The 98,525-nt window shown below is 72.8% G+C and carries 81 protein-coding genes and 2 pseudogenes (1 of these 83 running past the window's edge); 36 read left to right on the top strand and 47 right to left on the bottom strand.

Annotated elements, in window-relative coordinates:
• Nucleotides 1–129: 129 nt before the first annotated feature.
• A pseudogene (locus AC07FK_RS07225) lies at nt 130–498 on the bottom strand (VOC family protein); the annotation flags it as partial.
• A gap of 228 nt (nt 499–726) precedes the next feature.
• Between AC07FK_RS07225 and AC07FK_RS07220 the strand changes: the two are divergent.
• Nucleotides 727–1,110 (top strand): hypothetical protein, encoded by a 384-nt coding sequence (locus AC07FK_RS07220; protein WP_479103318.1) that lies wholly within the window; start codon nt 727–729, stop codon nt 1,108–1,110.
• Nucleotides 1,107–1,661: a DUF6328 family protein gene (locus AC07FK_RS07215; RefSeq protein WP_479103317.1), complete on the top strand. Its 555-nt coding sequence runs from the start codon at nt 1,107–1,109 to the stop codon at nt 1,659–1,661. Before AC07FK_RS07220 ends, AC07FK_RS07215 begins: the two co-directional genes overlap by 4 nt.
• Before the next feature lie 53 nt (nt 1,662–1,714).
• On the opposite strand, the gene AC07FK_RS07210 is transcribed toward AC07FK_RS07215, so the two are convergent.
• The 3 genes from AC07FK_RS07210 to AC07FK_RS07200 form a co-directional block, all read right to left on the bottom strand.
• On the bottom strand, nt 1,715–3,244 hold the full coding sequence (locus AC07FK_RS07210; RefSeq protein ID WP_479103316.1) for a DEAD/DEAH box helicase: 1,530 nt from the start codon (nt 3,242–3,244) through the stop codon (nt 1,715–1,717).
• A gap of 329 nt (nt 3,245–3,573) precedes the next feature.
• On the bottom strand, nt 3,574–3,777 hold the full coding sequence (locus tag AC07FK_RS07205) for a cold-shock protein (RefSeq protein ID WP_028811307.1): 204 nt from the start codon (nt 3,775–3,777) through the stop codon (nt 3,574–3,576).
• Nucleotides 3,778–4,048: 271 nt separating this feature from the next.
• Nucleotides 4,049–4,306 (bottom strand): MerR family transcriptional regulator, encoded by a 258-nt coding sequence (locus AC07FK_RS07200; RefSeq protein WP_479103927.1) that lies wholly within the window; start codon nt 4,304–4,306, stop codon nt 4,049–4,051.
• Between the two features lie 363 nt (nt 4,307–4,669).
• On the opposite strand from AC07FK_RS07200, the gene AC07FK_RS07195 reads away from it, so the two are divergent.
• The gene (locus AC07FK_RS07195; protein ID WP_447029703.1) at nt 4,670–6,031 is read left to right on the top strand and encodes a glutamine synthetase family protein; all 1,362 of its coding nucleotides are present in this window, start codon (nt 4,670–4,672) and stop codon (nt 6,029–6,031) included.
• A 197-nt stretch (nt 6,032–6,228) separates the two neighbouring features.
• Here AC07FK_RS07195 and AC07FK_RS07190 read toward each other — a convergent pair whose 3' ends face one another.
• Both AC07FK_RS07190 and AC07FK_RS07185 read right to left on the bottom strand, forming a co-directional pair.
• The gene (locus AC07FK_RS07190; protein ID WP_479103314.1) at nt 6,229–6,756 is read right to left on the bottom strand and encodes a pyridoxamine 5'-phosphate oxidase family protein; all 528 of its coding nucleotides are present in this window, start codon (nt 6,754–6,756) and stop codon (nt 6,229–6,231) included.
• A 76-nt stretch (nt 6,757–6,832) separates the two neighbouring features.
• Entirely contained in the window at nt 6,833–9,037 is a 2,205-nt protein-coding gene (locus tag AC07FK_RS07185) for a PIG-L family deacetylase (RefSeq protein WP_479103312.1), read from the bottom strand.
• 348 nt (nt 9,038–9,385) lie between these two features.
• On the opposite strand from AC07FK_RS07185, the gene AC07FK_RS07180 reads away from it, so the two are divergent.
• Nucleotides 9,386–12,379: a bifunctional [glutamine synthetase] adenylyltransferase/[glutamine synthetase]-adenylyl-L-tyrosine phosphorylase gene (locus AC07FK_RS07180; RefSeq protein WP_479103311.1), complete on the top strand. Its 2,994-nt coding sequence runs from the start codon at nt 9,386–9,388 to the stop codon at nt 12,377–12,379.
• 117 nt (nt 12,380–12,496) lie between these two features.
• On the opposite strand, the pseudogene AC07FK_RS07175 reads toward AC07FK_RS07180, so the two are convergent.
• The 4 genes and pseudogenes from AC07FK_RS07175 to AC07FK_RS07160 all read right to left on the bottom strand — a co-directional run.
• Nucleotides 12,497–12,805, bottom strand: a pseudogene (locus tag AC07FK_RS07175) (sporulation protein); the annotation flags it as partial.
• A gap of 121 nt (nt 12,806–12,926) precedes the next feature.
• A complete protein-coding gene (locus AC07FK_RS07170) occupies nt 12,927–13,826 on the bottom strand; it encodes a phosphatase PAP2 family protein (protein ID WP_479103310.1) in 900 nt (299 codons plus the stop codon).
• Nucleotides 13,827–13,901: 75 nt separating this feature from the next.
• Nucleotides 13,902–14,921: a LacI family DNA-binding transcriptional regulator gene (locus AC07FK_RS07165; RefSeq protein WP_479103308.1), complete on the bottom strand. Its 1,020-nt coding sequence runs from the start codon at nt 14,919–14,921 to the stop codon at nt 13,902–13,904.
• A gap of 25 nt (nt 14,922–14,946) precedes the next feature.
• Nucleotides 14,947–16,572 carry a glycoside hydrolase family 13 protein gene (locus AC07FK_RS07160; protein ID WP_479103307.1) on the bottom strand — a complete coding sequence of 542 codons (1,626 nt, stop codon included), beginning with the start codon at nt 16,570–16,572 and terminating at the stop codon, nt 14,947–14,949.
• A gap of 307 nt (nt 16,573–16,879) precedes the next feature.
• Here AC07FK_RS07160 and AC07FK_RS07155 point away from each other — a divergent pair, with 307 nt between their 5' ends.
• The 7 genes from AC07FK_RS07155 (at nt 16,880) to pulA (ending at nt 30,289) form a co-directional block, all read left to right on the top strand.
• On the top strand, nt 16,880–18,154 hold the full coding sequence (locus AC07FK_RS07155; RefSeq protein ID WP_479103305.1) for an extracellular solute-binding protein: 1,275 nt from the start codon (nt 16,880–16,882) through the stop codon (nt 18,152–18,154).
• A 19-nt stretch (nt 18,155–18,173) separates the two neighbouring features.
• Nucleotides 18,174–19,184, top strand: coding sequence for a carbohydrate ABC transporter permease (locus AC07FK_RS07150; RefSeq protein WP_479103303.1), 1,011 nt, complete (start codon nt 18,174–18,176; stop codon nt 19,182–19,184).
• Entirely contained in the window at nt 19,178–20,056 is an 879-nt protein-coding gene (locus AC07FK_RS07145) for a sugar ABC transporter permease (RefSeq protein ID WP_479103926.1), read from the top strand. The genes AC07FK_RS07150 and AC07FK_RS07145 overlap by 7 nt, the downstream gene beginning before the upstream one ends.
• 82 nt (nt 20,057–20,138) lie before the next feature.
• Nucleotides 20,139–21,818, top strand: a complete 1,680-nt coding sequence (locus AC07FK_RS07140; protein WP_479103301.1) for a glycoside hydrolase family 13 protein — start codon at nt 20,139–20,141, stop codon at nt 21,816–21,818.
• Nucleotides 21,803–22,846: a LacI family DNA-binding transcriptional regulator gene (locus AC07FK_RS07135; protein ID WP_479103299.1), complete on the top strand. Its 1,044-nt coding sequence runs from the start codon at nt 21,803–21,805 to the stop codon at nt 22,844–22,846. The genes AC07FK_RS07140 and AC07FK_RS07135 overlap by 16 nt, the downstream gene beginning before the upstream one ends.
• A gap of 371 nt (nt 22,847–23,217) precedes the next feature.
• Nucleotides 23,218–24,924 (top strand): carbohydrate-binding module family 20 domain-containing protein, encoded by a 1,707-nt coding sequence (locus AC07FK_RS07130; RefSeq protein ID WP_479103297.1) that lies wholly within the window; start codon nt 23,218–23,220, stop codon nt 24,922–24,924.
• Nucleotides 24,925–24,970: 46 nt separating this feature from the next.
• On the top strand, nt 24,971–30,289 hold the full coding sequence (pulA, locus tag AC07FK_RS07125) for a pullulanase-type alpha-1,6-glucosidase (RefSeq protein WP_479103295.1): 5,319 nt from the start codon (nt 24,971–24,973) through the stop codon (nt 30,287–30,289).
• Between the two features lie 58 nt (nt 30,290–30,347).
• On the opposite strand, the gene AC07FK_RS07120 is transcribed toward pulA, so the two are convergent.
• Nucleotides 30,348–30,887, bottom strand: a complete 540-nt coding sequence (locus AC07FK_RS07120) for a GNAT family N-acetyltransferase (protein WP_479103293.1) — start codon at nt 30,885–30,887, stop codon at nt 30,348–30,350.
• Nucleotides 30,888–30,955: 68 nt separating this feature from the next.
• Between AC07FK_RS07120 and AC07FK_RS07115 the strand changes: the two genes are divergently transcribed.
• Nucleotides 30,956–31,648 (top strand): DUF4230 domain-containing protein, encoded by a 693-nt coding sequence (locus AC07FK_RS07115; RefSeq protein ID WP_479103291.1) that lies wholly within the window; start codon nt 30,956–30,958, stop codon nt 31,646–31,648.
• On the opposite strand, the gene AC07FK_RS07110 is transcribed toward AC07FK_RS07115, so the two are convergent.
• From AC07FK_RS07110 to AC07FK_RS07085, 6 genes are all read right to left on the bottom strand, one after another.
• Nucleotides 31,627–32,358, bottom strand: coding sequence for a TetR/AcrR family transcriptional regulator (locus AC07FK_RS07110; protein ID WP_479103290.1), 732 nt, complete (start codon nt 32,356–32,358; stop codon nt 31,627–31,629). The two genes, AC07FK_RS07115 and AC07FK_RS07110, sit on opposite strands and share 22 nt — an antisense overlap.
• Nucleotides 32,359–32,384: 26 nt before the next feature.
• Nucleotides 32,385–33,455: a PDR/VanB family oxidoreductase gene (locus AC07FK_RS07105; protein WP_479103288.1), complete on the bottom strand. Its 1,071-nt coding sequence runs from the start codon at nt 33,453–33,455 to the stop codon at nt 32,385–32,387.
• Nucleotide 33,456: 1 nt separating this feature from the next.
• A complete protein-coding gene (locus tag AC07FK_RS07100; RefSeq protein WP_479103287.1) occupies nt 33,457–34,374 on the bottom strand; it encodes a metal-dependent hydrolase in 918 nt (305 codons plus the stop codon).
• A gap of 159 nt (nt 34,375–34,533) precedes the next feature.
• On the bottom strand, nt 34,534–36,486 hold the full coding sequence (locus AC07FK_RS07095) for a hypothetical protein (RefSeq protein ID WP_479103286.1): 1,953 nt from the start codon (nt 36,484–36,486) through the stop codon (nt 34,534–34,536).
• A 73-nt stretch (nt 36,487–36,559) separates the two neighbouring features.
• Nucleotides 36,560–36,847: a tyrosine-protein phosphatase gene (locus tag AC07FK_RS07090; RefSeq protein ID WP_479103285.1), complete on the bottom strand. Its 288-nt coding sequence runs from the start codon at nt 36,845–36,847 to the stop codon at nt 36,560–36,562.
• A gap of 297 nt (nt 36,848–37,144) precedes the next feature.
• A complete protein-coding gene (locus AC07FK_RS07085) occupies nt 37,145–40,198 on the bottom strand; it encodes an alpha-N-acetylglucosaminidase (protein WP_479103925.1) in 3,054 nt (1,017 codons plus the stop codon).
• Nucleotides 40,199–40,426: 228 nt separating this feature from the next.
• Between AC07FK_RS07085 and AC07FK_RS07080 the strand changes: the two genes are divergently transcribed.
• Nucleotides 40,427–40,882, top strand: a complete 456-nt coding sequence (locus tag AC07FK_RS07080) for a hypothetical protein (RefSeq protein ID WP_479103284.1) — start codon at nt 40,427–40,429, stop codon at nt 40,880–40,882.
• 51 nt (nt 40,883–40,933) lie between these two features.
• Here the strand turns inward: AC07FK_RS07080 and AC07FK_RS07075 are convergent, their stop codons facing one another.
• Nucleotides 40,934–42,493 (bottom strand): DUF1996 domain-containing protein, encoded by a 1,560-nt coding sequence (locus AC07FK_RS07075; protein ID WP_479103282.1) that lies wholly within the window; start codon nt 42,491–42,493, stop codon nt 40,934–40,936.
• A 190-nt stretch (nt 42,494–42,683) separates the two neighbouring features.
• The gene (locus tag AC07FK_RS07070; protein ID WP_479103924.1) at nt 42,684–43,175 is read right to left on the bottom strand and encodes a carboxymuconolactone decarboxylase family protein; all 492 of its coding nucleotides are present in this window, start codon (nt 43,173–43,175) and stop codon (nt 42,684–42,686) included.
• A gap of 140 nt (nt 43,176–43,315) precedes the next feature.
• Here AC07FK_RS07070 and AC07FK_RS07065 point away from each other — a divergent pair, with 140 nt between their 5' ends.
• The gene (locus tag AC07FK_RS07065) at nt 43,316–43,774 is read left to right on the top strand and encodes a MarR family winged helix-turn-helix transcriptional regulator (protein ID WP_479103280.1); all 459 of its coding nucleotides are present in this window, start codon (nt 43,316–43,318) and stop codon (nt 43,772–43,774) included.
• A gap of 108 nt (nt 43,775–43,882) precedes the next feature.
• On the opposite strand, the gene AC07FK_RS07060 is transcribed toward AC07FK_RS07065, so the two are convergent.
• Nucleotides 43,883–44,542, bottom strand: a complete 660-nt coding sequence (locus AC07FK_RS07060; protein WP_479103278.1) for a response regulator transcription factor — start codon at nt 44,540–44,542, stop codon at nt 43,883–43,885.
• Complete coding sequence (locus AC07FK_RS07055) at nt 44,527–45,792, bottom strand: sensor histidine kinase (RefSeq protein ID WP_479103277.1); 1,266 nt, start codon at nt 45,790–45,792, stop codon at nt 44,527–44,529. Before AC07FK_RS07055 ends, AC07FK_RS07060 begins: the two co-directional genes overlap by 16 nt.
• A 283-nt stretch (nt 45,793–46,075) precedes the next feature.
• Between AC07FK_RS07055 and AC07FK_RS07050 the strand changes: the two genes are divergently transcribed.
• The 3 genes from AC07FK_RS07050 (at nt 46,076) to AC07FK_RS07040 (ending at nt 49,464) form a co-directional block, all read left to right on the top strand.
• Nucleotides 46,076–46,639: a hypothetical protein gene (locus AC07FK_RS07050; protein WP_479103275.1), complete on the top strand. Its 564-nt coding sequence runs from the start codon at nt 46,076–46,078 to the stop codon at nt 46,637–46,639.
• 68 nt (nt 46,640–46,707) lie between these two features.
• Complete coding sequence (locus AC07FK_RS07045; RefSeq protein ID WP_479103273.1) at nt 46,708–48,147, top strand: PepSY-associated TM helix domain-containing protein; 1,440 nt, start codon at nt 46,708–46,710, stop codon at nt 48,145–48,147.
• Between the two features lie 237 nt (nt 48,148–48,384).
• Nucleotides 48,385–49,464 carry a mechanosensitive ion channel family protein gene (locus tag AC07FK_RS07040; protein WP_479103272.1) on the top strand — a complete coding sequence of 360 codons (1,080 nt, stop codon included), beginning with the start codon at nt 48,385–48,387 and terminating at the stop codon, nt 49,462–49,464.
• Nucleotides 49,465–49,479: 15 nt separating this feature from the next.
• Here the strand turns inward: AC07FK_RS07040 and AC07FK_RS07035 are convergent, their stop codons facing one another.
• Both AC07FK_RS07035 and glnII read right to left on the bottom strand, forming a co-directional pair.
• Nucleotides 49,480–50,043 carry a winged helix-turn-helix domain-containing protein gene (locus tag AC07FK_RS07035; protein WP_479103271.1) on the bottom strand — a complete coding sequence of 188 codons (564 nt, stop codon included), beginning with the start codon at nt 50,041–50,043 and terminating at the stop codon, nt 49,480–49,482.
• Between the two features lie 412 nt (nt 50,044–50,455).
• Nucleotides 50,456–51,475 (bottom strand): glutamine synthetase, encoded by a 1,020-nt coding sequence (glnII, locus tag AC07FK_RS07030; RefSeq protein WP_479103270.1) that lies wholly within the window; start codon nt 51,473–51,475, stop codon nt 50,456–50,458.
• A gap of 254 nt (nt 51,476–51,729) precedes the next feature.
• On the opposite strand from glnII, the gene AC07FK_RS07025 reads away from it, so the two are divergent.
• Nucleotides 51,730–52,620, top strand: a complete 891-nt coding sequence (locus tag AC07FK_RS07025; protein WP_479103923.1) for a Gfo/Idh/MocA family protein — start codon at nt 51,730–51,732, stop codon at nt 52,618–52,620.
• Nucleotides 52,621–52,677: 57 nt separating this feature from the next.
• On the opposite strand, the gene AC07FK_RS07020 is transcribed toward AC07FK_RS07025, so the two are convergent.
• Complete coding sequence (locus AC07FK_RS07020) at nt 52,678–53,349, bottom strand: hypothetical protein (RefSeq protein WP_479103269.1); 672 nt, start codon at nt 53,347–53,349, stop codon at nt 52,678–52,680.
• 111 nt (nt 53,350–53,460) lie between these two features.
• Nucleotides 53,461–54,870 carry a MocR-like pyridoxine biosynthesis transcription factor PdxR gene (gene pdxR / locus AC07FK_RS07015; protein WP_479103267.1) on the bottom strand — a complete coding sequence of 470 codons (1,410 nt, stop codon included), beginning with the start codon at nt 54,868–54,870 and terminating at the stop codon, nt 53,461–53,463.
• Between the two features lie 47 nt (nt 54,871–54,917).
• On the opposite strand from pdxR, the gene AC07FK_RS07010 reads away from it, so the two are divergent.
• Nucleotides 54,918–55,409: a carboxymuconolactone decarboxylase family protein gene (locus tag AC07FK_RS07010; RefSeq protein ID WP_479103265.1), complete on the top strand. Its 492-nt coding sequence runs from the start codon at nt 54,918–54,920 to the stop codon at nt 55,407–55,409.
• A gap of 17 nt (nt 55,410–55,426) precedes the next feature.
• Here AC07FK_RS07010 and AC07FK_RS07005 read toward each other — a convergent pair whose 3' ends face one another.
• Nucleotides 55,427–55,786: an arsenate reductase family protein gene (locus AC07FK_RS07005; RefSeq protein WP_479103263.1), complete on the bottom strand. Its 360-nt coding sequence runs from the start codon at nt 55,784–55,786 to the stop codon at nt 55,427–55,429.
• Between the two features lie 110 nt (nt 55,787–55,896).
• On the opposite strand from AC07FK_RS07005, the gene AC07FK_RS07000 reads away from it, so the two are divergent.
• The gene (locus AC07FK_RS07000; RefSeq protein WP_479103262.1) at nt 55,897–56,169 is read left to right on the top strand and encodes a hypothetical protein; all 273 of its coding nucleotides are present in this window, start codon (nt 55,897–55,899) and stop codon (nt 56,167–56,169) included.
• A 69-nt stretch (nt 56,170–56,238) separates the two neighbouring features.
• Here AC07FK_RS07000 and glnA read toward each other — a convergent pair whose 3' ends face one another.
• Nucleotides 56,239–57,648, bottom strand: coding sequence for a type I glutamate--ammonia ligase (gene glnA, locus AC07FK_RS06995; RefSeq protein ID WP_479103261.1), 1,410 nt, complete (start codon nt 57,646–57,648; stop codon nt 56,239–56,241).
• A gap of 230 nt (nt 57,649–57,878) precedes the next feature.
• Here glnA and AC07FK_RS06990 point away from each other — a divergent pair, with 230 nt between their 5' ends.
• Nucleotides 57,879–58,346, top strand: a complete 468-nt coding sequence (locus AC07FK_RS06990; RefSeq protein ID WP_479103259.1) for an RDD family protein — start codon at nt 57,879–57,881, stop codon at nt 58,344–58,346.
• A 128-nt stretch (nt 58,347–58,474) separates the two neighbouring features.
• On the opposite strand, the gene AC07FK_RS06985 is transcribed toward AC07FK_RS06990, so the two are convergent.
• The 4 genes from AC07FK_RS06985 to lipB all read right to left on the bottom strand — a co-directional run bounded on the left by AC07FK_RS06985 (nt 58,475) and on the right by lipB (nt 61,512).
• A complete protein-coding gene (locus AC07FK_RS06985; protein WP_479103258.1) occupies nt 58,475–59,176 on the bottom strand; it encodes a DUF4191 domain-containing protein in 702 nt (233 codons plus the stop codon).
• Between the two features lie 10 nt (nt 59,177–59,186).
• Nucleotides 59,187–59,399: an SCO2195 family GlnR-regulated protein gene (locus tag AC07FK_RS06980; protein WP_453406923.1), complete on the bottom strand. Its 213-nt coding sequence runs from the start codon at nt 59,397–59,399 to the stop codon at nt 59,187–59,189.
• Nucleotides 59,400–59,639: 240 nt separating this feature from the next.
• Nucleotides 59,640–60,605, bottom strand: coding sequence for a lipoyl synthase (gene lipA / locus AC07FK_RS06975; protein ID WP_479103256.1), 966 nt, complete (start codon nt 60,603–60,605; stop codon nt 59,640–59,642).
• A gap of 109 nt (nt 60,606–60,714) precedes the next feature.
• Nucleotides 60,715–61,512: a lipoyl(octanoyl) transferase LipB gene (gene lipB / locus AC07FK_RS06970; RefSeq protein WP_479103255.1), complete on the bottom strand. Its 798-nt coding sequence runs from the start codon at nt 61,510–61,512 to the stop codon at nt 60,715–60,717.
• A 234-nt stretch (nt 61,513–61,746) separates the two neighbouring features.
• Here lipB and AC07FK_RS06965 point away from each other — a divergent pair, with 234 nt between their 5' ends.
• Nucleotides 61,747–63,192, top strand: coding sequence for a regulator (locus AC07FK_RS06965; RefSeq protein ID WP_479103253.1), 1,446 nt, complete (start codon nt 61,747–61,749; stop codon nt 63,190–63,192).
• A gap of 142 nt (nt 63,193–63,334) precedes the next feature.
• Here AC07FK_RS06965 and AC07FK_RS06960 read toward each other — a convergent pair whose 3' ends face one another.
• Together AC07FK_RS06960 and AC07FK_RS06955 are read right to left on the bottom strand one after the other, a co-directional pair.
• Nucleotides 63,335–64,639, bottom strand: coding sequence for an NAD(P)/FAD-dependent oxidoreductase (locus tag AC07FK_RS06960; protein WP_479103252.1), 1,305 nt, complete (start codon nt 64,637–64,639; stop codon nt 63,335–63,337).
• A 384-nt stretch (nt 64,640–65,023) separates the two neighbouring features.
• On the bottom strand, nt 65,024–65,914 hold the full coding sequence (locus AC07FK_RS06955; protein WP_479103251.1) for a TIGR01777 family oxidoreductase: 891 nt from the start codon (nt 65,912–65,914) through the stop codon (nt 65,024–65,026).
• Nucleotides 65,915–65,970: 56 nt separating this feature from the next.
• Between AC07FK_RS06955 and AC07FK_RS06950 the strand changes: the two genes are divergently transcribed.
• Nucleotides 65,971–66,498, top strand: a complete 528-nt coding sequence (locus AC07FK_RS06950; protein WP_479103249.1) for an N-acetyltransferase family protein — start codon at nt 65,971–65,973, stop codon at nt 66,496–66,498.
• Between the two features lie 75 nt (nt 66,499–66,573).
• Nucleotides 66,574–67,686, top strand: coding sequence for a PP2C family protein-serine/threonine phosphatase (locus AC07FK_RS06945; RefSeq protein WP_479103247.1), 1,113 nt, complete (start codon nt 66,574–66,576; stop codon nt 67,684–67,686).
• Nucleotides 67,687–67,734: 48 nt separating this feature from the next.
• Here AC07FK_RS06945 and AC07FK_RS06940 read toward each other — a convergent pair whose 3' ends face one another.
• Nucleotides 67,735–68,253 carry a DUF4240 domain-containing protein gene (locus AC07FK_RS06940; RefSeq protein ID WP_479103246.1) on the bottom strand — a complete coding sequence of 173 codons (519 nt, stop codon included), beginning with the start codon at nt 68,251–68,253 and terminating at the stop codon, nt 67,735–67,737.
• A 203-nt stretch (nt 68,254–68,456) separates the two neighbouring features.
• Here AC07FK_RS06940 and AC07FK_RS06935 point away from each other — a divergent pair, with 203 nt between their 5' ends.
• A complete protein-coding gene (locus tag AC07FK_RS06935; protein WP_479103245.1) occupies nt 68,457–69,383 on the top strand; it encodes an SDR family oxidoreductase in 927 nt (308 codons plus the stop codon).
• A 13-nt stretch (nt 69,384–69,396) separates the two neighbouring features.
• Here AC07FK_RS06935 and AC07FK_RS06930 read toward each other — a convergent pair whose 3' ends face one another.
• The 6 genes from AC07FK_RS06930 to AC07FK_RS06905 all read right to left on the bottom strand — a co-directional run bounded on the left by AC07FK_RS06930 (nt 69,397) and on the right by AC07FK_RS06905 (nt 79,302).
• Complete coding sequence (locus AC07FK_RS06930) at nt 69,397–70,365, bottom strand: helix-turn-helix transcriptional regulator (RefSeq protein WP_479103243.1); 969 nt, start codon at nt 70,363–70,365, stop codon at nt 69,397–69,399.
• Between the two features lie 157 nt (nt 70,366–70,522).
• Nucleotides 70,523–73,192: a pyruvate dehydrogenase (acetyl-transferring), homodimeric type gene (gene aceE, locus AC07FK_RS06925; RefSeq protein ID WP_479103241.1), complete on the bottom strand. Its 2,670-nt coding sequence runs from the start codon at nt 73,190–73,192 to the stop codon at nt 70,523–70,525.
• Between the two features lie 260 nt (nt 73,193–73,452).
• Nucleotides 73,453–74,076 carry a GntR family transcriptional regulator gene (locus AC07FK_RS06920; RefSeq protein ID WP_479103240.1) on the bottom strand — a complete coding sequence of 208 codons (624 nt, stop codon included), beginning with the start codon at nt 74,074–74,076 and terminating at the stop codon, nt 73,453–73,455.
• A 98-nt stretch (nt 74,077–74,174) separates the two neighbouring features.
• Nucleotides 74,175–75,983, bottom strand: coding sequence for a 2-oxoglutarate dehydrogenase, E2 component, dihydrolipoamide succinyltransferase (sucB, locus tag AC07FK_RS06915; protein ID WP_479103239.1), 1,809 nt, complete (start codon nt 75,981–75,983; stop codon nt 74,175–74,177).
• 53 nt (nt 75,984–76,036) lie between these two features.
• The gene (gene lpdA, locus AC07FK_RS06910; protein ID WP_479103238.1) at nt 76,037–77,425 is read right to left on the bottom strand and encodes a dihydrolipoyl dehydrogenase; all 1,389 of its coding nucleotides are present in this window, start codon (nt 77,423–77,425) and stop codon (nt 76,037–76,039) included.
• Between the two features lie 323 nt (nt 77,426–77,748).
• A complete protein-coding gene (locus tag AC07FK_RS06905) occupies nt 77,749–79,302 on the bottom strand; it encodes a leucyl aminopeptidase (protein WP_479103236.1) in 1,554 nt (517 codons plus the stop codon).
• Between the two features lie 342 nt (nt 79,303–79,644).
• Between AC07FK_RS06905 and AC07FK_RS06900 the strand changes: the two genes are divergently transcribed.
• The 5 genes from AC07FK_RS06900 to AC07FK_RS06880 all read left to right on the top strand — a co-directional run bounded on the left by AC07FK_RS06900 (nt 79,645) and on the right by AC07FK_RS06880 (nt 86,346).
• Nucleotides 79,645–81,660 (top strand): hypothetical protein, encoded by a 2,016-nt coding sequence (locus AC07FK_RS06900; RefSeq protein WP_479103234.1) that lies wholly within the window; start codon nt 79,645–79,647, stop codon nt 81,658–81,660.
• Between the two features lie 148 nt (nt 81,661–81,808).
• Nucleotides 81,809–83,404 carry a GT4 family glycosyltransferase PelF gene (gene pelF / locus AC07FK_RS06895; protein ID WP_479103233.1) on the top strand — a complete coding sequence of 532 codons (1,596 nt, stop codon included), beginning with the start codon at nt 81,809–81,811 and terminating at the stop codon, nt 83,402–83,404.
• The gene (locus AC07FK_RS06890; RefSeq protein WP_479103231.1) at nt 83,404–84,906 is read left to right on the top strand and encodes a hypothetical protein; all 1,503 of its coding nucleotides are present in this window, start codon (nt 83,404–83,406) and stop codon (nt 84,904–84,906) included. Before pelF ends, AC07FK_RS06890 begins: the two co-directional genes overlap by 1 nt.
• A 4-nt stretch (nt 84,907–84,910) precedes the next feature.
• Nucleotides 84,911–85,549, top strand: a complete 639-nt coding sequence (locus AC07FK_RS06885) for a spherulation-specific family 4 protein (protein WP_479103229.1) — start codon at nt 84,911–84,913, stop codon at nt 85,547–85,549.
• Nucleotides 85,546–86,346 carry an endo alpha-1,4 polygalactosaminidase gene (locus tag AC07FK_RS06880; RefSeq protein ID WP_479103228.1) on the top strand — a complete coding sequence of 267 codons (801 nt, stop codon included), beginning with the start codon at nt 85,546–85,548 and terminating at the stop codon, nt 86,344–86,346. The genes AC07FK_RS06885 and AC07FK_RS06880 overlap by 4 nt, the downstream gene beginning before the upstream one ends.
• A gap of 49 nt (nt 86,347–86,395) precedes the next feature.
• Here AC07FK_RS06880 and AC07FK_RS06875 read toward each other — a convergent pair whose 3' ends face one another.
• The gene (locus AC07FK_RS06875; RefSeq protein ID WP_479103227.1) at nt 86,396–87,196 is read right to left on the bottom strand and encodes an adenosylcobinamide-GDP ribazoletransferase; all 801 of its coding nucleotides are present in this window, start codon (nt 87,194–87,196) and stop codon (nt 86,396–86,398) included.
• A gap of 78 nt (nt 87,197–87,274) precedes the next feature.
• Here AC07FK_RS06875 and AC07FK_RS06870 point away from each other — a divergent pair, with 78 nt between their 5' ends.
• Nucleotides 87,275–88,087, top strand: a complete 813-nt coding sequence (locus AC07FK_RS06870) for a hypothetical protein (protein ID WP_479103225.1) — start codon at nt 87,275–87,277, stop codon at nt 88,085–88,087.
• A gap of 9 nt (nt 88,088–88,096) precedes the next feature.
• Here the strand turns inward: AC07FK_RS06870 and AC07FK_RS06865 are convergent, their stop codons facing one another.
• The 3 genes from AC07FK_RS06865 to AC07FK_RS06855 all read right to left on the bottom strand — a co-directional run bounded on the left by AC07FK_RS06865 (nt 88,097) and on the right by AC07FK_RS06855 (nt 92,411).
• The gene (locus AC07FK_RS06865) at nt 88,097–89,884 is read right to left on the bottom strand and encodes a phosphatidylglycerol lysyltransferase domain-containing protein (protein WP_479103224.1); all 1,788 of its coding nucleotides are present in this window, start codon (nt 89,882–89,884) and stop codon (nt 88,097–88,099) included.
• 73 nt (nt 89,885–89,957) lie between these two features.
• Entirely contained in the window at nt 89,958–91,109 is a 1,152-nt protein-coding gene (gene cobT, locus AC07FK_RS06860; RefSeq protein ID WP_479103223.1) for a nicotinate-nucleotide--dimethylbenzimidazole phosphoribosyltransferase, read from the bottom strand.
• Between the two features lie 102 nt (nt 91,110–91,211).
• Nucleotides 91,212–92,411 (bottom strand): bifunctional adenosylcobinamide kinase/adenosylcobinamide-phosphate guanylyltransferase, encoded by a 1,200-nt coding sequence (locus tag AC07FK_RS06855; protein WP_479103221.1) that lies wholly within the window; start codon nt 92,409–92,411, stop codon nt 91,212–91,214.
• 99 nt (nt 92,412–92,510) lie between these two features.
• Here AC07FK_RS06855 and AC07FK_RS06850 point away from each other — a divergent pair, with 99 nt between their 5' ends.
• Nucleotides 92,511–92,720, top strand: a complete 210-nt coding sequence (locus AC07FK_RS06850) for a hypothetical protein (protein WP_214977534.1) — start codon at nt 92,511–92,513, stop codon at nt 92,718–92,720.
• A gap of 174 nt (nt 92,721–92,894) precedes the next feature.
• On the opposite strand, the gene AC07FK_RS06845 is transcribed toward AC07FK_RS06850, so the two are convergent.
• From AC07FK_RS06845 to AC07FK_RS06835, 3 genes are all read right to left on the bottom strand, one after another.
• Complete coding sequence (locus AC07FK_RS06845) at nt 92,895–93,968, bottom strand: S1C family serine protease (RefSeq protein ID WP_479103219.1); 1,074 nt, start codon at nt 93,966–93,968, stop codon at nt 92,895–92,897.
• A 76-nt stretch (nt 93,969–94,044) separates the two neighbouring features.
• Nucleotides 94,045–94,788: a class I SAM-dependent methyltransferase gene (locus tag AC07FK_RS06840; protein WP_479103921.1), complete on the bottom strand. Its 744-nt coding sequence runs from the start codon at nt 94,786–94,788 to the stop codon at nt 94,045–94,047.
• A 71-nt stretch (nt 94,789–94,859) separates the two neighbouring features.
• Nucleotides 94,860–95,459 (bottom strand): DUF3043 domain-containing protein, encoded by a 600-nt coding sequence (locus AC07FK_RS06835; protein WP_479103218.1) that lies wholly within the window; start codon nt 95,457–95,459, stop codon nt 94,860–94,862.
• Nucleotides 95,460–95,710: 251 nt separating this feature from the next.
• Here AC07FK_RS06835 and AC07FK_RS06830 point away from each other — a divergent pair, with 251 nt between their 5' ends.
• The 4 genes from AC07FK_RS06830 to AC07FK_RS06815 form a co-directional block, all read left to right on the top strand.
• Nucleotides 95,711–96,490 carry a PspA/IM30 family protein gene (locus AC07FK_RS06830; protein ID WP_479103216.1) on the top strand — a complete coding sequence of 260 codons (780 nt, stop codon included), beginning with the start codon at nt 95,711–95,713 and terminating at the stop codon, nt 96,488–96,490.
• Between the two features lie 59 nt (nt 96,491–96,549).
• Nucleotides 96,550–96,834 (top strand): PspA-associated protein PspAA, encoded by a 285-nt coding sequence (gene pspAA, locus AC07FK_RS06825; RefSeq protein WP_479103215.1) that lies wholly within the window; start codon nt 96,550–96,552, stop codon nt 96,832–96,834.
• A gap of 111 nt (nt 96,835–96,945) precedes the next feature.
• Complete coding sequence (locus AC07FK_RS06820; RefSeq protein WP_479103214.1) at nt 96,946–98,199, top strand: sensor histidine kinase; 1,254 nt, start codon at nt 96,946–96,948, stop codon at nt 98,197–98,199.
• Nucleotides 98,196–98,525, top strand: partial view of a response regulator gene (locus AC07FK_RS06815; protein WP_479103213.1) — the beginning only. Its footprint extends 372 nt past the window's final position; 330 of the gene's 702 nt are visible here — the first part of the coding sequence; it begins with the start codon at nt 98,196–98,198; its stop codon lies beyond the right edge, outside the window. The genes AC07FK_RS06820 and AC07FK_RS06815 overlap by 4 nt, the downstream gene beginning before the upstream one ends.

The following is a 98,525-nucleotide window of genomic DNA, read 5'->3' as shown; positions in this document are numbered from 1 at the left end:
TAACCCCCCCCTTCCCTTTCCCTGCACCCGCCCAGACCGCCGACGGCCCCCCGAACCCCTTCCCCCCCCCCCCCACCCCCCCCCGCACCCCCCCCCCCCCCCCCCCCCCCACCCCGGGGCGAAGCGGTGGGCCAGCGTGAAGGAGTGCCCGGCCGGGTCGGAGTACACGCGCTCGTCGCGCGGTCCGCTGTTGTCCTTGGTGTCCACGGGCCGCGCGCCCAGACTCACGGCCTCGCGCTCCGCCTCGTCCATGTCACCGCGTTCCACCAGGATCCGCAGGTGGGCTTGTTGCGAGTCGTCCGGGCGCGGCCAGCTGGGCGGCGCGTAACCGTGGTCGCGGCGGATGGCCATGAAGACGCCCTGCTGCCCCACGATCTCCACGAAATCCGGATTGGCCCCGGTCCGGGCCTCCGCGTCCAGCAGACCGGCGTAGAACTCCGCCAGCACCTCGGGTTCCGCACAGTCCAGAACCAGAACGCTCGTCTTCGCGACCGTCATCTGCTCTCCCCAATCCACCCGGAACGACCCCGAGGTCCGCAGCGGGCCGGACGGCCCACTGACCCGCGTACCCCCCGGGTGCGGCGGCACACGGACCGTCACGCGGGGCCGGGCCGGTGGCATTGGGCCAGGGGGAGCGGGTACCCGCTGCTCACCGTCTCCGGTCGCGCTCGCGATCCCGGCGGGCGAGCCTGGGGATCGGCGACGACGAGAGAAAGAAGCCTCACAGTGAACAGCACGGAACACTCCGGAACGCAGGTCCTGGTGGAACTGACGGGCAGCTCCAAGGAGGACGCCAACGCCGTCTTCGGCGCGCTGTGCACCGCCTTCGAGTCCGACCGCGCGGCCGACGAGGAACTGCACAACGGCGTGAACGGACGCCCGATGGTGTGGAGCGCCACGTACGACGTGTTCGGCGTCCGGGAGCAGGCCGCCCCCGCCCGTCTGACGGCGCCCGTCAGCGTCACGCTCCAGGGCGGCTACCGCGCGGTGGACCAGGTGCGCGAGCAGCTCGAGGTGGCGTTCGCCGTCCAGGAGGAGGGCTCGGCGTCCGGCGACCAGGAGAAGGAGCTCCAGCTGCGCCTGGAGAGCGGGCCCGGGACCTCGCCATGACGGACGGGCCGGGCGGGGCGGGCGGACCGGGCGGGGCGGACTCCGAGGGCGGCAGAGCGCGCCGGGCCACGGACAAGCTGTTGCGCGGCCGTCACGAGACCGAGGAGGAGCGGGCGGACCGGCTCTGGGTGGAACTGCTCCAGGAGCTGCGGGTCGCCCAGACCGGCGTACAGGTCCTCTTCGGTTTCCTGCTGACCGTCGTCTTCCAGCCGCGCTACACCGAGCTGTCCCCCACCGACCAGGACATCTACGTCGTCACGGTCGTGCTGGGCGCCGCGACGGTCGGCGCGCTCGTCGGCCCGGTGTCCTTCCACCGCCTGGTCACCGGCCGCCGGATCAAGCCGCAGACGGTCCTGTGGGCCTCGCGGCTGACCGTCGTCGGGCTGGTGCTGATGCTGTGCACGATGGCCTCCGCGCTGCTGCTGATCCTGCGCGTGGCCCTGCACGACACCACCGCGCTGTGGCTGGTCGGCGGTCTGGTGCTGTGGTTCGTCCTGTGCTGGTTCGTGCTGCCCGTCTGGGCCCGGCACGCCAGTGCGGGCAGGCACTGACCGAAGTCACCGCCTGCCCGCACCGGATGAAGGACCCTGCCGGGCCCGCGTGCCTACGCGGCGCCGCCGCGGCCCGCGCTGCTCGCGGCGCCGCTGCCGCCGTAGGACCGGCGGCGCGCCTGCGCCGGAGCGCTGCGGCGCCCGCGCTGCGAGGACGCGCTGCGGGCCGGGCGCTCCCGTACCGGGGACGAGATGACGACGGGTACGCCGGAGGGCGCCTGCGCCCCGGTGATCCGGGTCAGCTCGGCGTCGCCGGAGCGGACCTGGGCGGTGTGCGGGGTGATGCCCGCGGCCTGCATCAGGCGGGTCATCTCACGGCGCTGGTTGGGCTGCACCAGCGTGACGACGCTGCCGGACTCGCCGGCGCGGGCGGTACGGCCGCCGCGGTGCAGGTAGTCCTTGTGGTCGGTCGGCGGGTCGACGTTGACGACCAGGTCGAGGTTGTCGACGTGGATGCCGCGGGCCGCGACGTTGGTCGCCACCAGTACGGTCACATGCCCGCTCTTGAACTGGTCGAGCGTGCGCGTGCGCTGCGGCTGCGACTTCCCGCCGTGCAGCGCGGCCGCCCGTACGCCGCTGGCCAGCAGGTCACGGGTCAGCCGGTCCACGGCGTGCTTGGTGTCCAGGAACATGATCACCTTGCCGTCGCGGGCGGCGATCTCGGTGGCCGTGGCCTGCTTGTCGGCGGGGTGGACGTGCAGCAGGTGGTGCTCCATCGTCGTGACCGCGCCCTGCGACGGGTCGACCGAGTGGACCACCGGGTCGGTCAGGTAGTTGCGCACCAGCTTGTCGACATTGCGGTCCAGGGTGGCCGAGAACAGCATCGTCTGGCCCTCCGGCGCGACCTGCTGGAGCAGCTCGGTGACCTGCGGCATGAAGCCCATGTCGGTCATCTGGTCGGCCTCGTCCAGCACCGTGATCCTCACCTGGTCCAGGCGGCAGTCACGGCGGTCGATGAGGTCCTTGAGCCGGCCCGGGGTCGCCACGACGACCTCGGCCCCGGTGCGCAGCGCGCCGGCCTGGCGGCCGATCGACATGCCGCCGACGACCGTGGCGACACGCAGTCGCACCGCGCGGGCGTACGGCGTGAGGGCGTCGGTGACCTGCTGGGCGAGCTCACGGGTGGGTACGAGCACCAGGGCCAGCGGCTGACGCGGCTCGGCGCGCTTTCCGGCGGTCCGGGCCAGCAGCGCGAGCCCGAAGGCGAGCGTCTTGCCGGAGCCGGTGCGGCCGCGGCCCAGGACGTCCCGGCCGGTCAGCGTGTTCGGCAGGGTGGCGGCCTGGATCGGGAACGGCACCGTCACGCCCTGGGCGGTCAGCGCCGTCAGCAGGGCCGCGGGCATGTCCAGCTGGTCGAAGGCCTCGACCGCGGGCAGCGCCGGCGACGTGCCGACCGGCAGGGCGAACTCACCCTGCGGCGCGGAGGAGCGGCGCTGGGGAGACCGGCCGGAGGAACCGGAGGAGCGGTTGGGGGCGGCGGGGCGGAAACGCTCGCCGCGGTCGCTGGTGCGGCCGGCGTAGTTGCCGCCGGCGCGGGTGCGGCCGAATCGTTCACGGTCGTTGGAGCGTGCTGCGCGGTTCATGTGAACCTTCCTCGATGGGCACGTATCGAGGAATTCCGGGCAGCTGTCACCGCGAGAGTGACCACAGCAAGGAATCGCAAGAACGAGCCGATAATTAAAAAGCCGAAATGAAGCCGGCGAAAAGGTTTGAATTCCCTTTGGCCGGGAGCTTCGAAGTGGCTGCAGTCCGCGCGGAGAAATGCGGACGGGGCGGGGCGACGAGAATCGTGGCCGACCGCTCAGGAGTCGGCCGCGCGATAGGGGCGGCCGAGTCGGGGCAACGATTCAAAGCAACGAGACGGGGCCCGCACCCTCAGGTGCGGGCCCCGACCGTGTAGAACGCGTCAGCGTCAGGCGGGAACGATGTTCTCCGCCTGCGGGCCCTTCTGGCCCTGCGTGACGTCGAAGGTCACCTTCTGGCCTTCCTGAAGCTCGCGGAAGCCCTGGGTGGCGATGTTGGAGTAGTGGGCGAAGACGTCAGCGCCGCCACCCTCCTGCTCGATGAAGCCGAAGCCCTTTTCGGCGTTGAACCACTTCACGGTGCCAGAAGCCATGTCATTCTCCTTTGGAGCAGTGCCGGAGACCGCCGTGTGCGGAATCCGAGTCGCGTTGCCGCGATGATTGCCCCGTCCGGAAACAAAGCACCGGAAATACGAAAGTGCGCCCGCAACATTCGCCGCGGGAGCACTTGAAGTTTGGGAACCACAACTGCAACTGAGATCAACAGTAGCACGGGGCGGCCGCCGCGCCAGGGGTCTTTCGTCACATCTGCCGTGGCGCCATAAACCCTCCACGCACGCCGCTTTAAATTCTGCAGCTGCCGCACTAGGTATTTTGCTCGCGCAGTCGCTCGTTGATGCGCAGGGCGTCTTCCAGCTGGTCCTCGAGGATGACGATGCGGCAGGCGGCGTCGATGGGCGTGCCCTGGTCGACCAGTTCACGGGCACGCGCGGCCACGCGGAGCTGGTACCGGGAGTAGCGGCGGTGGCCGCCCTCCGAACGCAACGGGGTGATCAGCCGTGCTTCGCCGATGGCCCGCAGGAACGCGGGGGTGGTGCCGATCATCTCGGCGGCCCTGCCCATGGTGTAGGCGGGGAAGTCGTCGTCGTCGAAGCGGTCGGCCTTGGTGGTCCGATGGGTCTGAGCGGTCACTTGCACCATCTTCTGTAGCGCGCGGGGCGGACACTACGAGTGTGGCATGTCTGCTCCCGCGGTGACAGATTTTCCTCCGCCGGTGCCCGAGCACGGGTCCGCCCCGGCGTGGCGCGGGCACTATGGGGGAAGCGGCGGGAGGCGGACACGGGCGTTCACCCGCACGGCGCCGGGTGTCGGCCCCAGGGGCCGCAACGTGTTGGTAACCGTGTGGTGGGATGCTCAGGTGCCCCGACGTGCGCCCGAGGCGTGGGAGCAGGCGGCTCGACCGGCAAGGATGGGTAGGAAGACCAGATGGATAAGCAGCAGGAGTTCGTGCTCCGTACGCTCGAGGAGCGCGACATCCGGTTCGTGCGCCTGTGGTTCACCGACGTACTCGGCTTCCTGAAGTCGGTCGCGGTGGCCCCGGCCGAGCTTGAGCAGGCGTTCGACGAGGGCATCGGCTTCGACGGCTCCGCGATCGAGGGCTTCGCCCGCGTGTACGAGTCGGACATGATCGCCAAACCGGACCCGGGCACGTTCCAGATCCTTCCGTGGCGGGCCGAGGCCCCCGGCACGGCCCGGATGTTCTGCGACATCCTGATGCCGGACGGCTCGCCGTCCTTCGCGGACCCCCGTTACGTACTGAAGCGCATCCTCGCCAAGACCTCGGACCTGGGCTTCACCTTCTACACCCACCCCGAGATCGAGTTCTTCCTGCTGAAGAACAAGCCGCTCGACGGCACCCGGCCCACCCCGGCCGACAACTCGGGCTACTTCGACCACACCCCGCAGAACGTCGGCATGGACTTCCGCCGCCAGGCGATCACCATGCTCGAGTCCATGGGCATCTCGGTCGAGTTCAGCCACCACGAGGGCGCCCCCGGCCAGCAGGAGATCGACCTGCGGTACGCCGACGCCCTGTCGACGGCCGACAACATCATGACGTTCCGCCTCGTCATGAAGCAGGTGGCGCTGGAGCAGGGCGTCCAGGCCACCTTCATGCCGAAGCCGTTCTCGGAGTTCCCGGGCTCGGGCATGCACACGCACCTGTCCCTCTTCGAGGGCGACCGCAACGCCTTCTACGAGTCCGGCTCGGAGTACCAGCTCTCCAAGGTCGGCCGGTCCTTCATCGCGGGCCTCCTCAAGCACGCCGCGGAGATCTCCGCCGTCACCAATCAGTGGGTGAACTCCTACAAGCGCATCTGGGGCGGCTCCACCCGCACGGCCGGCTCCGGCGGCGAGGCCCCTTCGTACATCTGCTGGGGCCACAACAACCGCTCGGCGCTGATCCGCGTCCCGATGTACAAGCCCGGCAAGACCGGCTCGGCACGGGTCGAGGTCCGCTCGATCGACTCCGGCGCGAACCCGTACCTGACGTACGCCGTCCTGCTCGCCGCCGGCCTCAAGGGCATCGAAGAGGGCTACGAGCTCCCGCCGGGCGCCGACGACGACGTCTGGGCCCTGTCCGACGCCGAGCGCCGCGCGATGGGCATCGAGCCCCTCCCGCAGAACCTCGGCGAGGCCATCGCCCTGATGGAGCGCAGCGAACTGGTCGCCGAGACCCTGGGCGAGCACGTCTTCGACTTCTTCCTGCGCAACAAGAAGCAGGAGTGGGAGGAGTACCGCTCCGAGGTCACCGCCTTCGAGCTCCGCAAGAACCTTCCGGTGCTGTAGCCGCAGGTCAGCGAGCACTTTCCGCCTGTGCGACCCTCCGGGCCGGCGCCGCCACGGTGCCGGCCCGGAGCCGTCTCGTTTTTCGGGGGTTTCGGGCACATCAGCACTCGTGAAGGGCTGCTTCGGTTCCGCGCTGGTGCTGTGGGCCACCCCCTGACCCGTCCGTCCGTCCGGTCGCCCGGTCCGGGGGAACGCCGTCAGCCGAACAGCCAGCGGGTCTGGCTGTAGACGCCCTTGCCGAAGCCGAATGCGGCCACCGGCGCGACGCGGAACACCACCGCCCGGTCGCCCTCGCCGTAGAACGCCCCGTCGCGTACGTCGAAGTGCCAGTCCGGGCCGTACTTGTCCTCGTACGCCGCTGCCAGGCGCCGCAGGCGCGGCTCGTCGCTCTCCCGCACCGCCTTGCCCTCCACCACCAGGTCGAAGCCCTCCCGCAGGGTGTTCGCGCCGGTGGTGAGGACGACGTGCGGGTTGCGGGCCAGGTTCTTCGCCTTGCGTTCCGCCGGGCCCGTGCAGAAGTACAGGGCGTCGTCCTGCCAGACGGCCAGCAGCGGGGTGACGTGCGGGCGGCCGTCCGGGCGAACGGTCGTCAGCCAGAACAGCTCCGCCCGCGCCAGGCGCGGTACCGCCTCGGACCACGGGGTGGCGCTGGCGTTCTGCTCGCTGTAGCGGCCGTCCAGGTCCGTGCGCGGCTCCGGAGTGTGGTGGTCCTCGTGGCCGTCCATGGCGTCTGCCTCTCGCTCGCGGTCCGTCTTCCGTCCATTACCTCCCAGAAAGACAGACCGTGGGCGCGAGCGAAACTCAGCGGACGGGCGGCGCGGGCCTCGTGGTGACCGGCGCCGGGCCCACCGGCTGCCACGCCGGGGTGCCGCCGCCGCTCCAGTGCAGGCGGCCGTCGAGCGCCACCGCGGCGACGGACGGGTTGCCCGCCACGTCCGTGGCGGCCGCCGGGGCGCCGCCGAAGAGGAAGCCGCCCCGGCTCCAGTGGAGTGCGCCGACCCCGCCGGCCGGCAGCTCGGCCGTGCCCAGGCGGCCCGAGCCGTCCCGCGCCGCCAGCAGTCCGCCCGCGGCGCCCACCGCGCCGTGGCCGGCCCGGCCGCCCAGGTCGTCGACCGTGCCGGCCGGGGCCGCGGCGGGCACCGCACCCGTGGCGGAACCGGCGGCGAAGCGGACGGTGAGGACGTCGCCGGAGCCGGGCTTGCGGAAGAACAGGCGTACGCCGTCGCCGTCCGTCCGGACGGTGGGCGGCAGCGGCGTCGCGGGGAGCGCGGTGGGCGCCGGGCCGCGAAGGGGGCCGCCCGGCGTGTTTTGGGTCCAGACGACGGTCGAGGTGAGCGTCTGGGCGAAGACGTAACCGCGGCCCTCACTGTCGACGGCGGCCGTCGGGTCGCCGAACACCTGCTGCCCGCCCAGCGTCCGCCAGGGGCTCCAGCCGCCGTCGGGAAGCTGTGTACGGGAGCTGAGGGAGTGGCCGCCGTCCCGCAGGTAGACCGTCGCGCGGCCCGCGCGGTCCACGGTCACCGCCGGGGCGCTGATGTCCAGCGAGTCCGGCGCGTGCGGGGAGTGCGGCATGCCGAGGGACTGCCAGGGCCCGAAGGTCCCGCCCCGCGCGCTCTGCACGGCGGTGACGACGTCCCGCCGGTAGCCGGCCGGGCCGTCGAACGAGGTGCGGGTGCCGAAGAGGGCTGTGCGGCCGTCGGGCAGGCGCTCCGACGTGATGCCGCTGTCCAGGCCGGTCCCGCCGAGCAGCGTCGGACCGGTCCAGGCCGGCGGGGAGCCGGCCTTCGCGCCCGGAGCGCGGTGCCAGACCGCGAGCCGGGTGTCCAGTACGGAGAACGCCCACAGCTCGCCCTCCCGCGCCCCGCTCTGGAGCCAGGAGGTGCTGGTGTTGCGCGAGTGGCGTATCCCGTACACCCAGCCGGGGCCCGTGGGCCGCCCCGCGACCTTGCGGTCGCCGCAGCCGGCCTCGGCGTCGCAGTAGTTGTCCGGGTAGTCGGTCCAGGCGTACGTCTTCAGCGTCTCCAGCTTCTCGCGCACGGCGTCCGGGCCGAGGACGTGCGGAAGGCTGCCGTTGAGGTAGCCCAGGTAGTTCTGCACGGTGAAGTGGGGGCGGTCGCCGCCCCGGGCGTACTCGGTGAGCGCCAGCTGGGCGAACCGGGCGCCGTACATGTGGTCCTGGTGGTCGGGGAGCATCTGGGCCGTGGCCTCGCGACCGTTCGTCGGGTCGAGCATCCGCACGTGCGTCGGCCGGAAGCGCTCCAGCAGCCCGGTGATCGTCCGCACGACCTCGTCGCGGGAGTACGAGAAGTCCTCCGGCACCGGCGTGCCCGACGACAGCTCCGACTCCAGCCGCTCCACCCGGCCGTCCCACAGGCCGTGCAGGCTGTGCGGCCGGTCCGCCGCGCTGGCGCCCGCCTCGTGCAGCTGCACCCACACCAGGCTCACCTCGGGGCGCGCCTTCAGGGTGTCCAGCTCCGCCCAGCCGCCGCCGGCCGTGCGGATCGCGGAGCGCTGCCAGGGGCTGGTGCGGTCGCCGGTGGCCATCCGGGCGTACGCGGCGCGTATGCCGTTCTGCCGGGCCTCGGCGTACCGCACCTTGTCCGGGGCGGGGAGCGGGACGCCCTCGTTCGCGCCGCCGCGGAAGGAGTTCACGCCGTCCGCCTCGCCCGCCGTCAGGTAGACGGAGGTCAGGCTGTGTCCGGTGCGCACCGACTGGCTGAGGTCGGGGTTCATGAAGAACAGGTCGTCGTCCGGATGGGAGACGATCTGCATCACGGACTCACCCGCGGCCCGCACCGGCTCGGGCTTCGCCGCTCCGCCGTCCGCCCCCGCCCGGTCCGCCGGGCCGCCCGCCACCGTCCGGGCCGCCCCGGGGGCGGGCGCCGCCAGGGGAACGGCGGGACGGGCGAGCTGGATGCCCGTCACCGTCAGCAGCAGCGTCGCGAGAACGACGCTCGGCAGCGCGCGGCGCGGCAGGCGGAACGTACTGAGGGCCCTGGGCGGCATAGGAAACGTGCTTTCGGTGTGCGGTGGTGCTGTACGGGATGGGGGGTGCGCCCAGGACGGCGCTGATCATCGCGCAGACTGTGGAGCAGAGGTGAAGAGGGTTTCACGTGCCGTCCGGTTCAGCCCCGCCCGGAACCCGTGATGTTGCGGATCTCACTGGCCTTCTGCGTCACAGAACGGGCCGGCGGACGGGCCCGCGCGCCGGCTCTCCGCGTCCGTGACGGACCGGCCGACGTGCCCCGCCGGGCCGGGCCGCGGGCCGTCGCGCGGATCCTGCCGATAGGCTCGTGAGCCGGACCTTGACCGGACGGTCGTACAGACCGTGGGACGGCCGGAGCGGGAGGCAGAATGTCGGCGCCGGGGCGCAGGAGCAGTACCTTCACGCGGCTGCTGCGGCACGGTTTCACCGATCCGTCCGCCGCCGAGCGGCTCCTCGGCGCTCCCGAGCTGGCCGCCGTACGCAACGACGCGGTGCTGCTCGACGCGCTGGGCGCGACCGCCGATCCCGACCTGGCGCTCCTGGGCCTCGTACGGCTCGTGGAGGCCCAGGACCAGGCCGGGCGGCGGGTCCTGCTCGACACCCTGGTCACCGCCAAGCCCATGCGCGACCGGCTGCTCGGCGTGCTCGGCGCCTCCGAGGCGCTCGGTGACCACCTGGCCCGCCACCCGCGCGACTGGCAGGCGCTGGTCACGTACGAGGCCGCCGACCTGCACCCCGGCGTCGCGGACTTCGAGCGCGGTCTCGCCGGCGCCACCGACCCGGTGTCGCTGCGGGTCGCGTACCGGCGCTGCCTGCTGTCGATCGCCGCGCGGGACGTCTGCGGCACGACCGACGTCGCGCAGGCCGCCGCCGAGCTGGCCGACCTGGCGACGGCGACCCTGCGGGCGGCGCTCGCCATGGCCCGGGCCGCCGCGCCGGAGGACGCCGCCGTGTGCCGGCTCGCGGTCGTCGCGATGGGCAAGTGCGGCGGTCACGAGCTGAACTACGTCTCCGACGTCGACGTGATCTTCGTGGCGGAAGCGGCGGAGGGCGCCAAGGGCGACGAGGACAAGGCGCTGCGCGCCGCGACCCGCCTCGCCTCGCACCTCATGCGCATCTGCTCCGAGACCAACACCGAGGGCACCATCTGGCCGGTCGACGCGAACCTGCGGCCCGAGGGCCGCAACGGGCCGCTGGTACGGACGCTCTCCAGCCACCTCGCGTACTACCAGCGGTGGGCCAAGACCTGGGAGTTCCAGGCGCTGCTCAAGGCACGGCCGGTCGCCGGGGACACGGCGCTGGGCGAGGCGTACCTCGAAGCCGTGTCGCCGCTGGTGTGGCAGGCCGCCGAGCGCGAGAACTTCGTCGCCGACGTGCAGAAGATGCGCCGCCGCGTCGTCGACAACATCCCGGCGGCGCAGATCGACCGCGAGCTGAAGCTGGGGCCCGGCGGGCTGCGGGACGTCGAGTTCGCCGTACAGCTGCTCCAGCTCGTGCACGGGCGCAGCGACGCGACGCTGCACGGGGGCTCGACGCTGGGGGCGCTCCAGGCGCTCTCGGCGGGCGGGTACGTGGGGCGGGCGGACGCGGTGCAGCTCGACGAGGCGTACCGCTTCCTGCGCGCCATGGAGCACCGCATCCAGCTGTACCGGCTGCGCCGCACCCATCTCGTACCGCAGGACGAGGCCGACCTGCGGCGGCTCGGGCGCTCGCTCGGGATGCGCACGGACCCCGTCGCCGAGCTCAACCGGGCGTGGCGGCGGCACGCGTCGGTGGTGCGCCGGCTGCACGAGAAGATCTTCTACCGCCCGCTGCTCGACGCGGTCGCGCAGCTGGCCCCCGGCGAGATCCGGCTCAGCCCCAAGGCGGCGGGACAGCGTCTCGAAGCACTGGGGTACGCCGACCCGGCGGCCGCACTGCGGCACCTGGAGGCGCTGTCGTCCGGGGTGACGCGCAAGGCGGCCATCCAGCGGACGCTGCTGCCCGTGCTGCTCGGCTGGTTCGCGGACTCCGCCGACCCGGACGCCGGTCTCCTGGGCTTCCGGAAGGTGTCCGACGCGCTGGGCAAGACGCCGTGGTACCTGCGGCTGCTGCGGGACGAGGGCGCGGCGGCGGAGAACCTGGCGCGCGTCCTGTCGGCCGGGCGGCTCGCCCCCGACCTGCTGCTGCGGGCCCCGGAGGCGGTGGCGCTGCTCGGCGACCCGGAGGGGCTGAAGCCGCGCGGGCGGGCGCACCTGGAGCAGGAGGTGCTGGCGGCGGTCGGGCGCGCGGACGGGCCGGAGGCGGCGGTGGCGGCGGCGCGCGGGGTGCGGCGCCGGGAGCTGTTCCGTACCGCCGCCGGCGACCTCGTCGGCTCGTACGGGACCGAGGAGAGCCCGGCCGAACAGGACCCGGGCGCGCTGGTCGACCGCGTCGGCAACGCCCTGACCGACCTGAACGCCGCCACGCTGGCCGGGGCGCTGCGGGCCGCCGTGCGGGCGGGGTGGGGGGACCGGCTGCCGACCCGCTTCACAATCATCGGCATGGGTCGCTTCGGCGGTCACGAGCTGGGGTACGGGTCCGACGCGGACGTGCTCTTCGTGCACGAGCCGTGGGAGGACGCGGACGAGCAGGAGGCGGCCCGGGCGGCGAACACGGTGGTCGCCGAGATGCGGCGGCTGCTCCTGCTGCCCACCTCCGACCCGCCGCTGCTGATCGACGCGGACCTGCGCCCGGAGGGCAAGAGCGGGCCGATGGTGCGGACCCTCGCCTCCTACGCGGCGTACTACCGGCGGTGGTCGCTGGCCTGGGAGAGCCAGGCGCTGCTGCGCGCGGAGCCGATGGCGGGCGACGCGGACCTCGGGCGGCGGTTCGTGGAGCTGGTCGATCCGCTGCGGTACCCGAAGGCGGGGCTCGGCGAGGACGCGGTGCGCGAGATCCGGCGGCTCAAGGCGCGGATGGAGTCGGAACGGCTGCCGCGCGGCGCGGACCCGACGCTGCACGCGAAGCTGGGCCGGGGCGGCCTGAGCGACGTCGAGTGGACGGTCCAGCTGCTGCAGATGCGGCACGGCGCGGCGGTTCCGGGCCTGCGGACCACCCGGACCCGCGACGCCCTCGCGGCGGCGCGCGAGGCGGACCTCATCGCGGCGGACGACGCGGCGGTCCTCGACGAGGCGTGGGTCCTCGCGACACGCGTGCGCAACGCGGTGATGCTGGTGCGGGGGCGGCCGGGCGACACGTTCCCCTCGGACGGGCGCGAACTGGGCGCCGTGGCGCGGTACCTGGGATACGAGGCGGGGCACGTCGGGGACATGCTCGACGACTACCGGCGCACGACGCGGCGGGCGCGGGCAGTCGTCGAGGAGCTGTTCTACGGGTCCTGAGCTAGCTCGCCCAGTACGTCCGGATGTGCGCGTCCAGTGCGGCGGTCCACTTCGCCAGGTCCATGTCCGCGTAGGCGAAGGTGGCGGCGGGTAGCCGCCCGGGTGCAGATCGACGGAGTCCTCGCGGGCGACGAGGACGGCCTCCAGCTCGAACCGTCCGCGCCCGGCGGACTCGGGGAAGAAGAGGCCCGTCTCCTGCCAGTACGGCGCCACCCGCCGGTCCCGCATCCGCGGCGGCCAGGCGCCCACCTTCACCTCGGCCTCGTGCAGCCGGAAGCCGAGGTCGGCGAGCGCCTGGTGGAGGGTGTCCTGCGCCGGCAGCGCGGGCACCTGGATCTCGTCGAAGTCGCCCTTGTCCACGGAGTTGTCGATGGACAGCTCCGTGCGGACGGCCGCCCGGCCGCCCCCCCCGGCAGGCAACAGCACTGCGCCTCGTACCCCGCCGGGGCCGGGGCCACAACGCGGCCAGGGCCACGGGCGTCGCCGGGCGGGCGGCCCGCACGCGAAGGCGCGGCACGGGAACACCGCGCCGCGCCGGGACCGCAGCTTACGAAGAGGCCCGCAGGGGCCATGGGCGGCGGCCCGTCCGCGGCCGGGACGCGTCCTGCGCGACGGCCCTCGGGAGGCGGCTGGGCAGCGCTCCGTACCAGGCGCAGCTCAGGGCGTAACCGAACGCGAGGCAGAGCAGGCCGCCGACGGCGTCCAGCCAGAAGTGGTTCGCGGTGGCGACGATCACGACCAGGGTCACCGTCGGGTAGAGCAGCCCGAGGACCTTGGCCCAGGGCACGGTGGCCAGGGCGAAGATCGTCACGCCGCACCACAGGGACCAGCCGATGTGCATCGAGGGCATCGCGGCGTACTGGTTCGACATGTTCTTGAAGTTGCCGGAGGCCATCGAGCCCCAGGTCTGGTGCACCAGGACCGTGTCGATGAAGCTCTGCCCGTTCATCAGGCGCGGCGGCGCCAGAGGATACAGGTAGTAGCCGAGCAGGGCGATTCCCGTAGTCGCGAACAGGACGAGGCGGGTCGCGGCGTAACGGCCGGGATGCCGGCGGAAGAGCCAGACCAGCACGCCGATCGTCACGACGAAGTGCAGCGTCGCGTAGTAGTAGTTCATCGACACGATCAGCCATGTCACCGAGTTGACGGCGCGGTTGACGCTCTCCTCGACCGCGATGCCCAGAGTCTGCTCGGCCTTCCAGATCCAGTCCGCGTTGCGCAGGGCCGCGGCCTTCTGCTCCGGCACCGCGTTGCGGATCAGCGAGTACGTCCAGTAACTGACCGCGATCAGCAGGACTTCGAACCAGATGCGCGGGCGGCGCGGTGCGCGCAGCCTCCGCAGAGCAGCGGACCGGGCGGAAGGCTGCTCCTGTCGCTCCTCGTCCACGACGGGTGAGGGGTCGGTGGCCGTCCGGCCTTCCAGAGTCTTCACGGTCGCGTCACCCATGGGGAGAGAGTCTGCCAGATGAGCACCACCCTTCCGATCATCCTCCGGTCGGGTGACGCATGCATGTGCTGAGCGCTATGGACGAGGGCCAGACGCCGTTGAACCGCGTACGACCAGCTCGGGCATGAACACGAACTCGCTGTGCGGGGCGGGGGTGCCGCCGACCTCTTCCAGAAGCGTGCGGACCGCTGCCTGCCCCATCGCCGTCACCGGCTGCCTGATGGTCGTCAGGGGAGGGTCGGTGAAGGCTATGAGGGGCGAGTCGTCGAAGCCGACCACCGAGATGTCACGCGGTACGTCGAGTCCCAGGCGGCGGGCGGCGCGGATCGCCCCGAGCGCCATCATGTCGCTGGCGCACACGATCGCGGTGCAGCCCCGTTCGATCAGGGCGGAGGCGGCGGCCTGGCCGCCCTCCAGCGTGTAGAGCGAGTGCTGGATCAGCTCCTCCGCCTCCTCCGGGCTCAGCCCCAGCCGCTCGCGCACGGCCGAGCGGAACCCCTCGATCTTGCGGAGTACGGGAACGAACCGTTTCGGGCCGACGGCCAGGCCGATCCCGGTGTGGCCCAGGGCCGCCAGGTGCGTCACGGCCAGCCGCATCGCGGCCCGGTCGTCGGGGGAGATGAAGGGAGCCTGGACCTTCGGCGAGAAGCCGTTGACCAGGACGAAGGGGACGCCCTGCGCCCGCAGCTGCTCGTAGCGCTGCATGTCGGCGGTGGTGTCGGCGTGCAGTCCGGAGACGAAGATGATGCCGGAGACGCCGCGGTCCACGAGCATCTCGGTGAGCTCGTCCTCGGTGGAGCCGCCGGGGGTCTGGGTGGCCAGCACCGGCGTGTACCCCTGGCGCGTGAGCCCCTGGCCGATGACCTGGGCCAGCGCCGGGAAGATCGGGTTCTCCAGCTCGGGGGTTATGAGGCCCACCAGGCCCGCACTGCGCCGGCGCAGGCGTACGGGGCGCTCGTATCCGAGGACGTCGAGCGCGGCGAGTACGGATTCGCGGGTGGCCGCGGCAACCCCCGGCTTGCCGTTGAGCACGCGGCTGACCGTCGCTTCACTGACCCCCGCCTGGGCTGCGATGTCGGCAAGCCGTGCGGTCATGGGAGTGGACTGTACCGGGCGCATGTCAGATTGCCCACCAAGCGCACGAATCGGCCGGGAGAGTGACCGTGCCGCCGTCCTCGGCAGGGGCCTCGGAGGCGAGCAGCAGGCGGCCGGGCAGGGGGACTTCGGCCGGGCGGGCCGTGGTGTTGAGCGTGCAGACGAAGCCGGGCCGGCTGAACATGAGCACCCCGTCCGGATACCCGCCCGGGGGCCGCTCCCAGGTCAGCGGACCGTCGCCGAGGCCCGGCAGCTCACGGCGCAGCGCGAGCGCCGAGCGGTAGAGCTCCAGGGTGGAGTGCGGGTCCCCGGTCTGGGCCTCGGCGGTCAGGCACTTCCAGGAGTCGGGCTGCGGCAGCCAGGCCGGGGCCGCGCCCTGCGGGGAGAAGCCGTACGGCGGCGAGCCGCCCGACCACGGCATCGGCACCCGCGCCCCGTCGCGCAGCCCGTCCTGGCCGTCGGTGCGGAAGAAGGACGGGTCCTGGCGGACCTCGTCCGGCAGGTCGGTGACCTCGGGCAGACCCAGCTCCTCGCCCTGGTAGAGGTACGCCGACCCGGGCAGCGCCAGCATCAGCAGCGCCGCCGCCCGGGCCCGGCGCAGCCCCAGGGCCTCGTCCCCGCCGCCGTAACGGGTGAGGTGGCGGACCACGTCGTGGTTGGACAGGACCCACGTGGTGGGTGCGCCGACCAGGGCGGTCGCGGCCAGCGACGTCTCGATCACCGCGCGCATCGCCTGCGCGTCCCACGGGCAGTTCAGGAACTGGAAGTTGAACGCCTGGTGCAGCTCGTCGGGGCGTACGTACAGGGCGAGCCGCTCGGGGGAGGGGGCCCACGCCTCGGCGACGCCGATGCGCTCCCCGTCGTACGAGTCGAGCAGCCGGCGCCAGGAGCGGTGGATGTCGTGGACGCCGTCCTGGTCGAAGAACGGCAGGACCTGGGAGCCGATCATCTTCGCCTGCTCGCGGGCGCCGATGTCGGGCAGCCCCTCGGCCTTGACCATGCCGTGGGCGACGTCGACCCGGAAGCCGTCCACGCCCAGGCCCAGCCAGAAGCGCAGGATCGAGTCGAACTCCTCGTGGACCTCGGGGTTGTGCCAGTTCAGGTCGGGCTGCTCGGGTGCGAAGAGGTGCAGGTACCAGTCGCCGTCGGGCGTGCGGGTCCAGGCGGGGCCGCCGAAGACGGACTCCCAGTCGTTCGGCGGCAGTTCGCCGGCTTCCCCCCGGCCGGGCCGGAAGACGTAGCGGTCGCGGGCCGGCCCGCCCTGCCGGTCGGCGAGGGCAGCCCGGAACCACGCGTGCTGGTCGGAGGTGTGGTTCGGCACGATGTCGACGATCACGCGCAGGTTCAGCCCGTGCGCCGCGTTGATCAGTTCGGCCGCGTCGTCGAGGGTGCCGAAGAGCGGGTCGACGGTGCGGTAGTCGGCGACGTCGTAGCCGCCGTCGGCCTGCGGTGAGGCGTAGAAGGGGGTCAGCCAGACCGCGTCGGCGCCGAGGGCCGCCACATGGGGCAGGCGCTCGCGGATTCCGCGCAGGTCGCCGATGCCGTCGCCGTCGCTGTCGGCGAAGGAGCGCACGTACACCTGGTAGATGACGGCCTCCCGCCACCAGCCGTGCTCCGGGGCCGTCCGGGTGGGGGCGAGCTCCTGCGTCATGAAGGGTCCCTCTCGTGCGGGGCGGTCCTGGCCGGATGGTCACTACGAGATCAACGCGGGTGCCCCTCGAAAGTAACAGGGTTGCAAGTCCTTGCGGGAGTCGTTGCAGGGGTGACGACGGGCCCGTTAACCCGGGCGCGCCCCGCCTGACAAGGGGTTCGACGGCAACCGTGAGGACACGCCGATGTAACGATCGACTGCTCTTGCGGAAATTCTTCGCAAGCTCTTTCGGACTTCTTTCATCCTTGTTACGTTCCTCGACGACCCGGCGCCGCGACGGAGCGGTTCGGCAGTTGAAGGAGTTCAGATGCGACGTGGCATAACGGCCACCGCCCTGGTCGCGACCCTGGCGCTCGCGGCGACCGCATGCGGCGGAGACGGCGGTGGCACCGGTGACAAGAAGGCTTCGGGCAAGCTGTCCGGCACCGTCACCTGGTGGGACACCTCCACCGTCGGCAGTGAGGACAAGGTCTTCAAGAAGCTGGCGGAAGGCTTCGAGAAGAAGCACCCGGGCGTCGACGTCAAGTACGTCAACGTTCCGTTCGGTGAGGCGCAGAACAAGTTCAAGAACGCCGCCCAGTCCGGCTCCGGCGCCCCCGACGTGATCCGCTCCGAGGTCGCCTGGACCCCCGAGTTCGCGGACCTCGGCTACCTCGCCCCGCTGGACGGCACCGCCGCCCTCAAGGACGACAAGGACTTCCTGGCGCAGGCCGCCGCGAGCACGAAGTACAAGGGCAAGACGTACGCCGTGCCGCAGGTCATCGACTCGATGGGCCTCTTCTACAACGAGAAGATCTTCAAGGACGCCGGCGTCGAGGTCCCCGAGACCATCGCCGAGCTGAAGACCGTCTCGAAGAAGATCAAGGACAAGACCGGCAAGACCGGCCTCTACCTGCGCGGCGACGACGCGTACTGGTTCCTGTCCTTCCTCTACGGCGAGGGCGGCGACCTGGTCGACGCGAAGAGCAAGACCGTCACGGTCGACGAGGAGCCCGGCGTCAAGGCGCTGAAGGTCGTGAAGGACCTGGTCGACTCCGGGGCCGCCAAGACGGACGCCACCGACGGCTGGGAGAACATGCAGTCGGCGTTCAAGGACGGCAAGGTCGCGATGATGATCAACGGCCCGTGGGCCGTCGCCGACACCTACGCCGGCAAGGAGTTCAAGGACAAGGCCAACCTGGGCATCACCACCGTCCCGGCCGGCAGCAAGGGCCAGGGCGCCCCGCAGGGCGGCCACAACCTCGCCGTCTACGCGGGCTCCAAGAACCTGGACGCCTCGTACGCCTTCAGCGAGTACATGACCTCCGCCGAGAGCCAGGCGCTGGTCGCCAAGGAGCTGAGCCTGCTCCCGACGCGTACCTCGGTCTACTCCGAGCCGGACGTCTCCGGCAACCAGATCGTCGGCTTCTTCAAGCCGGTCGTCGACAAGGCCGTCGAGCGCCCCTGGATCCCGGAGACCGGCAGCCTCTTCGCGCCGCTGGTGACCGAGTACACCAAGGTCCTCACCGGCCAGACCGCCCCGGAGAAGGGCGCCAAGGCCACCGGCGACCAGTACCGCAAGCTCCTCAAGGGCTGGAAGTAACAGGAAGGCAGGCCGACTGATGGCTGTCCACACCAGCCAGTCGGTGGCGAAGGCCGCGGGCGGCGACGTCGCCCGCGGCCCCAGCCGCGGTGCTGGTACAACGCCGGGCCCGTTCCGGCGCGCTCTCTCGACCCACTGGTACGCCTGGACCATGGTCGCCCCCGTGGTCGCCGTGATCGGCGTGATCATCGGGTATCCGCTGGTCCGCGGCATCTACCTGTCGATGACCGACGCCAACGAGCGCAACGTCGAGCGCAGCATCGGCGTGAACCACATGCCCGCGACGTACGAGTTCGTGGGGCTGGACAACTACGCCGACGCCCTCACCGGCGACCAGTTCCTCGGCACCCTCGGCTGGACGCTGGTGTGGACGGTCTCCTGCGTCAGTGTCACGTTCCTGCTGGGCCTCGGCCTCGCGAACATCCTCAACCGCAGGATCGCGGGCCGCTCGGTCTACCGGATGATGCTGATCCTGCCGTGGGCCATCCCCGGCTTCGTCTCGGTCTTCGCCTGGCGCTTCCTCTACAACGAGGATCGCGGTTTCCTGAACCGGCTCCTGGCCGGCGGCGGCATCGAGGCGGTGCCGTGGCTCAACGACCCGACGATGGCCAAGATCTCCGTCATCGCCGTCAACGTCTGGCTCGGCGTGCCGTTCATGATGGTCGCCCTCCTCGGCGGCCTCCAGTCCATCGACAGCTCCCAGTACGAGGCCGCCGAGATGGACGGCGCCAACGCCTGGCAGCGCTTCCGGCACATCACGCTGCCCGGACTGCGGCCTGTCAGCGCCACCGTGATCCTGCTGAGCACGATCTGGACCTTCAACATGTTCCCGGTGATCTTCCTGCTCACCCGCGGCGGACCCGGCGAAGCCACCCAGATCCTGGTCACCCAGGCGTTCAAGTTCTCCTTCGAGATCAGCCCCCGCGACTTCGCGCAGTCCTCCACCTGGGGCGTGCTGATCCTGATCCTCCTGATGCTCTTCGCCGCGGTCTACCGGCGAGTGCTCCGCAAGCAGGGAGATGTCTGGTGACCACCGCTTCCACCACGCCCGCACCCGCCGCGACGAACGCCCCGCTCCGCGGCCGGCGTTCCCCGCTGGCCTCGGTCGGGCTGCACGCCACGCTCGTCGTCGCGTCCGTGATCGCCGTGTTCCCGGTGCTGTGGGTCCTGCTGACCTCGCTCAAGCCGCCGGCGTACGCGACCAGCACCGACTTCTTCAAGGACACGACGCTCACCAACTACACGAACCTGCTGAACGACACCCCGTTCCTCACCTGGTTCGCCAACTCGCTGCTCGTCGCGGCCCTGACGACGGTCATCGGCGTCTTCATCGCCGCCACGACCGGCTACGCCGTGAGCCGCTTCCGGTTCCCCGGCAAGCGCGGCCTGATGTGGACCCTGCTCATCACCCAGATGTTCCCGGTCGCGGTCCTGATCGTGCCGATCTACAACATCATGTCGAGCATGGGCCTGCTCAACCAGCCGGTCGGCCTGGTGATCACGTACCTCACGATCGCCGTGCCGTTCTGCGCCTGGATGATGAAGGGCTTCTTCGACACCATCCCGCGCGAGATCGACGAATCGGGCCAGGTGGACGGGCTCACCCCGTTCGGCACCTTCTGGCGGCTGATCCTGCCGCTCGCCAAGCCCGGCATCGCGGTGACCGCGTTCTACTCCTTCGTCACCGCGTGGGGCGAAGTGGCGTACGCCTCCGCCTTCATGGTCGGCGACGAGAACCTGACCCTCGCGGGCGGCCTCCAGAAGTTCGTCAACCAGTACGGCGCCCAGTGGGGCCCGATGGCGGCCGCTTCCGTGCTCATCGCCATTCCGGCCGCGCTGGTCTTCCTCTTCGCCCAGCGCCACTTGGTGACCGGCGTGTCCGCCGGAGCCGTCAAGGGCTGACCGCCCGCCTCGCACACGTCTGCGGCGCCGGACCGCACGAGGACCCGGCGCCGCTCCCACCCCCATGACTTCCAGGGACGACATGACCCAGCACCTCGCTGCTCCCACCGCCCCCACCAGTGCCGCCGCCTTCGGCAACGAGCGCACCGGCTGGTGGCGCGACGCGGTGATCTACCAGGTCTATCCGCGCAGTTTCGCCGACGGCAACGGCGACGGCATGGGCGATCTCGAAGGAGTACGCCGCCGCCTCCCGTACCTCAGGGACCTCGGCGTCGACGCTGTCTGGCTCAGCCCCTTCTACGCCTCCCCGCAGGCCGACGCCGGCTACGACGTCGCCGACTACCGGGCCATCGACCCCATGTTCGGCACCCTGCTCGACGCCGACGCCCTGATCCGCGACGCCCACGAGCTGGGCCTGCGCATCATCGTCGACCTGGTGCCCAACCACTCCTCCGACCAGCACGAGTGGTTCAAGCGCGCGCTCAAGGAGGGCCCCGGCTCCGCCCTGCGCGACCGCTACCACTTCCGGCCCGGCAAGGGCGAGAAGGGCGAACTCCCGCCCAACGACTGGGAGTCCATCTTCGGCGGCCCCGCCTGGACCCGTACGGCGAACCCGGACGGCACGCCCGGCGACTGGTACCTGCACCTCTTCGCGCCCGAGCAGCCCGACTTCAACTGGGAGCACCCGGCCGTCGCCGACGAGTTCCGTTCCATCCTGCGCTTCTGGCTCGACATGGGCGTCGACGGCTTCCGCATCGACGTGGCGCACGGGCTGGTCAAGGCCGAGGGGCTGCCCGACCTCGGCAGCCACGACCAGCTGAAGCTGCTCGGCAACGACGTCATGCCGTTCTTCGACCAGGACGGCGTGCACGAGATCTACCGCTCCTGGCGGCAGATCCTCGACGAGTACCCCGGCGAGCGCATCGGCGTGGCCGAGGCGTGGACGCCGACGGTGGAGCGCACGGCGAACTACGTGCGCCCCGACGAGCTGCACCAGGCGTTCAACTTCCAGTACCTCGGCACGGAGTGGGACGCGGCCGCGCTGCGCGAGGTCATCGAGGTGTCGCTCGCCGCCATGCGGCCGGTCGGCGCGCCCGCGACCTGGGTGCTGTCCAACCACGACGTGACGCGGCACGCGACCCGGTTCGCCAACCCCCCGGGCCTCGGCACCCAGATACGCACCCCCGGCGACCGCGAGGTCGGCCTGCGGCGCGCCCGCGCGGCGACGCTGCTGATGCTGGCGCTGCCCGGCTCGGCGTACGTCTACCAGGGCGAGGAACTGGGCCTGCCCGACGTCACCGACCTGCCGGACGAGGCCCGCCAGGACCCGTCGTTCTTCCGCGCGGAGGGCCAGGACGGCTTCCGCGACGGGTGCCGGGTGCCGATCCCGTGGACGGCCGGGGGGCCCTCCCACGGCTTCGGCACGGGCGGCAGCTGGCTGCCGCAGCCGGCCGGCTGGGGCGAGCTGAGCGTCGAGGCGCAGACCGGCGACCCGGGCTCGACCCTGGAGCTGTACCGCTCCGCCCTCGCCGTGCGCCGCGACCACCCCGGCCTCGGGGCCGGCACGGACGTGGCGTGGCTGGACGCGCCCGAGGGCGTGGTGGCCTTCGCGCGCGAGGGCTTCGTCTGCACCGTCAACACGACCGGCACGGCGATCCGCATCCCCGCCCCCGGCCGGATCCTGCTGGCCAGCGGGGAGGTCGCGTACGGCGACGGCGACTTCGACCTGCCCGCCGACACCACAGTGTGGTGGACGGTGTGACCGTCCCCGCGCCGCGGCTGGCGCACATCGCGGAGCACGCCTCCGTCAGTGAGGCCACCGTGAGCCGGGTGCTGAACGGCAAGCCGGGCGTCGCGGACACCACGCGCCTGCGGGTGCTCACGGCGCTCGACGTCCTCGGGTACGAACGCCCGGTGCGGCTGCGGCGGCGCAGCGCGGGGCTGATCGGCCTGGTGACGCCGGAGCTGACCAACCCGATCTTCCCGGCGTTCGCCCAGGTCGTCGAGCAGGTCCTCGCGGGGCACGGCTACACGCCGGTGCTCTGCACCCAGCTGCCCGGCGGAGTGACCGAGGACGAACTCGTCGAGCAGCTGGTCGAGCGGGGGGTCGGCGGCATCGTCTTCCTGTCCGGCCTGCACGCCGACCTCTCGACCGACCCCGCGCGGTACGCCGACCTGGCGGCGCGCGGGGTCCCGTTCGTCCTCATCAACGGCTACAACGAGGCGATCAGCGCGCCCTTCGTGTCCCCGGACGACCACGCCGCGATGCGGATGGCCGTCGGTCACCTGGCCGAGCTCGGGCACGAGCGGATCGGCCTGGCCGTCGGCCCGCAGCGGTACGTCCCCTCCCTCCGCAAGCGGGAGGGCTTCGTCGACGCGCTCGGCAGCACCCTGCGGATGTCCGGGGAGGAGGCCGCGGGTCTGGTCGAGCACACCCTGTTCAGCGTCGAGGGCGGCCAGGTCGCGGCGGGCGCGCTGCTCGACAAGGGGTGCACGGGCATCGTCTGCGGCAGCGACATGATGGCGCTGGGCGTGGTGCGCGCGGCCCGCGGGCGCGGGCTGGAGGTGCCCGACGACGTGTCGGTGGTGGGCTTCGACGACTCGCAGCTGATCGCCTTCACCAATCCGCCGCTGACCACGGTCCGCCAGCCGGTGCAGGCGATGGCGACGGCGGCGGTCGGCGCGCTGCTGGAGGAGCTGGGCGGCAGCCCGGTCCAGCGCACGGAGTACGTGTTCCAGCCGGAGCTGGTGGTGCGGGACTCGACGGCGCAGGCCAGGAGCCGGGCGTAACGGTCCCGGGTGGACGGGGGCTCCGGCGGCACGGGGCGACGGGCCGGGGCCCGGTGGGGCACCGGCCCGGCCGGTCGGGCGCGTGGGGCCCGGCCAGGCCGGACCCCCGGCCGGCCGGGCCGGAGTAGGGGAGAACGTAGCAGAGCCGCAACTGCTTGCGAAAGGGCTTGCAGGGGCGAGAACTGCCACGTTTCCTGCACGTGAGCGGGATGTGTCAGAAGGGTTGACCCCGCTGGTGAGGGCTCGTACGGTCTGCTCCGGCAGCACGGTTTCATTCTTGCTGCAAGAACATTCAAGCCTTGAGGGCAAGGCGCGTTGCCGCGCGAGGCTGCACCGTCGCACCCGCACCTCCCCCCATGCAGGAGGAACCAATGGCTCGCAGACCTTTCTCTGCCGCGCTGGCCCTCGCCCTCACCGCCGGTACGGCCGTTCTGGCGGCCCCCGCCGGGACCGCGCAGGCCGCGCCGCCCGGGACCAAGGACGTCACCGCCGTCCTCTTCGAGTGGAAATTCGACTCGGTCGCCAAGGAGTGCACGCGGACCCTCGGACCGGCCGGTTACGGCTTCGTCCAGGTATCCCCGCCGCAGGAGCACATCCAGGGCGCCCAGTGGTGGACCTCGTACCAGCCCGTCAGCTACAAGATCGCCGGACGGCTCGGCGACCGCACCGCGTTCGCGAACATGGTGAGCGCCTGTCACGCGGCGGGCGTCAAGGTCGTCGCCGACAGCGTCATCAACCACATGGCGGCCGGCAACGGCACCGGCACCGGTGGCACGGCGTACGAGAAGTACAACTACCCCGGGGTGTACTCCGGTTCCGACCTCGACGACTGCCGCTCCCAGATAACCAACTACGGCGACCGGGGGAACGTACAGAACTGCGAACTCGTCGGCCTCGCCGACCTGGACACCGGCGAGGACTACGTCCGCGGCCGGATCGCCGCCTACCTGAACGACCTGCTCTCGCTCGGCGTCGACGGCTTCCGGATCGACGCGGCCAAGCACATGCCGGCCGCGGACCTCGCGAACATCAAGTCCCGGCTGAACAACCCCGGCGTGTACTGGAAGCACGAGGCCATCTTCGGCGCCGGCGAGGCCGTCTCGCCGAGCGAGTACCTGGGCTCGGGCGACGTGCAGGAGTTCCGCTACGGCCGGGGCCTCAAGCAGGTCTTCACCAACGAGAACCTCGCGAACCTCAAGAACTACGGCGAGGGCTGGGGCTTCATGGAGAGCGGCAAGTCGGCCGTCTTCGTCGACAACCACGACACCGAGCGCGGCGGCGACACCCTCACCTACAAGAACGGCGCCACCTACACGCTGGCGAACGTCTTCATGCTGGCCTGGCCGTACGGCTCCCCGGACGTCCACTCCGGCTACGAGTGGTCGGACAAGGACGCGGGCCCGCCCGCCGGCGGCACGGTGAACGCCTGTTACAGCGACGGGTGGAAGTGCCAGCACGACTGGGCCGAGATCAAGAGCATGGTCGGCTTCCGGAACGCGGCGCGCGGTCAGGGCGTCACGAACTGGTGGGACAACGGGGGCGACCAGATCGCCTTCGGCCGCGGCGACAAGGCGTACGTCGCCATCAACCACGAGGGCTCGTCGCTCACGCGCACCTTCCAGACCTCGCTGGCGGCCGGCACCTACTGCAACGTCCAGAACAACACCGCGGTGACGGTCGACGGCTCCGGCCGCTTCACCGCCACCCTGGGCGCCCACACCGCGGTCGCGCTGCACGCCGGCGCCAAGACCTGCGGCGCGGGCGGCGGCGACCCCGTTCCGGTCTCCGCCGGCGCCTCGTTCAGCGTCAACGCCACCACGTCGCCCGGCCAGAACATCTACGTCACCGGCAACCAGCCGGCGCTCGGCAACTGGAGCACCGCGGGCGCGACCAAGCTCGACCCGGCGAGCTACCCCGTGTGGAAGCTCGACGTCGCACTGCCCGCCGGCACGTCCTTCGAGTACAAGTACCTCCGCAAGGACGCCTCCGGCAACGTCACCTGGGAGAGCGGCGCCAACCGTACGGCGACCGTCCCCGCGAGCGGCAAGGTCACGCTGAACGACACCTGGCGCAGCTGACCCGCCCGCCCGTCCCTCGTTCCCCGCACATCCGAGGAGTACCGCTGTGATACGCCCGCCCCTGCGAAGAGCGGCCGTCGGCGCCGTGAGCGTGGCACTGTGCGCCGCGCTCGCGCCCGCCGTGCCGGCCGCGGCCGCGAAGCCGCCGGCCCCGCCGTCGGACAAGGCGCTCGCCGCCGAGTCCGCACGGCACGACCTGACCCGGGAGCAGTTCTACTTCGTACTGCCCGACCGGTTCGCCAACGGTGACACGGCCAACGACAGGGGCGGGCTCACCGGGTCGCGCCTGGAGACCGGCTACGACCCGTCCGACAAGGGCTTCTACCAGGGCGGCGACCTCAAGGGCCTCATCAAGCGGCTCGACTACATCAAGGACCTCGGCACCACGTCCATCTGGATGGCGCCGATCTTCAAGAACAAGCCCGTGCAGGGGACCGGCAAGGACGCGTCCGCCGGCTACCACGGCTACTGGATCACGGACTTCACACAGGTCGACCCGCACTTCGGCACCAACGCCGACCTGGAGAAGCTGATCGACAAGGCCCACGACAAGGGCATGAAGGTCTTCTTCGACGTCATCACCAACCACACCGCCGACACGGTCGACTACGCCGAGAAGAAGTACGGCTACCGCCCCAAGGGCGCCTACCCGTACCTCGACCGCACCGGCCGCCCCTTCGACGACCGCGCGGGCGTCCCGGACGTCGACGAGGACGCGTACCCCTACACGCCGAAGACGCGCGCGGACGAGAAGAAGGTCCCCGCCTGGCTCAACGACCCGACGATGTACCACAACCGGGGCGACTCGACCTTCGCGGGCGAGAGCGCGGAGTACGGGGACTTCTCCGGGCTCGACGACCTGTGGACCGAGCGTCCCGAGGTCGTCGAGGGCATGGCGGCGATCTATCAGAAGTGGGTCCGCGACTTCGACATCGACGGCTTCCGCATCGACACCGTCAAGCACGTCGACCTGGACTTCTGGACCCAGTGGGCGACGGCCCTCGACGCGTACGCGAAGAAGCGGGGCAGGGACGACTTCTTCATGTTCGGCGAGGTCTACTCCGCCGACACCGAGGTCACCTCCCCCTACGTGACCCGCGGCCGCCTCGACTCGACGCTCGACTTCCCGCTCCAGGACGCGATGCGGGCGTACGCCTCCCAGGGGGCGCCGGCCGGCAGGCTGGCCAAGGTCTTCGCCGAGGACTACCGCTACACCACCGACAAGGCCAACGCGTACGAGCAGGTCACCTTCACCGGCAACCACGACATGGGCCGCTTCGGAACGTTCCTCAAGCAGGACAACCCGGACGCCGGTGACGCCGAACTGCTCAAGCGCGCGCGCCTCGCCAACGAGGTGATGTTCCTCTCGCGCGGCAACCCCGTCGTCTACTACGGAGACGAGCAGGGCTTCACCGGCGCGGGCGGCGACAAGGACGCCCGCCAGACCCTCTTCGCGTCGAAGACCGCCGACTACCTCGACGACGACCAGCTCGGCACGGACCGTACGCACGCCGCCGACGCGTACGACACCCGGCACCCCGTGTACCGGTCGATCGCCGCGCTCTCGAAGCTGACGAAGGCCCACCCCGCCCTGCGCGACGGCGTCCAGAAGGAGCTGCACGCCGAGGGCTCCGTCTACGCCTTCTCCCGTACGGACGCCGAGCGCGCCACCGAGTACGTCGTCGCCACCAACAACGGGGCCGAGGCCAGGACCGTCGAGCTGACCGTGGCCACGGCAGGCGCCGGCTTCCGCCCCCTGTACGGCGCCTCCGAGGCGGTACGCAGTGACTCCGGGCGCAAGCTGACCGTCACCGTGCCCGCGCTGTCGTCCGTCGTCCTGCGCGCCGCCGAGGCTCTGCCCGCCCCGGCGGCCCGCCCCGCCGTCACCCTGAAGGCCCCGGCCGCGGGCGCCACCGGCACCGTGGAGATCACCGCGGACGTCGACGGCGGGCAGCTGAACCGGGTGGTCTTCGCCGCCCAGACCGGCAGCGGCAAGTGGCGCACCCTCGGCACCGCCGATCACACCCCGTACAAGGTCACCCAGTACCTGGGCCGCGACGTGAAGGCAGGCACCACCCTGCGCTACAAGGCGGTCGTGGTGGACCGCGCCGGACGCACCGCGAGCGCTCTCGCGTCGACGACCGCCGGCCGGCCCCCCGCCCCGGACAAGCCGACGGCCGTCGAGCGGGACCACGCCGTCGTCCACTACAAGCGCCCCGACGGCGACTACGACGGCTGGCAGCTCACGTCCGGCGACAAGGCGGCGGCCTTCACCGGGCGCGACGCCTACGGCGCCTTCGCCTGGATCAAGCTCCCCGCCGGCGCCTCGTCCCTCCCGTACACCGTCGAGAAGAACGGCACGGCGGACGGCCCGCAGCGCACCGTCGACCTCGCGAAGACCGGCGAGGTCTGGATCGAGCAGGGCAAGGACGGCCAGGCCGTCAAGGCCCCCGACGGCGCCTACCCGCCCCAGGACAAGGGCAAGGCGGTGCTCCATTACCAGCGCGCCGACGGCGACTACGACGGCTGGGGTCTGCACACCTGGGCCGGCGCAAAGGAGCCCACGGACTGGTCCAAGCCGCTGATGCCGGTCAGGAAGGACGCGTACGGCGTGACCTTCGAGGTCCCGCTCGCCGACGGCGCCACCTCGCTCAGCTACATCCTGCACAAGGGTGACGAGAAGGACCTGCCCAGCGACCAGTCCCTCGACCTCGCCACCTTCGGGCACGAGGTGTGGATGCTGGGCGGGCAGCCGAAGTACCTGCTGCCGCAGAGCGCCGGAGCCGCCTCGCTCGACCTGGGCAAGGCCGAGGCGCAGTGGATCGACGAGGACACGGTCGTCTGGAAGGTGAAGGCCACCGAGGCCACCAGCCAGCAGCTCGTGTACGCCCGGGACGGCGGCATCTCCGTCGTCGACGGGGCGCTCTCCGCCGAGGGCCGCTGGCTGCGGCTCACCCCCTCCGCGCTCACCGACGCGCAGAAGGCGAAGTACCCGCACCTCAAGGACCACCCGGCGTTCACCGTCGACCCGCGCGACCGCGACCGGATCAGGGCGTCCCTGCGCGGGCAGGTCATCGCCACCCAGCGGGCCGCGAACGGCGCGCTGCTCGCCGCCACCGGGGTGCAACTGCCCGGCGTCCTGGACGACACCTACAGCGCCGGGGCCACCAAGGCGTCCCTCGGCCCCGTCTTCCGCAAGGGCCGCCCCACCCTGTCCCTCTGGGCCCCCACCGCCCAGCACGTCACCCTCGAAATCGACGGCAGGACCGTCCCGATGCGGCGCGACGACCGCACCGGCGTCTGGTCCGTCACGGGCACCAGGTCCTGGACGGGCAAGCCGTACCGCTACGCCGTGAAGGTCTGGGCGCCCGGCGTCCAGAAGGTCGTCACCAACAAGGTGACCGACCCCTACTCGACCGCGCTCACCGCCGACTCGGCCCGCAGCCTCGTCGTCGACCTCGCCGACCCGAAGCTGGCCCCCAAGGGCTGGTCGACGCTGAAGAAGCCGGCCGCGACCCCGCTGCGTGACGCGCAGATCCAGGAACTGCACGTCCGGGACTTCTCCATCGCCGACCGGACCGCGAAGCACCCGGGCGAGTACCTCGCCTTCACCGACCGCGGCTCGAAGGGCATGAAGCACCTCGACAGGCTGGCGAAGGCCGGCACGTCGTACGTCCACCTCCTCCCCGTCTTCGACATCGGCACCGTTCCCGAGAAGAAGACGGACCAGCAGCGCCCCGCCTGCGACCTGTCCGTGTACGCCCCCGACTCCGAGGAGCAGCAGGCGTGCGTGGCGAAGGCGGCGGCGAAGGACGCGTACAACTGGGGCTACGACCCGCTGCACTACACCGTCCCCGAGGGCTCGTACGCCAGTGACCCCGACGGCACCCGCCGCACGGTGGAGTTCCGTCAGATGGTCAAGGGCCTGAACGACTCGGGCCTGCGCACGGTCATGGACGTCGTCTACAACCACACGGTGGCCTCCGGCCAGGCGGACAAGTCCGTACTCGACAAGATCGTCCCGGGCTACTACCAGCGGCTGCTGGCCGACGGCAGCGTGGCCACGTCCACCTGCTGCGCCAACACCGCGCCCGAGAACGCCATGATGGGCAAGCTCGTCGTGGACTCCGTCGTCACCTGGGCCAGGGACTACAAGGTCGACGGCTTCCGCTTCGACCTCATGGGCCACCACCCGAAGGCGAACATCCTGGCCGTCCGCAAGGCCCTGGACGAGCTGACCGTCGCCCGCGACGGCGTCGACGGCAAGAAGATCGTGCTGTACGGCGAGGGCTGGAACTTCGGCGAGATCGCCGACGACGCCCGCTTCGAGCAGGCCACCCAGAAGAACATGGCCGGCACGGGCATCGCCACCTTCTCCGACCGCGCGCGCGACGCGGTGCGCGGCGGCGGGCCGTTCGACGAGGACCCGGGCGTGCAGGGCTTCGCCTCCGGTCTCTACACCGACCCCAACCCCTCGCCCGCGAACGGCACCCGGGCGGAACAGAAGGCCCGTCTGCTCCACTACCAGGACCTGATCAAGGTGGGCCTGACCGGCAACCTCGCGGCGTACACGTTCACCGACACGGCCGGCCGTACGGTCAAGGGCTCCGAGGTCGACTACAACGGCGCCCCGGCCGGTTACGCGGCGGCGCCGGGCGACGCGCTCGCCTACGCCGACGCCCACGACAACGAGACGCTGTACGACGCCCTGGCCTTCAAGCTGCCGCGCGGGACGTCGGCGGCCGACCGCTCGCGCATGCAGGTTCTCGCCATGGCCACGGCCGCGCTCTCGCAGGGTCCCGCGCTGTCCCAGTCGGGCTCGGACCTGCTCCGTTCCAAGTCGCTCGACCGCAACTCGTACGACAGCGGTGACTGGTTCAACGCGATCCACTGGGACTGCCGCGACGGCAACGGCTTCGGCCGGGGCCTGCCGCCCGCCGCCGACAACAAGAGCAAGTGGTCCTTCTCCAAGCCCTTGCTGACCACCCCGTCGCTGACCCCGGACTGCGGGGACATCGAGGGCGCCTCGGCTGCCTACGCGGACCTGCTGAAGATCCGCACGACGGAGAAGACCTTCGGTCTCACCTCGGCGGACGAGGTCCAGAAGGCGGTCTCCTTCCCGCTCTCCGGCAAGGAGGAGACCCCCGGCGTGATCACCATGCGCGCGGGCGACCTGGTCGTGGTCTTCAACGCGACCCCGGACGAGCAGGAGCAGCGGCTGACCGCCCTGGCGGACACCTCGTACGCCCTGCACCCGGTCCAGGCGGCGGGCGCGGACGCGACGGCGAGGAAGTCGGGGTACGACCCGAAGACGGGCACTTTCACGGTCCCGGCCCGCACGGTCGCGGTCTTCACCAAGGGCTAGGACGCAGGGGTTCCCCGGCCACCGGAGGGGCTGGACGGCCGCCGCGACGCGGCGGTGTTCAGTCCCTCCGGCGTTCCCGCTCCACCGGCCGCTCCAGCAGCGTCACGCCGTACGTGGCGCCGCCCGCGCCGCCGTCCTTGACCGGCTGCTCGCCCACCACCCGGTAGCCCGCCCCCTCGTAGTACGTCCGCAGCCGCGGGTTCGACGTGAGGCAGTCCAGCCGGCACAGCCCTCGCCCCGCCTCCGCGATCCGCCGCTCCGCGTGCGCCAGCATCACCCGCCCCAGACCGGCCGGCGCCGCCGCGCGGCCGGTCATCAGCCGGTGCACGTATCCGGCGACCGGCGGCTGCTCGCCCCACGCCGGTTCGTCGTCCCACCACAGCTCGTACGCCCCGAGGGCCGCACCGCCCCCGGCCGCCTCGGCCAGCCACACCTCGCCCTCCTTCATCCGTATCCGGAAGTGCTCCTCGTCCTTCCCGCCCGGCCGCCACTGCTCGATGCCCCGGCTCAGCAGCCGGCGGGCGGCCCCGTCGTAGAGCGCGACCAGAGTCGGGGCGTCCCCGTCGTGGGCGGTACGGAAGTTCACTCGCGTCGTCATACGGATCACCGTAGCCGCGGCCGGGAGAGCCCCCGAGTGACCAAGGGGCGAAGGGGAATCCGTACCGTATGACTCTCACCGACGCCGGCCGGCGTCCCCCCGGCCCTCCGCGCCGCACCCGCTTCCCCCGATGGGCCGTGGTGACGGGCGTCCTCGCCGTGCTGGTGGCGCTGCTGTTCGCCGGCGGCCGGCTCAGCCTGCTGCCCGGCCTCGACGACTTCTTCGGCGAGGAGACCCACGACCGGTCCGGCCCCGCGCTGCTGAAGTCCATCCAGGACATGAGCCGTTACGAGGCGGCCTCCGGCAACTTCCAGGTCGTCGTCGACCTGGAGAAGGACGCCGAGTTCCTCCCGGACGCGATCCGCGGCACCCGCACGCTGTACGTCGGGGCGGGCACGGTCGGCGCGTACGTCGACCTCGGCAAGGTGGGGGAGGGGCAGGTGACCGTGAACGAGGACCGCACCGCCGCGACCCTGCGCCTGCCGCACGCGCGGCTCGGCAAGCCGGCGCTGGACGCGGACCGTTCGTACGCCGTCTCCAAGGAGCGGGGGCTGCTCGACCGGCTCGGCGACCTCTTCTCCGACAACCCGGCCGACGAGCGCGCCGTCAACCGCCTCGCCGCCCGTCACATCGCCGAGGCCGCCGAGGAGAGCGAGCTGACGGCACGCGCCGAGAAGAACACCACCGGCATGCTCCAGGGCCTGCTGCGCTCACTCGGCTTCGAGGAGGTCGCCGTGCACTACGGCGACGGCGGCCGCTGATCCGGCGCGGTCCCCGGCCCCGCCGGAGCCAGCGCGGCCAGCCGCACGACGAGGTCCGCGAACAGTCCGTCGGCCGGCTCCAGCGCGAGGATGTCCAGCAGGATCCGCGCCATCTCCGCGTCGTAGGCCGCGCTCACCGCCGCCAGCGCCGCGAAGTCGTGCACGAGCTGGAGCTCCAGCTCGGCGCGCGGGATCTCCCGGCCGTCCAGCCAGATCAGCGCCGTCGACTCGGCCAGCGACACCCACGTCCGCACCACCATCGCCAGCCTGGCCGGGGGGCCGGTGATGCCCAGGTGCGCGAGGATCTGCTCGTACGCGGCCTGGCGCACCTCGTCGATCATGGCGTTCGTCGTCGACGAGCCGACCGCGGGACCGCCCCGCATCAGGGCGGAGAAGCCCGGCCCGTGGTCGTCGACGAAGTCGAAGAAGCGCCCCATCACACGCAACAGCCGTACGCCGAGGGGGCCTTCGGGCGGCTCCACGAACCGCCCGGCGAGCTCGTCCGCCGCCCGCCGCAGGGCGGCCTCGTACAGGCTCTGCTTGCCGGGGAAGTAGTGGTAGACGAGCGGCCGCGAGATGCCCGCGGCGGCCGCTATCTCGTCGATGGACACGTCTTCGGGCGAGCGGTGGCTGAACAGCTCCAGTGCGACGCTGATCAGCTGCTGCCTGCGTTCCTCGACGCCCATTCTGCGGCGCACCCCGGTCGTCATACGAGCAGCGTAACCGCCGCCGCCCCCTACATATCCAGGACCAGGCGCTCTCCGTACGCCCGTGAGACGCAGATCAGCATGGAGTCGTCGCGCTCCCCGTCGGTCAGCAGCTCGTCGCGGTGATCGATCTCGCCCTCCAGGACGCGCTGTTGGCAGGTGCCGCAGAAACCCTGCTCGCAGGAGTACGAGACGTTCGGCACCTCGGGACGGACGGCGGCCAGGACCGTGCCGTCGGCGGGCACGGTCACGGTGCGGCCGGTACGCCGGAGTTCGACCTCGAAGGCGCCCCCGCCGGCGGGGGCGCCCGGCGCGAAGCGCTCCAGGCGCAGGACGCACCCGGCGGGCAGGGCGTCGGTCACGGCGGCCATCAGGGGCTCCGGGCCGCAGCAGTAGACGGCCGTGCCCTCGGCGGCGTCCGCGAGGGCCGCCGCCACGTCGGGCAGGCCGTCCTCGTCCTCGGCGACGATCGTCACGCGCTCGGCGGCGGCCAGCTTCCCGATCTCGTCGACGTACGGCATCGAGACGCGGCTGCGGCCGCCGTACACGAGCTTCCAGTCCGCTCCCGCGGCCTGGGCGGCGCGCAGCATGGGCAGGACCGGCGTGATGCCGATGCCGCCGGCGACGAAGACGTAGGCGGGGGCGTCGGTGAGGGGGAAGCGGTTGCGGGGGCCGCGGATCTCCACCTCCGCGCCCTCGTGGAGCTGTTCGTGCACCTCGCGGGAGCCGCCCCTGCCGTCCTCGACGAGGCGGGTCGCCAGGGTGTACGTGCTCCGGTCGGCCGGATCGCCGCAGAGCGAGTACTGGCGCACCAGGCCGGAGGGCAGCACCAGGTCGACGTGCGCGCCGGGGGCCCAGGCCGGGAGGTCGGCCGTGTCGAGCGCCTCCAGGCGCAGTTCGGCCACGCCGTCGGCCGGCGCGGTGCGTCCGGCGACGAGCAGCCGCAGGGAGGCGGGGGCGCGGGAGGACCGGGTGCCGGAGACGGGGTTCTCCAGGGCGGGCATCGGCCAGAGCGGGGAGCGCCGGATGCGGCGGCGCAGGGCCCGCCGGGCCACCAGGGCGGCGCCCGCGGCGAGGACGATCGTGCGTGCGCGGGGCATCTCAGGCACCTCCGGTGGGGGCGGTCCGGCCGTTGGCGGCCGGGGAGTTCGCGAGGTAGGCGACGGCCTGGGCGGTGCTGGCCTCCTGCGAGGGGTGGTACGTACGGCTGAGATAGCGGGGGACCGAGCGGATGATGTCGCCCGTCGCGGGCAGCACGCCCTGGCGTCCGCGGCGTACGAGGTCCTTGAAGGTGGCTCTGCCTTCCAGGAGGGTCGGGTCGTTCTCCATGAAGAACCGCGAACCGCGCTGCCAGAGGAAGACCAGCGCCGTGAAGGCGGTCGCCCACGTCCTGACCCGCCGCCGGTAACCGCCGTCGACGTGCATGAACAGTTCGAACGCGACGGAGCGGTGCTCGACCTCCTCCGCGCCGTGCCAGCGCAGCAGATCGAGCATGGTGGGGTCGGCGCCGCGCCGGTCGAGCTCGTCGGCGTTCAGCACCCAGTCGCCGAGGAAGGCGGTGTAGTGCTCGATGGCGGCGATGAGGGCGACCCGTTCCATCAGCCACCACCTGCGGGCCCTGCCGGGCGGCAGGGTGCGGTCCCCGAGGAGCTTCTCGAAGAGCCAGTCGACCTGCGCGGTGTACGGAGTCGGGTCGAGCCCGAGCTTCCTCAGGTGCGGCAGCACGTCGTCGTGGGCCTGGGAGTGCATCGCCTCCTGGCCGATGAAGCCGATGACGTCCTCGCGCAGGCGGTCGTCGTGGATGTACGGCAGCACCTGCTTGTAGACGTGCACGAACCAGCGCTCGCCCGCGGGCAGCAGCAGGTGCAGCACGTTGATGGTGTGCGTGGTGAACGGGTCGCCCGGGACCCAGTGGAGGGGTGTGCCGTCCCACTCGAAGGAGACCTTGCGGGCCTTGAGCGCCGTCCGCTCGGACTCGATCGCGGCCGGTGCGGGCCGCCCCTGCGGCGTATTAGACATGGCGTCAATGTACTGACGGGTACGACCTCGGCGACAGGGGCGTGCGCCGGGTTTCTTTTCCCGGGCCCCGCTCGCCGTGTGACCTGTCCGCCGCCCGCCTTCCGCTGCCCGCCTTCCGGCGCACCCCGACCGCGAGAGCCCGCCGGCCGGGACGGCCGCCTACCGCAGGGCCCCCACCCGGTCCCCGCTCTCCACCCGGCCCTCCAGCTCCGCCTGGGCGCCCGCCTTCGCGCGCACCGCGAGGAGGTTGCCGTCCGCCGTGCCCTTCACGCCGCCCGACGTCGTGATCGACCTGAACTGCCCGCTGCCCGCCGCCAGCACGTACCAGTTGCCGCCCCGCGACTTCCACAGCACCCCCGCCAGCACCCGCGGATCGCGCACCCCGCAGGACGGCGAGTGCTCGGCGCGCGCCGCGATCGCGCCCGGCGCCCCGCGCCGCGCGGACGGCGCCTGGAACTGGGCCAGCACCCTGCTGCCCGTGCCCCGCCACGTCTCGGCGCGGGTGCAGAGCCAGGCGGCGGTGCCGTTGCCCTCCGGCAGCGGCTGCTGGGCGTACGCCCACGAGTTCACGCTGCGCACGCCGTGCGAACGCACCGCGGGCAGCAGGCACGCCGTACGGGCCCAGCGCGCCCGTTCCTCCGGGCCGCTCACGTCGCGCGGCGCCGACGGCGGCCCCGACGTCAGCCGGGCCGGGGCCAGTTCCCCGAGATCGGTCATCAGCCGGGGCCCGGCGTCGTCGCGCAGTTCCAGCGCGTCCCAGGAACGGCAGTCCCTGGCCTGGACGGGACTGGCCATCGGGTCGGTCACCCCGTCCGCCGTGCGCTCCAGCGGCGCCGGGGGCAGGGCGGGATCGAGCAGGTCGCGCACGGACGCCGACCGCACCCAGGGTGCGGTCAGGTACCGGACGTTGCCGTCGGTGCGGCCGACCACCAGCGCGTTCGCCGCCGCCGCGTCCGCGCCGTCCACCCGGGCGAAGTCGAGGGCCGCGCCCGCCGCGCCGTCGCGCGGCTCGGCGTACCGGACGACGCGCAGGCCGTCGTACAGCAGCACCACCCTCGCCTGGTCGACGTCGCCCGCGAAGAGCAGCTGCGGCGGCCCCATCGGCGGGCCCACCGGCGTGGCGGGCGTCGCGGAGGCCTGCACGGAGGGGCCCGGCCGGGCCCAGACGGCGAGGGCGCGGCGCAGCAGCGCCCTGTCGCCGGTGAGACCGCCCCGGGCCGGCCAGACGGAGAAGTCGGTACGCGAGGACCGCTTCCACACGGCGGCGGCGACCCGGACCGTGTGCGACGGGTCGAGGGCCCGCTCGACCGCCGGGTTGCGGGCGTAGGCGGGTGCGGCCGCCCCGTCAGGGCCCCACCCCTCGCCGGGCAGTCCGAGCAGCGCCCCGCACACCACCGCGGCGGCGGTCGCGGCGAGCGCGGCCTTCGCGTGCTGCCTGCGCCGCATCAGGTCGGTCGGCCTGGCCTGGAGCGAGCACGGGTCGAACTCGGCGGACCCCAGCAGCGCCGCCACGCTCGCGCCGCCCGGCGTCTCGACCGTGTCCGCCTCGGCGAGCGCCGCGTGCGGATCACCGGCCCCGGCGGCGGTGAGCGTCTGCGCCACCTCCGCGTCCCGCATGCCCTCCAGGCCCCGCAGCACGTACGCCGCGCGACCCGGCCCGCTGAGCCCGGACAGCCGCTGGTCGAGGGCGAGTTCGTCGGCCCCTCCGGAGCGGGGGAACAGTCGCAGCCCCCACACCTGCGGCAGCAGCGGCGGCAGCTGCGCCCGCTTGGGCCAGGCCCTGCGGCGCAGCGGAAGCCCGGCCTCCAGGGCCTGGCGGAGCACCCGCTGCCGTACGAACGCGTAACCGGGGTCGGCCGAGGCCGCGCCGCCGCCCCCGGCCCGGCGCGGCAGGGGGACGCCGGCGGCGCCCGGGGCGCGGCCGCGCGGGAGCGAGCGCTGCGCGAGCGAATGGGCGGTCAGGACGCGGCGGTTGCGGCCGAGGCGGGGCGGCAGCACGAGGTACGCCAAGCGCACGAGGCGCGGATAGTGCTCGACGAGCGCGGCTTCGGCCTGCTCGACGTCGACGGGGACGGGGACAGGGCGGTGGGTGACAGCATCCTGTGGGCGCACGTTCAACAGAACGAGCGAATCGTCGGATGGTCACCTCGCAGCCGGGGACGGCGGGGCCGGTCCGGCCTGCCGTTCAGCCCTCGGTGATCAGCCGCTCGCGGAGGCGCTCGACGCTCTCGCCGGACACGCCGAGTCCCTCCCGTACGTACGCCTCGACCGAGCCGTGGCGCGTGTGCACCTCGTCGAGCGCCGCCGCCAGGTACTCGGGCGCGACGCCGATCACCGCCAGGGCGGTCTCCGGGTCGCCGCCCGCCGCCACGAACCCCTCGAGGAGGGGCGTGAAGGTCTGGCGCACCGCCTGGTCGACCGACAGGTACTCGCGCTCGATCGTCTCGTCGTCCGCGCCGAGGAGCGACAGCACCAGAGTCGCCCGATGCCCTCGGGACGCGGTCGGGGTGGTCGGTGCGCTCGGCGACGGAGCGGAAGCCGACGACCGTGCGCAGGCCGAGCGCGCGCACCGCGGGATCGGACGCCGGGTCCATCCGGTCGAGCTGCCCCGAACGCAGCGCGAGCCCCGGGCGGACGCGGCGGCCGTGGGGGGAGCGGCGTGCCGCCGAGGTCGCGGAGGTTCGCGACGGTGCCGGCGGGGATCACGGTCATGGCGGTGCGCGCTCGTGGGGTCGTTCCGTTCCGTACGGGCTCCTTCGCGTGGTGAACGCTAGCCGAGCCGGTCCCACCCGCTGAACTCCGCTGTCCCGCGCGCCCCGCTTCCCCCGTGCGCCGCGCACATGAACATCCCCGCGTCCGCCGCCGCGCCCCGCGTCGCCACGCGAACCGTTCCCACCGTCCGCCACGTCGCCCCGCCGTCCGCCGAGAACGCGCCCGTGTACGCGTCGCCCGCGCGCGTGAGCCGCAGCCGCACCGGCGCCCCGGCCCCGGCGACGCGCCGGGAGGCGTCCAGGGCGCCGTCGCCGTTCGCGTCGTACGACAGCACCACACCGTTCGCGGGCGTGAGCGCGAGGTTGAGGAAGCCGGGCGAACCGGGCTCGGCGAGCCGGTCGCGGACCACGATGCCGGCGCGCGCCCACGCGCCCGTCGCCTCCTGCGCGTCCACCCGCACGGTGACGCCGCCGCCGTCCCGCAGCTCCCCCTCCCGGTACAGTGCCCCGAACTCCGCCGTCGCCTTCCACAGGTCGAGGCCGCCGCCGTTGACCGCGTACCGGTTCCGCGCCGGATCCGGGTCCTCCAGCTGCCCGAAGACCGCGTCGTTGTTCGTGTACGTCCGCCAGCCCCGCCCCAGCGGCCCGGCGACGTGCAGTGCGCCCCGCCGGACCTGGGTGACGGGGGCCTCGCCATGGGGCCCGTACGAGACGCGCAGCTCATACGGCAGCGGCTCCAGCGGGGCGGTGAGCGGCCCGGCGGGGGCCGTCACGCGCCAGGTCGCCGTCCCCGTGCCCGCCGCCGGAACGGACTCCAGCGACTGCGGCCCCGGCGGCCGCGCCGCGACACCCGTGAGTGCGAGGTCGACGCGGCCGGTCGCCCGCAGCCCGTTCATGTTGCGGAAGTCCGCCGTCACCAGCGCCGCACCGCCGGGCGGGAGGGCGGCCGGGGCGGCGGAGACCGTGACCGCGCCCTGGTAGGGGGCGCGGGCCAGCACGTCGTGGACACGGCGTGCCGTGCGGTGGGCGTCGTTCGTCGGGCGCAGCGGATACGCCGTGCGCTCCCGCGTCCACGGCTCCTCGGCCGCGTACCAGTCGAAGGGTCTGGCCGCGCGGTCCGACGCGAGCGCGTCCTCCAGCTCGTCCAGATACGCCTGCCACTGCGGCAGGTGGAAGTCGCCGATGAGGCCCTGCCAGTCGCGGTTGGCGTAGTTGGCGAGGCGCCCGCCGTCGGCGGCCGGGCGGTCGGCCCACGTCGTCACCAGGACGCGCGCGGTCCGTTCCAGCCGCTGGGCCTCCGCGGGCGAGGGGGCCAGACGCTTCGCGTCCTCGATCCACGGCCCGAGCAGGAACGCCCGGTGCGCCCCCGCCATGTCCTCGCTCAGCCGCATCAGTTTGAGCCACAGACCGGCCAGGGCCCGGAACGCGGCCCGGTCGCCGCGCTCGTACGCCGCCTCGAGCTGCGGCAGCAGGTGCCAGGAGCGGTTGGCGAGCGCCTGGCGGCCGAGGTCGGTGAGGTCGTAGCGGTACGCGTCCGAGCGGCGCAGCGGCTCCCGCACCTCCAGCAGCGCGCCGAACGCCTTGTCGAAGCCGGCCATGTCGAAGGCCGGCGTACGCGTCGAGTAGTGCGTGCCCGAGGCGGCGGTCAGACTGGGGCGGGCCGCGAAGAGCGAGTCGTGCGGGCGGCCGTCGCGGCTGGTGGTGCGGTACGCCGTGTCGCGCAGCGCGGCGAACGCGTCGCGGGCCCGCGCGTCTCGGCCCCCGTAGCGCAGGTCCGCGTACCCCTCGAACCACTGCGCGCGGTCCACCGGCTCCCGCCGCCACGCCAGCTCCGAGAACAGCTCCAGGGCCGCCGGGTCGCGCTCGGCGGCCTCCGGCATGTAGGCGGTGCCGACCAGGGCGGACCCGGGGCGGTCGCGCCAGGCGGTGAAGCGCTCGGTCCACCGGTGGGTCTTGGCGCCGATCGTCGTGCGGCCGCCGAAGTTGGGGATGGTGCCGAAGGCGTACGGGGCGCCGCCCCAGTCCTTCTCGCGGTCGGTGACGGAGTCGAGGTCGGACAGGCCGTCCACGACGAGCAGGCGCCGTTTGTCGAGCGCGTCGAGCATCTCGCGGCGCGGGTTGGCCTGCCAGCCGAGGATCACCCATGTGGCGCGGGGGCGGGCGGTCCGCAGCGCCGTCTCGACGGCGCGGGCGGCCTCCGCCACGGGCACGTCGCCCGCCGAGCCGCCCTCGTGGAGGAGGTCCATCTTGAAGTGGCGCACCGGGCCGAGGAGTTCGTGCTGGTGCCGGTAGAAGGAGGCCGCCACCTCGCGGAAGGACGCGGTGCGCGGGTCCAGCCAGTCGGGGCGGCGCAGGCCCGCCCAGTCGCCCTGCGGGACGGTGCGGGCGCCGGGGTTGCGGGCGGCGAAGCCCTCGGGGACGGTGCCGAAGTAGCCGGGGAGGACCGGCTCCATGCCGAGCTCGCGCACGCGGTCGGCGACGCGGCGGCCCAGGCGGGCGCGTTTCACGATGAGTTCGGGGGAGAGCGGGCCGCCGTACGCGCTCATGTTCTGCAGCAGCCACCACGGCTGGTGCGAGGGGGCGGGCAGCCACGCGCGGGCCTCGGCGTCGGAGTAGCCGAAATCCTTGAGGAGCCGGTGGTAGACGGCCTCCTGGCCGGTCGTCACCAGCACCTCGTTGAAACCGTGCAGGGCGAGTACGTCGATCATCCGCTCCCAGCGCGGCCAGTCGGCGTACGGCGCGGTGTACCCGTCGTGGGTGTCGTTGCACACGAAGCGGTGCGGGACGGTGGCCGAGTGCTCCAGGGGCGCGCGGGGCGCGGGGAGCCGCCCGGGAAGGTCCAGTTGGCTGCCCGACCAGGAGATGTGCGCCCGGCAGACGTACTTGAGGTACCAGTGGACGCCGGTGAGCACGGCGGCGGGGCTCGTGCCCGCGACCTCGACGCGGCCGGTGGTTCCGCCGACGCGGAACCGGTCGCCGCCGCTGCTCGTGAGCGGGGTGAGGCGGAACTGGTCGGCGTGGTCCGGCAGCAGCCGTTCGAGCGCGGCGCGGGCCGGTGCGGTGACGGCCCGGACCGGCCCGGGCGCCGCGGCGGCCTGCGCGGGCGCGCCCATCGCGGCCCCGACGCCGATCGCTCCGGCCGTCCCCAGCAGCGTACGTCGCGACAGGCGGTCGGTCATCGGAGCGGCTCCTCGGGGGGACGACGGGTACACGCGGCGTCGAAAGGGGTACGACGGGGACGTACCGGGCGCACGTTAACGACGGCGCGGGGGCGCGGCAACGGGGCGTGCGATGTGTTCGTATCCACCCCACCGTGTGGCCCAACGGGGCACGATGGGCGAATGCGCAACCAACGTCGACGTACAGCGAACGCCGCCTCTGCCATAGCCGCCCTCGCCCTTGTGGCCACGGGCTGCGCAGCGGGCGGGAACGAGGAGAAGCCCGTGCCGGAGACGGCGAAGGGCAGCCTGGAGCAGCTCGCCGCGAAGGTCGAGTGCGAGCCGAACGTCCAGACGGACGCGGCGGAGCTGCGGCAGGCGAACTGCGAGACGGGCGACGGCCGCTACGTGCTGGCCACCTTCACGACCGACCGCGGGCAGCGCGAGTGGATCAACGAGGCCAAGGACTACGGCGGGGCGTACCTGGTCGGCAGGAAGTGGGTCGCGGTGGGCGACCGCCAGGTGGTGACAGCACTGCGCGGCCGGCTCGGCGGGACGGTGGAGACTTCCTCGCACCACTCCGGGGAGAGCGGCGGTGGGGAGAACGAGGAGAAGCACTCCGGTCACCACGAGAGCTGACCGCGCAGCGGGGAAGGGCGGCCGGTGGGGGACGGCCGCCCTAGAGGGGGGTCAGGCGCACCTGCGGCCTTCGTTCAGGCAGGCCACCACCTTGTTCATCAGCCGGTTGTTGAAGACGTTGATGAAGTCCCCGTGGTCGGTGCCCGGCTTGTGGAGCTGCTCGGGGAACGAGTCGACCGCGAAGCCGGGGCCGGGCGGTACGTCGTACACGATCCGCTGCACCAGCTGCGGGATGGCGCGGAACCCGTTCGGGCACGCGCCGTTGGCCTGAGCGAACGCCACATGGGTGCGGTGGTTCGCGCTGTCGGTGTTCTGCCCGTCCCAGCAGCTCTGGAAGTTGAAGGTACGGACGACCTGGCTGCCTTCCGGGCAGATCGGGTACTTGTCCTTCAGCTGGCGGTCCTCGAATCCGGTACAGCTCCACGACGCGTTGGCGTTGGCGTCGCCGTTGGTGAACGCCTTGGCGTCACCGGTGATGATCCGCAGGAAGCGGGGCATCGCGGTGACCTTGCCGACGGGGCTTCCGACGAACTTCAGCGAGACCTCGGTGGGCGTCTGGATCTCGCCCACGTTGCTGTCCTTGCCGCCGCCGTCCGCGTCGGCGTCGTTCTCGTTCTGGCCGTTCTGCAGGCGCAGGACGGGCCAGTAGTACGTCGACTTGTCGCCCTGGTTCTGGCAGGTGGTCTGCCCGCGCGCCAGGTCGTCGTCGCTCGCGAAGGCGTCGTTGGCCTGGTTGCCGACGTAATCGTGCATGTGGTGCGCACCGTTGCTCACGCCCGGGGCGACGATGACGTTGTCCGGGTTGAACTTCCCGTTCTCGTTCGTACCGCACTCGGTGACGAACTGGCCCCGGGAGGCGCCGCGCTGTTTGGGCGGCTGCTGGACGTTCGGCTGCACGGACTGGATGTCGACGAAGTCGGCGGCGTTGGGGCCGTTGCCGGCCTGCCCGCCGTTGCCGTTGTTCTGTCCGCCGTCGCCCTGGTCGTCGCCCTGGTCGTTGCCCTGGTCACCGCCCTGATCGTTGCCTTGGTCACCGCCCTGGTCGCCGTCCTGGCCGGCGTTGTCGCCGTTGTCGCCCTGGTCGGCGTCGCCGCCGCCGTCCTGCCCGTCGTCGCCGACCCCTCCGTTGTCGTCGGCGCGCAGCGCGCAGGGCGCGAGGCTCTCGAGACCCTCGGGCCGTTGGGCCGCACGGTCGATGGCGATGGCGATCCGGTCGATGGACGCCAGCCGCTTGTCCTTCAGCGGTCCGAGAATGGCGTTCTGCGCCAGGTTCGGATCCTGGGAGATCTGCTCCTTCGAATCGGCGAATCGCTGGTACGCGTCCGTGATCTGGGAGTCGAGAGCCGCCAGTTCCCGGTCGACTTCCTGGCGCGCCGAATCGGGTACTTCGTCGGGCAGGTCGTTCGCCACCTCCGGGCAGTCAATGGTCGACATCTGCTGACCGGTGCTCCGAAGCTCACCGGACTGAGCCGGTTCAGGATGGGACCAGCCTTCACCTGCGGATGCGTAGACATTCACCGCGAGCAGTCCACCCCCGCCCAGGATCAGGGCGGCCGATGCGGCAATCGCCCGGTTCGCCAGCGTGGAACGTTTTCTAGATGCGCGTCGCATGGAACTCCTCTGCTTCGTTGCCGGGTGAAGGTAAGGGGGGTCCCGGCAGGGGAGAAGCGCTCCGTTCCATACGGAGGCGGCTCGCGGCGCGTTCAAACCTCTCCGCGATTCGTAGGTATCTCCATCCGCAATCAGGGACGGACCACGACGTACGGGTCCGCCCGCCGCGGTCCCGGACCTTCCGGATCCGTCACTCCTCCCAGCCGAACGCCGTGAGCTGTTCGTCCAGGGGAGCGCCGGTCATCCGGTTCGCCAAGGTGGACATGGTGTAGGCGCCGATGCCGAGGACGACCTCCAGGGCGTTCTGGGTGGTGTAGCCCTGGTCGAGGAAGCGGCGCAGGGTGTCGTCGGGGACCGCGCCCGCCGTGGCGACGACGTCCAGCGTGAACCGGTGCACGGCTGCGAGGCGTTCGTCGGCCGGCGGCCGCTGCTCGCGCAGGGCGGTGATCAGGGCCTCGTCCGCGCCGAGCGCGGTCAGCTTCGCCGTGTGCATCGCGACGCAGACGTGACAGCCGTTCCCCGTCGCGACCGTCATGATCACGACCTCGCGGGAGAGGGGGTCCAGGGTGGACGACTCGAAGATCGCGCTGATCTTCAGGAAGCCGTCGAGCAGATGCGGCGAGGTGGCCAGGCGGCCGACCGGGGCGGGCAGGTAGCCCAGCCGCTTCGCCGTCGCCTCCATGGAGCGGCGGGCGGCGGCCGGGGCGGTCTCGGGGGTGTGGTCGGGGAAGAAGTCGGTGCGGATGCCGGTCAAGGCGTCTCCTCGGGGTAAACTCGTCAACGTGATTGACGAAAAGGTAAACCATGTTGACGAGTTCCGCAATGGCTGAGGGGTACGAGCTGCCGCTGCTGCTGTTCGCCGGATTCCGCGCGTTCATCGACGAGTTGCACGCTGAGCTGGCCGAACAGGGCCACCCCGACGTCCGTCCGGCGTACGGCTTCGCCCTCCAGGCGGTCGGCCGCGACGGTGTGACCCCGGGCGAGCTCGGCCGGCGGCTCGGAGTGTCCAAGCAGGCCGCGGGCAAGACCGTCGAGCGGCTGGAGGGGCTCGGATACGTCGAGCGGGCGGACGACCCCGCCGACGGGCGGCGCAAACTGGTCCGGCTCACGCCGCGCGGAGTCGACGTCCTCGTGCGATCGGCCGCCGTCTTCGACCGGCTGCGGGCGCGGTGGGTCGAACGGCTCGGCGCGGAACGGGTGGACGAACTGGAGGCGGGCCTGCGGACGATGGTCCCGGCGGGCGGCCTGCGCCTGGACGCGGCGAGCTGGTTCGGGTCCTAGCGGTCCGTGTCCGCCGGGTGCGAGGGAGGGACTGCCGGGGCGGCGACGGCGACCGGAACGCCCCGGCGGCCCGGGTGCGCCGGTGGGCGGCCGGCGTGCGCCGGCGCCTCAGCGGCCGTTCTGCCCCCGGTCCAGATACGCCAGTACGGCGAGCACCCGCCGGTTGTCGTCGTCGCAGACCGGCAGGCCGAGCTTGCCGAAGATGTTCGACGTGTGCTTGGCCACCGCCCGCTCGGTGACGAAGAGCCGGCTCGCGATGGCCGCGTTCGACCGGCCCTGCGCCATCAGCTCCATGACCTCCCGCTCGCGCGGCGTCAGGCCGCCCAGCGGCTTGTCCCGGGCGCGGCGCGAGAGGAGCTGCGAGATCACCTGTGGGTCCATCGCCGTGCCGCCGGCCGCCACCCGGCGTACCGCGTCGACGAACTGCTCCGCGTCGAACACCCGGTCCTTGAGCAGGTAGCCGATGCCGCCGTCGCCGTCCGCCAGCAGCTCGCGCGCGTACAACTGCTCCACGTGCTGGGACAGGACGAGCACCGGCAGGCCCGGCCGCGCCCTGCGGGCCTCCAGGGCGCACTGCAGGCCCTCGTCGGTGTGCGACGGCGGCAGCCGGACGTCGACGACCGCGACGTCCGGCCGCAACTCCGCCAGCGCCCGGGAGAGTTCGGGGCCGGTCTCCACGGCGGCCAGGATCTCGCAGCCGAACGCCTCGAGCAGCCGGACCAGGCCGTCGCGGAGCAGGAAGAGATCTTCGGCTAGGACAACGCGCAAGGGATCTCCATGGTCACCATGGTGGGACCGCCCGCGGGACTGCTGACGGCCAGGACGCCGTCGAATGTACCGAGCCGGCGTTCGACGCCGCTCAGACCCGAGCCCTTCCCGACTGCCGCTCCGCCCCGCCCGTTGTCGGTGACGGAGATCCGCAGCACGCCGTCGGCGTGGTGGAGGTCGACGAAGACGCGGTCGGCCCCCGCGTGCTTGGCGGCGTTCGTGAGGACCTCGCTGACCGCGAAGTACGCCGCCGACTCGACCGGCGCCCCGGCCCGGCCCGACAGGTCCACGCTCACGTCCGTCTCGACGGGCAGGCGCAGCGCCAGCGCCCGTACGGCGTCCCCGAGTCCGCGCTCCGCCAGCACGGGAGGGTGGATGCCGCGCACCAGGTCGCGCAGTTCGGTCAGGGCCTCGGCGGAGGACGCGCGGGCCATGGCGAGGAGCTTCTTGGCCTGGGCCGGGTCCTTCTCGACGAGCGCCTCGACGGCGCCGAGGTTCATGCCCATGGCGACCAGCCGGGCCTGCGCGCCGTCGTGCAGGTCCCGCTCGATGCGGCGCAGTTCGGCGGCCGAGGCGTCGACCGCGTCGTGCCGCGTCTCGGTGAGGTGGTCGACGCGCCGGGCAAGCGTCGTCTCGTGCGTGGGGCGCAGCAGCGACCGGGTGAGGACGAAGTGGACGCGCAGCAGGGGCGGGGCCCACCGCAGCGCCCCCGCGAAGATCACCACTCCGAGGGCGACCGCGAAGAGCGCCGTGCCCTGGCTGTGGACGGGGACGAACGCGTACCAGTACGCGCCGCCCTCCGTGAACAGCCGCCACAGCCCCGCCGCCAGCACCAGGCTCTCCACCGGGTACAGCAGCAGCACGGCCGGCAGCAGCGCGCTGACGCAGCCCGCCGTCATGTCGACCAGCAGCCACAGCAGGTCCCGCCAGGTCGCCGGGTCCTTCAGCATCAGCACGCACCGCTCGACCTGCCCGACGAGGCCGCCGCGCAGATCGGCCGGCATCGGGCGGTACGGGGCGGGGATGCGTACGTCCGACCACGCGGCCGCGAGGAGCCTGCGCCGGGTGGCGTAGCCGCGCAGCACGGTCAGGACGGCGGGGGTGGCGAGGAGGCCGATCCCGACCGGGATGAGCGCCAGGGACACCACCGTGAACGAGAACAGGACGACCGACGCCGTCAGCGTCATGAGCGTCAGAGCCAGTCCTCGCGCTCCGGCGAGGGCGGCGGTGCGTATTCTCGTCATGATCATGGTGTTCGGCCTCTCCCCGGCGGCCCGTCCGCCGGGCCTGCGCACAGTCTCGCCCGCGCGGCCCGGCAAGGTCACGGGGCCCGCCCCCCCCGCCGGGGGTGTACCTACCCCCACCACCCTGCCGCCCTCCGCGTGCCGGTGTCGCGCACCTCTTCTCCCGCGCGAACCGCCCGGATGGCACGATGTGCGGACCATGACAGACGCCCGGTCGCCCCTGCGCGCACTGAGAGCCGCACTTTTCGCGGCGGTCTGCGTGATCACGGCAGCGGTGGGGCATTCGTCCATGTCCGGGCATGAAGTTCCGGGTTCGGCGCTGCTCGCCGCCTTCTTGGTGACGGGCGGCCTCGCGTGGACCGCGAGCCGCCGCCGGCGCGGCGTCCTCGCCGTGGGCGGCGGGCTCCTCGCCGTACAGGGCGCGCTGCACCTCGTCTTCGGTACGGCGCAGGGGCCGGGCGCGGGTCACCACGGGATGCCCGTCGCGCACCGGCCGGCCATGGGTCCCGAAGCCATGGAGGCCGCGGTCTCCACCGCCGGCCAGGGTTCCGACTCCCTCGCCATGACCGCGGCCCACCTCGCCGGGGCGCTCGTCTGCGGCCTGTGGCTGGCGCGCGGCGAAGCCGCGTTCTTCCGGCTCGCGCACGCCGTCGGCGCACTGGCCTTCACCCCGCTGCGCCTGCTGCTCGCCGTCGTACGGGCCCTCGTCCTGCCGGAGCCGGTACGTCCACGGGGGCCCCGCACCACCCGCCGCCACGGCCACGGCGTCGTCCTCGCGCACGCGCTGTCGCGGCGCGGCCCGCCGCGGGTCCCGTCAACCCGCGCCACGGCCCCCGCACTTCCCGCTGTCTGACCGCGTGACAGGGGGCCGCCACCCATGCCCCGTGACCCACGTCACCCGTCGACATTCCGAGGACATTCATGGCCATCGACGACCCCGTACAGCCGCCGCGCGCGCCCGAAGCGGGCCCGGCGCCCGCCGCCGAACGCGGCACCACCTGGAGCGCCCTGCGCCCCCTCGTCCTGCGCGTCCACTTCTACGCGGGCCTGCTGATAGCCCCGCTCCTGCTGATCGCCGCCGTCAGCGGGATGCTCTACGCACTCTCCTTCCCGGCGGAGAAGATCCTCTACAGCAACGAGCTCGAAGTCCCGGTGGGCGACCGCGTCCTGCCGGTCGGCGACCAGGTCGCCGCCGCCCGCACGGCCCACCCCGAGGGCACGGTGACCGCCGTCTGGCCGTCCGCCGAGGACGGCGCGACGACGCGGGTGCTGATGACCTCGCCCGAGGTGGAGGAGGGCAAGTCCCTCGCCGTCTTCGTCGACCCGTACACCGCCGAGGTGCGCGGTGAACTGACCAGCTTCGGCAGTTCCGGCGCCCTGCCGCTGCGCACCTGGCTCGACGAGCTCCACCGCGACCTGCACCTCGGCGACCTCGGCCGGCACTACAGCGAACTCGCCGCCAGCTGGCTGTGGGTGGTCGCCCTCGGCGGCCTGCTGCTGTGGCTCGGACGCAGGCGCACGGCCCGGCGCGACCTCGTCGTCCCCGAACGCGGGGCGAAGGGCCGCCGCAGGACGCTCTCCTGGCACGGCGCCGTCGGCATGTGGGCGGTGCTCGGCCTCGTGCTGCTCTCGGCGACCGGGCTCACCTGGTCCCGGTACGCGGGCGAGAACATCGGCGCGGTACAGGACCAGCTCGGCGGCGCCACCCCGGTCGTCTCCGCCGCGCTCACCGAAGGTGCCGGCGACGGCGGCGGTGAACACGAGGGCCACGGCGCCGGCGGAGGCTCCCACGAGGGCGCGACCGGCACGGACGTCGGCATCGACAACGCGCTCGCGGCCGCCCGCACAGCCGGCGTCGACGGCAGGCTCTCGGTGATCCTGCCGAGCGAGGGCAGCGGTTACGTCGTCAAGGAGACCGACACCCGGTTCCCGGTCCATCTCGACTCGGTCGCCGTCGACCCGGCGGACGGCCGGATCATCGACCAGCTGCGCTTCGACGACTATCCGCTGCTGGCACGGCTCACCCGCTTCGGAATCGACGCCCACACCGGAGTCTTCCTCGGCCTCGCCAACCAACTCGCCCTGGCAGCACTGGCGTTCGCGCTCGTCATGCTGATCGTCTGGGGCTACCGCATGTGGTGGCTGCGCAGGCCCACGAAGGAGCGCAGGCTCTCCGCCGGCCGCCCGACGCCGCGCGGCGCGTGGCGCAAGGCGCCGGTGACAGTGCTTCTGCCGCTGGCCGCGCTCACCGCGCTGACGGGCTGGTTCGTACCGCTGCTCGGGATCAGCCTGCTGGCGTTCCTCGCGGTGGATGTGGTGCTGGGCCTGGTGGCGAAGGCCCGCGCCCGTACGGCGGCCTGAGCGGGGGGAGGCCCGGCCGGACCGGCCGGGCCTCCCCCTCGCCGTACGACTCGACGGCCGACGGGCGCGCCTGAGTAGACGTCAGGGCGTGGCGCCGTCCAGGATTCCGGGGCGGGGGCAGCCGGGACCGGTCCGGACGCATGCGGCAGGATGGCGACCGCGCCGGAGCCCGCCTACGCCCCCCGTGCGCCCGGACGCGACCGCGCCGCCCCCTCGGACCACGGGAGAAGACCACTGATGTACCGGGCCCTCACACCGCACGACGTGATCGTCGCCGCAATAGCGGTGGCCGTCGGCGTCGCCGCCGGCCTGCTCCTGCGGGTGACGCTCCGCTGGCTCGGTGAGCGGGCCAGCCGGACGCGGTGGGGCGGAGACGACGTCATCGTCGACGCCCTGCGGACGCTGCTGCCGTGGGCGGCGGTCGCGGCCGGCGCGGCGGTCGGGGCCGCGGCGCTCCCGCTGACCCCCACGACCGGCCACAACGTCAACGTGGTGCTGACCGCCCTGCTCGTCCTCTCCGGCACCCTCACGGCGGCCCGGGTCGTCGCGGGCCTGGTGCAGACCGTGGCGCAGTCCCGGTCCGGAGTGGCCGGATCGGCCACCATATTCGTCAACATCACGCGCGTCGTGGTGCTGGCGATGGGCTTCCTCGTCGTACTGCAGACCGTGGGCGTCTCCATCGCGCCGCTGCTCACGGCGCTGGGCGTGGGCGGCCTCGCCGTGGCGCTCGCCCTGCAGGACACCCTGGCCAACCTGTTCGCGGGCGTGCACATCCTCGCCGCGAAGACGGTCCAGCCCGGCGACTACATCCGCCTCAGCAGCGGCGAGGAGGGCTACGTCGTCGACATCAACTGGCGCAACACCGTGGTGCGCAACCTGTCGAACAACCTGGTCATCATCCCCAACGCCCAGCTCGCGGGCACCAACATGACCAATTTCAGCCAGCCGGAGCAGCAGCTTTCGATCATGGTCCAGGTCGGAGTCGGCTACGACAGCGACCTGGAGCACGTCGAGCGCGTCACGACCGAGGTGGTCGAGGCCGTGATGTCGGAGATCACCGGCGCCGTCCCCGACCACGAACCGGCCGTGCGCTTCCACACCTTCGGCGACTCCAGGATCGGCTTCACGGTGATCCTGGGCGTCGGCGAGTTCAGCGACCAGTACCGGATCAAGCACGAGTTCATCAAGCGCCTGCACCAGCGCTACCGCGCCGAGGGCATCAGGGTCCCCGCCCCCAAGCGGACCGTGACCGTGCAGCAGGGCGACCTGGCGGCGACGATCCCGCACCAGCGCGAGTTCCCCGAGCCGGTGCGGTAGCGCCGGACCCCGCGGTCAGGGCGCGTACTTGTAACCGACCCGCCGGATCGTCCGGATCGCCGCCCGGTGCTCCGCGCCCAGCTTGCGGCGCAGCCGGGCGATGTGGACGTCCACGGTCCGGCCGTCGCCCACGTGCCCGTAACCCCAGACGGTCGAGACCAGGTGGTCGCGGGTGTGCACCCGGTGGGGATGCGCCACCAGGTGCGCGAGCAGCTCGAACTCCAGGTAGGTCAGGTCGAGTTCCCGACCGTCCACGGCGGCGGTGCGCTCTGCCCCGTCGATCCGTACGGGCCCTTCGTCCGCCGCCCCGGCCTGTTCGGGCGGCGCCTGCCGGTCGTGCTGGTCGGCCGGTACGAGTACGAGGTACCCGACCATCGGCGGCCGTCCCGGCAGGGCGGGAAGCGTGTGCTGCGGTGCGGGCAGCCAGGTCGTGCCGGGCGGCAGGAAGTCGCCGACGTACGGGGCGCTGCCGGTGCGCACCACCTCGTCGCGGTCGACGGCCCTGAGCCGGTGACGGGCGGCGGCCGGAGCGGGGACGGAAGCGGAGAGGGGGGTACGGGCGTTCGTGAGGTTCGCCATGAGAGGTCAGCTCTTTCGCGCGGAGGAGTCGTCGAGGGACGTACTGCGTCGTGCGCGCTGGCCGAAGACCGGTGTGAACGGCTTTAGAGGGCCCGCGCGTTCCTCGCGCGGCGACACACCCGGTCGAAGTCGTGATGCTGACGGGAGGGCCAGAAAGGCTCGAGGTCGCTGCGACCTGTCGAGGGGTTCCGGGGGCCAACCATGCGCCCATTGAAGCAGACGCGCGCTCCCACCAGCAGCCCCGTCCCACGTTGTGGCCGGAAAACCGTCCGGAAGGCCGTCCCGGAAGTCCGCTCGCGATGCCCGTCCGCGGAGCCCGTCCGGAGATCCGGTGGGGGCGAGTCCGCCCGGGAACGCGCGAAGGGGCGTCCGCCGGCCGGCGGACGCCCCTGAGCTGTCGGTGCGCTGCGGGTCAGACCTGGCCGGCCTTCTCCAGGGCGGTGCAGCAGGTGTCGACGATCAGCCGCGTGACGACGTACGGGTCGACGTTCGCGTTCGGGCGGCGGTCCTCGATGTAGCCCTTCTTGTCCTGGCCGACCTGCCACGGGATGCGGACCGAGGCGCCGCGGTCGGAGACGCCGTAGCTGTACTCGTTCCACGGGGCGGTCTCGTGCAGGCCGGTGAGGCGGTCGTCGATGCCCGCGCCGTAGTTCTTGACGTGGTCCATCGGCTTCGAGCCCTCGCCCAGCGACTCGCACGCGGTGATGATGGCGTCGTAACCCTCGCGCATCGCCTTCGTCGAGAAGTTGGTGTGAGCGCCCGCGCCGTTCCAGTCGCCCTTGACCGGCTTCGGGTCGAGGGTGGCGGAGACGTTGAAGTCCTCGGCGGTGCGGTAGAGCAGCCAGCGGGCGACCCACAGCTGGTCGGCGACCTCCAGCGGAGCCAGCGGGCCCACCTGGAACTCCCACTGGCCCGGCATGACCTCGGCGTTGATGCCGGAGATGCCCAGACCGGCGGCGAGGCAGTGGTCGAGGTGCTTCTCGACGATCTCGCGGCCGAAGATCTCGTCCGCGCCGACGCCGCAGTAGTAGCCGCCCTGCGCGGCCGGGAAGCCGCCCTCGGGGAAGCCGAGCGGGCGGTGCCCGTCGAAGAAGGTGTACTCCTGCTCGATGCCGAAGATCGGCTCCTGGCCGGCGAACTGCTCGGCGACCGGACGCAGCAGCGCACGCGTGTTGGACTCGTGCGGCGTCATGTCGATGTTCAGGACCTCGCACATGACCAGGACGTTGTCACCGCCGCGGATGGGGTCCGGGCAGGAGAACACGGGCTGGAGCACGCGGTCGGACGCGTGGCCCACGGCCTGGTTCGTGCTGGATCCGTCGAAGCCCCAGATGGGCAGCTCGGCGCCGTCGGCCAGTATCTTCGTCTTCGAGCGAAGCTTGGCGGTCGGCTCTGTGCCGTCGATCCAGATGTACTCGGCCTTGAAGGTCACGGACGCCATCCTTTGCGGTGCTGCTGCGGTACTGCGGCTTGTGAGGGCAGCTTCGCAAGCGCTGATTTCCCGTCCGTTGCCCGATTGTGAACCCCGTGTTACTCAGGTTTCCTGCGTATCACGCGTGCGTATCGCGGCCCTTCGCCCGGTTACGGGGCCCGTACGACCGCCGCCGCGGCCGTGTACGGAGGTCCGCCCGGCGCCGCCGCGTCCCGCCGCCCGTCCCGGGCACACTGGCAGGCATGACCGCATCGATGACCAGGCCGCGACCGCGCGTCGGACTCCTCGGCACCGGGCCCTGGGCGGCCGGCACCCACGCACCGGGGCTCGCCGCGCACCCCGGGGTCGAGTTCGCGGGCGTGTGGGGACGGCGGCCCGAGGCGGCCGCCGCACTGGCCGCCGCCCACGGCGCCACGGCGTACGACGACGTCGACGCCCTCTTCGCGGCGTGCGACGCCGTGGCGATCGCCCTGCCGCCCGACGTCCAGGCCCCGCTGGCGGCCCGCGCGGCGGCGGCCGGGTGCCACCTGCTGCTGGACAAGCCGCCGGCGACGACGGTTGCGGGGGCCCGGGAGGTCGCCGAGGCGGCGGGGAAGGCGGGCGTGGCGTCCGTGCTCTTCTGCACGCTGCGCTTCGCGACGGGCACGGCGCGGTGGATCGCCGCGCAGGCCGCGGCGGGGGACTGGTTCACGGCGCACGCGCGGTGGCTCGGCGCGCTGTACTCGCCGGGCGCCGACAGCCCGTACGCCGCGTCGCCCTGGCGCCGTGAGAAGGGCGCCCTGTGGGACGTCGGGCCGCACGCGCTGTCCGTCCTCCTGCCGGTCCTCGGCGACGTCACGGCGACGACCGCGGCACGCGGCCCCGGCGACACGGTCCACCTCGTACTGCGCCACGCCTCGCAGGCGTCGAGCACGGTCACCCTGAGCCTGAGCGCCCCGGTGGGCGCGGTGGGGGCGGCGGTGGAGCTGCGGGGTGCGCGGGGCGCGGCCGCCATGCCGTCGTGGGGCGACGCGGCCGACGCCTTCGGCGCGGCGGTCGACGCACTGCTGCACGCCGCGCGCACGGCAGAGCCGCATCCGTGCGACGCGGCGTTCGGTCTGCGCCTGACGGAGATCCTCGCGGAGGCCGAGGCGCAGCTCGCCTGAGCGGGCCGGTCCGGAGCGGGCGGGAGCGCGGGGCCCCCGCCCGCCCCGGGCGACGCGTCACCCCACGCGCTCGATCCGCGCGTTGCGGATGAGGAACTTGCCGGGCTCCCTTACCTGCTCGAACGCGGCGTTGTTGAGCAGGGCGCAGCTGCCGGAGGCCGAAGTGACCTCGACCGTGGTCGACTTGGCGTTGTCGAGGTTGGTGACCTTGAGCTTGGTCCCGACGGGGAACTCCCCGCTGGAGGCGGCCGGCGCGCCGCCTTCACCGGACAGCGTGACGGTCGAACCGGCGCACACGACGTCGCCCGCCGCCCCCTCGCCGGCCCCTTCGCCCCCGCCCGCCGCCGGGGGAGCCGTCCCCTCACCGGGCGGTGCCGCGCCCTCGGCCGGCGGTGCCGCGCCCTCGGCCGGCGGGGCCGCCTGGTCCGCCTCGCCGCCCTGGTCCGCCGGCGGGGCCTCGGCGTCACACCCGGACGCCGCCTGCTGACGCCTGATCTGCTCGACGACCGCCTCCCGGTTGGCGATCCTCGCCTGCGACTGCGCGTCGGGATTGGCGCGCTGACCGGCGATGAACTTCTCGTTGTTGCTCAGTGCGGTGGCCAGCCCGTCACAGGCCACCGACGCCTGGCTCGTACCGGTCATCACGACGGCGGTGCCCGCGATCAGCGCGGCGGCGCCCGCCAGCAGGGCGAGCTTCTTCTTGCGGCTGAGGGACTTCTTGCGCGACACGTGCGACTCCTGTCCGCGGCCGTGTGCACCACGGCCGCCTGGGTTTCCGTGTGCCGTTACGTACGAGTAGCGACCCCGTCCGTCTCAATCACCCCAGTGGCAACTTCCGTATCAGGCAGGCGGAAGCGCCCGGCACAGTGCGTCCAGCGCACCCGCGTACGTGTGCTCGGGCGGCGTCGCGTACCCCACGACCAGGCCGTCCCGTCCGCCCTCCGTGACCCGGTCCGGATGCCGGTACGCGGAGAGCCCCTCCACCGCCAGCCCCTGCCACGCGGCGGCCTTGACCACAGCCCGCTCGGTGCCCGGCGGCAGTTCGAGCACGGCGTGCAGGCCCGCCGCGATGCCCGTCACGCGCACGTGCGGCGCGCGCTCGGCCAGGACCGCGACCAGCTGGTCGCGCCTGCGCCGGTGGCGCTGCCGCATCCGGCGCACATGACGGTCGTACGCACCCGAGGTGACGAAGTCCGCCAGCGTCAGCTGCTCCGTCGCACTCGACCACTGCTCGCGCTCGCCCTTCGCCGTCACGACGGCGTCCACCAGCCGCTCCGGAAGCACCATCCAGCCGATCCGCAGCGTCGGCGACAGGCTCTTGCTGACCGACCCGATCAGCGCCACGTGGTCCGGGTCGAGGCCCTGCACCGCGCCCACCGGCTGCCGGTCGTAACGGAACTCGCCGTCGTAGTCGTCCTCCACGACGAGCCCGCCCGCCGCCCGCGCCCGGTCCACGACGGCCGCGCGCCGCTCGGGGCGCAGCGGGCCGCCCGTCGGGAACTGGTGCGCGGGCGTGAGCAGCACGGTCCCCGGACCGGACAGCTCGCTCACCACGGCCCCGTCCTCGTCGACCCCCACGGGCGAGGTGCGTACCCCCTCCTCCGCCAGCAGCGCACGGTGGAACGGCAACCCGTACTCCTCCACCGTCCATGTCCCGCCCACCACCCGGGCCAGCAGCCGCAGGGCGTGCGCGGCCCCCGAGCACAGCACGATCCGGCCGGCGTCCGCCCGTACCCCGCGCACCCGCGCCAGATACTCCGCCAGCGCCTGACGCAGCTCCGCGCGGCCCCGTGGATCACCGGGCCCGAACACGTCGTGGGGCGCGGCGGTCAGCGCCCGGCGGGCCGAGGCGAGCCAGGCGGCGCGCGGGAAGGCCGACGGGTCGGGCCGGCCCTGGACGAGGTCGTACGCCGGACGGGGGTCCCGCGCGGGGGTGCGGGGCCGCGGAACGGGCGCGGCCGGTGCGGCGCGCGGCGCCACCCGCGTCCCGGAGCCCTGGCGGGCCGTCAGCCAGCCCTCCGCCACGAGTTCGGCGTACGCGTCGGCGACGGTGTTGCGCGCGAGCCCGAGGTCGGCGGCGAGCGAGCGGTACGGGGGCAGCCGCGTACCCGGGGCGAGCCGCCCGCCCCGTACGGCCTCCCGCAGGGCCCGCGTCAGCGCGGCGCGGCGGCTGCCCGGCCCGGCGGCCTCCAGCTCCAGATGCAGGTCGCTGCCGAGCCCTTCAGCCGAATTGACCCATGATTCCGCCACTGGAATGCACCCCTTCACCGGTCGCTCGTACCCGTAGATTCGTCATCATGACGACGACACAGATCCAGCAGACGGCCGTGACGTCCCCCCGCCTGAACTTCGCCAAGGCCGCGCCCAAGGTGTTCCGGGCCGTTGTCGGCCTCGACGCCGCGGCCCGCGAAGGGCTCGACCCGACGCTGGTCGAGCTGGTCCAGATCCGCGCCTCGCACCTCAACCGCTGCGCGTACTGCCTGCACATGCACACCTCCGACGCGCGCAAGGCGGGCGAGAGCGAGGAGCGGACGCACATGGTCGCGGTGTGGAAGGAGGCCGCGCACTTCTTCTCGGAGAAGGAGCAGGCCGCCCTGGCCCTCACCGACGCCGTGACGCTGGTCGCGGACGGCGGCGTCCCGGACGACGTGTACGCACGGGCGTCGGCCCACTTCGACGACGGGGAACTGGCGGGGCTCCTGGCCCTGATCCTCGCGATCAACACCTGGAACCGCATCGCCCTGGCCACCGCGAAGCGGGCGGGCGAGGACGAACGCGTCAGCCCGTGAAGTGACGTGGTGTCAGTTCATCGGCCCATGGCATCGCGTACGGCCTCGTCCGTACGCGCCACCACGGCCGTGCCGTCCTCCGCGGTGATGATCGGCCGCTGGATCAGCTTCGGGTGCTCGGAGAGCGCCGCGATCCAGCGGTCCCGCGAACCGGCGTCCCGCGCCCAGTCCTTGAGGCCCAGCTCCTTCGCCACCGCCTCCTGCGTGCGCGTGATGTCCCACGGCTCGAGCCCGAGCCGCTCCAGCACCGCACGGATCTCGTCCTGGTTCGGTACGTCCTCCAGGTACCGGCGCACGGTGTAGTCGGCGCCCTCCTCGTCCAGGAGGTGCAGTGCGCTGCGGCACTTCGAACACGCGGGGTTGATCCAGATCTCCATGGCCACCACCGTACCTCCAGCCCCGTCAAACACCGTCTGGCCAGGGCCGATTGTCAGTGGTGCCCAGTAAAATCGAAGGAGTCAGAGAGGGTTTTCGACCGCCCAGGAGGATGCCCATGACCGCAGCCGCACTGCTCCCGACCGCTCCGCAGCCGCCGGCCAGGATCCCACTGCCGGCCGGGCGGCCGCGCGCGTGGTACGAGACGCACAACCGCCGCCTCAAGGCCATGCGCCTGGCCATCGCCCTGCTCGACACCGGCGTGTACCACCCGTCCCAGGCCCCCGACCGCAAGATACGCACCGTCGCGGAGCGCGTCGGCATCCACCCGCCGTCGGCCGCGACCTGCATGATGGTGCGCAGCCTTATCCGCTACGGCCGCTGACGCAACGGCGAGGGCCGCCCCCCGGAATCCGGACGGCGGCCCTCGTCGATCGCTCGCGAGCGTTACGGCTTAGAGGTCGAAGTACAGCTCGAACTCGTGGGGGTGCGGGCGGAGCTGGATCGGGGCGATCTCGTTCACGCGCTTGTAGTCGATCCACGTCTCGATCAGGTCGGGGGTGAAGACACCGCCGGCCAGCAGGTAGTCGTGGTCCGCCTCCAGGGCGTCCAGCACGGCGGGGAGCGAGGTCGGGACCTGCTGGACGTTCGCGTGCTCCTCGGGAGCCAGCTCGTACAGGTCCTTGTCGATCGGCTCCGCCGGCTCGATCTTGTTCTTCACGCCGTCCAGGCCGGCCATCAGGAGCGCCGAGAACGCGAGGTACGGGTTCGAGGACGGGTCCGGGGCGCGGAACTCGACGCGCTTGGCCTTCGGGTTCGAGCCCGTGATCGGGATACGCATGGCGGCCGAGCGGTTGCGCTGCGAGTACACCATGTTGACCGGGGCCTCGAAGCCGGGCACCAGGCGGTGGTACGAGTTCACCGTCGGGTTGGTGAAGGCCAGCAGCGACGGCGCGTGCTTCAGGATGCCGCCGATGTAGTAGCGGGCCATGTCCGAGAGGCCCGCGTAACCCTGCTCGTCGTAGAACAGCGGGTTGCCGCCGGACCACAGTGACTGGTGGACGTGCATGCCCGAGCCGTTGTCACCGAAGATCGGCTTCGGCATGAAGGTCGCGGTCTTGCCGTTGCGCCAGGCGACGTTCTTCACGACGTACTTGAAGAGCATCAGGTCGTCGGCCGCGGCGAGCAGCGTGTTGAACTTGTAGTTGATCTCGGCCTGGCCGGCGGTGCCGACCTCGTGGTGCTGGCGCTCGACCTGGAGGCCGTTCTTGTCCAGCTCCAGGGAGATCTCGGCACGCAGGTCGGCGAAGTGGTCGACCGGCGGGGTGGGGAAGTAGCCGCCCTTGTAGCGGACCTTGTAACCGCGGTTGTTCTCGACCGCACCGGTGTTCCAGGCGCCGGCCTCGGAGTCGATGTGGTAGAAGGACTCGTTCGCCGAGGTCTGGAAGCGCACGTTGTCGAACACGTAGAACTCGGCCTCGGGGCCGAAGTACGCCGTGTCGGCGATGCCGGTGGACGTGAGGTACGCCTCGGCCTTCTTCGCCACGTTCCGCGGGTCACGGCTGTACTGCTCGCCCGTGATCGGGTCGTGGATGAAGAAGTTGATGTTGACCGTCTTGTCCTTGCGGAACGGGTCGAGACGGGCGGTCGACAGGTCCGCGCGGAGCGCCATGTCGGACTCGTGGATGGCCTGGAAGCCGCGGATCGACGATCCGTCGAAGGCCAGCTCCTCGTTCGGGTCGAACGCCGCGGCCGGGATCGTGAAGTGCTGCATCACTCCGGGCAGGTCGCAGAACCGGACGTCGACGAACTTGACGTCTTCGTCGGCGAGGAACTTCTTCGCATCGTCGGCGTTCTGGAACATCCAACTCCTCCTACTCCCACCCGGTGGGGATGGGGTTGCAGCTCTCCGTGCGGCCAGTGCGGTGGCACACGCTGGACCCGACCATAGGCAGACGGGATTTCTCAAGCATGACCCATTTGTTTCGCCCAAGTTAACCGGACCGGCTCCGGACCGGCTCCGTCCGGAAGCCCGGCGGGCCGCGACGGGCCCCGGTCTCCAGGGTACGAAAGCGGTCGCAGTACCGTGTACGGGTGGACAACAGGCAAGCAATCGGATCGTGGCTCTCCGGGCCGGGCGAAGCCGCCAAGCAGATGGGCGCCGACACCGGGTACCGGGGTGAGAGGCTCGGACTCCCCGAGCACGGGCCGGGCGCCATCGCCCCGCTGGGCCGGCGCTTCGGCGCCCTCTTCGCCGACTGGGCCCTGTGCATGGTCATCGCATACGGGCTGCTCACGGGCGGTGACGGCCAGGCGTCCGGCAACTGGGCGCTGGGCGTGCTGCTCGTCATGAGCGTCCTCACCGTCGGTACGGTCGGCTCCACCCCCGGCAAGCGCCTCTTCGGCCTGCGCGTCGTCTCCGAGGACGGTGGCCGCCTCGGCTTCTTCCGCGTGATCGTCCGCAGCGTCCTGCTGTGCCTCGCGATCCCCGCCCTGGTCTGGGACCGCGACGGCCGCGGCCTGCACGACCGCCTGGCACGCGCCGTCCAGGTCAGGATCTGAGCGCACGCGCGTCCAGGTCAGGCTGAGCGCGCGGGCCCGGCTACGGGGCCCGGAGAACGGGAAGGCGGCCCGGAACCTCTCGGTTCCGGGCCGCCTTCCGTTTCCGGATGTCGTACGGGCGGGAGAGGTCAGCGCATCTTTCCGCGCGGCATGCGGCCGCCCTTGGGCATCGGCCCCTTCGGCAGCGGCATGTTCGACATCAGGTCGCCCATCGCGCGCAGCCGGTCGTTGGCCGTGGTCACCTGGGGGCCGGTGAGGACGCGCGGCAGCTTGATCATCGTGGTGCGCAGCTTCTTCAGCGGCACCTGACCCTCGTCGTTGCCGACGATGATGTCGTGGACCGGTACGTCCACCACGATCCGCGCCATCTTCCTCTTCTCGGCCGCCAGCAGGGTCTTCAGCCGGTTCGGGTTGCCCTCGGCCACCAGGACGATGCCGGCCTTGCCGACGGCCCGGTGCACGACGTCCTGGTTGCGGTTCATCGCCACCGCGGGAGTCGTCGACCAGCCGCGCCCGACGTTCTGCAGGACGGAGGCCGCAGCGCCCGGCTGTCCCTCCATCTGCCCGAAGGCGGCTCGCTCGGCACGGCGTCCGAAGACGATCGCCATCGCGAGGAAAGCCAGCAGGAAGCCCAGAATGCCCAGATAGACCGGGTGATCGATCAAGAAGCCGATCGCGAGGAAGACACCGAACGTGACGATGCCCACACCCGCGAGAACGAGACCGATCTTGGAGTCGGCCCGCCGGGTCATCTTGTAGGTCAGGGCAATCTGCTTGAGTCGCCCGGGGTTCGCAGTGTCCGCGTTGTCTGCGCGTTCCTTCCTCGCCATGCTGTGAAGTTTACGTTGCCTGGGAAGTCCGGCCCGCCACGGCCTCCAGTACGTGCTGCGCCTCGACCCGGTCCTTCGCCCTGCGCCGGTCCTCGAGCACCGATGTCCAGGCGTTTCGGCGTGCGGTGCGCTGTCCGCCGCCCATGAGCAGGGACTCGACGGCGCGCAGGGCGTCGGTGACGGACGGGACGGCGGTAGCGCGGACGGGTGTCGCGGCCTGCATGGTGTGGGTCCCCCCTCGGAGTGGTGACTCGGGTACGGGAAGGTGCGGAAGTGCAGCTGTGCGTAAACCTAGGGTCACTGATTGGTGTTACCAGCGCATGACCGGGCGGTCAAACACCCATGAACCGATGACACGTACGGCTGAAACGACGGCGCGGCCCGCACGGTCCCCCTACCTGCGGGGACGGTGCGGGCCGCGCCGTATTGGCCATTACTGGCCAGTAATCACTTGTGCCGGGATTCACACGGTAGGCGTGGCGGACAGCGCCGCGCGCCGCTCCATCGCCTGGCCGAACAGACGGCCCGCGCGGTACGACGAACGGACCAGCGGCCCGGACATCACGCCGGAGTAGCCGATCTTGTCGGCCTCGTCCTTCAGCTCCACGAACTCGTGCGGCTTCACCCAGCGCTCGACGGGGTGGTGACGCGGCGAGGGGCGCAGGTACTGCGTGATCGTGATGAGCTCGCAGCCCGCGTCGTACAGGTCCTGGAGCGCCTGGCTGACCTCTTCGCGCTCCTCGCCCATGCCCAGGATGAGGTTCGACTTGGTGACCAGGCCGGCCTCGCGGGCGCGCGTGATCACTTCGAGGGAGCGCTCGTAGCGGAAGCCGGGGCGGATGCGCTTGAAGATGCGCGGCACCGTCTCCACGTTGTGGGCGAGGACCTCCGGGCGGGACGAGAAGACCTCGGCCAGCTGCTCGGGGACCGCGTTGAAGTCGGGGATCAGCAGCTCGACCTTGGTGCGGCCGGCCTCTCGCTCCGAGGTCATCGCGTGGATCTGGCGCACGGTCTCCGCGTACAGCCAGGCGCCGCCGTCCTCCAGGTCGTCGCGCGCGACGCCGGTGATCGTGGCGTAGTTCAGGTCCATCGTGACGACGGACTCACCCACACGGCGCGGTTCGTCCAGGTCGAGCGCGGCGGGCTTGCCGGTGTCGATCTGGCAGAAGTCGCAGCGCCTGGTGCACTGGTCGCCGCCGATGAGGAAGGTGGCCTCGCGGTCCTCCCAGCATTCGTAGATGTTCGGACAGCCGGCCTCCTGGCACACCGTGTGCAGTCCTTCGCCCTTCACGAGCGCCTGCATCTTGGTGTACTCGGGGCCCATCTTCGCCCGGGTCTTGATCCACTCGGGCTTGCGCTCGATGGGGGTCTGGCTGTTCCGGACCTCCAGGCGCAGCATCTTGCGTCCGTCGGGTGCGACTGCGGACACGTCCGGCTCCCTACGACTTCGATTCTTCGGCGTCCACCAGGGTACGCCCGATATTTGTATGGGATTACGTCTCGCCAACCCATGGCCATCGGTCGGCATTCCCGGGGAGCTAGGCGGTGGCCTTCTCGACGGGGCGAGGGGCGAGATCCGCGTTCTCCAGCACGTCCCTCAGGTGCCTCTCGACGACCGGCAGGACCTCGTCGATCGTCACGTCCCGGCCCAGCTCGCCCGCGAGCGAGGCGACGCCCGCGTCGCGGATGCCGCACGGGACGATCCGGTCGAACCAGGTGTTGTCCGGGTTCACGTTCAGCGCGAAGCCGTGCATCGTGACGCCCTTGGCGACCCGGATGCCGATGGCCGCGAGCTTGCGGTCCTCGCGGCGCTGGCCGGCGTTGGACGGGGCGTACTCGGGACCGTTCAGCCTCGGGTCGAACTCGTCGTCCTGGAGCCGCGGATCGAAGTCCAGGGAGAGCCCGCCGATCGCCGGCCGCTGCTCCACCGGGTCGCCCAGCACCCAGACGCCGCTGCGGCCCTCGACCCGGCTCGTCTCCACGCCGAAGTCGGCGCAGGTGCGGATCAGGGCGTCCTCCAGGCGGCGGACGTGCGCCACCACGTCGACCGGGCGCGGCAGCTTCATGATCGGGTAGCCGACGAGCTGGCCGGGGCCGTGCCAGGTGATCTTGCCGCCCCGGTCCACGTCCACCACGGGCGTGCCGTCGAGCGGGCGCTCGCTGTCCTGCGTACGCCGTCCGGCCGTGTAGACCGGCGGGTGCTCGAGGAGCAGGCAGGTGTCCGGAACCTCGTCCGTGAACCGTGCCGCGTGCACCTCGCGCTGCTTCTGCCACGCCTCCTGGTATTCGACCGCATGCGCGCCGAACCCCAGTCGGACAAACCGCAGCTCACTCACGGCAACGCCTCCCTCGAACCGACAACCAGCGCGTTGTGCGCGCCTCAGCCACTGTACGACCGCTCCGAGCGGGGTCACCGGGCAGGTCGTTTTCGTCAGCGTCGCCACAAATCCTCACACGATCGGATGAATGCGGGTCGAAGGGGCCGGAGCGGACGGCGGGGGCCGCTAAATTCGCGCCGTTCCATGAGGGCTGCTGCCCGGGCGCCCAGAAGGCAGGAGACCGCACAGCTGATGACGGAACGACCCCCGCAGCGCACGCCCAACCGCCAGCTCGCCGCGCTCATCGCGGAAGCGGGATTCTCCAACGCGGGCCTCGCCCGACGGGTGGACCAGCTCGGCCTGGAGCACGGCCTCGACCTGCGGTACGACAAGACATCCGTGACCCGCTGGCTGCGCGGCCAGCAGCCGAGAGGCACCACGCCCGCGCTGATCGCCGAGGTCTTCACCCGGCGCCTCGGCCGGCGGCTGACCGCCCAGGACCTCGGGCTCGACGCCTGCGCGCCGGTCTACGCCGGACTGGAGTTCGCGGCCGGACCCGAGGAGGCCGTCGACATCGTCAGCGGGCTCTGGCGCAAGGACTCCGGCAGCCACGCCGAGCTGCGCAAGATCGCGTTCACCCCGGCCGGGCTCGTGGTGCCGAGCCGGGACTGGCTGATCGGGCGGGCGGACGACCGGGTCGCCCGCGGCGACCCGCAGCCGGCCAACGGCGCACGGGTGCCGGCACAGGGCCGCGCCGTCCTGCCGCGTCAGCGGCAGACCGACCGCGGACCCGGGCAGCGCGTGACCATGGGGGACATCGCGGCGCTGCGCTCGGTCGGCGAGCTGTTCCGGACGCTCGACCACGCCTACGGCGGCGGGCACGCCCGCCAGGCCCTGGTGCGCTACCTGGAGCACGAGACCGAACCGATGCTGAGAGGCACGTACGGGGAGGCGACCGGGCGGCGGCTCTTCGGGGCCGCCGCGGACCTGACCCGGCTGGCGGGCTGGACGTCGTTCGACATCGCCGCGCACGGCCTCGCCCAGCGGTACTTCGTCCAGGCGCTGCGCCTCGCGCAGGCGGCGGGCGACCGGCCGTACGGGTCGTACGTCCTGGTCACCATGAGCCGGCAGGCGGTCCACCTCGGCCACGGCCGGGAGGCCGTGCAGCTGGCGCGGGTCGCACAGCAGGGCGTCGGCAGCGCGGCGCCGGCCGTCGTCCAGGCGCTGCTCCACGCGGCGGAGGCGCGCGGGCACGGCGTGCTGGGCGAGGTCCGGGCGTGCACGGCCTCGCTCGTACGGGCGGAACGCGCGATGGAGGCGGCGCGGCCGGGGGACGAACTGCCCCACTGGGCGCGCTTCTTCGACGAGGCCCAGCTGGCGGACGAGTTCGCGCACTGCCACCGGGACCTCCAGCAGTACCGCGCGGCGGCCCAGCACGCGGAGCGCTCGCTCCAGCTCCGCTCGCCCGGGTACGCCCGCAGCCGACTGTTCTGCCGTGTGGTGCTGGCGACCGCGCGGCTGGGTCTCGGGGAGCTGGACCAGGCGTGCTCGCTGGGCGCCGAGGCGGCCCAGCAGGCCACCGAGATGCGGTCGGCGCGGGCGCTGGAGTACGTGCGGGACTTCGAGAAGCGGCTGGAGCCGTACCGCGACGCGGTGGCGGTCCGCACCTACCGGGACCGGGTGGCGGCGCTGGGGTGACCCACGCGCCCGGCGGCGCCTGCCGGGGGCGGGCGGATTCCCCGTGCCCGGCGGCGCCGTTCCGCCGGCCGCTCCGCCTCGGGCCGTCCGGTGGGGCGGCCGGGCGGGGCCGAGCCGTCCGCGCGGCGGAGGGCCCGCGGGCCTACGCGGCCTCGCGCAGCGCCTGGGTCGCGTAGCCCGGCTGGATGCCGAAGTCGAGCAGGATCTCGCGCGCGGCCCGGCGGCCGGAGTGCAGCGCCCCCTGCACCGTGCTCGTCTCCCGGTGGTCACCGCACACGTACAGGCCCGAGAGGAGCCGCACCGGGCGGCGCAGGTCGTGCGGCGCCGGCATGGCCGGGACCGCCTCCCGGTCGTGGTGGACCGCGAGGAGTTCCCAGTCGTCGGTGGACACGCCGTACAACCGGGCCAGGTGTGCCCGCACCGCGTGGTCGGGGTGCGGCGGCGGCGTGCCGAGGACCGTGGAGGAGATCAGCGACCGGCCGCGCGGCGCGCGTGACGGGTCGACCTCGCTGAGCACCGCCGTGTGCGAGACGGGACCGCTCCGGTCGGCGTCCAGCAGCAGGGCGGGGTCCGCGAGCGGGGACGCGGGCGCGGCGTGGTGCACCACCGTCACCTGGTGGAAGCCCGGCACCCGGAGCCCCGGCAGAAGCCTGGCGGCGGCCCGGGCCCCGGTGGCCAGCAGCAGGGCGCGGCAGCCGAACGCGCCGTGCTCCTCGGTGGTGACCGAGGTGGTCGAGGCCCCGGTCACCCGTACCCCGGTACGGACGGTCCCCGGCGGGAGCGTGGCCGCCAGCAGCTCGGGCAGCGCCGAGGCCCCGCCCTCCGGTACGCACAGCCTGCCGCGCGCGAAGCCGCGCAGCGCGAGGTCGGCGCACCGGCTGGAGGTGGTGAGTCCGGGATCGCTGAGCAGCGCGGAGAGCAGTGGGCGCAGGAAGCCGTTGACCGTACGGGACGGCAGTCCGCGCCCGGACAGTGCTTCGGCGGCGGTCCGTTCGGGCCGGGCCGTCAGCCGGTTCACCGGCGTCCCCGCCAGCCGGCCGAGGGCCGCGCCGAGCCGTGCCTGGTCGAGCGCGCCGCCGAACGGCGGGCGGGGCGCGCCGGCCAGGGCCCGCGCGGCGCTGAGCGCGCCTCGGGCGCTCCCCGCCTCGCCGGCGCGGTAGTGGCGGCCCTCGCTGTGCACGAGGACGCCGGGGGAGAAGGTCCGCAGTGCGAGCCCTTCGAGGCCCGGGGTCCGGAGCAGTTCCGGGTAGGCGGTGCTGAGCACCTGGCCGATGCGGTCGAGCCGGAACCCGTCGATCTCCTCGGTGGCCATTCTTCCGCCGACCCGAGGGGCCGCCTCCAGGATGCCGACCGTCACTCCGGCGCTGGTCAACTGGTGCGCCGCGGAGAGGCCGGCGACCCCGGCCCCCACTATGACGACGTCCGCGTGGTGTGCGGTGGTGAGCACGTGTCCCTCCCCGAGGTCGGCGTGACTGTGGGGGGCTCATGCCCCCGACAGGTCCACGGAATGCCCGAGTTCGGGTTGCAGCGTAGAAGTGGACGCGGGGCGCGCGCAGTCGCGCATCGCCCGGGGCATCGGAGCACAACCGGAGCGCACTCGGAGAGAAATGGTCGCGAGGCGGACAGGATTTGGCCAGAATCGGTCAGTTACTCACGCGGTGACGCGGTGACGCGGTGACGCGGTGACGCGGTGACGCGGTGACGGGGTGGCGGGGTGACGCGGTGACGGCCGTGCTGACGAGGCGGCCTGGTCACTTGCTCGCCCACCCGCCCACTCGCTCCACGAGGCATCGGGGACTCGCCCGCCCCGCCACCGGACGTCCGGCCGGGATCAGCGCAACGCCGCCCGCAGCGCGTCGTCGATGCGCGGGAACGCGAACGAGAAGCCCGACTCCTCCAACTGCCGCGGCAGCACCCGCTGACTGACCAGGACGTCCGAGGAGAACTCGCCCAGCGCCAGCCGCAGCGCCGACGCGGGGACGGTGAAGAGTGTGGGCCGCTTCAGCACCCGCCCCATCGCCTCGGTGATCTCACGGTTCGTCACCGGCCCCGGGGCCGTGAGGTTCACCGGCCCCGAGAGCGACTCGGTGTCGATCAGATGGCGCAGCGCCGCGACCTGATCGTGCATCGCGATGTAGCTCTGGTACTGGCGGCCGGACCCCAGCCGCCCGCCGAGCCCCGCCTTGAAGAGCGGGAACAGCCTCGCCCACGCCCCGCCCTCGCGTGCCACCACGAGTCCGGTACGGGCGAACACCGTCCGCACCCCCGCCTCCTGCGCCGGAGCGGCGGCCTCCTCCCAGTCCACGCACACGGACGGCAGGAAGCCCTCGCCGGGCGGTGCCTCCTCGTCCACCGCGCGGTCGCCCGTGTCGCCGTAGAACCCGATCGCCGAACCGCACACGAGCACGCTCGGCGGCGTGTCCAGGGAAGCGACGGCCTCCGCGATCGCGGCCGTGCCGAGGACCCTGCTCTCGCGGATCTCCCTCTTGTACGAGTCGGTCCAGCGGTGGTCACCGACGCCCGCCCCCGCGAGGTGGACGACGGCCTCGCACCCGGCCAGCCCGTCGGCGTCGACGTAACTCCGCTTGGGGTCCCACGTCACCTCTTCCCGGCCGGCGGCCGGGCGCCTCACCAGCCGGCGCACCTCGTGTCCGTCCGCGCGCAGCGAGCGCACGAGCGCCGTACCGATAAGACCGGTCGAGCCGGTGACCGCGATCCGCATGCCGCCATCCTCCCCCGGATCCCCGCCCACCGGGACCGGATGGCACAGTGGCGGCCATGCCGGAGCCCACTGCCGCACACGTGATACGTCCCGCCACGGCGGCCGACGAGAAGGAACTGGCCGCGCTCGACCGGGAGACCTGGTCACCACTGCACTCCGTTCAGCCGAGACCGCAGCCGCCGTACGGCCCCTTCTTCGACGCGGCACACCTGCCCGAGCACTACCTGGTGGCCGAGCTGGACGGAGCGGTCGTCGGTTACCTCCGCACGATCGTCCCCACGCCGCTGCCCTGCAACGCGCACGTGCGGCAGATCCAGGGCCTGGCCGTGGCGGACCGCGCACGCGGGCGCGGCATCGGGCGGGCGCTGCTGCGCGCGGCCTGCGCGGCGGCGCGGCGCCAGGGGGCCCTGCGGATGACGCTGCGGGTCCTCGGCCACAACGCGCCGGCGCGGGCCCTCTACGAGGCCGAGGGATTCGTCGTCGAGGGCGTGCTGCCGGGCGAGTTCCACCTCCACGGAAGGTACGTCGACGACGTGCTGATGGGGCGGTCGCTGACGGGCGTGCGGCAGCCCCCTGGGCCATAGTGGGAGGGGTATGGAGACCTCCCCGACGCCGCCCGCCCCCACGACCCGCGCGATGAGCCGCGGGTCCTCGGCCCGATGAGTTCCGCGCGCGCCAGGGGCGCGGAGGAAGCGCCCGGCTGGCTCCGGGGCACACCCCAGCCGCGGTGGCTGAGGGCGCTGCCCGCGATCATCCTGGCCGTCCTGACCTTCGCCCAGATCATCACGCCGGAGACCCTCCAGCTCGGCTACTTCGTCGTCGCCGTCACCCCGGTGGCCGCCCTCGCCTACGGCCCGCTGAGCGTCGCGGTGCTCGGCGGCCTCACCCTCCTGACGCTGACCCTGCCGTACGGCCGCCGTATCTGGGACGTGGAGACGCCCGACCTGCTCGCGGTGGTCGTCGTCGTCGTGCTCAGCGTGGTCATCTCGGCGGTGCGCACCCGGCGCGAGCAGCAGCTGGTGACGGTCCGCACGGTGGCGGAGGCCGCCCAGCTCGCCGTCCTGCCGCCGCTTCCCTCCGCCGTGGGCCGGGTGCGGTGCGCGGGGCTGTACCGGTCCGCGCAGCGCGGCCTGCTGGTGGGTGGGGACCTCTACGACGTGCGCCAGGGCCCGTACGGCGTACGGGCCCTGGTGGCCGACGTCCAGGGCCACGGTCTGGAAGCCGTCGCCACGGTCGCCGCGCTGCTGGGGGCCTTCCGTGAGGCGGTGCTGGACGAGGAGGACCTGGCGCGGGTCGCCGCGCGGCTGGACCGGCGGCTGGTCGTCGACTCCGCCGCCGTCGAGCACGCGGAGCTCTTCGCCACGGCCGTGGTGCTGGAGTTCCCGCCCGACGAGGCCGTCCTGCGCGTGGTCAGCTGCGGACACCCGCCGCCCCTGCTGCTGCGGGGCGGGACGGCGCGCGAGATCACCGTGGACCCCGCGCCGCCGCTGGGCATCGGGCTGGCCGGAACGGTCCCGGTCGCGGTGGCCTCCGTGCCGCTGGAGCACGGCGACCGGGTCCTGGCGCACACGGACGGGGTGACGGAGGCGCGGGACGCCTCGGGCGCCTTCTACCCGCTGGCCCGGCGGCTGCCGGAGCTGGCCGCCGGCGTACCGGAGGACGACCTGATGGCCCTCAACGAGGCGGTGCGCAAGGATCTCGTGCGCTTCGCGGGCAAGGCGGAGAACGTGCAGGACGACGTCGCCCTGCTGGCGCTGGGGCACCTCGGCTGAGGCGTCGCGCGGCGAGACGCCGGGCCCCTGGCCGAGAAGCCCCGCGGGCTACTTCCCGAAACGTTCCCACAGCCGTGGACAGCGCTCGGCCAGGGCCGCCTCGTCCTCCAGGTCGAACGCCGAGCCCTCCGGCTCCGCCGCCTGCGACGGAACCCCCAGGTCCGGCGCTTCGACGCCGGTGAGCTGCTCGTACGCCTCGTCCGCCGCGTACCCCAGCTCCTCGCCGTCGCCGTCGATCTCGTCGTCGAAGTCGTCGAGGAGGTCGGCCAGGTTGTCCGGGTCGTGCAGCGCGCCCTCGAAGACCTCCCTGCCCTGGCCGATCAGCCAGCAGCGGAAGTAGTCGAACGCGCCGTCGCCCGCGCCGCCGAGCAGCACGGCCGCCGCGCCCCACAGATCCCAGCGGTACGCGCGGTTGTAGCGGGCCTCGAAGTGTCTGGCGAAGTCGAGCACGGAGTCGGGGTCGAGCTGGAGCAACGCGTCGACCAGCAGGTCGGCGTGCTCGTCGGGGTCACCCTCGGCGGCCTCGCGGGTGTGGTCGATGATCTCCCAGAATTCCGTCTCGTCCATCACGGGACAAGCATCGGGCCTGCCGCAGGCCCACGCACGCGCAGTACCCCGGATGCGGCTGTGTCGTTACCGTGCTGCGTCCGGGCGTGCGGCGTGACGCGGTATACCGGACAGAAGGTGTCGCCTTTGGGTGCCAGTGTGGTGCCCGTACGGCACGGAACCGTACGGAGCGGCACAACGGCATCCGAGGTGAAGGAGCAGCCATGGGCGAGCAGGACACGCCTCTCCGGGGCAGGATCGCGCTGGTGGCCGGGGCGACCAGGGGCGGCGGCCGGGCGATCGCCGTCCAGCTGGGGGCGGCCGGGGCCACGGTGTACGTCACGGGGCGCACCACCCGCGAGCACGTCAGCGAGGTCGGACGGCCCGGCGAGACCATCGAGCAGACGGCCGAGCTGGTGAACGAGGCGGGCGGCGAGGGCATCGCCGTACCGACCGATCACCTGGAAGAGGACCAGGTCAGGGCGCTCATCGAGCGGATCGACCGGGAGCACGGGCGCCTCGACGTCCTGGTCAACAGTCTGTGGGGCGGTGACCACCTGCTCGAATTCGGCAAGAAGATGTGGGACACGGACCTCGCGGTCGGCCTGCGGATGCTGGAGCTCGGCGTGAAGACCCACGCTGTCACCCTGGGCGTCGCGGTGCCCCTGCTGGTGCGCCACCCCGGTGGTCTCGTGGTGGAGATGACCGACGGGACGGACGCGTACAACCGCCCCCGCTTCCGGGAGAATTTCTACTACGACCTGGCCAAGACCGCGCCGATCCGGATGGCCTTCGGCCTCGCCCACGACCTGGCGGACGTCGGCTGCACGGCGGTGGCCGTCACCCCGGGCTTCCTGCGCTCCGAGGAGATGCTGGACGCCTTCGGCGTCACCGAGGAGAACTGGCGCGACGCGATTGCCGACGTCCCCGACTTCGTGATCGCCGAGTCGCCGGTCTACGTGGGCCGGGCGGTCGCGGCCCTCGCCGCCGACCCCGGCCGGGCGCGCTGGAACGGGCAGTCGCTGTCCAGCGGGCAGCTCGCCCGGGTGTACGGCTTCACGGACACGGACGGCAGCCGGCCGGACGCCTGGCCGTACATCATGGAGGTCTCGCAGGGCGGCAAGGACGCCCCGGCGAGCGACTACCGCTAGAGCGCGCCGCCCGCTAGTCGTAGAGCCGTGCGGTACGGGCCGCCGCCTCCGCGAAGCGTTCGCGGAGGTCGGGCGGGCCCAGCACCTCCAGCTCGGGGCCCAGGGACAACAGCTGGCCGAAGGCGACTTCGTACGACTCGACCGGCAGGGTCACCGTGACGCGCCCCAGCTCGTCCGGCGGGCCGGCGGACGCCAGCGCCTCGGTCGCCGCCGCCCGGTCCACGGCGTACGGCAACTGCCGCGCGCCCCCCTCGGACAGCCGGACCGTCACCTCCGAGCGCAGGATCGAGCGGGCGAAGTCCGCCGCCCGTTCCTCCCAGAACTCCGGCAGCACGAAACTCTCGTCCCGCACGAAACGTTCCTCGGAGACGACCACGGCGGCGAAGCGGTCGATCCGGTACACCCGGAAGTCCTCGCCCGAGCGGGCGCACAGGTACCAGACCCCGGCCTTGAGCACGAGACCGTACGGCGCGAGGTCCCGCTCCACCTCGCGGTCGTGGCCGCGCCGGTAGCGGCCGGTGATCATCCGGTCGTCCCAGACGGCTTCCGCGATCGTCGGCAGCAGCTCGGGCGTCCTCGGCTCCTGGTACCAGCCGGGGGCGTCGAGGTGGAACCGCTGGGCGGCCGTGTCGGAGGCGTCGCGCAGTGACGGCAGCAGCGCCGCCGACACCTTCAGGCGCGCCGCCGACGCCGCGTCGTCCAGGCCCATCTCGCGCAGCGCGCCCGGCAGGCCCGACAGGAACAGCGCCTCGGCCTCACTGCGGGCGAGCCCGGTCAGCCGGGTGCGGTAACCGCCGATGAGCCGGTAGCCGCCGCTCCGGCCCCGGTCGGCGTACACCGGGACGCCCGCCTCGGAAAGGGCTTGCGCGTCCCGCGTGATGGTCCGCTCCGAGACCTCCAGTTCACGGGCCAGTTCACCGGCGGTCATCGAGGGGCGGGACTGGAGCAGAAGCACCATTTTGATGAGGCGGGCTGCGCGCATGGCGGCCATTGTGCCGGGTGGCGGGGGCGCGTGGGGGCGCTGAGCGGGGCTTTTTCCCGCCCCGCCCCTCTCCGTGCCCCGTCCCGCCGGCGAAAGCCGCAGGGGCCGGCCGGCGCCGAAGTGCGGCGCCCACCGGCCCCAGCGGCCGTCGTACGGGTTACAGCCCGTACCGCTCCCGGGCTTCCTTGACCGCCGAAGCCGGTACCTCGCCGCGGCGGGTGAGCTGGGCCAGGGCGGCGACCACGATCGACTGGGCGTCGACGCCGAAGTGGCGGCGGGCCGCCTCACGGGTGTCCGAGAGGCCGAAGCCGTCCGTGCCGAGCGAGGAGTAGTCCTGCTCGACCCACTGGCTGATCTGGTCGGGGACCTGGCGCATCCAGTCGCTCACCGCGAGGACCGGACCGGGCGCGCCCTCCAGCGCCTGCGTGACGTACGGCGTGCGCACTTCGCCACGCAGCAGCGCCTCGTCGCACTCCAGCGCGTCCCGGCGCAGCTCGCCCCACGAGGTGGCGGACCAGACGTCGGCCGCCACGCCCCAGTCGGCGGCGAGCAGTTCCTGCGCCTCCAGGGCCCAGTGGATCGCCGTGCCGGAGCCGAGCAGCTGGATGCGCGGGGTGTCGGCGGTGGCGTTCGCCGCCTCCTTGAAGCGGTAGAGGCCCTTGACGATGCCCTCCTCCACGCCTTCCGGCATGGCGGGCTGCGGCTTCGGCTCGTTGTAGACGGTCAGGTAGTAGAAGACGTCCTCGGCCTGGGGGCCGTACATCCGGCGCAGGCCGTCCTTGACGATGACCGCGATCTCGTACGCGAACGCCGGGTCGTAGTTGAGCGACGCCGGGTTCGTGGACGCGATCAGGTGCGAGTGGCCGTCCGCGTGCTGGAGGCCCTCGCCCGTCAGGGTCGTACGGCCCGCCGTCGCGCCCACGATGAAGCCCCGGCCGAGCTGGTCGCCGAGCTGCCACATCTGGTCGGCGGTGCGCTGCCAGCCGAACATCGAGTAGAAGATGTAGAAGGGGATCATCGGCTCGCCGTGCGTCGCGTACGACGAGGCGGCGGCGATGAAGTCGGCCATGGCGCCGGCCTCGGTGATGCCCTCGTTGAGGATCTGGCCGTTCTTGGCTTCCTTGTAGTACATGAGCTGGTCGCGGTCGACCGGCTCGTACGTCTGACCCAGCGGCGAGTAGATGCCGGCCGACGGGAACAGCGACTCCATGCCGAACGTGCGCGCCTCGTCGGGGACGATCGGCACCCAGCGCTTGCCGGTCTCCTTGTCCCGCATCAGCTCCTTGGCCAGGCGCACGAACGCCATGGTGGTGGCCATCTCCTGCTTGCCCGACCCCTTCAGCAGGGCGCTGAACGCGCGCTCGGACGGCTCGGGCAGGGAGACGGCGTGCACCCGGCGGGCCGGGGCGGGGCCGCCGAGCGCCGCGCGGCGCTCCTGGAGGTAGCGGACCTCGGGGGAGTCGGCTCCGGGGTGGCCGTACGGGACGAGGTCCTCGTCGAGCTTCGCGTCGGGGATCGGCAGCTCCAGCAGGTCCCGCATGGCGCGGAACTCCTTGCCGGAGAGCTTCTTCATCTGGTGGTTGGCGTTCTTCGACTCGAAGCCCGGGCCGAGCGTGTAGCCCTTCACGGTCTGCGCGAGGATCACCGTCGGCGCGCCCTTGAACTCCACGGCCGCCTTGTACGCCGCGTACACCTTGCGGGCCTCATGGCCGCCGCGGGAGGTGTGGAAGCACTCGGCGATCTTGGCGTCGGTCAGCAGCCTCCCGAGCTCGACGAGCGCGGGCTCGGAGCCGAAGAAGTGCTCGCGGATGTAGGCGACATCGCGGGTCGCGTACGTCTGGAACTGGGCGTCCGGCACCTCGCGCAGGCGGCGCAGCAGCGCGCCCTTCGTGTCGAGCTGGAACAGCTCGTCCCAGGCGGAGCCCCAGAGCGACTTGACGACGTTCCAGCCGGCGCCCCGGAACTGGCCCTCCAGCTCCTGCACGACACGGAAGTTGGCGCGGACCGGGCCGTCGAGGCGCTGGAGGTTGCAGTTGATGACGAAGGTCAGGTTGTCGAGCTGCTCGCGGGCGGCGAGCGCGAGGGCCGCGGTGGCCTCGGGCTCGTCCATCTCGCCGTCCCCGAGGAACGCCCAGACGTGGGAGTTCGAGGTGTCCTTGATGTCGCGGTTGGCGAGGTAGCGGTTGAAGCGCGCCTGGTAGATCGCGGAGAGCGGGCCGAGGCCCATCGACACGGTCGGGAACTCCCACAGCCAGGGCAGGCGGCGCGGGTGCGGGTACGAGGGCAGGCCGTCACCGCCGGACTCCTGGCGGAAGCGGTCGAGCTGCGCCTCGTTCAGGCGGCCGTCGAGGAAGGCGCGGGCGTAGATGCCGGGGGAGGCGTGGCCCTGGATGTAGAGCTGGTCGCCGGAGCCGTCCCCCTCCTTGCCGCGGAAGAAGTGGTTGAAGCCGGTCTCGTAGAGCCAGGCGGCCGAGGCGAAGGTGGCGATGTGGCCGCCGACGCCGAAGCGGGAGCCGCGCGTGACCATGGCGGCGGCGTTCCAGCGGTTCCAGGCGGTGATCCTGGCTTCCATCGCCTCGTCGCCGTCGAAGGCGGGCTCGGCGTGGGTCGGGATGGTGTTGACGTAGTCCGTCTCCAGCAGCTTCGGCAGCGCGATGCCGGCGCCCTCGGCGTGCTGGAGCGTGCGGCGCATCAGGTAGGCGGCCCGCTGGGGGCCGGCGGCCTTGGTGACGGCGTCGAGCGAGGCCGCCCATTCGGCGGTCTCCTCGGTGTCACGGTCCGGGAGCTGGTCGAGCTCGCTCGGAGAGATGCCTACGGGGTCGGTCATGATGGCCGCCTTCCGGACAGGAGGGGGGTGGAGAAAAGGGGGGCCTTGTCTGGCAGGACAGGGCGGTGGGTCGGTGGACCCGCCGACGACTGTAAGTCCCTGATCGATGATCGATCAAAGCCTGGAGGCGAAAAACTTCTCCGTACAACGAAATTGGCATTCCGTGCCGCGAAATGGGGCACCGGGTGCCGCGTCGTTACGCGGCATATGGGGTGGTGCGGGCGGTGCGGACGGCCCCCGCCCCGCCCGTAAGGATGGTGTCAGGCGCGCGGCGCGCAGCCGAGGACGTGGGCCTTCACCAGGGTGCCGATGTCCGGATCCCGGCGGCGGAAGGCCTGCACCAGAGCCTCGTGCTCTTCGGCGTACGACTTCTGGACCGTGCCCAGCCAGCGGATGGAGAGCGCGGTGAAGACCTCGATGCCCAGGCCCTCCCAGGTGTGCAGCAGGACGCTGTTGTCCGCCGCGCGCACCAGCTCCCGGTGGAAGGCGACCGTGTGGCGCACCTGCGCCGTTCCGTCCGCGGTGCGGTCCGCCTCGTACAGGGCCGTCACATGGGGCTCCAGCGCCGAGCAGTCGTCCGCCAGGGTGGACGCCGCCAGCTCGGCCGCGATCTGCTCCAGGCCGGCCCGTACCGGATAGCTCTCCTCCAGGTCGGCCGCCGTGAGGTTCCGGACCCGTACGCCCTTGTTGGGCGCGGACTCGATCAGCCGCAGCGACTCCAGCTCCCGCAGGGCCTCGCGTACGGGCGTCTGGCTGACCTCCAGCTCGGTCGCGATCCGGCGCTCCACGATCCGCTCACCCGGCTTCCAGCGCCCGCTGACGATCCCCTCCACGATGTGCTCGCGGATCTGCTCGCGCAGCGAGTGGACGACGGGCGGGGTCATGAAGCGCTCCTTCAAGCCGTGTGCGGTCTCTAGACCATACGGCGGCGCCCCCGTCCGGATAACTCCGGACGGGGGCGCGGACGCTGGTGAGACGAGCGTTACAGGCCGAGCTCGACCTCGAACTCGCCGGCCTCCAGGATCGCCTTGACGGCCGTCAGGTAACGGGCCGCGTCGGCGCCGTCGACCAGGCGGTGGTCGTAGGAGAGAGCCAGGTAGGTCATGTCACGGATCGCGATGGTCTCGCCGAGGTCCGGGTGGTTGATGACCACCGGGCGCTTGACGGTGGCGCCGATGCCCAGGATGGCGACCTGGTTCGGCGGCACGATGACCGTGTCGAACAGCGCACCGCGCGAACCGGTGTTGCTGATCGTGAACGTCGCGCCGGACATCTCGTCCGGGCTGATCTTGCCGGAGCGGGCCTTGGCGGCCAGCTCGGCGGTCTTCTTGGAGATGCCGGCGAGGTTGAGGTCGCCCGCTCCCTTGATGACCGGGGTCATCAGACCCTTCTCGGCGTCCACCGCGATACCGATGTTCTCGGTGTCGAAGTAGGTGATCGTGCCCTCGTCCTCGTTGATCCGGGCGTTGACGACCGGGTACGCCTTCAGCGCCTGGGCCGCGGCCTTGACGAAGAACGGCATCGGGGACAGCTTGACGCCCTCGCGGGCGGCGAACGCGTCCTTCGCCTTGTTGCGCAGCTTCATCAGCTTCGTGATGTCGACCTCGACGACCGAGGTCAGCTGGGCCTGCGTGTGCAGGGCCTTCATCATGTTGTCGCCGATGACCTTGCGCATGCGCGTCATCTTGACCGTCTGACCGCGCAGCGGGGACGCTTCGAGGGACGGAGCCTTCGAAGCGGCCGCGGGGGCGGCGGCCGGAGCCGGGGCGGCGGCAGCGGCCTTGGCGGCCTCCGCGGCCGCCACGACGTCCTGCTTGCGGATACGGCCACCGACGCCGGTGCCCTTGACCGAGCCCAGGTCGACACTGTTCTCGGCGGCGAGCTTACGGACCAGCGGGGTCACGTACGCACCGTCCGCGTCGCCCGTGGAGGGGGCGGCGGGGGCGGGAGCGGCCGGAGCGGCGGCGGCCGGAGCCGGAGCCGCGGGAGCCGGAGCGGGGGCGGCCGGAGCGGGCTGGGCCGGAGCCGGAGCCTGTACGGCGGCCTCGGCCGGAGCCGGAGCCGGAGCCGGAGCCGGTGCGGGGGCGGCGGCGGGCTCGGGAGCCGGAGCGGCGGCGGGGGCCGGGGCCTCCTGGGCCGGGGCGGCGGCCTGGGCCGCGCCCTTGTCACCGATGACGGCGAGCTTCGCGCCGACCTCGGCGGTCTCGTCCTCGCCGACGAGGATCTCCAGCAGCGTGCCGGCGGCCGGGGAGGGGATCTCGGTGTCGACCTTGTCGGTCGAGACCTCGAGCAGCGGCTCGTCCTCCGCGACCTCCTCGCCGACCTCCTTCAGCCAGCGGGTGACGGTGCCCTCGGTGACCGACTCGCCCAGCGCGGGCAGTACGACGTCAGTACCGGAGGCGCCGCCGGCCGGGGCGGCGGGGGCCTCGGCGGCCGGGGCCGGCGCGGCCTCGGCCTGCGGCTGGGCGGCGGCCGGGGCCGGAGCCTCGGCGGCGGGCGCCTCGGCAGGGGCCTCGGCGGCAGCCGGGGCGGACTCGGCGGCGGGCGCCCCCGTGCCGTCGTCGATGACGGCCAGCTCGGCGCCGACCTCCACCGTCTCGTCCTCGGCGACCTTGATGGACGCGAGGATGCCGGCGGCGGGGGCCGGGATCTCGGTGTCGACCTTGTCGGTCGAGACCTCGAGCAGCGGCTCGTCGGCCTCGACGCGCTCGCCCTCGGCCTTGAGCCAACGGGTGACAGTGCCCTCGGTGACGCTCTCGCCGAGCGCCGGAAGGGTTACGGAAACCGGCATGGTTTCTGTTGCTCCTTACGAATTGCGGAAGTGGTCGTCGCGCCCGGACTGGATCAGTCGTGGGAGTGCAGAGGCTTGCCCGCGAGGGCCAGGTGGGCTTCGCCCATCGCCTCGTTCTGCGTCGGGTGGGCGTGGATGAGCTGCGCGACCTCGGCCGGCAGGGCCTCCCAGTTGTAGATCAGCTGAGCCTCGCCGACCTGCTCGCCCATACGGTCACCGACCATGTGGACGCCGACCACGGCACCGTCCTTGACCTGGACGAGCTTGATCTCGCCCGCGGTCTTCAGGATCTTGCTCTTGCCGTTGCCCGCGAGGTTGTACTTCAGAGCGACGACCTTGTCCGCTCCGTAGATCTCCTTGGCCTTGGCCTCGGTGATGCCGACGGAAGCGACCTCGGGGTGGCAGTACGTGACGCGCGGCACACCGTCGTAGTCGACCGGGACGGTCTTCAGACCGGCCAGGCGCTCCGCGACCAGCATGCCCTCGGCGAAGCCGACGTGCGCGAGCTGGAGGGTGGGGACGAGGTCGCCGACAGCCGAGATGGTGGGCACGTTGGTCTGCATGTACTCGTCGACGAGGACGTAGCCGCGGTCCATCGCGACGCCCTGCTCCTCGTAACCGAGCCCCTGCGACACCGGGCCGCGGCCGATCGCGACGAGCAGCAGCTCGGCCTCGAACTCCTTGCCGTTGGCCAGGGTGACCTTGACGCCGTCGGCGGTGTACTCGGCCTTCTCGAAGAAGGCGCCGAGCGAGAAGTTGATGCCGCGCTTGCGGAACGCGCGCTCCAGCAGCTTCGAGCTGTTCTCGTCCTCGACCGGAACGAGGTGCTTCAGGCCCTCGACGATGGTGACGTCGGTGCCGAAGGACTTCCACGCGGACGCGAACTCGACGCCGATGACGCCGCCGCCCAGCACGATCGCGGACTTCGGGACGCGGTCCAGCGTCAGCGCGTGGTCCGAGGAGATGATGCGGTTGCCGTCGATCTCCAGGCCCGGCAGCGACTTCGGCACGGAGCCGGTCGCCAGCAGGACGTGGCGGCCCTGGATGCGCTGGCCGTTGACGTCGACGGAGGTCGGGGAGGAGAGCTTGCCCTCGCCCTCGATGTACGTCACCTTGCGCGAGGCGAACAGGCCCTGCAGACCCTTGTACAGGCCGGCGATGACGTCGTCCTTGTACTTGTGGACGCCCGCCATGTCGACGCCGTCGAAGGTCGCCTTGATGCCGAACTGCTCGGACTCGCGCGCCTGGTCGGCGATCTCGCCCGCGTGGAGCAGAGCCTTCGTCGGGATGCAGCCGTTGTGCAGGCAGGTGCCGCCGAGCTTGTTCTTCTCGATCAGGGCGACGTCCAGGCCCAGCTGCGCTCCGCGCAGTGCCGCGGCGTAACCGCCGCTGCCACCGCCGAGGATCACTAGGTCGAAAACGGTGCTGGCGTCGTTCGCCACGTCACGTCCTCCATGCATGTGCGCCGGTCGCCGGTCATCGACCGGGCGGCGGCTGGTGTTCGGCCGCTTTTATTCGGCCCTGTGGTGGGGGCCCTGTCCTGCCGAGAACCCATCTTCGCACTTGTTGACGGACGGCGGGACGTGGGGCCGGGGTCCGAGACGGACGCGGGACCGCCCGTCTCGGGTTACTGGGGTGTACGGGTGTGCGGATTTCGTTGAAGGCGAAATCGGACGTACGTATTCCTGCGTACGTCCGGTCGCGCGTGCGGCCCCGGACGCGAGCCCGGGACCGTACGACCGTACCTACGGCGAGAGCGCGAGGATCAGCCGAGGTCGCCGGCGGCGGTGCGCTCCGCGAGCGACACCAGGGTGCGGATCGCGGAGCCGGTGCCGCCCTTGGGGGTGTAGCCGAACGGGCCGCCGTCGTTGTAGGCGGGACCCGCGATGTCCAGGTGAGCCCAGACGATGTCCTCGCCGACGAACTCCTGGAGGAACAGACCGGCGACCAGGCCGCCGCCCATCCGCTCACCCATGTTGGCGATGTCGGCCGTCGCGGACTCCATGCCCTTGCGGAGCTCGACCGGCATCGGCATCGGCCAGGACTGCTCGCCGGCCTCCTCCGCGATCTCGTGGACGGCGGTGCGGAAGGACTCGTCGTTGGCCATGATGCCGAAGGTGCGGTTGCCCAGAGCCAGCACCATCGCGCCGGTCAGCGTCGCCACGTCGACGATCGCGTCCGGGCGCTCCTCGGAGGCGCGGGTCAGCGCGTCGGCCAGGACCAGGCGGCCCTCGGCGTCGGTGTTGAGCACCTCGACGGTCTTGCCGCTGTACATGCGCAGCACGTCGCCGGGGCGGGTGGCGGTGCCGGACGGCATGTTCTCGGCCAGCGCCAGCCAGCCGGTGACGTTCACCCGCAGGCCGAGGCGGGCGGCGGTGATGACGGCGGCGAACACGGCGGCGGCGCCCGCCATGTCGCACTTCATCGTCTCGTTGTGGCCCGCCGGCTTCAGCGAGATGCCGCCCGAGTCGTAGGTGATGCCCTTGCCGACGAAGGCCAGGGTCTTCTCCGCCTTGGGGTGCATGTACGCGAGCTTCACCAGGCGCGGGCCGTGCTCGGAGCCCTGACCGACGCCCAGGAGGCCGCCGTAGCCGCCCTTGGCGAGCGACTTCTCGTCGAGCACCTGGACCTTGAGGCCGTGCTCCTTGCCGGCGGCGGCGGCCACGGCGGCGAAGGACTCGGGGTACAGGTCGTTCGGCGGGGTGTTGACCAGGTCGCGGGCGCGGTTGATCTCCTCGGTCAGCGCCAGCGCGCGTTCCGCGGCGGCCTTGAACGCCTTGTCGCGCGGCTTGCCGCCGAGCACGACGACCTCGGCGAGCGGCTGCTTCGCGCCCTTGCCCGCGGACTTCTCGCCCTTGCCGTCCCTCTCGCCGCCCTGGTAGGCGGTGAAGGCGTACGCGCCGAGCAGGGCGCCCTCCGCGACGGCGGCGGCGTCCTCGACGGCCTCGACGGGCAGCGCGAAGCCGGCCTTCTTGACGCCGGTCAGCGCGCGGGCGGCGACGCCGGCCGCGCGGCGCAGCGCCTCGGCGCTGTACGCGTCGTCCTTCTCCAGTGCCGCGCCGAGGCCGACGGCCAGCACGAGCGGCGACTTGAAGCCCGAGGGCGCGGGCAGCTTGGTGACCTCGCCCTCGCCGCCTGTGGCGCCCAGGGTCTGCAGGACGGAGGCGAGCTTTCCGTCGAACGCCTTGTCCACGGCCTCGGCGCCGGGTGCCACGACCAGGTCCCCGGACTTCGGTCCGGCGCCCTTCGCCACACCGACGACGATGGCGTCGGCGCGCAGCGCGGCCGCGCCGGAAGTGCTGAGAGTGAGAGCAGTCACGGTGGTGAAATCTCGCTTCCGTTGAGTTCTTCGGCCGATGGGGTGGGGTCGGCCGTGCCCGGCGCCTGTGTCCTGGTGGCCCGGTGGCCAGGCGGCCCGGCCGGACGAGCGCCAAGGCCGAGCCTACGCGCGGTTGCGCCGTTCGATCACAGCAGCGAGCAGTTCACTCATCAGAGGTGTCCTTGTGAGGTTTGTGATGCGGGCGATGAGGTCTCCGTCACACTCGTGGCGATCCGGCAAGTGACCGTTCCTTGCTTGGCGAGATGTGCACACATCGCCCGCCGATTCCTCGTGCGCGGCGACCGGCCAGGGGGAGGGTGCGCCATGGCGTACAAGAGGCGTATGGGCAGAACCGGAGCGGCTCTGCTGGTGGGCGGCCTGCTCGCCGTGACGGCGCCGCCGACCGGCGCGGGGGCGGCCACCGTGCCGCGCGTGGACCTGCGGGTGCTGGTCGTCGACGACGGCGGCGACGCGGTGGACGCGGTCGAGTCGGAGCTGCGCGGCACCGGCGTCCCGTACACCGTCGTACGGCTCGGCCAGCCGGGGCGGCCGGTGATCGACGCGGCCTTCCTCGCCGACACGGTGGACGGCCGGCCGCGCGCCAAGTACCAGGGGGTCGTGCTGCCCGCCGCGGACCCGTTCGGCGAGGGCTCCGCCGAGTCCGCGGCCCTCGCGGCCTACGAGAGGACCTACGGCGTCCCGCAGGTCGACGCGTACAGCTGGGCGCATCCCGGCGTCGGCCTCGACTACACCACCGACGGCGGGTACGCCGGGCCGCTCGACGGGGTGAAGGCGGCGGTCACCCCGGCGGGGAAGGCCGGCCCCTTCGGCTACCTGGACGGCGCCGTCGAGTTCGAGGACAACTCGCCCAGCGTCGGCGAGAGCTACGGGTACGCGGGCCGGCCCCGCGAGGGCTACACCAGCTACCTGGACATGCCGGTGGCCGGGGACGGCGGGCGGGCCAGCCTCGTCGGCGAGTACGCCCACGACGGACGCCGCGAGCTGGTCGTCACCTTCGCCTACAACCGGCACCAGCGGCAGTTCCGGCTGCTCGCCCGGGGCATCGTCGAATGGCTCACCCAGGGCGTCCACCTCGGGCAGAGCCGCAACTACTTCTCGGTGCACGTCGACGACGTCTTCGCGCCCGACAGCCGCTGGGACACCGAGCTCAACTGCACCCCCGGCGACTTCGACTGCGGCAACGGCGAGGGCGAGGGCACCGCGCCGATCCGGATGACCGCGGCGGACGCGCGGTACGCCGCCGAGTGGCAGCAGAGGGCCGGATTCACCCTCGACATGGTCTACAACGCGGGCTCCGGCGAGGCGTGGAAAACCGCGAACGGCGGCAGCGACCCCCTCACCGCGCAGCTGCTGGCCGACCGGGCGAAGTACCGCTGGGTGAACCACACGTACACGCACCCCTTCCTCGGCTGCGTGCAGGACACCTCGACCGTGCCCTGGCGGTGCGCGAAGAACGCGGCGGGCAGCACGCTGTGGATGAGCCGCGCCGAGATCACCGCCCAGATCCGGAACAACCACGCCTGGGCGGCGAACAAGGGCATCGCCGTCGACCGGGCCGAGCTGGTCACCGGGGAGCACTCGGGGCTGAAGACGCTGCCGCAGCAGCCGGTGGACAACCCCAACCTGGCGGGCGCGTTCGCCGACAGCGGCGTGAAGTGGGTGGCGAGCGACAACTCGCGCGAACCGTCGCAGCGGGCCGTGGGCAACGCGCTCACCGTGCCGCGCCACCCGATGAACGTGTACTACAACGTCGGCACCGCCGCCGAGATGACCGACGAGTACAACTGGGTCTACACCAGCAGGGCCGACGGCGGCAGCGGCGTCTGCGAGACCAATCCCGGCTCGACGTGCCTCGACCGGCCGCTCGACCCGGCGACCGGCTACGCGACGCACATCGCGCCGCAGGAGGCGCGCACGGCGCTGGGCCACGTCATCGCCAACGACCCGCGCCCGCACTACGTCCACCAGTCCAACATGGCCGAGGAGCGGATCCTCTACCCCGTCCTGGACCGCGTGCTCGGCGACTACCGCGCCCTCTTCGCCGACAACACCCCGGTCGTCAACCCGCGCCACCGGGAAGCCGGCCAGGAACTCTCCCGCCGCGCCGCGTGGGACAAGGCGCTCGCGGACGGCAGGGTCACGGCGTACCGCATCGGCGCGACCGTCACGGTCAAGGCGCCCGCGGGGGTCGTGGCGCCGGTCACCGTCCCCGAGGGCACACGCAAGCAACTGCTCGTCGGCACCGGCGTGTTCGGGGCGGCGTACGCGGGACAGCGCTCGGCCTGGACGGCGCCCGAATCGCTCCAGCAGGCGGTCACGCTCCGGCTCCCGGCCTGACCGGTCCGCCCCGCCCGGCCGCCCGGCCCGACCACCGGGCGGCCCACTCGCCTGCCCGCCACCCGGGCGGCTCCATCCGCCTGCCCGGCCCCGCCGAGCTGCCCGACCAGCAGCACCGGCGCCGCACCCGTCCTGGGGGGACACGACCATGAGCCGCGGGCTCCACGTCAGCATGCTCACCGAAGGCACCTATCCGCACGTCCAGGGCGGCGTCAGCACCTGGTGCGACCAGCTCGTACGGGGGATGCCCGACGTCGGCTTCCACATCGTCTCGCTCACCGGCAGCGGTCGCGAACCCGTCACCTGGGAGCTGCCGCCCAACGTGCGCCGGCACACGGCCGTCCCGCTGTGGGGAGGGGACCCGCGAGGCGGGCGACGCACCCCGCGCCCCCTCATCGGCCGCGCGCGCCACCGCTTCCTCGGCTCGTACGAGCGCTTCCTGCTCGCCGTGCTCGACCCGGAGGCGGGCTGCGACTTCGGCCATGAGCTGTACGCCCTCGCCGCGCTCTCCCGCCAGGGCCGGCTGACCCGCGCGCTGCGCTCGGAGGCGGCCCTGCGGACCCTCACCAGGGTGTGGACCATGCGGCACCTGGAGACGGCCCGCGCCGGACCGACGCTGCACGACGCGCTCACCGCGAGCGACCTGCTGGAGCACCTGCTCCGCCCGCTGGCCACCCGCATCCCGGCGGGCAGCGTCGCGCACGCCGTCAGCAGCGGCCTCGCCACCCTGCCCGCGCTCACCGCCAAGCACTTCGACGGGGCGCCCTTCCTGCTCACCGAGCACGGCATCTACCTGCGCGAGCGCTACCTCGGGCAGCGCACGGCCGGCGAGCGCTGGCCGGTCAAGGCGCTGCTGCTCGGCTTCTACCGCGCGCTGAACTCGCTCGGCTACCGGGAGGCCGACCTGATCACGCCCTGCAACCAGTACAACCGCCGGTGGGAGGAGCGCGGCGGCGCGCCCGCCGACCGCATCCGCACCGTCTACAACGGCGTCGACCCGCACCTCTTCCCGTACGCCGGTCCCGAGCCGGACGTCCCCACCCTCAGCTGGGCCGGCCGCATCGACCCCATCAAGGACCTGGAGACGCTCGTACGGGCCTACGCACTCGCCCGCGCCCGGATCCCGCGCCTGCGGCTGCGGCTGTTCGGCGGAGTGCCGGAGGGCGGCGAGGCGTACCGCACCCGGCTGGAGAAACTGGCGGCGGAGCTCGGGGTCACCGACGGCGTCACCTTCGAGGGGCGCGTGTCCGACGTGGCGCGCGCCTACGGGGCGGGGCACATCGTGATGCTCTCCAGCATCAGCGAGGGCTTCCCCTTCAGCATCCTCGAAGCGATGTCGTGCGGCCGGACGACGGTCTCGACGGACGTCGGAGGCGTACGGGAGGCCGTGGGCGACACCGGGATCGTGGTGCCGCCGCGCGAACCCGGGACGATGGCGCGGGCGGTGCTCGACCTGATGGCCGACGACGCCCGGCGGACCGAACTGGGGCGGCTCGCGCGGCAGCGCGTCGTCGACCTGTTCACCCTGCGCCGGTCGGTCGAGGGCTTCCGCCGGATCTACCACGAACTGGACGGCCTGCCGGACGCGTCGGGCCTGCTCGCCGTACCGCCCACGACGGCCGTTCCCCCCGCCGGGCCCTCCCTCGGGACGTCCGCAGGGCCTGCCGCCGCGGCGCCCGCCGACTGGGCGGCCGAACCCGGCGACGCCTGGTGGAACGATCTGTCGAAGCACGGGGCGGCGTGATGAGCGGCCCCGGGACCGACGCGGGCGGCGTCGGCGTGCGGCCCGAGGCGCCGCCGCACGTACCCGGCCAGCGGCCCAGCTGGGCGGCCGACCCCCTGGACGGACTGGCCGCCCGCCTGGGGGAGTCGGCGGCGGTCGCCGTGCACCCCGACGAGATCGCGGCGGTCCTGGAGGCCGACGGGATGACGGACGACCACATCCGTCTCACCTACGGCCGCGAGAACTCGTTCGCCCTGGCCGAGGACCTGTTCGCCCGGGTGCCCCGCGCCTACCCGCGACCGGCGGCGGCCCCGGTCGCGGCGGGGCCCTGGGACATGAGCCTCGCCGGATGCCTGCTGCGCGGGCTGGTGTTCGCGCTGCCGGGGCTCGCGTACGTGCTGGGCGCGCCGTTCCTTGCGGCCCCGCCGGGCGCCGGGCGCGGCCTGCCCGCCGGGACGGACGTCCTGCTCGTGGGAACGCTCGTCGGCTGGGCGTGGAACCAGGCGCTGGCCCACCGCGCGTACACCCGGCTCGGCACGGGCGAGCGCCGGTCGGCGGCCCGCACCCTGGCGGCCGGGGCCCCGGCGGGCGCCCTGCTGGGCACGGCGGCCGCGCTCGCCGTCGCGGGGCCGGGTGACGCCGGGGCGGCGGCGTTCGCCACGGCCCAGGCGCTGTACCAGGGCGCGGCGACGGCGCTGCTCGTGCTGGGCCGCGAGCGGCTGCTGCTGTACGCGCTGGCCCCGCTGACGGCGGGCGCCGCCCTGACGTTCGCGTACGACGTCCCGGCCGCGGGGAGGGCGGCGCTCCTGACGGCCTCGGGGGCGGCGGTGCTGACGGCGGCGGTCCGCGAAGTGCGGCGCGCCGGTTCGCCGTTCATGTCACGACGCGGGCTCCCGGCCGCCGGCGCGTCGCACCCGCCGCCCGGGCCCTCGCTGCTCCGCTCCGTGCCGTACGCCGTCTTCGGCCTCGCCACCGGAACGCTCGTCCTGCACGCCGTGCTCCGCAACACGCTCGCCGGGGACGCCGGCTCCGGTGTCGTCGCCGCCCCCGGCGCCGTCGCGCTGACGCTCAGCATGGGGCCCGCCGAGTGGCTCCTGTACCGGTTCCGGCGCGGGTGCGACGCGGCGCTGCGGGGGAGCACCACCGCACGGTCGTTCCGGCGCGCCGCGACCCTCGTCCTCGGCCGGTGCCTGGGGACCTACCTCGCCGTCCTGTTCGCCCTGCTCGCCGCGACGACCCTGCTGTGGCTAGGCGCGCCGGTGCCCGACACGGCCCGCGCGACCGGACTGCTGCTCACCGGCGTGACGCTGTGGACGGGGCTGCTGCTCCAGGCGTTCGGGGCGGTGACCGCCGCGGCGACCGTCTGCGGTGCGGCCGCACTCCTCCAGACGGCGGCCCTGTTCGCGGACCCGCCCGTGCCCGGACTCGCCGCGCTCGCCGTCCCTGTGGCCGCGGCGGCGCTGCTGACCGCACTGGTCTGCGTACGCCTCGGTCGTGCCACGGCCCATCGTCCCGGAGAATGAACGGGTGAAGAATCTGCTCGTGCCGTTCTACGAGCACCCCGCCGAACGCCCGGACGCCTGGGAGACCGTGATCCGCGCGGCCTCCCGCCTGTACGGCGTTGTGCTCAACCCGGCCGACGGCCCCGGCGAAGCGCCCGATCCCGCCTTCGCCGCCGTGTCCGCGCGCCTGCGCGCGGCGGGCGTACGCGTCCTCGGGTACACCGACACCGACTACGCGCGCCGCCCGCACACCGCCGTCGCCGGGGACCTGCTCCGCCACCGCGACTGGTACGGCGCGGACGGCGCGTTCCTCGACCAGGCGGCGGCCGGACCGCGGGCGCTGCCCCACTACCGCGGGCTGGCCGCCGCCGCGCGCGCGGCCGGCGCGGCCACCGTCGTCCTCAACCACGGCGTCCGCCCCGACCCCGGCTACCTCGAACTCGCCGACCTCCTCGTCACGTTCGAGGGCACCTGGGCGACGTACCGCCGGAGCCCGGACGCCCGCGTCCCGGCGGCGGCTCCGCACGACCGCGAGCGCGTGTGCCACCTCGTGTACGCCGCGCCGCCCGCCGCCGCGTTCAGCGCCGCCGTCGGCTGCGTCGTACCGGGCGAAGCGCCGCACCCCTGGGGGACGCTGCCGCACGCCCTGGAGGCCGCCAGGTGAGACTGCGCGCCGTCCTCCTCCTGCTTCCGCTGGTGCTGCTCGCCGGCTGCACGGGCGGCGGGTCTCCCCCGCCCGACGACCGCGGGGCGCGGAGCGCCCGCTGGCGGCCGGAGCCCGGTGTCGCCTGGCAGTGGCAGCTCAGCGGCGCACTCGACCCCACCGTCGACGTACCGGTGTACGACATCGACGGCTTCGACCACCCCGCCTCCGCCGTCGCCGACCTGCACCGCCGTGGCCGGAAGGTCATCTGCTACCTCTCGACGGGCGCGTGGGAGGAGTTCCGGCCGGACGCCGACGCGTTCCCGCAGGCCGTTCTGGGGCGGGGCAACGGCTGGAAGGGCGAGCGCTGGCTCGACATCCGCCGTACCGACGTCCTGGAGCCGCTGATGGCCCGCCGCATGGACATCTGCCGCGACAAGGGCTTCGACGCGGTCGAGCCCGACAACATGGACGGCTACCGCAACCGCACCGGCTTTCCCCTCACCGCGGACGACCAGCTCCGCTACAACCGCCTGATCGCCCGCCTCGCCCACGACCGGGGCCTGGCCGTCGGCCTCAAGAACGATCTCGACCAGATCCCCGAGCTGGTGGACGACTTCGACTTCGCGGTCAACGAGCAGTGCGCCCAGTACGACGAGTGCGCGGAGCTGACGCCGTTCGTCCGGGCCGGCAAGGCGGTGTTCCACGTCGAGTACGAGCTGCCGACCAGCCGCTTCTGCCCCGGCTCGCGCGAGCTGAAGCTCAGCTCGATGCGGAAGAAGTACGACCTCGGGGTGTGGCGCGAGCCCTGCGACTGACCGGTTCCGCCAGCTGCCCGTCCACCGGCTCAGCGGCGGCGTGCGCGGGTCACCCCAGCACCAGGACCACCAGCGCGGCCGTCGCCGCCGCCTCCGCCACGCCGCCGAAGACGTCGCCGGTGACCCCGCCGAACCGCCGCACGCAGCGCCCCAGCAGCAGGTGCGCCACACCGAGCGCGACCAGCACGGCGGCGGCGTACCGCAGCGCGGCGTACGGGCCGTACGCCAGGCCCGCGCCGCCCGCGCAGACGGCCGCCACCGCGCCCGCGAGGGTCCATGCCGCCCACGCCGGGACCGTCCCCGCGACCGCCGCGCCGAGCCCGTCGGGGCGGGCCGGGGGAACTCCCGTACGGGAGGCGAGCGTCAGGGCCAGGCGGGCGGCGACGGCCGAGACGGCGGCGCCGGCCGCGCCGTGCGCCCACCCGGCGGCGTACAGCCCGTGCAGCGCGGCCACCTGGGCGAGGAGCGTGAACAGCAGTGTGACGACGCCGAACGGGCCGATGTCCGACTGCTTCATGATCCGCAGCGCCTCTTCGGCCGGTTTTCCGCTGCCCAGGCCGTCGGCGGTGTCGGCGAGACCGTCGAGGTGCAGGCCGCGGGTGAGGACGGCGGGTACGGCGGCGCTCGCCACGGCGGCGAGCAGCGGCCCCGCCCCGAGCAGCAGCAGGACGCCGCCGACGGCCGCCGCGCCGAGGCCCACCGCGAGCCCGGCCAGCGGGGCGCACAGCATTCCGGCGCGCGCCGCCTCCCGGTCCCACCGGGTCAGGCGTACGGGGAACACGGTCAGCGTGCCGAAGGCGAAACGTATGCCGTCCCCGAGGAGGGAGGCCGCGGCGAGGAGAGAGGTCACGGCGCGCACGCTAGTCGCCCGGGGCGGCCGGTAAGTTGCGCTTTACGCACAAAAGCACCCAGAGGGGAAGCGAGTGGCATGGGTCACTGGTGGTATCGCAACATCCTGGAGCCGGGGAAACTCCCCCTGCTGCTCGCCCTGCTCTCCTTCATCCTGACGTTCCTGATCACCCGCACCATCACCCGGCTGATCCGTGCCGGCCGCGGCCCCTTCAGGAACGTCTCACCCGGCGGCCTGCACATCCACCACGTGGTGCCCGGCGTGATCCTCATGACGATCGGAGGCTTCGGGGCGGTGGCCACCGGCGCGCACGGCATCAGCTCGGGGCTGTGCGCGGTGATCTTCGGGATCGGCGTCGGGCTGGTCCTCGACGAGTTCGCCCTGGTCCTGCACCTCGACGACGTCTACTGGAGCGAACAGGGCCGCCAGAGCGTCGAGGTCGTGGTGGTCACCGCCGCCGTGGTCGGCCTGGTCCTCATCGGGTCCGTCCCGTTCGGGGTCGACGAACTGACGCCCGACGAGGAGCAGGGGCGGGGCGTGGTCGTCCTCAACGTCTGCGTCAACTTCCTGCTGGCGGTCGTCGCGCTCACCAAGGGCAAGCTCCTCACCGCGCTGTTCGGCGCGGTCGTGCCCCTCGTCGCGCTGATCGGCGCCGTCCGGCTGGCCAAGCCGGGCTCCCCCTGGGCCAAGCGCCTCTACCGCCGCCGTCCGAGGGCCCGGGCCCGGGCGGCGCTGCGGCTGTGGCACCACGACCGCCGCTGGTCGGGGCTCAGCCGCAGGTTCCAGGACCTGATCGGCGGGACCCCCGACCGCACGCCGTCGCCCGGTGCGGGCGACCGGACGCCGTCGTCCGGCGCGGACGAGGGGACGCCGTCGTCCGGCCGGAAGTGACCGCGCACGTCACCGGCGCGTCTCCAGGTGCTTGCGGTGCATCCACCTCGGCAGCCCCGGCGCCTCCAGGAACCCTTCGGCGCGGGCCGACGCGAGACCGATGCGCAGCAGGTCGCTGCTCTTCTCGAAGAGCATGAACCGAGGTTCCCAGATCGGCCGGTACTTGGCGTTGGCCCGGTACAGCGACTCGATCTGCCACCAGCGCGAGAAGAAGCTGAGCAGGGAGCGCCACATCCGCAGGACCGGCCCCGCGCCGAGCTTCGAGCCGCGTTCGAAGACGGACCTGAACATCGCGAAGTTCAGCGAGACCTGCGTGATCCCGATCTTCTCGGCGGACTGGAGCAGTTCGATGACCATGAACTCCATCAGGCCGTTCTCGGAGTCCCGGTCACGCCGCATCAGGTCGAGGGACAGGCCGTGCGGCCCCCACGGCACGAAGCTCAGCACGGCCCTCAGCCTCCCCTGTCCGTCGGTGCATTCGAGCATCACGCACTGCCCGTCCGCCGGGTCCCCGAGCCGGCCGAGCGCCATCGAGAAGCCGCGCTCGGTCTCCCCGTCGCGCCAGTCGTCGGCCCTGCGCAGCAGCTCGGCCATCTCGACCTCGGGGATGTCCGCGTGGCGGCGGATCCGGACCGTGTAGCCGGCCCGCTTCACGCGGTTGTACGCCTGGCGTACGGTGCGCATGGCGCGGCCCTCCAGCGTGAACTCGTCGATCTCGACGATCGCCTCGTCGCCCAGTTCGAGGGCGTCCAGGCCGTGCCGGGCGTAGACGATGCCGCCCTCCTCGCTCGCGCCCATCACGGCGGGGATCCAGCCGTGCTCACGCGCCTCGGCCAGCCACGGCTCGATCGCGCCGGGCCACGCCTCCGGGTCGCCGATCGGGTCGCCGGACGCCAGCGACACGCCGCCGACGACCCGGTAGGTGACCGCGGCCTTGCCGGTGGGGGACCAGACGGCGCTCTTCTCGCGGCGCAGCGCGAAGTAACCGAGGGAGTCGCGGTCGCCGAACCTGTCGAGCAGGGCGCGCAGTCCGGCCTCGTCCTCCTCGGTGATCGGGTCGACGGTCCTGCGGGAGCGGAAGGCGGCGTACAGCACGGCGAGCAGCAGCAGCGTGCTCATGACGTTGATGGCGACGTTGACCCAGCCCGGCGTGGTGATGCCCTGGAAGCGGGCGTCGTCGGGGGCCAGCGACACCAGCCGCATCACGCCGTACCGCCAGCGGTCGGGGAAGGAGGACCGGGCGTCGTCGGGCGCCGTGTTGCTGGCCGTCACGAGGAACGTGGCGATCAGCGACGTGACCAGCAGCCCGCCGAGGGCGACGACGGCGGCCAGCACGGGGTTGGAGCGGTCGCCCTTGGCGTAGAACTCGCGCCGGCCGAGCAGCAGGGCCACGACGAAGGCGGCGGTGAGGATCAGGGAGACCCAGTTCTGCCAGTACCGCCGGACCTCGGGGAAGAGCATCGCGAGGGCGAAGAGCAGCAGGAAGCTGCCGCCGAGCGCGCAGTTGAGGATCCAGGCGGCGCGTTTGCGGCGCCGCATGGTGATCGCCAGGAAGAGCGTGAAGGCGCCGGAGGCGAAGCCCGCCGTCAGCAGGTACGGGGTGAAGTAGTCGTCGGTGTTGTGGCGCCGCAGATCCTGGCCGAGCGAAACCCACACCGCGCTCAGGAAGTTGACGAACGTCACGACGCGCAGATACCAGACGGCGAACGCCGCGGCGCGGCGCGAGCGGGGGGTGCCGCTGCGGTTCGCCGGGCTCGTTCGGTTCGTTCCTTCGGTGACCAAGCGGACTTCTCCCATGAAAGGCGATGATATGGGGCATTACGCCGTCGGGAGCGTGTGTGCGGCCGGTCGTCGCCGGCCGCACCCGGGCTCAGTCCGTCGCGCTCCCGGTCCCTACGGCCGCCTCGTCCGGGGCCGCGTCGTCGGCGGAGCCGTCCTGCCCACCGGGTCCGTCCCCGGCCGCTGCCTCCGCGCCGGCCGTTCGCTCGGGCAGCTCCGCCGCGAGGGCGGCGGCAGCCTGTACGAGAGGGAGCGCGAGCAGTGCCCCGGTTCCTTCCCCCACAGTGACGCCCTGGTCGAGCAGAGGGTTGAGCGCCATCCGGTCCAGCGCCTTCGCCTGGCCCGGCTCACCGCTCACCTGACCCGCGAGCCACCAGTCGGGCGCCCGGAACGCGGCGCGCTGCCCCACCAGAGCGCAGGCGGCGGACACCACGCCGTCGAGGATCACGGGCGTACGCCGCACAGCGCACTGCAGGAGGAAACCGGTCGCCGCGGCGATGTCGGCCCCGCCGACGGTCGCCAGCAGCTCCAGCTGGTCGCCCAGTACGGGCCGGGCCCGGCGCAGCGCGTCCCGGATGGCGGCGCACTTGCGCATCCACGCCAGGTCGTCGATCGGAACGCCGCCGCGCCCCGTGACCACCGACGCGTCGGTGCCGCACAGGGCGGCGATCAGGGTGGCGGCGGCGGTGGTGCCGCCGACGCTCAGATCACCGAGTACGACGAGGTCGGTGCCGGAGTCGGCCTCCTCGTCGGCGATCGCCATGCCGAGGCGGACGGCCTGCTCGGCCTCCTCCGCCGTGAGCGCGTCCTCGATGTCGATGCGCCCGGAACCGCGCCGTACCCGGTGGCGTACGACGTCCTCGGGCAGCAGCCGCGGATCGCAGTCCAGCCCGGCGTCGACGACGCGCACGGTCGCGCCGGCCCGGCGGGCCAGCACGGCGACGGGGCTCTCGCCGTCCAGCACGGCGCGCACGAGCCGGTACGCGCCGCCGGCGGGCCGGCCGGAGACGCCCAGCCCGGCGACGCCGTGGTCGCCGGCGAACAGGACCACGCGGGGCCGTTCGACGGGCTTGACCCGCACGGACGCCTGCGCGGCCGACAGCCACTCGCCCAGCTCGTCGAGCCGGCCGAGTGCGCCCGGCGGCACGATCAGGCGCTCCCGGCGTTCTTCGGCATCGCGCCGGACGCCGCCGTCGGGGCGTTCGATCAGGTCGGAGAAGTCGTCGAGGTTAAGCGAGCTCATTCGTCGAACAGTACCGGCACGTCCCCCGCCCCGGGCGGCGGTGGCGACCGGCCGCCGGGACCCGTCCGCACGCCGCCCCCGGTGAGCGGCCCCGCGGCCCGCTCACCCCCGCAGCACCATCGCCTGCCCGGCCACCACGAGCAGCACCTGTTCGCACTCGCCGGCGAACGCGGCGTTCAGGCGGCCCAGTTCGTCGCGGAAGCGGCGGCCGCTCGCGGTGGCCGGCACGACGCCCGAGCCGACCTCGTTGCTCACCGCCACCACCGTCCGCCGCGTCGCCCGTACCGCCTCCACCAGCTCCGTCACCCGTTCCCCCAGCGCCCGCCGGCCGTCCGCGGCCCACTTCGCGTCGTCCCACGCCCCGACCCGGTCCATCGCGTCGGTCAGCCACAGCGCCAGGCAGTCGATCAGCAGCGGCGGCCCGTCGGCCGCCAGCAGGGGAGTCAGCTCGCACGTCTCCTCGGTGCGCCACGCGCCCGGCCGGCGGCCCCGGTGCAGCGCCACCCGCTCCGCCCACTCCGCGTCGCCGTTCCGGGCCCCGCTCGTGGCGACGTACACCACCTCGGGAAACGTCTCCAGGCGCCGTTCCGCCTCCACCGACTTGCCCGATCGCGCCCCGCCCAGCACCAGCGTCCGGCGCGGCACGTCGGGCACCGCGTGGTACTCCCCGACGACCACCGTCGTCCCGTCCGGCACGGCCCGCGCGCCCGCCGCCGCGAGCCGCCGCTCCAGCTCGGGGCCCGGCGGCAGGTCGTGGTCGAGGTGTACGGCGATGACGTCCGTGGTCGCGCCGACGGCCCCCGCCGCCCGCAGCCGCGCCAGCGCGTCCGGCCGGCCCGTGACGTCGGCGACGACCATGTCGTACGTACGGCCGTCCGTCGTACCCCCGGCCGGTGCGCCGCCCGGCGGCAGGTACAGCAGCAGCTCGCCGTCCGGCGAGGTCACCTCGTACCCCGTGCCGGGCGAGTCCATCGGCACCGCCCGCACCCGGTGCCCGCTGATCAGCGTCAGCTGCCGCCCGTCCGGCACCCGCCCCGCCGCGGGCAGCCCGGGCGGCAGCTCCACCGGAGGCCCGTCGTGCGGGTGCGTCAGCAGCACCTGCCGTACGCCGGACAGCGAGTGCCCGGAACGGGCGGCGGCCAGCGCGGCCCCCGGCGTCAGGTCGAGCAGCAGGGCGCCGTCCACGAGCAGCGCGGTCGCCGCCCGGACGAGCCCGCCGCGGGCGGTGGCGCACGAGGCGCAGGGGCAGTCGGGGCGGGGCAGGCCGGCCGGGGCCCCTGTGCCGAGGAGAGTCAGTTCCACGAGGACGATCCTCCCGCGTCCCCGCCGGTGGTGCGCGCCCGGCTACTCTGCGGAGCAGGCTGTGCTGGACGAAGGCACGGGTGGGACCCGGGAGGCGACATGGCGTGGACGTGGCGGTTCGAGAAGGCCGACGGTACGGAGGTCCAGCCGGCGGTGGTGCCGGAGGAGTTCACCACGCAGGGCGACGCGGAGTCGTGGATCGGCGAGGTCTGGAAGGACCTGGTCGAAGGCGGCGCCGACCAGGTGGTGCTCTTCGACGACGGGACGAAGATCTACGGCCCGATGAACCTGCACGCGGAAGAGGCCTGACGGACCGGCCGCCGGCCGGTTGAGTCGGCCGGCGGCCGGGCGGCCGGCAGGGCCACGGGGCGCGTACGCCCCGACGGGCCCGAAGGACCCGGCGCCGGCGCCCCGGCCGTCGTACGGCGTGCGAGCGAGGCCGTACGGCGGCCGGGACCGCACCCTCGGCGACCGCCGCGCCCCTCAGATCTCCCCGAGCGTCACCCGAGCCGTGCGCCGTTCGTCGCCGCGCAGGTAGTCCACCCGCACCCGGTCGCCGGGCTTGTGCGGGGCCAGGGCCTCCGCCAGTGAGGTGATCGTCGTGATCTGCTCGCCGTCGAGCGCCGTGATGACGTCCCCCGCCCGCATCCCGGCCTCCTGCGCCGCGCCGCCCCGCTCGGCCGAAACGACGGCCACGCCCGACGGCCGGAAGTCGTCGTTCAGGACGGTCCGGCCCGTGATGTCCAGCGCCGCCCGCCCCGAGTCGGTGACCCTGCCGTCGCGCACGATCTGGCCGGCGATCGTCCGCACCGTCGAGGCGGGGATCGCGAAGCCGATCCCCGGCGCCGTGCCGCCGCCCGTCTGCGGGTCGCCGGCCGCCAGCGTCGGGATGCCGATGACCTCGCTGTCGAGGTCGACCAGCGCGCCGCCGCTGTTGCCGGGGTTGATCGCCGCCGAGGTCTGCACCAGGTTGGCGAGGGTCGCGCCCGTGCCGCCGCCCGAACGCCCTTCGCTGACCGTCCTGCCGACCGCCGAGACGATGCCCTGCGTGACGCTGCTCGACAGGCCCAGGGGACTGCCCATCGCGAGCACGATCTGCCCCACCTCGACGTGCGACGAGTCCGCGAACCTGGCCGGCCGCAGCCCCTCGGGGATGCTGTCCAGCTTGATCACGGCGAGGTCCTGCTCCGGGTACGCGGCGACGAGCCGGGCGCCGATCGGGGCCCCGCCGGTGGCCGCCGTGACCTTGAAGTCCCGCTCGCGGCCCACCACGTGCGCGTTGGTGACGACATGACCCCGGTCGTCGTACACGACGCCGGAGCCCAGGCTGTCGGACGCGTCGATCTGGACGACCGACGGCAGTGCGTCCCTGATCACCCTCCGGTAGTCGCTCTCCAGGTCCTGCCGCGCCACGGGCGCTCCCGCCTCCGCCGGCGCGGACGCCGCGGGGGAGCCGGAACACCCGCTCAGACAGGCCAGCACGACCGCGCAGGCCGCGGCGGTCGGGGGCAGCGGGATCCGGCGGCGCGCACGGCCGGGGTCACGTGATCCGTCCATGCCTGGAGTCTCCCTTTCGGGGGAATCCGGGGCCCGCGGGGAAGGTCCATCGGAGGGGCGCCGCCGGGTGGCGCGGTCAGCCCCGTACGCCGCACAGGTGCAGCAGCGCCGCGACCCGGCGGTAGGGGTCGGTCCGGCCCGCGCGGTCCTCCAGGGCCAGAACACGCTCCAGCTCCTCGGGCGCAAGCCGCGAGGCGTCGTTGGCGTCGCCCTCCGCGTTGTCGGTGAAGACCCGCACGCCGTACCAGGCGTGCAGCGGGGCGGCTATCCCCGCGAGCGTCGACGTCAGGGCGTCGAGCCGGTCGGCGCGCACCCGTAGGCCGAGCCGGCTGGTGTACGCGTCCGAGTCGAACGCGGCGAGCGCCCCGGCCCAGTCGCCGGCGAGCCCCGGCCGCATCGCGAGCGCGTCGGCGTTCCGTACGAGCAGGGAGAGCAGCCCGCCGGGCGCCAGCATCCTGCCCAGGCCCGCCACCATGGCGTCGGACTCCTCGACGTACATCAGCACCCCGTGGCACAGCACCACGTCGAAGCTGCCCGGCAGGAAGTGCACGCCGGTCTGCAGGCCGTCGCCCTCGACCAGGCGGACCCGCTCCCGGATGCCCTCGGGCTCGCCGGCCAGCGCCTCGCGCGCCGCGACCAGCATCTGCGGGTCGGACTCCAGCCCGGTCACCCTGTGACCGGCGCGGGCCAGGCGCAGGGCCTGGGTGCCCTGCCCCATGCCCACGTCGAGCACGGCGAGCCGCCGGCCCACCGGGAAGCGGGCCGATATCTGCTCGTCGAGCTGGCGCGCGACCAGCTCCTGGCGCACGGTGTCGCGCAGGGTGCCGACGCCCTTCAGCCAGTCGGCCGCCGCGCCCTCGAACCGGGAGATGCCTGTGGATTCTTCCGCGCTCAGGGCCGTTCCCCGCGCTTGACCTGGGGCTTCGGCAGGCGCAGGCGGCGCATCTGGAGGGTGCGCATCAGGCCGTACGCGACGGCGCCGCGCTTCGGCTCGTTCGGGAAGCGCTGGTTGAGCTGCTTCTTGAGCCGGACGACCAGGCCGATCGAGTCGATCACGATCATCACGATCACGCCGAGCCACAGCAGCAGCGCGATGTTCTGGATGTTGTTGACGCGGATCATGCTCAGGACGAGGATCACCACCGCGAGCGGCAGGAAGAACTCGGCCACGCAGAAGCGCGAGTCGACGAAGTCGCGGACGAAGCGGCGTACGGGGCCCTTGTCGCGGGCCGGCAGGTAGCGCTCGTCCCCGCTCGCCAGTGCCTCCCGCTGCCGGGCCAGGTCCGCACGGCGGGCCTCGCGCTGACGCTTCATCGCCTCCTTGCGGTTCGACGGAGCCACCGCACCGTTGCGGCGCTGCGACTGTGCGACAGCGCGCTTCGGGGTGGGGCGGCCCTTCGGGGCCTGCGGGTCACGGGACGCTTTGGAGAGGTCCACCTGCACCTTGTCGGTGGGGGCCTTCTCTTCCTTGGAGGAACGGCTACGGAACACAAAGCCCAAGGGTACGGGGTGGGGCGCATGGACCCCAGCCCGGGCGGGAACGATCCCGCAACGGTCCGTTTCCCCGACTGCCTCCTACTCCCTGAGCCGGAGCCCGGCCGACGGCAGTCGTCCTGGAGGAGGAGCACATCGGCCCGCGAACAGTGCGGTAATGGACGCAGGGCCCGTAGTGTGGGTTCAAGTGCTGGAGCTGGAGTCCGTAGTCCGTCAGAAGGGGGCGCGCGAAGCCCATGAGCGGTGTCATGAAGCGTATGGGGATGCTCTTCCGCGCGAAGGCAAACAAGGCCCTTGACCGGGCCGAGGATCCGCGCGAGACCCTCGATTACTCGTACCAGAAGCAGCTGGAGCTGCTTCAGAAGGTGCGCCGCGGTGTCGCCGACGTGGCGACGTCGCGCAAGCGGCTCGAACTGCAGCTGAACCAGCTGCAGGGCCAGTCCTCCAAGCTGGAGGACCAGGGCCGCAAGGCGCTCGCGCTCGGCCGGGAGGACCTCGCCCGCGAGGCGCTGTCCCGCCGTGCCGCGTTGCAGCAGCAGGTGACCGATCTGGAGACGCAGCACCAGACCCTCCAGGGCGAGGAGGAGAAGCTGACGCTCGCCGCGCAGCGCCTCCAGGCCAAGGTCGACGCCTTCCGTACGAAGAAGGAGACCATCAAGGCCACGTACACCGCCGCGCAGGCGCAGACCCGGATCGGCGAGGCCTTCTCGGGCATCTCCGAGGAGATGGGCGACGTCGGCCTGGCGATCCAGCGGGCCGAGGACAAGACCGCGCAGCTGCAGGCGCGGGCCGGCGCGATCGACGAGCTGCTGGCCTCCGGCGCCCTCGACGACCCGTCCGGGATGGCGAAGGACGACATCGCCGCCGAGCTGGACCGCATCTCCGGTGGTACGGATGTGGAGCTGGAGCTGCAGCGCATGAAGGCCGAGCTGGCGGGCGGCCCGACGGCGCAGCAGCAGGCGCTCGAAGGCGGCGCGCAGGACGGTACGCAGGCCCCGCAGGGTCAGCACCGGTTCGACAAGCAGTAGGCCGCCGCACGCAGCAGTCCCGCAGTCCGGCATTCCGGCATTCCGCGAAGGAGCACGTCGTGATCGTACGGATCATGGGGGAGGGCCAGGTGGAGGTGGCCGGCAGCCACCTCGCCGAACTCGGCAGGCTCGACGACGAACTGCTCGCCGAAATGGAGAGCGGGGACGAGGCCGGCTTCCGGCGCACGCTCGGCGCGCTGCTCGAGGCGGTACGCCGTCTCGGGAAGCCGCTGGCGGACGAGACGCTCGAACCCTCCGAGCTGATCCTCCCGGCCGAGGACGCGACACTCGAAGAGGTCCGCGAGATGCTGACCGACGACGGCCTGATCCCGGACTCGGCCTGAGCCCGGGCCCGGCCCCTCCAGCCACGACCGTCACGTGATGCCCCCGTACGCCGGCCCCGCCGGAAGCACGGGGGCATCGCGCTGTCCCCGTACGCCGTACCGTTGCGTGACATGACTGCCCTCGGTACGGGACTGGTCCGCTCCCGGCGCTGGCTCCACGACCACCCCCTGGCCCTGGACGCCGGCCTGGCGTTCGCCGTGCTGGTGGTGATGGTGACGGGCTCCTTCGCCGATCCGCACGGCGGGCCGAACGGGCCGACCTTCGGCACCAGGACCCCGGGAGCCGGCAGCGTCGTCCTGATGGTGCTGGGCTCCGCCGCCCTGGTCCTGCGCCGCCGCAGACCCATGGCCGTACTCGCCTTCACCGGGGTGGTCACGCTCGCCGAACTCGTCGCGGGCGACCCGCCCGCCCCCGTCGCGATGAGCGCCGTCATCGCGCTCTACACGGTCGCCTCCCGTACCGACCGCCCCACCACCTGGCGCGTCGGCCTGCTCACGATGACGGGCCTGACCGGCGCCGCTATGTGCTTCGGCAGCGGCCCCTGGTACTCCCAGGAGAACCTCGGCATCTTCGCCTGGACCGGCATCGGGGCGACCGCCGGAGACGCCGTGCGCAGCCGCCGTGCCTTCGTCGACGCCATCCGCGAACGCGCCGAGCGGGCGGAGCGCACCCGCGAGGAGGAGGCCCGCCGCCGCGTCGCCGAGGAGCGGCTGCGCATCGCCCGCGACCTCCACGACGTCGTCGCCCACCACATCGCGCTGGTCAACGTGCAGGCGGGCGTCGCGGCCCATGTCATGGACAAGCGCCCCGACCAGGCCAAGGAAGCCCTCGCGCACGTACGGGAGGCCAGCCGCTCCGCGCTGAACGAACTGCGGGCCACCGTCGGCCTCCTCCGCCAGTCCGGCGACCCCGAGGCCCCGACCGAGCCCGCGCCGGGCCTCGGCGTCCTCGATCAGCTTCTGGACACCTTCCGCAACGCGGGCCTGCCCGTCGAGGTGGCCAGACCGGACAAGGCCGCGAGCGAGCCGCTGCCCGCCGCCGTCGACCTCGCGGCGTACCGGATCATCCAGGAGGCCCTGACCAACGTGCAGAAGCACGCGGGCGAGCACGCCAGGGCCGAGGTCAGCGTCGTACGCGTCGGCTCCTCCGCCGAGATCACCGTGATCGACAACGGCGGGGACGCCCGGACCGCCGGGGGCGACGCCGAAACCGGCGGCGGCCACGGGCTGATCGGCATGCGCGAGCGCGTCACCGCCCTCGGCGGCACCCTGACCGCCGGGCCCCGCTACGGCGGCGGATTCCGCGTCCATGCGATCCTGCCGTTCCAGGTGCGTACGGGGGAGAAGACGGTGGAGAACGCGTGACGACGGCCACGACCGGCATCCGGGTCCTGCTCGCCGACGACCAGGCCCTGCTGCGCAGCGCGTTCCGGGTCCTCGTCGACTCCGAGCCCGACATGGAGGTCGTGGGCGAGGCCGCGGACGGCGCCGAGGCCGTCGCGCTCGCCCGCTCGCTGCGCGCCGACGTCGTCCTGATGGACATCCGCATGCCCGGCACGGACGGCCTCGCCGCCACCCGGATGATCAGCGAGGACCCGGACCTGTCCGGCGTGCGCGTCGTGATGCTGACGACCTTCGAAGTGGACGAGTACGTCGTCCAGTCGCTGCGTGCCGGAGCGTCCGGTTTCCTC

Source organism: Streptomyces sp. NPDC046122 (genome assembly GCF_056429965.1).
Note: the sequence above shows the minus strand (reverse complement) of the source record. Positions and strands in the feature narration are given on the sequence as shown.

What these genes read in the sequence shown, in the direction of transcription:
- AC07FK_RS07070 (WP_479103924.1), bottom strand. Translation starts at nt 43,175, where the DNA reads ATGGAGGCGACGGCGAAGCGGCTGGGCTACCTGCCCGCCCCGGTCGGC.
- AC07FK_RS06870 (WP_479103225.1), top strand. Translation starts at nt 87,275, where the DNA reads ATGGGTCACTGGTGGTATCGCAACATCCTGGAGCCGGGGAAACTCCCC.
- AC07FK_RS07025 (WP_479103923.1), top strand. Translation starts at nt 51,730, where the DNA reads ATGACCAGGCCGCGACCGCGCGTCGGACTCCTCGGCACCGGGCCCTGG.
- AC07FK_RS07005 (WP_479103263.1), bottom strand. Translation starts at nt 55,786, where the DNA reads ATGGAGATCTGGATCAACCCCGCGTGTTCGAAGTGCCGCAGCGCACTG.
- AC07FK_RS07195 (WP_447029703.1), top strand. Translation starts at nt 4,670, where the DNA reads ATGGATAAGCAGCAGGAGTTCGTGCTCCGTACGCTCGAGGAGCGCGAC.
- AC07FK_RS07205 (WP_028811307.1), bottom strand. Translation starts at nt 3,777, where the DNA reads ATGGCTTCTGGCACCGTGAAGTGGTTCAACGCCGAAAAGGGCTTCGGC.
- AC07FK_RS06965 (WP_479103253.1), top strand. Translation starts at nt 61,747, where the DNA reads ATGACGGAACGACCCCCGCAGCGCACGCCCAACCGCCAGCTCGCCGCG.
- AC07FK_RS06865 (WP_479103224.1), bottom strand. Translation starts at nt 89,884, where the DNA reads ATGGGAGAAGTCCGCTTGGTCACCGAAGGAACGAACCGAACGAGCCCG.
- AC07FK_RS06820 (WP_479103214.1), top strand. Translation starts at nt 96,946, where the DNA reads ATGACTGCCCTCGGTACGGGACTGGTCCGCTCCCGGCGCTGGCTCCAC.
- AC07FK_RS06940 (WP_479103246.1), bottom strand. Translation starts at nt 68,253, where the DNA reads ATGGACGAGACGGAATTCTGGGAGATCATCGACCACACCCGCGAGGCC.
- AC07FK_RS07010 (WP_479103265.1), top strand. Translation starts at nt 54,918, where the DNA reads ATGACGACGACACAGATCCAGCAGACGGCCGTGACGTCCCCCCGCCTG.
- AC07FK_RS06830 (WP_479103216.1), top strand. Translation starts at nt 95,711, where the DNA reads ATGAAGCGTATGGGGATGCTCTTCCGCGCGAAGGCAAACAAGGCCCTT.
- AC07FK_RS07210 (WP_479103316.1), bottom strand. Translation starts at nt 3,244, where the DNA reads ATGAACCGCGCAGCACGCTCCAACGACCGTGAACGATTCGGCCGCACC.
- AC07FK_RS07050 (WP_479103275.1), top strand. Translation starts at nt 46,076, where the DNA reads ATGTCCGGGCATGAAGTTCCGGGTTCGGCGCTGCTCGCCGCCTTCTTG.
- AC07FK_RS07100 (WP_479103287.1), bottom strand. Translation starts at nt 34,374, where the DNA reads ATGTCTAATACGCCGCAGGGGCGGCCCGCACCGGCCGCGATCGAGTCC.
- AC07FK_RS07115 (WP_479103291.1), top strand. Translation starts at nt 30,956, where the DNA reads ATGACTCTCACCGACGCCGGCCGGCGTCCCCCCGGCCCTCCGCGCCGC.
- AC07FK_RS06935 (WP_479103245.1), top strand. Translation starts at nt 68,457, where the DNA reads ATGGGCGAGCAGGACACGCCTCTCCGGGGCAGGATCGCGCTGGTGGCC.
- sucB (WP_479103239.1), bottom strand. Translation starts at nt 75,983, where the DNA reads ATGCCGGTTTCCGTAACCCTTCCGGCGCTCGGCGAGAGCGTCACCGAG.
- AC07FK_RS06890 (WP_479103231.1), top strand. Translation starts at nt 83,404, where the DNA reads ATGAGCGGCCCCGGGACCGACGCGGGCGGCGTCGGCGTGCGGCCCGAG.
- AC07FK_RS06945 (WP_479103247.1), top strand. Translation starts at nt 66,574, where the DNA reads ATGAGTTCCGCGCGCGCCAGGGGCGCGGAGGAAGCGCCCGGCTGGCTC.
- AC07FK_RS07170 (WP_479103310.1), bottom strand. Translation starts at nt 13,826, where the DNA reads ATGGGTGACGCGACCGTGAAGACTCTGGAAGGCCGGACGGCCACCGAC.
- glnA (WP_479103261.1), bottom strand. Translation starts at nt 57,648, where the DNA reads ATGTTCCAGAACGCCGACGATGCGAAGAAGTTCCTCGCCGACGAAGAC.
- AC07FK_RS06955 (WP_479103251.1), bottom strand. Translation starts at nt 65,914, where the DNA reads ATGCGGATCGCGGTCACCGGCTCGACCGGTCTTATCGGTACGGCGCTC.
- AC07FK_RS07165 (WP_479103308.1), bottom strand. Translation starts at nt 14,921, where the DNA reads ATGACCGCACGGCTTGCCGACATCGCAGCCCAGGCGGGGGTCAGTGAA.
- AC07FK_RS07155 (WP_479103305.1), top strand. Translation starts at nt 16,880, where the DNA reads ATGCGACGTGGCATAACGGCCACCGCCCTGGTCGCGACCCTGGCGCTC.
- AC07FK_RS07000 (WP_479103262.1), top strand. Translation starts at nt 55,897, where the DNA reads ATGCCCATGACCGCAGCCGCACTGCTCCCGACCGCTCCGCAGCCGCCG.
- AC07FK_RS06950 (WP_479103249.1), top strand. Translation starts at nt 65,971, where the DNA reads ATGCCGGAGCCCACTGCCGCACACGTGATACGTCCCGCCACGGCGGCC.
- AC07FK_RS07105 (WP_479103288.1), bottom strand. Translation starts at nt 33,455, where the DNA reads ATGCCCCGCGCACGCACGATCGTCCTCGCCGCGGGCGCCGCCCTGGTG.
- AC07FK_RS06980 (WP_453406923.1), bottom strand. Translation starts at nt 59,399, where the DNA reads ATGCAGGCCGCGACACCCGTCCGCGCTACCGCCGTCCCGTCCGTCACC.
- pelF (WP_479103233.1), top strand. Translation starts at nt 81,809, where the DNA reads ATGAGCCGCGGGCTCCACGTCAGCATGCTCACCGAAGGCACCTATCCG.
- AC07FK_RS07180 (WP_479103311.1), top strand. Translation starts at nt 9,386, where the DNA reads ATGTCGGCGCCGGGGCGCAGGAGCAGTACCTTCACGCGGCTGCTGCGG.
- AC07FK_RS07190 (WP_479103314.1), bottom strand. Translation starts at nt 6,756, where the DNA reads ATGGACGGCCACGAGGACCACCACACTCCGGAGCCGCGCACGGACCTG.
- AC07FK_RS07040 (WP_479103272.1), top strand. Translation starts at nt 48,385, where the DNA reads ATGTACCGGGCCCTCACACCGCACGACGTGATCGTCGCCGCAATAGCG.
- AC07FK_RS06850 (WP_214977534.1), top strand. Translation starts at nt 92,511, where the DNA reads ATGGCGTGGACGTGGCGGTTCGAGAAGGCCGACGGTACGGAGGTCCAG.
- AC07FK_RS07110 (WP_479103290.1), bottom strand. Translation starts at nt 32,358, where the DNA reads ATGACGACCGGGGTGCGCCGCAGAATGGGCGTCGAGGAACGCAGGCAG.
- AC07FK_RS07215 (WP_479103317.1), top strand. Translation starts at nt 1,107, where the DNA reads ATGACGGACGGGCCGGGCGGGGCGGGCGGACCGGGCGGGGCGGACTCC.
- AC07FK_RS06985 (WP_479103258.1), bottom strand. Translation starts at nt 59,176, where the DNA reads ATGGCGAGGAAGGAACGCGCAGACAACGCGGACACTGCGAACCCCGGG.
- AC07FK_RS07200 (WP_479103927.1), bottom strand. Translation starts at nt 4,306, where the DNA reads ATGGGCAGGGCCGCCGAGATGATCGGCACCACCCCCGCGTTCCTGCGG.
- AC07FK_RS07120 (WP_479103293.1), bottom strand. Translation starts at nt 30,887, where the DNA reads ATGACGACGCGAGTGAACTTCCGTACCGCCCACGACGGGGACGCCCCG.
- AC07FK_RS07055 (WP_479103277.1), bottom strand. Translation starts at nt 45,792, where the DNA reads ATGATCATGACGAGAATACGCACCGCCGCCCTCGCCGGAGCGCGAGGA.
- AC07FK_RS07035 (WP_479103271.1), bottom strand. Translation starts at nt 50,043, where the DNA reads ATGGCGAACCTCACGAACGCCCGTACCCCCCTCTCCGCTTCCGTCCCC.
- AC07FK_RS07075 (WP_479103282.1), bottom strand. Translation starts at nt 42,493, where the DNA reads ATGCGACGCGCATCTAGAAAACGTTCCACGCTGGCGAACCGGGCGATT.
- AC07FK_RS07045 (WP_479103273.1), top strand. Translation starts at nt 46,708, where the DNA reads ATGGCCATCGACGACCCCGTACAGCCGCCGCGCGCGCCCGAAGCGGGC.
- AC07FK_RS06930 (WP_479103243.1), bottom strand. Translation starts at nt 70,365, where the DNA reads ATGCGCGCAGCCCGCCTCATCAAAATGGTGCTTCTGCTCCAGTCCCGC.
- AC07FK_RS07140 (WP_479103301.1), top strand. Translation starts at nt 20,139, where the DNA reads ATGACCCAGCACCTCGCTGCTCCCACCGCCCCCACCAGTGCCGCCGCC.
- AC07FK_RS06900 (WP_479103234.1), top strand. Translation starts at nt 79,645, where the DNA reads ATGGGCAGAACCGGAGCGGCTCTGCTGGTGGGCGGCCTGCTCGCCGTG.
- aceE (WP_479103241.1), bottom strand. Translation starts at nt 73,192, where the DNA reads ATGACCGACCCCGTAGGCATCTCTCCGAGCGAGCTCGACCAGCTCCCG.
- AC07FK_RS07080 (WP_479103284.1), top strand. Translation starts at nt 40,427, where the DNA reads ATGCGCAACCAACGTCGACGTACAGCGAACGCCGCCTCTGCCATAGCC.
- cobT (WP_479103223.1), bottom strand. Translation starts at nt 91,109, where the DNA reads ATGAGCTCGCTTAACCTCGACGACTTCTCCGACCTGATCGAACGCCCC.
- AC07FK_RS06845 (WP_479103219.1), bottom strand. Translation starts at nt 93,968, where the DNA reads ATGGACGGATCACGTGACCCCGGCCGTGCGCGCCGCCGGATCCCGCTG.
- AC07FK_RS07150 (WP_479103303.1), top strand. Translation starts at nt 18,174, where the DNA reads ATGGCTGTCCACACCAGCCAGTCGGTGGCGAAGGCCGCGGGCGGCGAC.
- AC07FK_RS07130 (WP_479103297.1), top strand. Translation starts at nt 23,218, where the DNA reads ATGGCTCGCAGACCTTTCTCTGCCGCGCTGGCCCTCGCCCTCACCGCC.
- AC07FK_RS07065 (WP_479103280.1), top strand. Translation starts at nt 43,316, where the DNA reads ATGGCTGAGGGGTACGAGCTGCCGCTGCTGCTGTTCGCCGGATTCCGC.
- AC07FK_RS07185 (WP_479103312.1), bottom strand. Translation starts at nt 9,037, where the DNA reads ATGCCGCCCAGGGCCCTCAGTACGTTCCGCCTGCCGCGCCGCGCGCTG.
- AC07FK_RS07085 (WP_479103925.1), bottom strand. Translation starts at nt 40,198, where the DNA reads ATGGGCGCGCCCGCGCAGGCCGCCGCGGCGCCCGGGCCGGTCCGGGCC.
- AC07FK_RS07160 (WP_479103307.1), bottom strand. Translation starts at nt 16,572, where the DNA reads ATGACGCAGGAGCTCGCCCCCACCCGGACGGCCCCGGAGCACGGCTGG.
- AC07FK_RS06920 (WP_479103240.1), bottom strand. Translation starts at nt 74,076, where the DNA reads ATGACCCCGCCCGTCGTCCACTCGCTGCGCGAGCAGATCCGCGAGCAC.